Here is a 115,343-nt window from a genome sequence, read left to right as displayed (position 1 = left end):
TACAGCTTGGCGATAAGCGGCATCCTGTTGAAAGAATAGACCTTCGGAAGGTGCTGAAACTACTTGTGGGTCAATCCCTTTTTCTTCGAGCAAAGGAACTGCAGCTAACAGTGTTGCTACTTCCGATCCATTTGCAATTAACACAACAGTAGGATTGTTTTTTGCTGTCCGTACTACATAAGCACCACGTGCTTCCTGAAGAGCGTTTTGATATCCATTTTCGGTGACGATATTTTTAATATTTTGTCGTGAAAGAATCAATCCGGTGGGTGAATGACGGTTTTCTAAAGCAAGTTTCCATGCAACAGTTGTCTCGTCAGCGTCTGCCGGACGTAATACCAACATACTGTTTTTCCCATTATGGTTTTTCAATTGTTCCATCAAACGGATTTGAGCTTCCTGTTCAACAGGTTGATGTGTTGGCCCATCTTCTCCGACACGAAATGCATCGTGTGTCCAGATAAAGATCACAGGAAGTTCCATCAAGCCTGCCATTCTAACGGCAGGTTTCATATAGTCGGAAAAAACGAAGAAAGTTCCACATGCAGGAATGACCCCGCCATGCAATGCCATACCGTTCATGATGGCAGCCATGGTTAATTCACTCACGCCAGCCTGGAAAAAAGATCCTGAAAAATCTCCTTTTGCAAAAGCTTTTGTCTTTTTCAAAAATCCATCCGTTTTATCGGAATTGGAAAGGTCAGCAGAGGCCACGATCATGTTTTCAACAGTTGTAGCCAAAGTAGCTAACACTGTTGACGACGCGGCACGTGTCGCCTGATCTTGTTTTTGGACAATAGCTGCATAATCAACTGTAGGAGCTTCATTCGAGAAGAATGATTTATATTTTTGTGCTAATGCCGGATTTGCTTTTTCCCATTCTGCCTGAGCTGTTTTGCGCTGAGCTGCAATTTGAGCCAGTTCTTTCATGCGTTGTGCATATAATTCGGCAGTTTCAGGAAATATAGTAAACGGATTTTCAGGATCTCCACCTAAATTTTTAATTGTATTTTCGAAGGAAGCACCTGCTTCTCCTAATGGCATGCCATGTGTAGCACATTGATTTTCATAATTTTTACCATCAGCTGTAAGTGCACCTTTCCCCATAATGGTAGCCCCAACGATAATGGTTGGCCTTTGAGTTTCTTGTTGGGCAGATTTTAATGCCTTACGGATTTGATCTGCGTCGTTACCATCAATTTTAATAACATTCCATCCCCAGGCTTCATATTTTTTTGCGGTGTCTTCAGCACTTACCACGTTTACACTACTGGATAATTGAATATTATTTGAGTCGTAAAACATGATTAAGTTATGCAGTCCCAATGTCCCGGCTACGCGTCCGGCTCCTTGCGATATCTCTTCCTGTACGCCACCATCCGAAATAAAGGCATAAATTTTATGACTCATCCATTCTCCAAAACGAGTTGCCAAAAAGCGTTCTGCAATAGCGGCTCCGATTGCCATGGTATGTCCTTGTCCTAATGGTCCCGATGTATTTTCAACTCCGCGCATAACATCTTTTTCGGGATGACCAGGAGTTATACTGCCCCATTGACGAAATTGTTTTAAATCATCCATGGTGTATTTCCCTGTCAACGCGAGAACACTGTAAAGCATCGGAGACATGTGTCCTGGATCAAGGAAAAAGCGGTCACGGGTTTCCCATTGCGGATCTGCTGGATCAAAAACAAGAAATTCACTAAATAAAATGTTGATAAAATCGGCTCCACCCATAGCTCCACCTGGGTGTCCTGACTTTGCTTTTTCTACCATGCTGGCAGCTAAAATTCGAATATTATTTGCAGTTCGATTTTGTAATGAAGTTGTTTGCATATAAAAAAGTTGATTAAAAGATGATGATGTGCGATAAAAACCTGTTATTCTTCGTCGTATATACCAATTGATTTACCATACTGATATTCGGCTTCCAATAGAAGTTGAACTTCGTCTTCTGTCAGGGAGATGATTTTTTCTTTTCGAATAGTTTTCATGATAAAATCCATCATCGCCTCTTCATCAATGGTCGTTTCTTCTACAGAATTTTCGTCGATATATCCGTTTGAATCGTAATATTCATAAATTACGTCCAAAAAATATGAGATATCGTCTTCACTCAGTTTGGATTTCAGATCCTGAGGAATGTAATTTAAGATGTAAGCAATAGCTTGTTCATCATCAAATTCAAGTAATTCGTCATCGTTAGTGTCCATAGTATATATCGTAATATTAAGTGTTTATTTATCGTACTTTTGGTAGTAAAATTAGCTTTTTTATTTGAGCTGGCCTTCTTTTTGGAAATCTATTTAATCTATTTCTGTAAAAAATAATGATTATTTAGAGCAAATATTGACTACTAATAGATTCGTTATTAAAGACTTTTAGAATAGTGTCTGCAAATAGATCCGCGATGGAAAGAATCTGTACTTTAGGACATTCATGTATATTGGGAATAGAGTCTGTACTAATAATTTCTGAAAGTACGGATTCGGTGATACGCTGTGTCGCCGGAGGAGACATAATGGCATGTGTAACCAAAGCTCTTACAGACTTTGCTCCATACTCCATCATTAAGCTGGCAGCTTTCGTTAGTGTCCCGGCAGTGTCTACCATATCATCTACAATAATAACATTCTTGCCGTTTACTTTTCCTATGATTTTCATTTCGCTTACCTCGTTAGCCTTTTCTCTCAGTTTATAACATAATACCATAGGAACTTCAAGATGTTTTGAATAAGATCCGGCACGTTTTGATCCGCCGACATCAGGAGACGCAATGGCAAGATTATCGATATTCAGCGATTTAATGTAAGGAACAAAAATGGTTGAAGCATAAAGGTGGTCGACAGGAACATTAAAAAAGCCCTGGATTTGATCTGCATGCAAATCCATGGTAATCACCCGGTCAACTCCGGCTACACTGAGGAGATCTGCAATCAGTTTTGCTCCGATCGAAACGCGTGGCTTATCTTTACGATCTTGACGCGCCCAGCCAAAATAAGGAATTACAGCAATGATTTTGTACGCCGAAGCACGCTTGGCTGCATCAATCATAAGTAATAATTCCATTAAATTGTCGGAAGGTGGAAATGTGGATTGTACTAAAAACACGTACGATCCTCGAATGGATTCTTCGAAGGAGACAGCAAATTCACCATCCGCAAAACGGGTAGTAGTCATTTTACCTAAGTCACAATTTAAACTTTGACAAATTTTTTCGGCAAGATACCTACTGTTTGTCCCCGAAAATACTTTGTAATTCTGTCCTAACGGCATAGGGAATGATGTTTATAAATTTTATTTCAAGGATACTTTTTCGCTGATTTATTGCAGATTGTCGTTCTGAATAAGAAAGTTCAAAGTTAATACAATATAATTAGAAATTAAATTTTACGTGAAACAAAAGCATCAAAAAAAGGGCTTACATATCCATGTAAACCCTTCGATAAAGTACCCGAAGTGGGACTTGAACCCACACAGCCGCAATGGCCACAGGATTTTAAGTCCTGCGTGTCTACCGATTCCACCATTCGGGCAGCTTTTGAGCGGAAAACGGGACTCGAACCCGCGACCCCGACCTTGGCAAGGTCGTGCTCTACCAACTGAGCTATTTCCGCAATCATCCTTTCATTATGCTTAAACCTGCTTGTTGTCGCACTTTGCAACGCCATGTAAGCCCCGTTTTTTGCGATGCAAATATAGCAATTTTTTTTATGTCAGTTAGAAGAGAATTTGAAAAAAACCTGATTTTTTTTGTCTTTTCTGTGTTATGTCGGTGTATAATGTTGTGAATGAATAAAAAGAGGGTTATGGGTGATTGAATCCTGTCACGATCCTTTGTTGAATATTAAGGAGGCGAATAATTGAATATTGGTATAACAGAAAGCTGTTAAGAGTAATTTTTATTTGTTCGTCTATAAGTACTTAGTCAAAAGCATTTTAAATATTCGTATCCCGATTTAAAAGTTTGTTTGTTACATGCTAAAATAGTTATGTTTGATATGATTCTGTTTGGATAATCTTCAATAGATTTGTCGTATTTATATTATAGTGTTGATTTATAAAGATTTAACATGCAAAAAGAAAGTGGCCTTTAATGTTTTTCAAATTATGAATGCTAATCATGCATGCTGCAGTGAAGTTCTGAGCCCTAATTCGGGTTTTATTGTCCGAATAAAACCCGAAAGGCATCTTCTACTTTCCTGACAGAGGTGATTTGTATGTTGGTCAGGCGGCGTTCTCCCCGTTTGGGATGAAAATCAGGAATAAGGATCTGGTGGAAGCCAAGTTTTTCTGCTTCCATAATACGTTGTTCAAGACGGGTAACCGGGCGGATCTCTCCAGAGAGACCTACTTCGCCAGCCATACAAATGCCTTTTTCGATTGCTATGTCCAGGTTGGATGATAACACAGCTGCCATCAGGGCCAGGTCAATGGCCGGATCATTTACTTTCAGTCCGCCGGCAATGTTGAGAAATACATCTTTCTGTGCTAACCGGAATCCCGCCCGCTTTTCCAGGACAGCAAGCAACATGTTCATCCTCCGTACATCAAATCCGGTAGCCGATCGTTGTGGAGTCCCGTAAGCCGCTGTGCTTACCAGTGCCTGCACTTCAATCAGGAAAGGGCGTATTCCTTCTATAGCACCAGCAATGGCTACACCGCTTAATCCTTCATGATGTTGAGACAATAGCAATTCAGATGGATTGGAGACTTCGCGCAATCCGTTATGTTGCATTTCGAAGATCCCGAGCTCGGAAGTGCTTCCGAAGCGGTTTTTGTTTGCCCGCAGGATGCGGTACATATAATGCTGGTCTCCTTCAAACTGTAAAACCGTATCGACGATATGTTCCAATACTTTGGGCCCGGCTATGGTGCCTTCTTTGGTAATATGCCCGATGAGTAAAACCGGGATGGTCGATTCTTTTGCAAACCGCAGCAATGCTGCCGCACATTCGCGTACTTGCGTGATGCTGCCGGGAGATGATTCTGCCCATTCCGTGGAAATGGTCTGTATGGAATCAATAATGACGACTTCTGGCTCTATGTTTCGGATATGCACAAAAATTTGCTCCAGTGATGTTTCGCTAACAACAAAACAATCCGATGAAGGTTTGTCAAGCCGATCCGATCGTAACTTCAATTGTTTGACGCTTTCTTCACCGGAAACGTATAAGATGCGTTTGTCCGCCATTGACAAGGCTACCTGAAGGGCAAGCGTGGATTTCCCGATACCGGGTTCTCCTCCGATAAGCACAAGGGATCCGGGTACTAAACCTCCACCAAGCACACGGTTAAATTCATCTGATTTGGTGTCAATCCGTTCTTCGTGGGTCATCTCGACCGATTCGATGCGTACTGGTTTGGAGGGAGATGACTCGTGTGAAATATATCCTGCTTGTTTGGATGCGGGTTCTTTATGTATAACCTGTTCTACATAACTGTTCCATGCTCCGCAGGCTGGACAACGGCCAATCCATTTTGCTGCTTCCGCTCCGCATTCCTGACAAACATAAACGGATTTTGTTTTTGCCATAGCTTGAAATGGTATGTTTTTTTTAAATGTGCATTCTTTGCCGCACAACAGACAAAAATAGCAATAGATGACGAAATGGACAAATAAATGACAGAATAACTGAAGTTAAAGAAACTGAGAAGTCAGGAAAGCTGGAGCCCTTAAACCTTCAATTTATTACTTCCAACCCCCTTGGGCTGTTTCTCTTGCTCAATTAAGTAGATTTATCTCATACTTCGGAAAGAATTTTCAATCTGTTGTTTTAGCTAACTTTTTTCATTTCAGGTCCTTTTAGGCTCATTCAGGGGATTTAGGGGTAGGGCGCGAATGACTGAATAACAGATTGACATTTGACTTTTGACCTGTTGTTTGCCTTTAGATTTTAGACTTGTTGTTTGCCTTCAGTCCTTCATTCCTTCTCATAAAGAAGAGGCTGTCTCTCTGCGAAACAGCCTCTTCTTTTAATGGTTTACTTTGGGGTTGGTCCTTCAGAGACCTGAATCAGGTTAGCCGTATTGATCCATTTTGCACAGGCCGCCCTGACCTGATCTGCCGATAGCGATACGTAGTGCTGAGCCGCAATGGTAGGTTCATTCAATGGTAAGTCTTCGAGGGAACGGTTGAGCAACCCCCGTGCGATAGCATTCATGCTTGATTCCGAAAGTGTGATTTCACGTAAAAGCAACGATTTTGCCTGACGCAATTCTTTCGGGGTCACATTGGACTGTTGCATTTGCTTCAAATCTTTTGTAATGATCACCTTGGCTTTGGAAACATTGGGCGGATCGCAGGCAAAGTTTACTTCATAGTCTGAACGATGTTTCCCAATATCAAACGATGAACCTACATAATAGACCAATCCTGCATTCTCGCGGAGATCACGATAGAGGCGAGTAGCATAGAAAGCGCCTCCCAGTACGTGATTGGCAACGTCGAGTGCATAACGGTCAGGATTTGAACGTGTAATAGCAAGATTTTCCGCAAGAATCACTTTGTCTTGTACGCGGCTTGCATCCGGAACATTCACTACTGCTGTTTTATTTAAAGGTACAGGAGAGAATTCTACATTGGGTTTTGGTCCTGTTGCCTTCCATTCACCGAAATATTTTTCAATTACTTCTTTGGCTTTCTCGGGATTAATATTGCCGATCACAACGATAGTGGTCATGTCGGGACGGAAAACATGCTGATAGTAATCCGTGATGTCATGCATGCTAAGAGACATGACAGACGTTGGTGTTTCTTCGCGAAGAGCCGGATCTTCTTTGGGTAATAAAGATTTGCGGATGGCTCTTCCAAAGAGATAATCGGGGCTTTGCAACTGGCCGGCAACTGTAGCGGCTGTTTGATGCTGAACAATCATAAAGGCTTGCTCGGGGAAGGCAGGATGTAACTCATTGTCGGCTAATAACTGAACTCCCTTGTCGAAATGATCGGCTAAGACGTCGAGCGAGAAACTGCTCCCGGCCGATTCGTCGGCACCGATATCATCAAGGGCTTTCTGGAATTCAATCCGGTTTAACGTTGTTGATCCATATTCAAACAACTGGTTGAGCACGTCATCTACACCTTCTTTTCCTTTGGGGGTTTGCAGGTCGGGTTTGCTTTTGATGCTGCCGTAAATGCTCACCGTGTTGCTTATTTGTTCCGGTTGAACAATCAGTTTGATGCCGTTGGGCAAGGTAGATACCACCGGGTTTACAAGGGATTTTGGTATGGAAAGTCTGCCCATCGCGTTTTCAGCCCAAACGGGGAGTTCCACTGCTTTAGGATTTTTGGGGGCAAAAGATTCTTTCCCGCCGAATCCTTTTTGGGAAATTGGTTTCCCGGAAGACTGAGGCGTCAAAATCACAAAAATGGCATGATCGGGATTCAGGTATTCCCGGGCAACACGATTCACATCGTCAACCGTAACTTTCTTGATAGCGTCCAAATCTTCGGCAGGCGATTGATGTCCTTCGATTGCAAGAGCCTGCGACCATACGGATGCCAGCCCCGATACGGAGTTTTTCTGAAATTCGAACGAAGAAATCTCATCCCGCTTTGCAGCGGCAACTAAATCAGGATCTACGCCGTTTTTGAGTTCCGAAGCCAGTACGGAAGAGACTTCTGAAAGTAATTTATTTGAATCGGCGCCTTTTGGGAAAACCGCCAGACTGAATCCGATCCCTGCTTTACGCAATCCGTTCATCGAAAAGCCTGTGTAGAGCGCTTTTCCTTCAGGAATCAGGGAATACAGGCTGCTGCGATGATTCGACAATACATCCGATAAAACCTGGGCTGCTGCATAGTCAGGACTATCAATGCCCGGCATCCTGTATGATATAATGTCAAGTCCGTAGGGTAAATCTGTTGTCAGGTGGAGTGTGTCTGCTTTTAATGGTTGAAAATTATATACCGGGCGCGACGGGAGTGTTTTGGAAGGAATATCTCCATACAACTGTTCCACTTCGGCAAGTGTTTTCTCTGGGTCAACCCTCCCCACAATCACTAGAATAGCGTTGTTGGGAGCATACCAGTCGTTATGGAACTTCTGGAGCATGGCCCCTGTCGTTTTGTCAAAGGAAGGACGGGTTCCCAATGCGTCATGGGCATAGGGCGTTCCTTTAAACATCTCTGCCAGGAGTTTTTTGTAAAATACATACTGTGGATTCGACAGGTCGCTGGCCACTTCCTGTTCAATGGCTCCGCGCTCTTTGCTCCACAGTTCCTGACTATCCATTACGCCTTTCATGCGGATGGCTTCAATGTGCAGTGCGACATCCAGGTCTTCTGCGGGAACTGTGAAATAGTACTGCGTAACCATTTGCTGTGTATCTGCATCGAAATCACCTCCCATAGCCGCGGTAATATCCGCTAATTGGTCGGCAGAGAGTCCCGGGCAACCGCGGAACATCATGTGTTCCTGCGCATGTGCCATGCCAGGGAATCCTTCCGGCGCTTCATCAGAGCCCACAAGATAATTCATCTCGGTTGTCACTACCGGCGCAAGTGGATTTCTGATAATCACAACCTGCAACCCGTTCTTTAGTGTGTGACGGAGTACCGTCTCGCTACTGTTGTTTGTTGCTAATGGCTTTCCTGCCACTGGCAAAACAAGAAGACATGCAATGAAAATGCCAAAAATTTTCCTCATACAATAATCATTTAATTTATTGAGATCATAATACATCTTTATTTATAGGCGCTGCTAAAGTATTAATAAAAGCGGTAGAATTTTATTCTTTGATAATCTTTAACTTTTTCGGTTGTTAAAAATCTTTTGAGTCCTGAAATAGGGTTAAAGAAAAAAGGAAACATCCAAGACGAATTGAGAAAACAAATCGTACAAGAATATTTAACGATAGACATCATCCATTCAGCGTTGAGGGAAAAATATCATTTTTCGAGTGAGTAATAATATCTACCATTGAATGTGCAGATTTAGAATTTCACAACTAATACAGTTTCATCAAACGATGGCAAAAGAGTTGTGTATAAGAAATGCCTCTATGAAAAAGTGTCATTGAGAAAAATCTCAATAAAAAAGATCAAGTCTTATTAGCTTATGCACCTAGTAAGGCAGACTATCCGCATTTGTTGGATTATTACCACAAGATTACATTATAGATAAGGTGCTATCATATAATAAAGGAATAGCATGCGGGAGGGATGAGAGGTTGAGAATAAAATAGTAATCCTCCTATTTTTCCCAACCTCTCGATTGTCAAAATACGATATTCACGATTTTCTTCTGTACCACAATTACCTTTTTAGGCGTTTTGTTTTCAAGCCATTTTTTTGTCTGATCATTAGCTAATACTGTTGTTTCGACCTGCTCAACCTGTAAATCAGCTGGCAACTGTATTTGAAAACGGACTTTCCCATTAAATGAGATCGCATAGGTAACGATATCCTCCTGCAAATACTGTTCCTCAGCTTCCACCCATGTTGCATCGCAAATAGAGCTGGTGTGTCCCATTTGATGCCACAATTCTTCCGTAATATGCGGAGCAAACGGATTCAGGGCTATGAGTAATGGTTGCAGGATATCTCGTTTATTGCATTTCAATGTTGTTAGTTCATTGATGCAAATCATGAAAGCGCTGACAGATGTATTGAACGAAAAGTTTTCAATATCATATTTTACTTTCTTGAGTAACTTGTGGAGCGCCTTGAATTCTTCTGACGTCGGCGCAGCCTCTGATACTGCGAACTGATCTTCTCTCCAGAAAAGATTCCATAGTTTTTTCAAAAACCGGTGAACACCATCTATACCATTGGTATCCCATGGTTTTGACTGTTCCAGAGGGCCAAGGAACATTTCATACAGGCGAAGCGTGTCGGCTCCGTATCTTTCGACAATGTCATCGGGATTGACCACATTAAACATTGATTTTGACATCTTTTCAACAGCCCACCCGCAATGGTATTTCCCATCATCTTCCATTATAAATTCTGCCGTCTTATATTCGGGATTCCAGTTTTTGAAAGCTTCGGCATCGAGAATATCATTATGAACGATGTTTACATCTACGTGGATAGGGGTTGTCTCATAATCATTTTTCAGATTAAATGATACGAATGTGTTGCTATTTTTAATACGATATACAAAATTGCTTCGCCCCTGAATCATTCCCTGGTTGATCAGTTTTTTAAATGGCTCTTCTTCGCAAATCAATTCCAAATCGAAGAGAAACTTATTCCAAAACCGACTGTAAATTAAATGGCCTGTAGCATGTTCTGTCCCACCAATATATAAATCAACATTTCGCCAGTATTGGTTAGCTTCTTTTGAAACCAAAGCCATGTCATTATAGGGATCCATGTAGCGGAGATAATAGGCCGAAGAGCCTGCAAACCCAGGCATCGTATTTAGTTCCAATGGATAACCGTCTTCCGTTTGCCAGTTTTTAGCACGTCCGAGAGGAGGTTCACCTTTTTCAGTTGGCAGATATTTATCCACTTCGGGCAATTCGAGCGGCAGCTTGCTTTCGTCAAGCATGTAAGGTTGTCCGTCTTTGTAGTAAACAGGGAATGGTTCGCCCCAATAGCGTTGGCGGCTGAAGATTGCATCGCGCAGACGGAAATTTATTTTTACCCGCCCAAGTTCTCTCTCCGTAATATGTTGTTTGGTTTTAGCAATGGCTTCTTTCACGGTCAGACCGTTTAAAACGAGACCACCCGCTATTTCGTGTCCGGCTTTTGGCGAATTCATTACAATTCCTTCTTTTGCGTCAAAGCTTTCTTCACTCACATCGCAACCATCGATGAGTGGAACGATGGGAAGATTGAAATATTTGGCAAATGCGTAGTCACGAGAGTCATGTGCAGGAACCGCCATGATGGCTCCCGTTCCATAACCTGCCAGAACATAGTCGCTGATCCATACCGGAATTGCCTCTTCCGTCAGCGGATTGATGGCATACGAACCGGAAAAGACGCCGGTAATCCGCTTATCTGCGATACGTTCTCGTTCGGTTCGTTTTTTTGTAGCAATCAGATATGCATTGACAGCCTCTTTCTGGTCGGAAGTAACCAGCTTGGCCACAAGAGGACTTTCAGGAGCCAGCACCATAAACGTTACGCCGAAGATTGTATCGGCACGGGTGGTAAATATAGTAAACTCCAGATCGGAATCTTTTACTTTAAAATTCATTTCAGCACCTTCACTTCGACCGATCCAGTTACGTTGAGTCTCTTTCAACGAGTCCGTCCAGTCGATGGTTTCAAGTCCATCGAGAAGTCGTTGGGCATACGCTGAAACCCGAAGACTCCATTGGCTCATCACCTTTTGTTCTACCGGATGTCCGCCGCGGATAGAAACCCCTTCGCTCACTTCGTCGTTTGCAAGCACAGTTCCCAAAGCAGAACACCAGTTCACCATCGTGTCGGCTTTGTAAGCAATGCGGTAGTTCATCAGGATATCACGTTGCACTTTCTCGCTTTTTGCATTCCATTCGTCAGCAGTGAAATGCATTTTTTCAGAGCAGGCAGCGTCAATGCCATTGGTTCCACTTGTTTTAAAAGCTTGAATTAGGTCTTCAATGGGTTGGGCTTTTTGGCTATGATTGTCATAATAATGATTGAACATTTGGATAAATGCCCATTGTGTCCATTTGTAATATCCCGGATCACAAGTGCGCACTTCTCTGTTCCAATCAAATGAAAACCCTATTTTTTCTAGTTGTTCCCGGTAGCGACGAATATTTTTTTCAGTTGTGATAGCGGGATGTTGTCCTGTTTGAATGGCATATTGCTCCGCAGGTAATCCATATGCGTCATATCCCATTGGGTGTAACACATTATATCCTTGTAATCTTTTAAACCGGCTGAAGATATCGGAAGCGATGTAACCAAGTGGGTGTCCTACATGCAAGCCTGCTCCCGATGGATATGGAAACATATCCAACACATAATATTTAGGACGATTTGGAGCTGTCTCGACGTTATAAATATGATGTTCTCTCCAAAAATTTTGCCATTTGTTATCGATTTCCCTGAAATTGTATTCCATAATTGCTTGTTTCAGTGTCAAATAGTATGAACTTCTTTCTTTTGAATTTTGTATAATCTGCTTGTAATTTTTGAACAGCAAATTTACGGAAAGTTTGTTGAATAACGAAGATAAATTGTAAATGGTTTATTTGCAATTAGATGTAAGCTGGTGTTGTAATTTTGATTTTTTGTTTTGGCTTATTTTTTTTATTTTTGAACTTTTAATTGATGCCTCTTGTGCTTTGAAAATGTGACTCAAAACACAGGTTGCTACTAATCAATAAACCAATAAAATATATTATATGAATTTTTCTGAGTTTGATTTGAATGGAAGTTTGATTGAAGCCATTTCATATATGGGATTTGAGCAAGCGACTCCTATTCAGGAATTCGCTATTCCAGCCATATTGCAACAACATGATGTGCTGGCATGTGCCCAAACTGGAACCGGAAAGACAGCCGCATTTGTTTTACCTGTTCTGCATAAATTGATTCAAAAGCCTTCTCATGGTACAGACACTTTGATTATTGTCCCGACTCGTGAGCTGGCTATTCAGATTAATCAGGAGATTCAAGGATTTGCTTATTTCGCCTCGATTGGCACTGTAGCTATTTATGGGGGTGGGGATGGCGGAGAGTATGCCCAGCAGGTTAATTCTTTGAGTAATAAAGTCGATATAGTCGTTGCCACTCCAGGACGCTTAATTTCTCATTTGGCGATGGGGCACGGCGATTTTTCTCAATTGAAACATTTAATTCTGGATGAGGCGGATAAAATGCTTGATATGGGATTTCTTGACGATATTGAGAAGATTATCACTCATTTGCCAAAAAATCGTCAAACTTTAATGTTTAGTGCAACCATGCCGTTGAAAATACGTCAACTGGCCAACAAGATATTGAAGCATCCCGAAGAAATTTCATTAGCTGTTTCAAAACCTGCTGAAAATGTCATACAACATGTTTGTCTTGCGTATGATCAACAGAAGATTCCTATGATTCATTTCTTCCTGGAACAGCGGCTGAATTATGATTCAGTTTTGATTTTCACTTCTGCCAAGAATAAAGTGCATGATATTGTTTCTTCGTTAAAACGATTCGGATACAGCGCTCGTGGCATTTCGTCCGATTTAGATCAGGACAAGAGAGAAGAAGTGTTGCGCGAATTTCGTTCCAAAAGGTTGCGCATTTTGGTTGCTACGGATGTAATTAGCAGAGGTATTGATATTAAGGAGATTAATTTGGTTGTTAACTTTGATGTGCCGCATGACGCAGAAGATTATGTACATCGAATTGGCAGAACAGCGCGGGCGAATAATGAAGGAGAAGCCTTTACTTTAGTGAATGAAAAAGATATGAAGCGAATGGCTCAAATAGAAGAATTAATTGAACAGAAAATAAACAGGATTGAATTACCGACAGAATTAGGCGAACCTCCGGTTTGGGCAATCAAACAAAAATTGAATTGTTCAAAGAAAAATCATTCAAATCATTCAAAGAGAAAATATTACAAAAAAAAGAAAGCAAAAGAAGAATGATCCTCATGAATGCCAATTAGCTTTATAACAAGTTATTGAGTTGAATTAGTTGTGATTTTAGGGCAAAATGAAGGTTCTTATGGTATTTTGGAGTAGCTAATGAAATATTTAATGGTACTGTTCTTTGGTATATGTATTAGATAATTAACTAGTTATGTGTAATTTGTTTTTTGAAATTAGGCTTTTTTGTTTTATAGAAAGAATTTCTTTTCCCAAAAAAGCACTGAAAAATTGGCAGTTAAGGAATTCATTTTGTTACTTTGTACTCGTTTAACAATGTCAAAGCTTTCTGTCTTTTTTTAGTATAGATGGCTATGTGATTGTCTATTGCGTTGATTTGTGGTGAATGATGGATCAACCGAATACTTCAAAAAAAGTAGTTTATGTCGAAAAACTTGGTGATTGTAGAGTCGCCGGCGAAAGCCAAAACGATTGAGAAATTTTTGGGGAGTGAATATGCTGTGCTGTCAAGCTTTGGGCATATTCGTGATTTGAGTGAACATGCTTTTGGCGTGGATATAGAACACGGATTTAACCCGATTTATGAAATTTCACCAGATAAAAAGAAGCTGGTGTCTGAGTTAAAGAAAGCATCAGATACAGTGGATACCGTATGGTTGGCATCTGATGAAGACCGTGAAGGAGAAGCTATAGCCTGGCATTTATCAGAAGTTTTGAAACTTAAACGGGAGAAAACACGTCGGATTGTTTTTCATGAAATTACAAAACCCGCCATCTTACAGGCTATTGAACATCCGCGAGAAATTGATATTGATTTGGTTAATGCTCAGCAAGCTCGGCGTATTCTTGACAGAATAGTCGGATTTGAATTGTCTCCTGTTCTTTGGCGTAAAGTGAAATCCTCGCTTTCAGCCGGACGTGTTCAATCTGTTGCGGTGCGTCTCATCGTTGAGCGAGAACGTGAAATACAAGGATTTGTGTCTGAATCTTCATATCGTGTCGTGGCTTTGTTCACCGTCATGGATGAAGATGAAAATCCTGTAGAACTTAAAGCAGAATTGCAACATCGGTTTGCTAAAAAGGAAGATGCTTATGCTTTTCTTGAAGCCTGTAAGGCAAGTAAGTTTACGATAGAAGATATTGTAAAGAAACCTTCTAAACGATCACCGGCGCCTCCTTTTACTACTTCAACATTACAACAAGAAGCTGCCCGTAAGTTGGGCTATTCTGTGTCTCAGACCATGATGATTGCTCAGAAGCTATACGAGGCTGGTCAGATTACATACATGCGGACAGATTCAGTTAATTTGTCTGATTTGGCATTAGGGGCCGCAAAAGCGGAGATTTTTTCGATGGCCGGAGAACGCTACTGGCAATTTCGGCGATTTCAAACCCGTACAAAAGGGGCACAAGAAGCTCATGAAGCCATTCGTCCCACATATTTAAATAAGCATGAAATTAACGGGACGGCACAAGAAAAGAACTTGTATGCATTGATTTGGAAGCGGACAATTGCTTCGCAAATGAGTGATGCAGAATTAGAACGAACGAACATCACTATCGGGATGAATAATTCTTCGGAAAAATTTCTGGCTACGGGAGAAATCATTAAGTTTGATGGGTTTCTAAAGGTTTATATGGAATCGACTGATGAAGATTCAGATCAGGAAGCTGAACCACTATTACCTCCTTTGAAGGTGGCTCAACTGTTGAATATGAGTCAAATTACAGCTACAGAAAGATTTACACAACGTCCGCCGCGTTATTCGGAAGCTGCGTTGGTTCGAAAACTAGAGGAACTGGGTATTGGGCGTCCTTCTACGTATGCACCTACTATTTCCACCATACAGAAACGTAACTATGTTGAAAAAAGCAATTTGGAAGGGGAGGTACGTACCTTTACCGTATTAACATTGAAGGAGGAAAAAATTAAAGAAGAGAATAAAACAGAGCGATATGGAGCCGATAAAGGAAAACTTTTGCCAACGGATATTGGTATGGTTGTCAATGATTTTCTGATGGATTATTTTCCTAATATTTTGGATTATAATTTCACGGCTAACGTTGAAAAAGAATTTGATGATATTGCTGAAGGACAATTAGATTGGCAGGAAGCGCTTAAAAGTTTCTACGAAAAATTTCACCCCAAAGTGATTGAAACGATGGCTAATTCCGAGCGTCGATCTGGAGAAAGAGTTTTAGGAATTGATCCAAAGACAGGAAAACAAGTTTCGGTGCGTATTGGCAGATTTGGCCCTATTGTGCAATTGGGAAATAAAGATGATGATGATAAACTACAGTTTGCTTCGTTAAAAAAAGGACAACTGCTTGAAACTATAACGTTTGAAGAAGCATTGGATTTATTCAAATTGCCTCGTTCTTTAGGGAAATGGCAAGACAAGGAACTGGTGGTTGGCATTGGACGCTTTGGTGCTTACGTGCGCTATGATGGTGCTTTTTACTCATTACCCAAAACAGAAGATCCATTATCAATATCTGCTGATGCTGCGGTAGAATTAATTGAAGCAAAGCGAGAAGCTGATAAAAATAAGCTCATAAAATCGTTTGAACAAGATGCTGATTTACAGATTTTAAATGGAAGATTTGGACCCTATATATCTTATAAGAAGCAAAATTTCAAGATTCCAAAGACAACAAATCCTGCGGAATTGACTTATGAAGCTTGTTTAGAAATTATTCAAAGCAGCTCTAAACCAGCTAAAAAGTCAATGACAAAGAAAAAATCGACAAAAAAAGGATAATTTGTTCTTTTGTATACTATATTTGTTTCATATCAAATGTGGTTTGTAAATATAGCAAAAGATAAGCATAAAATACAAAAGCTTGTCTTTGTTCGTTTTATGGACATGAGCTTAATGTAACAAGTATGGTTTTTGATAATTCTTTCTTTCGGATTGATCAGGGAGCAAAACCGGCTAAAGGCCGGTTGATGCTGGCAGAACCATTTATGAATGAACCTTATTTTGGTCGATCAGTAGTGTTATTGACGCAACATTCTGATAATGAAGGAAGCATGGGTTTGGTTTTGAATAAACCTTTGGACATATATCTTCACGAAGTCATTGAAGGCATGGGCATAGAGGAAAATATTCGTCTGTTTTGTGGAGGCCCTGTAGGCTCAAAATCCCTTTTTTATTTGCATAATATGGAGGACTTGCCTCATAGCTTTCCTATTACTCAACATCTTTTTTTAGGAGGAGATTTTGACCAGTTAATTGATAACATAAATCAAGGATTAGGGGTTAGTGGCAAAGTACGTTTCTTTTTAGGATATTCAGGGTGGGAGAGCGAGCAACTGGACCAGGAAATCAAACATCAATCTTGGATCGTGGGTCCTGTGGCTGATGAATCTGTGCTGTTTGTCGAAAATGCAGAGCTTATGTGGATGCAGTTTATGAAAGCTTTAGGTGGCAAATATCGTCACTGGGCAGATTTTCCGCAGAATCCTAACTTGAATTAAATCAATTTTTTATGTTGTAAATGTTAATTATTTTCATTGAGATTTGCTTCAAACATCTTCCATAGGTTTTCTTCTGGAACGGGTGCGGTAATTGATACAGGCTCTTTGGTCACCGGATGAATAAAGGAAATGTTGCGAGCGTGCAATGAAATTCCTCCATCTTCATTTGAACGTGGGAATCCATATTTTAAGTCTCCTTTAATGGGACATCCAATTTTTGCCAATTGGCAGCGAATTTGGTGGTGCCTGCCTGTTTCCAAATCAATTTCTAAAAGAGAGTAACGATCGGATGTTGCCATTAGTTTATAGTGAAGAATGGATAATTGACTGTTTTTTTGTTCTTTATCGTACGCATACGATTTGTTTTGTCTCTCATTCCGTACAAGATAATGAGTTAATGTTGACACTGGTTCTATATCTGCTTTTTTGACAATTGCCCAATAGCTTTTTTTGATATCATGATTTTTTAATGCTTCATTCATACGAGTTAATGCTTTGCTGGTTTTGGCAAAAACAACGACTCCACTAACGGGGCGATCCAAACGATGAATGACTCCAACAAAAACGTTTCCGGGTTTTTGATATTTTTCTTTTAGATAAAATTTTAATGTCTCAGATAATGGTTGGTCACCTGTTTTGTCACCTTGTACAATTTCTGACGATGTTTTGTTGACAACAATAAGGTGGTTGTCTTCGTAGAGGATAGTCATTTGAATATGTTTTGTCTGCAAAAGTACGCAATTTTTGGGACTAACTTAAAATGAGCTTATTTGATGATTCTTTATGTTGAAATGCGTACATTTGTGATTGAAAGAAAGAATAGAAAAAAAACATTTTATGACTGCTAATCAACTGTTTAAAAATATTTGTCGTAAAAAATCATTCCTTTGCATAGGGTTGGATACTGATATAAAGAAAATTCCCAAGCATTTATTGTCTGAAAAAAAGCCGATTTTCGAATTTAATAAAGCTATTGTTGATGCAACGGCTGATTTCTGTGTGGCCTATAAGCTAAACATTGCGTTTTATGAGAGTTTGGGAGTTGAAGGGTGGCAGGCCTTAGAGGAGACGGTTGATTATATTCGTCATCATTATCCTGATCAGTTCTTAATTGCTGATGCTAAGCGTGGTGATATCGGAAATACTTCTGAAATGTACGCTCATACTTTTTTTGAGCAATTTAATTTTGATGCCGTTACAGTAGCACCTTATATGGGAGAGGATTCTGTGTCGCCTTTTTTGAAATATCCTGATAAATGGGTGATCTTATTAGCATTGACATCAAATAAAGGAGCTTTTGACTTTCAGCTTACAGAAGATGCGAATGGTGAAAAATTATTTGAGAAAGTTTTACATCGTTCTATGAACTGGGCTACATCTGACCGAATGATGTATGTTGTGGGTGCCACAAAAGAGGCATACTTTGAAAAAATACGTGAAATTGTACCAAATCATTTTTTGTTGATTCCCGGAGTTGGTGCTCAAGGAGGAGATTTGGAAAAGGTTGGTGAGCTTGCTATTAACGATCAATGTGGTATATTGGTGAATTCTTCCCGCCAGATTTTATACGCTTCAGATAGTAATTTGTTTTATAAGGCGGCCGCTTTTGAAGCGCAGAAAATTCAACAAGTGATGTATGCAGTGCTCCTAAAGCATGGATGGGTTAGTTAAAGTGATATTATCCTTTTTGTTTTTTTATGTCTGACAAAATTACAATTGGCAGGCAATTTGTTATATTTGTTGTATTACTTCAAATTGAAACGTTATGATGATTTACCTTATTTTTGGTGTATTTGCTCTGCTTAGTTGGATGGTTCAACATAGCTTGCAGACAAAATTTAAAAAGTATTCGCAGATTCCTCTTTCAAATGGGATGACAGGTCGTGATGTTGCTTTGAAAATGTTGCATGAAAATGGTATATATGACGTATCTGTCATTTCTGTTGAGGGCCAGTTGACTGATCATTATAATCCAGTCGAAAAAACCGTCAATTTAAGTGAAGGCGTTTATTCAAGCAATAGTGTTGCTGCTGCAGCTATTGCCGCTCACGAATGCGGACATGCAGTACAGCATGCTACGGCGTATGCTCCATTAAAGATGAGGACAGCCTTGGTTCCTATTGTCAGTTATACTTCTAATTGGATTATGTGGGTGTTGTTGGCTGGCATTTTTTTGATTAATGTATTCCCAGCATTATTGCTTTTTGGTATTATTATCTTTGCCTTGACAACTCTTTTCAGCTTTATTACATTGCCTGTTGAAATAAATGCCAGTATGCGAGCATTGGCATGGTTGAATGACTCAGGAATTACCAATGATGAAACTTATGCGCCAGCAAAAGATGCTCTGAAAACAGCAGCTTATACATATGTAGTTGCAGCGTTAAGTTCTTTGGCAACGTTATTTTATTACATTATGATCTTTATGGGTGGGAGAAGAAATTAAATTTCAAAATCTATGGTAATAAAAAAGAGTGCCAACAAGCACTCTTTTTTATGTATCACAATATGTTGAATTTTAATCTTCAAGCCGTCTTAGGTCATAATACATAATGCGCGTTGTAGAATCGACGTCATCGTTGGTCATATAATAAAATCCGTTTTTTTCGTAAAACGGTAATGACTCTTTTATCCCCTCTACAGTTAAAAAACGGCAACCGGTATACCGGTTGTTAATAAGCCATTTTTTTACGAAGTCTATTAGAGCTGTTCCGACGTTTTGACGCTGAAAGGATTTGTCAACTCCTAACTGAACTATCTTGACAGCTGGGTAACTAATGTATTTTTTCCCGATGGGAAGATATTCATAAAAATATTTTTTCCAGCGACCTGTAATAGGTGTAGATTCAATGGTGATCCGGTCATTCGTTAGTGCAATGAAAGCAATAGTGTGTGTGGTACTTTCTAATGTATATGTTACAGACAAAAATTGTTTATCATAGGATTTTGCACTATCGAGCAGATAAACATTTACATCAGTTCGCCCGCAATCAAAAGGTTTTATGAGTAAATCGTCAGAAAGACGGTTAAGTTTGTAAGAGGAAAAATCCATAATTATTTGAAATTAGCAATAGCAGCCATCGTAGCAAAATGATTGAAAGTTCGATCTTTTTCTGCTCGCGGCGCTTTGTTAATATCTGCTTCTTTCATTTCGTTGATGAAATTGATAGCATCAATCCCTTTTAATACAGGAGTTTCTTTATTTGGTTTTGCCATATTTTTACTGTCGAAAACGGAGGACAAAGTTACTCTTTTTTGTTTGAGTATGTATTAAGAAGCTGGTTTTTTCTTGCTCAATTTGGATAAAATATATTAATGTGTAATGAACAAATGAGAATTATGATTTTTGTCGTACTACAGATGTCCGATCGGGGCAAACTTCAAGTAATTCTGTCATGGTTTGGCTAAATAAAGGATGGCGTAATGTTGGCGCAATTTCAGTTAAAGGAACAAGCACGAATTTTCTAAGATACATTTTTGGATGAGGCAGAGTCAATGTTTCATTATTTATAATAAGTTGATCATAGAGTAAAAGATCAATATCAAGTAGTCTATCTTGGTATTCATTTTCAACATGTTGTAGACGTCCGGCTCTTTGCTCCAGAGTTTTAAATATAGACAAAAGCACTTGTGGAGGTATTGTTGTTTCGTATTGAATTACCTTATTTAAAAAAGAATGTTGACTTTCATAGCCCCAGGGTTCGGTAGTGTAAATGGATGATTTGTTGATTATAGTACCATAGATGGTTAGTTCTTCTTCTGCAAATGATAACATCGCATTCCGATCTCCCAGATTTGAGCCGAGACTTAAGAAACAAGTAGCCATTGAAGTTAATTCTTTTGAAAAAAATAGTCTGTAGCAAAGATACTTCCTATACTACAGACTAGTTGTTTATTGTAATATCAACGATTTTTAATCTTCGTACTCTAACAACAAGGTTTTAGTCGGTTGGTCACAAACAATTGCTGAGCCTCCATATTGAATTGGTCCAGGAAAGATGTAATGTTTGTTGCCTTTAGCCCATTCATCACGGTGTTGTGCAAAAAATTGAAATGGTTTGCCTTTTAGATCTACCAATGCTTTCCTAATAACTGGTTTCTCTTTGCCGTGGCGGCGTTCGATGTTCATCATCATTGTAATTGGTACTCCACCAGCTATCCACTCAGATGCAGGTTTAATTAGATTGCGTATGGAGGTAATATAGCCAGTTTTTCCAGCAGAAATCAGTGATGACGCTACGTTACCCAAAGAATAGCAATAATCTGCATCAAAATTGGATGGTGTAGCGCAACGCCCTTCGTATCCAAAAAAATGGTTAACAGCCTGAAATTTACCCTTATATTCACCACGGGCTTTCATCTCTGCCAGACGATATTTCGTCATTTCTATCAGCAACTTTTCTGTTTCAATTAACGACACCTGAACATTACCATGAGGATCACGATCGAGCATAAGTTGTTTCCCGATCGATAATGGTAAGCTTTCAAATACAACAGCACTTTGAGGTGTCAGGCTTTGTAGCACATATTCGCGGCGTCCTTCGTCATTTGGAATTGCATTGAATACTCCGTTGTGAGCTAATAAATCATTCAATTCGTTTATTAATACCTTAACTTCAGGAATAAATTCGATAAGACCTTCCGGAACTAAAATTGAGCCGAAATTGTATCCCTCTTTAGCACGTGCAGCAATCAACTTGGCGATCTGATTGATAATATCACGCAAAGTCATCTTTTTTTCTTCTACTTCTTCGGAAATAATACACATGTTTGGATGAGTTTGCAAAGCGCATTCCAAAGCTATGTGAGATGCAGATCGTCCCATTAATCGGATGAAGTGATAATATTTTTTCGAGGAATTGGCATCGCGTTGGATATTTCCAATCAATTCAGAGTATACTTTGCAAGCGGTATCAAAGCCAAATGAGGTTTCGATCATTTCATTTTTTAAATCACCGTCAATGGTTTTGGGGCAACCGATTACTTGGATACCGGTATTGTTTTGTGCATAATATTCAGCAAGAATACAGGCGTTTGTGTTGGAATCGTCGCCTCCGATAATCACGATAGCATTGATACCTAATTGATGACAAATAGCAGCTCCTTTATCAAATTGTTCAGGATCTTCCAGTTTGGTGCGACCAGAACCAATAATATCAAATCCGCCTGTATTACGATATTCATCAATGATTTCGTGAGTTAATTCAATGTATTTATGTTCAACTAAACCACTTGGACCACCTAAGAAACCATATAATTTATTGTCAGGGTGCAATTTTTTTAATCCATCAAAAAGGCCTGCGATGACATTATGTCCGCCAGGTGCTTGTCCTCCAGAGAGGATTACACCAACGCTGACAACAGGTGTTGCTGATTGATTGTTGGTTTTTTCTAATGTAATGACAGATTGTCCATAAGTGTTTGGAAATAATTTTTTGATAGTTTCCTGATCAGCTACGGAAGTTGTTTTAGCTCCTTCTTTTAAGGCAACAGGGCCTTTCATGGCTTCCGGAAGTTTTGGTTGATAAAGAGCACGTTCAATTTGTAACGGGCTTTTGTCGTTCATTTTCATGCAGAACAAATTAGAGTGTTAAAAATATGAGTAGATTCGTGTTTGTAATATAGAAAAGTCCTTGAGTCCAAACCATATAATGCCAATACCACAAATATTGTATGATTGCCTATTGAAAGAGTAAAATATATTTAGGAGTAAGCAATCGTGGCTTGTTTTCGCCTGAAACATAATTTGTTAATACATTCTATGGCTGGTAAAAAGACGTCGCAAAATTAACTCTTTTTCTTGACAAAATAAACTAAACAAGCGCCTCGTCTACTAAAAAGAAACCTAAATAAGGAGAAACGACTATTTTATGTTTCTTAGTATATGTCCCATTCTTTCTTTCTTTGTTTGCAGATAAAATTGATTGTATTGATTTGGCTGAATTTCAATTGGAACGATTTCTACTATTTTTAAACCATAAGATTCTAATCCTATACGTTTCACTGGATTATTGGTCATCAAACGCATGTTTGTTACACCAATTTCCCGTAAGATTTGCGCACCTACTCCGTAATCACGTTCATCGGCTTCAAATCCAAGATGTATATTGGCCTCAACAGTGTCTAATCCGTTCTCTTGCAGATGATAGGCTTTGATTTTATTCATCAGCCCAATACCACGACCTTCTTGATTCATATAAACGAGAGCCCCTTTGCCTTCTTTTTCTATCATTTCCATAGCTTTGTGAAGTTGATCTCCGCAATCACAGCGCATGGAGCCAAAAATATCGCCGGTGACGCATGAAGAATGAACACGTACTAAAATAGGTTCGTCCGGTTCCCATTGTCCTTTGATTAAAACCACGTGTTCCAATCCATTCGATTTTTGTCTGAAGGGGATTAGCCTGAATGATCCATAAGCAGTAGGCATGGCTACTTCAACTCCTTTATCAACTAACGATTCCCGTTGAATACGATGTGCAATAAGATCTTTCACGGAAATAACCTTCATGTTGAATTTTTTTGCAATTTGCATTAATTCAGGCAATCTGGCCATACTACCGTCATTATTCATAATTTCCACCAAAACACCTGCTGGATACAACCCTGCCAAACGGGCGAGGTCTACTGCTGCCTCAGTGTGTCCCGCACGACGCAAAACCCCTTTTGATCGCGCACGTAAGGGGAATATATGCCCTGGTCGGCCAAGATCGGTTGGCTGTGTTGCAGGATCGCATAACGCTTTAATCGTTGCAGCTCTATCGAAAGCTGATATTCCGGTTGTGCAATTGTGACCAAGTAAATCAACAGATACCGTAAAAGGAGTTTCATGTATTGAGGTATTTGTGTTGGTCTGCATTTCAAGTTCCAGAGTGTCACAACGTTCCTCCGTTAAAGGTGCACAAACGAGACCTCTGCCGTGTGTGACCATGAAATTAACTTTTTCAGGTGTTATCAGCTCGGCAGATGTGATAAAATCGCCTTCATTTTCACGATCTTCATCATCAACAACAATTACGAAGTTTCCTTGCCTTATCTCTTCTATGGCTTCGTCGATAGTGTTTAATTGAATAGAGTTCATATTTTTTGTTTTTATTATTGCTTGTGGAAAGATGTCATCAAATAGCGTTCCGTTTTGAACGAATTTTGTTGATGAGTTTTTTTGTGTATTGAACAATAGCTTTTCTGCCTCTTTTGAAAACTTCAGAATACGAGTCTGAGTTCATAATGGTTGAATCTTTGACAGCTTTATATGTTAAGAATAATCCAATAGGAAGCAATACTGCCGAACTTAACCACATGCCTTCCCAGACAGGCCAGATCCCTTCTCTTGCCATTTTTGTACCAGTATTATCAACAATATAATAGATGATAAACATGAAAATAGAAAGGACAACAGGTGTTCCGAATCCTCCTTTCCGGATGATGGCTCCTAAAGGTGCTCCAATGAAAAAGAACACAAGGCAGGCAAAGGAAAGCGCAAATTTGCGGTGTAAATCAATGGCATGGCGTCTGATAGTATCTTCTGTTTCCTTGATTTGTATATTATTAAAACTCATTTCACCTTTAGTTTGATTAAGGGACGATAAAGCTGCGGCAACAGCCATTTTCTTTTGTGACTCAGGTAGTTTGTCGAATAAGCTGTCGGTGGAGTAGTGTTGTAATGTCACTTTTGTTGTGTTGGCTGGAATCGAATGGACAGATGTCAGCCTTCCGAAAAATCGCTCCGGCATATACATCCCTTTGATGCCTTTACGCATAATAACGAGTTGCTTGCTCAATGAATCAATGGTGGCTCTTAGTTCTTTGACATTTTTACTCACATTCTCGTTTTTCAATAGAGAAGTACTGAAGCGGTTGAAATTGGTATTAAAATCAATAATTACTTGTTTGAATTTGAACGTTTCTCGTCGGTAAGGTATCTTAGAAGCAGTTGCGTAGGTGTTTTGCTGTTGAAGATTTTCAAATGATTCTCCATTATAAAGCGTAAAAACCAAAAACTTTTTATCAGAACTTATATCTAATCTTGCCGAATCAGCTAACATCACGGCTGCATTGCTAAATCCTCCGGTAAAGTCATATACAATGACATGTTTCAGAATTTGCGTTTTATCATTTTTCTGACTTACATAAATAGAGTACCCGCTGATACCTTTATAGAATTCACCTGAAGGAATTTCCAGTTCAGGTGATTTCTGTCGCATTGATATTAGCAGAGCCCACATATTGGTTTGACTTTTGGGCAATATGTCATTGGAAAAGAAAAAAGCACCGATAACAGCAACAAACATTAGAATCATTAGTGCCCGCATGATACGGAATAATGAGATTCCAGCTGACTTCATGGCCAAAAGCTCCAGTTGTTCTCCCATGTTACCAAATGTCATTAGTGAAGCTAACATGATGGACATTGGCAATGCTAAAGGAACCAGCGAAACGGCTGCGTAAAAGAAGAATTCGCTCAATATTTTAATTCCTAGTCCTTTACCTACCATATCGTCAACATATTTCCAAAGAAATTGCATCAGGAAGACGAACAAAGAGACAAAAAATGTGGCTAGAAACAGTTTTACAAACTGTACAAGTGTGTAATAATCAATTCGTTTAAGTAAACGCATATAGCAAACTTAGGGAAAGACAAAGGTACTTAAAATTTTGATACACTATCTTGTGTCTCAATGTTCGCTTTTAATGTCCTTAAACTTCAGATTGTTGTCCGTAGAAAGCATCAATTTGAAAATTGTGATATTGTTTTTGCATTAAGCTATTGATATGTTGTGTTTTATGAAATAGATTATCTGAATCAATGTCATTAAATATAAATTCATAGGAATTACAAACTTCAAAAGAGCTTATCTAACAAAAACTCTAAATGAATGAAAAATGTTGATTTTGTGGAGTTTTCTCCCTATTGTTCGCCAACAATTTTATCGCTACATTTGTAGCTCTATTGGAATTCTCCGAAAAACGAAGATAATTATCACTGCATGAATCATATACGAAACTTCTGTATTATTGCTCATATTGATCATGGTAAAAGTACACTAGCCGATCGTTTACTTGAAGTCACCCAAACTATTGCTGCTAAAGATTTGCAAGCTCAGGTATTGGACAATATGGATTTGGAACGCGAGCGTGGCATAACAATCAAAAGTCATGCCATTCAAATGGAATACCAATATAAAGGAGAACATTATATTCTTAATTTGATTGACACTCCGGGGCATGTCGATTTTTCATATGAAGTCTCACGCTCTATTGCTGCCTGCGAGGGTGCCTTGCTAATTGTTGATGCGACGCAAGGTATTCAGGCACAGACAATCTCAAATTTATATATGGCTATAGAGCATGATCTGTCTATTATTCCTGTGATGAATAAAATGGACATGGACAGTGCAATGCCTGATGAAGTGGAAGATCAGATTGTGGAATTGTTGGGATGTAAACGTGATGAAATTATCCGAGCAAGCGGGAAAACCGGATTGGGAGTTAATGAAATTTTAAGTGCTATTGTTGAAAAAGTTCCACCGCCTGTTGGAAATTCTGACGCACCTTTACAGTGCCTTATTTTTGATTCTGTTTTTAATTCATTTCGTGGCATTATAGCCTATTTTAAAATTGTAAACGGAACTATTCGCAAGGGTGATTGGGTTAAGTTTGTGGCTACTGAAAAAGAATATGAGGCTGATGAAATAGGGGTTTTGAAATTGAATATGTCACCTCGTGATATATTGAGTGCCGGAGATGTGGGTTATATTATTTCAGGCATAAAAACATCCAGAGAAGTTAAAGTAGGAGATACGATTACGCATGTAAAACATCCTTGTGAAAAAGCCATTGCAGGTTTTGAAGAAGTGAAACCAATGGTGTTTGCTGGTGTTTACCCTATTGAAACAGAAGAGTTTGAAGATTTGCGCTCGTCGATTGAGAAATTGCAGTTGAACGATGCCTCTCTGACATTTGAACCTGAATCTTCATTGGCTCTTGGATTTGGTTTCCGTTGTGGCTTCTTGGGGTTACTGCATATGGAGATTATACAGGAACGACTGGATCGGGAGTTTGATATGAATGTGATCACCACAGTGCCTAATGTGAGTTACCGAGTTCATACCAAGCAGGGAGAAATGATTGAGGTTCATAATCCTTCTGGGTTGCCGGATCCTACTTCGATTGATTACATTGAAGAACCCTTTATACGTGCTTCCGTCATTACCAAAACAGACTTTTTAGGTGCCATCATGACTTTATGTCTTGGGAAGCGAGGTATTTTAATAAAACAGGATTTCATATCGGGGACACGGGTTGAAATTATTTTTGATATGCCGCTCGGTGAAATCGTGTTTGATTTTTATGATAAACTGAAAAGTATTTCAAAAGGATATGCCTCATTTGATTATCACTTGCATGATTATCGTGAGTCAAAGCTGGTAAAGCTGGATATCTTATTGAATGGTGATTCGGTGGATGCTCTTTCGTCCTTGACACATGTTGATAATGCCTACACGTTGGGGCGTAGGATGTGCGAAAAACTCAAAGAGCTGATTCCAAGACAACAGTTTGATATTGCTATTCAGGCAGCTATCGGGTCAAAAATTATTGCTCGTGAAACTATCAAGGCTGTTCGAAAAGATGTGACGGCCAAATGTTACGGTGGCGATATATCGCGTAAACGCAAATTGCTGGAGAAGCAAAAAAAAGGCAAGAAAAAAATGAAACAAATTGGTTCGGTCGAAGTACCCCAGAAAGCTTTTCTGGCAGTTTTAAAACTGGATTAATAACATGAATTGAGCTATTTTAGAGCTTCAAAAATTTCGTAGACTACTATTTTAATTGATTGCTAAACTATGGCAAAGAAAGCAATATCATCCGGGACAAAGAAATGGGTAAAAGCCTTTTGGATAACTTTTGTGGGCTTCATTTTTATGATAGTGATGATTTTTATAGCTATCGCAAATGGTTGGATTGGGTATTTGCCTCCAATCAGTGAGTTGCAAAATCCGAATAATCGATTTGCTTCCGAAATTTATTCATCGGATATGAAACTTTTAGGAAGCTTTTCATTAAGTCAGGGGAATCGTTTGGCGGAGTCTTATCAACATCTTTCTCCAAACATTATTAATGCCCTTGTTGCTACTGAAGATGTTCGTTTTTATGAACATTCTGGGATTGATGGTTGGGCATTGGCACGTTCCATTATTTTGCGGGGGATTTTTCAGATTAAAAGTGCTGGTGGAGCCAGTACTTTGACTCAGCAGTTGGCTAAGCAACTTTATTCTCCTCCGGCAACCAATATTTTTACACGAGCGTTGCAAAAACCGATAGAGTGGGTGATTGCTGTAAAGCTTGAACGACTATACACTAAAGAGGAAATTTTAAACATGTACCTCAATCAGTTTGATTTTTTGAATAATGCAGTAGGAATTAAATCAGCGGCACATGTTTATTTCAATACTACTCCGGATAAATTGACAATTGACCAGGCGGCAATGTTAGTGGGAATGTGCAAAAATCCAGCTTTTTTTAATCCATTACGCAATAAAGAGCGTGCTCTGGGACGACGAAATACGGTGTTGCAACAGATGTACAAGGATAATATGTTGTCCAGAGCGCAATTGGAGTCTTTGAGCGCTCAACCGTTGGGCATAAAATATGAACGGGTAGATCATAAGTTAGGCGAAGCGCCATATTTTAGAGAATATTTGCGTGAAATTATGACAGCAGATAAGCCGGTCAAATCAGATTATGCATCATGGGAAAATCAACAATATATTGATGATTCCATTGCATGGGCAACTAACCCACTATACGGCTTTTGTCATAAATACAAAAAACCGGACGGATCTTATTATAACCTTTATACCGATGGTTTAAAGATTTACACGACTATTGATTCTCGAATGCAACATTATGCAGAGGAAGCCGTACATGAACAAATGACCTCATTACAGGCTAAATTCTTTAAAGAAAAGAAAGGCAGACCTTATGCACCTTTTTCTCACATGCTGACACAAAAAGAAATCACCGATATTATGAATCGTTCTATGAGGTTGTCTGATAGGTATCGGAAAATGAAACTAGAGGGGTATTCATCTGCTGAAATTCACCAAGCGTTTAATACCAAGATTCCAATGCAGGTCTTTTCATATCGTGGAACAATTGATACGGTCATGAGTCCTTTGGATTCTATCCGCTATATTAAATACTTCCTACGCTGTGGGTTTCTTTCTATGGATCCATTGAATGGTCACGTGAAAGCATATGTTGGTGGCCCTGATTTCAGTATGTTCCAATATGATATGGCTACTGCCGGGCGACGTCAAGTTGGATCAACTGTAAAGCCATTCCTTTATTCGTTGGCTATGGAAGAAGGATTCTGGCCATGCAGTCAAATGATGAATGATACGATTACGTTCGCGTTGGGTAATGGACAATTTTGGACTCCCCGCAATGATAACAATAACCGACGTGGAGAAATGGTTTCACTGAAATGGGGTCTTGCACAATCCAATAACTGGGTTACTGCTCACCTGATGAGAAATTTCACGCCTATGGCTATGGTGCATATGATGAGGGCATTTGGAATTCAGGGATATATTCCTCCGGTATGGTCACTCTGTGTTGGCCCAGTCGGAGTTTCAGTTCAGGAAATGGTGAGTGCTTACACAGCGTTTGCCAATCAGGGTATTCGTGTCAATCCGATCTATGTTACACGTATTGAGGATAGTAATGGGAATGTAATTGCTTCGTTTAGCCCACGTACATCTGAAGTTTTCAATGAATTAACGGCATACAAAATGTTGACTATGCTTCGTGCTGTGGTGGATGGAGGAACTGCCAGCCGCTTGCGTTATCAATATGGTTTCAAAGGTCAACTTGGGGGTAAAACAGGAACGACACAGAATAATTCTGATGGTTGGTTTATAGGATTTACACCAAGTTTGGTAACTGGAGTCTGGGTCGGTGGTGAGGATCGTGCCGTACATTTTGATTATTTAAGTGAAGGCCAGGGAGCAAGTATGGCACTGCCTATTTGGGCATTATATATGAAAAAGGTATTTGCAGATCCTTCTCTGGGGTATTCTGAAAATGAAACATTCAATATTCCAAGTTCATTTGATCCGAATGCCGGCTGCGGTGGCGTAGAACCAGCCTCTGATAATTCTCAATCGCCGCCACCTACAGAAACATATTAAACGAACTTGTCGGTTAATGGCATTTATGCAAATCAAATTGGCATGTAGTAAATTCCCTGTAGGGACAAATAAATTATTTGCAAATGAAAATAAAACTTTTAGGCTTCTTGTTGTTGATTATTCCATTTTCCGGAGTCTCTGCTCAAATCAATACAGATCGGGTGATGGCAATAGGTCAGAATGCTTTATATTTTCAGGATTACGTTTTAGCCATTCAATACTTCAATCAGGTTATTGCGGCTAAGCCATACTTGCCGGAACCGTATTTTTATCGGGCTATTGCAAAGATTCAACTAGAGGATTATCTTGGAGCAGAAGCAGATTGTTCGTCAGCTTTGCAGTTGAATCCGTTTATGCCGGGAGCCTATTATGCCCGGGCTTTTGCTCGTGTAAAACTGAACGATTTGAAAGATGCGGAGTCCGATTTGGCAAAATCGCTGGAGTATAACCCTGATAATCCCGATTTGTTACGTATTCGTATTTGGGTGTATGAATTGGAGAAAAAATATGATCAAGCATTGACTGATATAAGTACGCTAATTAAGCAAAATAAAGGTGAAGATAGCCAGTTAGCGATGGACAAAGGCCAGATATTACTGGAGAAAGGTGATACGCTGGGTGCAATGCATAGTTTTACAACGGCTGTTACTATCGACAGTACGAAAAGCTATGTTTGGAGTGCCCTTGGTACATTACGGTTGCAAATGCACGATAATACCGATGCTTTGCATGACTTGAATAAGGCAATAGCATTGAAATCAACCTATGCTGGTGATTACATAAATCGTGGATTATTGGATTATTGGAATAAAAACTATCGTGGAGCTTTTGCTGATTATGACAAAGCAATTGAATTGGATGATCAAAGCCTGACTGCCCACTTTAACAGAGGAATGCTGCGAACTGAAGTTGGTGATTTAAATAATGCTATTCTTGATTTTGATAAGGTTATTCAATTGGCACCTCAGAATTATGATGCTTATTATCAACGGGCAATGGCGGAAACGCAAACCGGAGCTTTGAGCCAAGCTATACAAGATTTTACAAAAATTATTGAACGATATCCTGATTTTCCACCTGCTTATTGGGGAAGAGCCCATGCTAAACAATTGATGCATGATGACAAAGGGGCTTATTTGGATCAGGAAATGGCGCAAAAGCTTGAAAAAGACAAACCAAAGGAACCTAAAAAACCGGATGTCAACACTTCTGCTAAAATTGCAGCAAATAAACCTGCTGAAGCAAAAGCTGCTATTTTTAACAGCGTTTTGGCGCGTACCGGAAAATCGTCCAATGACTCTCAAGGAGAAATTCGCGGAGCTATTCAGAATATTAATGTTGATATTACCAACGAACCCAATTTTGTTTTGAGTTTTTATAGCAAAGAAAATCCATTAAAACGGCTGAATTATTTCTATGAAGGATTGGATATGTTCAATCGGCAAAATGATTTAAGTGCACCGCTAAAGATTACGAATAACGAAATAGCTTTAACTTCGGATATGGCTCAGGTTCATTTTGCTGCAATTAAAAGCCTGACAACCCAAATTGATGCTGACTCAACCAATGCTGTCGAATATTTTATAAGGGGAATCAATTATGCTACGGTGCAGGATTATGCTAATGCTTTGAATGATTTTTCGCATGCTATTAAACTGAATCCCAGATTCATGCTGGCTTATTTCTGTCGGGCAAATACTTTATACAAATTACTTGATTTCAAGATGAATAATCCAGATCCTAATGCTCCGAAGGATAAGGAATTATTGGATAAAATCTACAAACATGATTTTGACGTCATTCTGGAAGATTATAATAAAACAATAGATTTGGCGCCAAAATTTGCTTTTTCTTATTTCAATGAAGGGAATTTATTGTCGCAAGAGAAAGATTTTCAAACCGCTATTGATAATTTTACACAGGCTATTAAACTTCAGCCTGATTTTGCAGAAGCTTATTATAATCGAGGTTTAGCTTATTTGTATATCAATGATACTAAAGACGGCGTTGCTGACCTGAGTAAAGCTGGTGAACTTGGTATTTATCAGGCTTACAATGTGATGAAGCGTATTGCTGAAAGTTCGTCAGGGCAGTAGTAAAGTTTTTTGCATTTTTTGTACCTTTGCCTTTTTATTGACAGGAGTAACACTCCTGTCAATTTTTTAATTTATAAGACAATGAAGACGGTTACTATTAAAGATAAAGAGTTTTCTATTTTTATTTCAGCAGATCAGATTCAGCAAGCTGTTGAAAATGTGGCTGAACAAATTAATTGGGACCTGGCAGGTAAGAATCCAATTTTTTTGGTGGTATTAAACGGAGCTTTCATGTTTGCAGCAGACTTGATGCGCCATGTCACTATTCCTTGCGAGATTACATTTATCAAGCTTTCATCATATGAAGGGACTCAAAGTACGGGTGTTGTAAAAGAAATTTTTGGACTTAACGAAAGCGTTGTAAATCGCACTGTTGTAGTGGTAGAGGATATTGTTGATACCGGTATTACGATGGAGAGAATAGTTAATTCATTGCAGGAAAAAGGAGCTACCGACATTCGTGTCGCTACTTTTTTTCTGAAGCCAGACTCATTGCAACGTGAAGTTCCTCTTAATTATGTGGCTTTGAAAATTCCTAATCAATTTATTGTAGGTTACGGGTTAGATTATGATGGCTATGGCCGTAACTTGAGAGAAATTTATGTACTAAATTCCTAGTAATCTGTAAATTAATGTGATATAAAACAAAATACTTCTATTATGAATCATTTGATTTTGTTTGGCGCTCCCGGATCGGGAAAAGGAACTCAAAGTGCATTGATTGCAGAAACTTACCAATTGAAACATCTGTCGACAGGTGATATGCTGCGAGCGGAAATAGCAAAACATTCATCATTGGGACAATTGGCTGAAACGTATATTTCACAGGGGAAACTTTTGCCGGACGAATTGATGATTGATATGCTCAAAGACACGTTGCAGCAATTAGATAATGATTCAAAAGGTATTATTCTTGATGGATTTCCCCGTACGGTAGCTCAGGCAGAAGCACTTGATAGATTGGTAACTGAACTCCATCAGAATATTTTATTGATGATAGAAATTGCAGTGGAAACTCCTGAATTGATTGAGCGTCTTGTCTTACGCGGTAAGTTGGCAGGTCGTAGTGATGATAACCCTGAGACGATTGCTCATCGGTTGGATGTTTATCATCAGCAGACTGAACCAGTAATCGATTTTTACAAACAAGCAGGAAAATACTTCCATGTGAATGGTAATGGGACAATTGAACAAATATTTGCCCGTATTCGTGCTATTCTGAACTCAAAAATGTAAAACAAAAACGTTTCAACTTAACTTATTCTTCTCATAACAATATGAAGACTTCTCAGGAAATCCGTCAATCTTTTCTCGATTTTTTTACATCTAAACAACATCACATTGTGCCTTCAGCGCCAATGGTAATTAAGGACGACCCTACTTTGATGTTTACCAATGCAGGGATGAATCAATTCAAAAACATTATTTTAGGGAATGATCCTGTCGTTTATTCACGGGTTGCAGATAGCCAAAAATGTTTGCGTGTAAGCGGTAAACATAATGATCTTGAAGAAGTCGGACACGATACCTATCATCATACCATGTTTGAAATGTTAGGGAACTGGTCATTTGGTGATTATTTCAAAAAAGAAGCGATTGAATGGGCATGGGAGTATTTGACTGAAGTCTTAGGTATTGATAAAGAGCGTCTTTATGTAACTGTTTTCGAAGGGTCTCCAAAAGAAGGCCTGGAACGGGATGAAGAAGCTGCTGGCTATTGGTCAAAATTAATTGATCCCCAACGTATTATCAATGGAAATAGAAAAGATAATTTTTGGGAAATGGGAGATACCGGACCTTGTGGCCCTTGTTCCGAAATACATATAGATATTCGTCCCGACCATGAACGTACTAAGATGGATGGTTTGACTTTAGTCAACCAAAGTCATCCGCAAGTGATTGAAATTTGGAATCTTGTCTTTATGCAATACAATCGTAAAGCGGATGGATTACTTGAACCACTTCCTGCGAAAGTGATTGATACAGGCATGGGGTTTGAACGTTTGTGCATGGCCATTCAGGGGAAATTATCCAATTATGATACGGATGTATTCCAACCTATTATCAGGGAAATCTCCATGTTGTGTAATATTCCTTACGGAGAAAAAGATAAAACGGATATTGCTATGCGTGTTGTGGCTGATCATATTCGTACCATTGCTTTTGCCATCACTGACGGTCAATTACCTTCCAATGTAAAGGCAGGTTATGTAATTCGCCGGATTTTGCGTCGTGCAGTACGGTATGGATATACATTCCTGGATCAGAAACAACCTTTTATGTACGCATTACTGCCTGCTTTATTACGTACTATGGGAGATGCTTATCCTGAATTGAAAGCTCAGCAAGTATTGATTGGCAAAGTTATAAAAGAAGAGGAGGAATCATTCTTGCGTACACTGGAAACAGGTATTCGTCTGTTGGATAAGGTAATTGCAGAGGTTAAGCTTTCTGGAACAACCGTAATTAGTGGTCACGATGCTTTTACATTGTACGATACCTATGGTTTTCCGCTTGATTTAACTGAACTGATTTTAAAAGAACACGAACTGTCGCTTGACGTTGTTGAGTTCCAAAAGGAAATGCAACAGCAAAAGGAGCGGGCTCGTAATGCTGCCGCTGTGGAAACCGGTGATTGGGTTGTTATTCGTGAGGGGGATACCGAATTTGTGGGATATGATGCGACGGAGAGCGAAGTGCGCATGTTACGTTATAGGGAAATCAAACAAAAAAACAATCAGTTTTATCAAATTGTGCTTGACCGTACTCCGTTCTATGCAGAAATGGGAGGGCAAGTTGGAGATAAAGGACTATTGATTAGTGATTCTAATTCTATTTCAATTATTGATACAAAGCGGGAAAATAATTTAGCTGTACATATCGTAACAACTTTACCGGAAGATCCGTCTGCTACTTTTATCGCTAAAGTTGATGTAAATAAACGGCAGGCAACAGAGAATAATCATACTGCTACTCACTTATTGCATGAAGCTTTACGTCATGTTCTTGGAACTCATGTAGAGCAAAAAGGTTCGTTTGTGTCGCCAGATACACTTCGTTTCGATTTTTCACATTTTCAAAAAATGACAGAAGAGGAACTTCAACAAGTAGAACAAGAAGTTAACCGTGTAATTCGTGAAAATAGAACTTTGAATGAATACAGGCATTTGCCTATTGCACAGGCTCGTGAGATGGGAGCTATGGCTCTTTTTGGTGAAAAATACGGTGATGATGTACGTGTTGTTCAATTTGGTTCTTCTATTGAACTCTGCGGCGGGACACATGTCTCTGCTACCGGAGAAATAGGCTGTTTTAAAATTGTTGCAGAAAGCTCTGTTGCTGCAGGCATCAGAAGAATTGAGGCTGTAACAGCAGAAGGAGCTGAATTGTTTGTTAAAAATCAACAGGAGCTAATTAAAGCTATTCGGGAAAAATTACATCAAGCTCCCTATATTTTACAAGGATTGCAGAAACTGATTGATGAGCATGCAGTACTTACAAAGCAAATAGGACAATACCGAGAAGAAAAAATTGAACAATTATATAAGGAACTCTTACAACAGATTGATAACGTTGGAGATGTACATGTCATTTCATGGAAAGGTGATGTTCATCCCGATGTGGTTCGCACGGTAGCAATCCGCTTAAAAAATAGGTTTCAAAATGAGAAATTTGCTGCAATTTTTGGAACAAGCAATGATGGCAAACCTTCTTTAACGGTCTTGTTAAGCCAGCCACTTGTTGATGCAGGTTGTAATGCTTCAAATATTGTTCGTCAGGCGGCTCTTGCAATTGATGGTAAAGGAGGTGGACAGCCTTTTCTGGCAACTGCTGGCGGAAAAAACAGTAATGGGCTTGATGCTGCTATGGAGCAGGCCAAACAATTGTTGTTCCGTTAAAGGATAATTTAGATTTTAATTGACAGGAGCCATAAAAGCATCTTCAATATGTAAAATATGAAATCCTTTCCTGTCGGGGATCACAGAAACTACGTCAAAGCGGGTTGGCATATCTATTTCAAACTGTTGAATGTAAGCGTCTGCTGCATTTACAATACGTCTGATTTTTGCAGGCGTTATTGCTTCCTCGGGATGTTCAAAGGTTTCTGTTGATCTTGTTTTTACTTCAACGACAATCAAAGTATCTTCTTTTTCTGCAACGATGTCCAGTTCCATTTTGCCGAAGAACCAATTTGTGTGTCGAATTCGATAGCCTTCCTGCTGTAAATATTCGACAGCATATTCTTCTCCTTCTTTTCCTAATTCGTTATGTGCAGCCATTGTTTGATGTTTAAGCTTGATTGGAATCAGCAACGACAATTTATACTGTTATGTTTTCTTTTCTCCAAAACCGGTGCAAACAAAGGCCGCAAGTCTTCATTTGGCTTAACCAAATAAGTCTGAAAACCAAGTGATGCTGCCATTTCAATGTTTGCTTCCCCATCATCTAAAAAAAGACAAGACTGGCTTTGAAAACCTGAGTCGTGAAGCACATATTCAAATAATGCGCGTTCAGGCTTTACTAAATGGATTTCGTTGGAAAAATAACATTTGTCAAAATAGTCGTCTGTGGTTAATCCATTAGCATTGAATTGGGTTTTTAGACTTTTCTCCACATGAATTACGTTGGTATTGCTTAATAAAAATACTTTGAAGCAACGACGTAAATCCAGTAACAACATTTTCTTCCTCACAGGAACATCCAGCAAAAATGAATTCCATGCCTCATCAATTTCCTGATCGCTTGCTTTTGAATCACTGATACGACGAATCTCTTGATGAAAATCATCAATTGTAGCAACGCCCCGTTCCAGTTGCATAAAAATGTCAGCTTGCGCATAATTTCCTATCATTGTAGAAAAATCGTATCCTGTTGTGTGCTTTAAATTATTAATACATTGTTCTTTGTCTAAATCAATTAAAACACCGCCAAAGTCGAAAAAGATGGCCTGAATAGAAGAAAAATCAATCATGATGAAAAATGTCAATCTGTAGTTGCAGAAATTGCAAAAAAATAATACCTTTGTGTCCGCTTTGCAAAGGTACGCAAAATTTGCAAACGAGGGCCCATAGCTCAGTTGGTTAGTAGCACCTGACTCATAATCAGGGGGTCACAGGTTCAAGCCCTGTTGGGCCCACAAAAAGAGGAAATGATAACTGATCATTTCCTCTTTTTTTATTCCCATTTCCTTTTTATTCCCTTATCTCTTTTTTTTGTAAAATCTATTACCTTGAAAATGAGTTTTATTTCCATCTTGTGTCTCATTCTTGATTAAATATTATTAAATTCATAGGGAGATGGTATTTATCTGAATTATATGTCATATCTTTGCAGTGTATTAATGCAATGGTACACTAATTCATTTGGTTTTCGCTATTAAGTCTATACATAGGTCTTATATTTATTTATTATCATGCAGAGCGAATTTGTTTATTTGAGAAAACATTGAATACAGTATATTGTTTGTTAGCGATTTTAGGTAGATTAAATGATATTGATTACAGATTTAATAGTTAATTGTTTATAAATAGACAGAATAAAAGGTAGTGTGTATAGCATAGTAATTTATTATATATATATCTTTGCATCGACAAATATTATAAATCTGAGAAATGTTCATAATGCAATTGTTGCATTCATATTTAATTTTTTATTTGAGCGTATGAATCGGTTATGCAAGTGCTTTCAGCCATAAAAATGATAACGTCAGCATGCATGTTCCGTAAGTCTTACTTATAAAACAAAATTTTTATTCTATGAAAAAAAGAGTATTCTTTTCTGTTCTGATTTTGTTGGTTAGCTGTTCTTTTATGGTATCGGCAAAAAGTGCGGCTGATGTTTCAGCTACTGTAAAAGATAGCCAAACCAAACAACCGATTGAGTTTGCTACCGTAGAACTGCTTTCAACAAAAGACAGTCTTTTGCTTGGATGTATAACTGATTCGAAAGGATATTTTGAAATTACTCCACCTCTGAAAACTGCTAAAATCCGGATTCGCTTTATGGGGTATAAAGATTATGAAGTGACATTTAAAAATCGGAATATGGGAACCATATTGATGATGGAGGATGCCAAGCAATTGAATGAGGTTGCAGTAAAAGGGAATGCGCGTCAGAATAAGATCGATCGGGATGTATTTACTATCACCAAAGAGATGCGCGCCGGAACTACCACTTCTTCGGAACTTCTTGGAAAACTGAACGGAGTGAATTACAACCGTTATGATAAATCCATAAGTGTTGACGGAAAAACCAATGTCCTGATTCTGATTGATGGGGTTGAAAAAGATCAGAATATGGCCAAAAATCTTTCTCCTGATCGAATTGAACGGATTGAGGTGATTAAGGATCCAGTGGGGAAATATGCAACCGATGGTTATAGCGCTGTGATTAATATCGTTTTGAAAAAGGATTATTCAGGGGTTGACTTTTTTATTGATAACACGTCATTTTTTGATGTGGTACACACTAATGGCAAATATCCATTTGCTCAAGACTACGGCAATTTGAACTTTACCTATACATATAAAAACTTTGATGTTTATCTGTCTGGTTGGGGATATGGAGGTAATATGGCTATTCCAATTACATATACCAAACAATATGGAATGGTCACCTCGACCACTCCTCCTTTCGACTATAGCGATCCGAACAGTTCAATCCGTAATAGGAACAGTAGTATCAGTCTTGGTGGTGATTACACCTTGGCTAAAGGACATACGCTTTCTGCCGAGGTCAATTATTACGGGCAACACCAAAATAATAATTTCTGGTATGACCTGACGAATTCCGTTAATGGTGTTACCACAGGGCAAAGCTCATCAACAACTACAAGTCAGAATAATACCGATCAATGGCAGGGAACTCTTACCTATAATGGAAAATTTAATGACAAAAGTTCTGTAGAATCCGATTTGCGTTACAGCCATAACGCGAACGTTGGAGACAACTCATTTGCACAAGACCAATTCTTCAGTTCGAGTCATATCAATAAAAACACGAATTATGTTCGTTTCAACGGTACATATTCCTATCAGTTTACGCCAACTTTTTCTACTGATCTGGGGTATGGTTATGTTGGGAATAATAGTGTCAGTAGTCAGAGTGATAGCACGTTTACCTACAAGGAAATGCGGAATCGTTTTTCGCTTTATCTGAATTATCAGCCGGCAAAGCAATGGCGATTGAAAGCTGGAGGTATCTTGGAATTGTATTCGCAACGTTATCAGGCATCGCGCAATAATCAGGGAGCTTTCCTGCCTTATTTGAATGTGCAATTTATTCCAAGCCAGAAATTTAATATCATTGCCAAATATCACGCTACTGTAAATTACCCTGGCATTGATCAATTGTCACCTTTCAAGACTGCTCAGGATTCGTTAATGTGGTCACTTGGAAATCCTTTACTCAAAACCTCCATTTATCATACCGCAGGACTGGAGTTCCATATCATGAATGCCATAACTATTGAGCCTTATTATAATTTTGATAATCATCATATTGCGACCTATATTACCAAAGAAGGAAACTACTATTATTCAAGCAATGTAAATGCCGGATATTACGATCGCTATGGAGTTCAGTTGAATTTTACCATTCCTTTGGCTAAAACTATTTTCTGGCAAAACTGGATGGATATTTATAGTAATCATATCCGTTATAATGGTGAAGGTACTACCCAGCATAATTTCAATATCAATTCAACACTGGTATATGTTAATCCAAAACTTGGCGTTAACACGGGGCTGGTGCTTCAAAAGCAGATGTATCGGGATGCTGCCATTCAGGGATATACCTCGGACAATAACGATCTGGTCGTTTTCTTCTTGCAAAAATCGCTGATGAAGAGCAAGCTGAACATTACTTTGTTATATATGCCTCCTATCAAGATGGGTTTGAAGTATGAACAGCATAACCTGACGCAGGCCGGGCAGTATTATCAAGTGTCGAGTACAAGCCTGAACCTGATTAAGAACCTTATGTTCTTTGAAGTCAGTTATCATTTCAATGCAGGGAAGCAGGTTACCCAAAAGCATACGCCATCCGGTCAGGATGAAGCAAAACCAAAAAGCGGATTCGGTTTGTAGGTTTGAAACAAGATATGTGGCGAGCACTTGTGTAGAGGAAGAGGGAGTTTTCAGCATGGCTGAGCTCCCTCTATTTTCATTTTCTGACAGGTAGAAGCCTTCTAAAGTAGTTATAACCTGACCAAATTTACAAATAATCTCTATAATATCAGGATTTTAGCTTTTTATGTTTATAATCAATCAATAGGAGGATAAAATGACTGGTGACAGAAAACAAACATTCATCTTTACCTTCTCCATCAAAGGCAGTTGTGTTTTTTTTTAGAGGTTAATGCCTGCCTTTGTACACCTATTTCTCTTTTGACAATGCCTGGTAAACACCATTTGTCCAACCAAATCCATCCTGTCCGGGATATTCGCCACCACCACCTTTTTTATTGGGATCCATGACGTTATACTTTTCGTTTATCCGGTATGTCTTATCATAGGTTCGCCGGACTACCCGTAACCATCTGTTTTTGCAGGTATCGGCAAGGATTGTGTCGTGATAGTGTCGCAAACCCTCTATGACAATCCATTGCAGGGGAGCCCAGCCATTGGGAGCATCCCATTGTTGGGAGGTAAGGTTGGTTGTGGTCACTAATCCTCCGGGAAAAAGAAAGCGTGACCGGATCGTGTTCGCTACTGCCTTTGCCTGCTGTTTTGTTGCCATGTTGAAGAAAAGGGGATAGACGCCTGCAAGCGAACAGATGTTTGTTTGCCGACGGGTAGTGAAGTTGTAATCAAAGAAAAAGCCTTTCGAACGGTTCCAGCACAACGCCACGATGGTTTTAGCCCGGATATCGGCTTTTTTTGTATAGTGTTCTGCCTGTAAAGTGTCTCCTTTCAACCGGCAGGCTTTGGCAAGCGTCATTTCCAGATGATACAACAGGCAATTCAGGTCAACCGGAATAATACGCGTGGTGTGTATGGTGTACAAAGGAAATTTGCCCTGCACATTACTCAGCCATCGGCTCGAAAAGTCCCATCCCGACTCTGCAGCAGCCCGCAGATTCCTGTAAACATCCTGATTGTCTCTATTTATCAGGTGTCTCTTTGCTTCTTTTGCTGTGGCAATATCCTGCCGGTATGATTCTGCCCGTGGTGCATCTCTGTCGTCCCAATAGCGGTTGAGAATGCTTCCGTCTGGCAACCTTACCACACGGTGGAATGCCGGATGCGCCACTGAAAGCCGCTTAACGCCATTCATCCAAAAGGTATATTCCTTTTTTAGTTCAGGTAGATATTTGAGATAGGCCGAATCGCCCTCAACCGACGCAAGAAGGTCGACCATCAGGGAGAAGAATGGAGGTTGCGAACGCGTTAAATAGTAGGTGCGGTTGCCATTGGGGATAAAACCGAAGGTTCTGATCAGCCAGTCAAAGTTATTAATCATGTCTTCCATTAAATCGTACCGGTGATCGGCCTTTAGCCCCAGCATGGTGAAATAACTGTCCCAATAATAAATTTCACGAAACCGTCCTCCGGGAACAATATACGGATAAGGCAGCGGAATGAGCGTACCGCTTGTTGCCTGGTCGGGTTTCCGGGTTAGCACGTTCCATAGCAGGGTAATATGCCGGTTGATGTTGGTGGAATCAGCCTGATAGGGCAAATGTGTGGCCGGAATGATAAAATTTTGTCCGATAAACTGTTTTAGAACGTTGGTTCCGGTATGGTGGGGTAGGGCATTGTATTTTTGCAGGATTACAGGTATGGGATATTTTGGAATGCAATCGACAAATGTCTTGCTGTCGGGGAAAATAGAATCGTTGCTCTGTACGGCATAGAAGAGATGTTGGTATAACTGCTCTGGTGATGCACAACCAGGATGCTTTGAGCTCCCGATAGCGATTGCGTCGGACGGAATCGAGATAACAACGATGCCAAAGGTCAGGAAAATAGCTCTGAGTAACGATTTTATCATGATATTCCGGTTAAGATGATGATGGGTTCTGTTCGGAAAAAACACCTATGAGTCCGTTCAATGTTCAAAGATATCATATTCCTGCCGAAAATCGCAAGAAAGGAGAGGTGTTTAACCTAACAGGGAAAGTCCGTTATGTGAACTCATTCGTTTCTTTCTCATTCGCTTTTACTTTAACTCCATACTTGTATACAAAATGATAAGGGGAATCCTGTTTTTTGCAAACAATGCTAAGTACTTATAAGGTTTTCCCGAATAAAAAATATGCATCAATAAGCCTTAGGATTTTGGGAGAATATGTTTATTCCTCAGATGATTCCCCATGTTTTCAAAAGTCCCGAATGCCATGCAAGGTATGCAGCTACACCAAGAGCGATGATGATGAGTGCCAGAATAAGCCAGAGCGGATTTTTCTTCCTGGCAAAAGGGTCAATCGTGTTTAGTTTTGCATTGGGCGGCAGTTTGGCAAGGTGTGTCAATGTGTGGCCAAAGGCGATATTAATATTGGCCTGGGCATTAATGGCCCATCCATTAGCATCAAGGAGCGGAGCAAGGTTTCTTCTGCGGAGTTTCAGCCATGTAAGGATCATGGAGGGACCGGAAAAGGCAAGGAAAAATCCGAAAATGGCAAGTGGCATCTTCCACACGGCAAGACTGAAGAATCCTGTCAGCAGTGTGGCAATGGCTGACCCGATAGCGCCTATGGCAAGACTGATGGCGGCAAAGATTCCAACAAATTTCCCAATATCAAAAGGCTGCTGGACAGCAACGGGGGTAGGAGTGGCCAGTGTTGCCGGAGTTGTGTTGGGATTATGAATATTTTCAACGATACCCTGATCTGCTTTTTTCGCTGTTGTCTCAATATGGGTTGTTGTGGCAGAGTGAACCTCTTTGTCTTTTGACGAAGCAAACTTTTCAATCTGGGAAGAGATAAATTGCGAGACTCTCCTGTAAGGTAACCAGAAAGCTTGCCGGATACTAATGGGGTGGTCAATCACTTTGATGATGGTGGCGTCCCAGTCGTTCCCTTTCTTGTCATAGAATATGGCATTCCGGCCCACACTGATATTTTTAAAATCGCCATCCGTCAATGCTGCTACGATGGTCATTTTCTCATTCAGTGTTTTCGAGTAGCAACTGCAATAGAGCAGGCAAATGCCGCTTAGTCCGGCAAATGAATTATGCTTGCCCATATCGTTTACCCTGAGGCATAGGTCGCAACAGCGCTGATCGATATATAATTTACCCACCTGGAAGATAGCTTCAGCGCCGGGAGAATAAAAATCATGGAACGTGACATAGTTTTTGAGCAAAAGATAGAGGTCGCGGTAATACCTCACCAGTTGCTCAACCAAAAGAATGTTGTCCGAAGCGGTTTCTAGGGCTTTATCCTGCTCAATCAATGCACAAAGGGTTTCTTTTGTGTTGCCTGCCAATGTTTCGTGTATGGTTGCAATCCCTAAAGATTCGACTGCAGTACCGCATTTGTCATTTTGCCAGTTTTTGTAATCGTCAAATTTCCGGCTGATGGTTTCCATGTCCTCTTCCGTCAGGGTTTCAAAATGACCGCATACGGGCACAACCACAAGTTGCCTGAAATCATCCAACGCCTTTTCCCATGCGGGATTAATGCTCCGGACAAGCGACAGTGTCCCGTTGGTTTCAATTTTTGCCAGGGGAAATGTGGCAATATCGTCCATGCATGAATTGAGATCCTTGGTGCTAATGCTGTCATACTGCGTTGATGGTGTATTTAAAATAGCAGTAGAGTCGGTATCATATTGTGCCAGACGGCATCGCAGGAAATAATCATCTATTTTTGATTTTACTGCCAGGAAAGCTGTGTAGGCACCGGCTGTTGATTCGCCAAAAGGGGCTATTTTTTCAGGGTCAGCTTCATATTGTCCGTACCATTGGGCATAATCTTCGCAGTTTCGGTAAAACATTTCTATCTGCTCCATAGAAATGCCTTCTTTGCCATTTCTATCGGTGACGGAGCCAGTGCAGGCAATGATGTTACGGATAGTTTGCCTGATGGCTTCGTCATCGGAGGCCTCTTCCGTGATAATGCCATCACCATTGAATATGGTTTCCGCAAAGATGCGAACCGTATCCGAAGTGTCATCCACACTAATTTCCGTAGCATCGGCTTTTCCGATATTTATCAGGATCTGGCGGGCAGAAGCCAGCAGGTTTTTCCCCTCATCCGTTTCGTCATTGATAGCAGAAAGAGGTAACACAGCACTGCCTTTGAGTATATCGTCGGGATTTTTGATCAGTGAAGTCAACCATCGGGTAGCTTCCAGAATTTCAGGAACACGGATACGGTTGTCTTTATCGCTGTCGATAAGTTCCAGGGTCTTGGCATCAATTTCTAGTCCATGCACCGGACAACTAAGGGCTGTCCATAACTTTTGATCCAGTTGACCCAATTGAACCAGATCATTTCCCGTTTCGAGAGATACCCTGTTGACGCCGCCAATGCGGGAAAAATGCCAAATATGTACGTTATCTTCCATGTTTTGTTTCAGTTTGCTTAGCCCAAATTGAAAAGTGGCTTTTTCAGAACATTTCGCCCCATCTCACTATCCTGTTGCCTGCAAATATAATACAATAATTGTTGAATAGAGAAAGCAAAGAATCAACCACAGGAAGTTGAGAAGAATATTAACCCAGTAGAGAGTAGATGGTAGGAAGTAGTGTAGTAGGAATCTGATAATCTGAAGCTAAAGAGGATGAGAAGTCCGGAAGTTATAACCCTCAGTCCTTCGGCTTTCGACCTTTTGACTTTCTATCTTTGACTTTCGACCTGTTCCTGATTTTCAACGGCTTCTGCTTGTCTATTTCAACCTTTTGAGTAATGTTATTACATCATCTAAAGGGATACTTTGCTGATAGGAGCATACTTCATTCCCATCTTTATCATATAATGCAAGATAGGGAAGTGCAGAAATCTGTAAATAATTCCATATTGTTAATCGCGGTGCTTCTGTTCCGACAACTACATTACTGTATTGCTTCACATTATAGCGATCAGCAAATGCAATCATCTCCTGCATGGACATAGCATTAATCATAACAATGTTTGCCGTGTCAAAATGATGAATTTTCGGGAAAAAAGAATCCATGAACTCCAGGCACTCACCACAGTCGGGAGAGAAATAGATAAGAATCGTTGGTTTTCCGCCCGGAAGGTCTTTGGCATTAAAAACATGTCCATTGGTTTGGGTAATTCGGAATGGAGGCATCTTTGCCTGTTCGGCATGCAGGCTTATACTTCCCATCCACAGGAGGCTTAACACAATAAACAGGGCATAACGGATTTTAAGCGACATAGCTATGAAGTTATATGATTTGGAATAGCATACAAATGTACGTTTTTCCTTTTAAATGGATCTCAAACTCCCTGAAGGATAATGGTGTTGACATAAATAAATATATTCTCTTTGTGGCATAAAGATAATAAAAACAGACAGATCGCTCGCCATTAACAATAAAATTCAGAAATGCAAAATGGGAGATATTATCGGATTGTTAGAAAATGAATTTGCGACGGTAAATAGCGGTTTATAGGCAATAAAAGGGAAAAAAGAAATTACTTATCAAACATTTCTATCCAACTTCCTAATTGAAGATAGTAAACTTTATCATTCTTAAACCTTACCAGAATAGTATAAATAATATCATGGCAATGAACCCTCTTTGCTGTTTTTGTATTCATATATTTAGTATACCAAGCTGTAATATCTGACATATTTGCTAAAACTACATAATGTATATCATAGAGATTCTGCGTTGCTAATCCTAATGAATGAAAGAATGTCTTTTTATTTTGTCCCACCTGAATGGATTGAAATCTAAATAATGTATCACGTATAAATGCATACTCCAAAGTGTATTTGTTTTTTCTCTTATTATTATTTATCACGATAGAGTCTGAATGATTTTTTAGATAAATAAAATAAGGCAAATCATCTTCATGTGAAATATGAAAATATTTTGGATAAACATGCTTCAGGGTAATTTCACTAATAGCAGGTGAAAAAGCATTTCCATTATTAGCACACACGTATTGTTCATCTACTAATACATACAATGTATCGTGTGACTGCAAGCTTAGAAATACTCCATTTTTCAATGATCTTACATATGAATTGCTATCTGTTTTTGAAGGATATACTCTCATTCCTTTGTATATAACATCTTCATTAGAGTTACTATATACAAAAGAATCTGGCACATTTACACACCTTCCTTTTTTTATCAAACTTGCATGATTTATTGATTTGTTTGTCGTATTATTTCTACTGCCATATATAGTAGTAGAAACCACAAAAAAGAAAAGGGCAGCTACAATAATCGTATTTTCTTTTACTATTTTAGAATCCATATCTTGTTTTCTCCTTGTCCATATCTTATTTATTCAACATTCACACATATGAAAACATGCCGATATCTAAAAAGAACGATATCATAAATTGGTAAATTGACTGAAATTTCAGTGGTTATAGTTGCTACACAAATTCTAAAAAAAATGCTGCAACGCAAAGATACATCAATACTTTCAGAGATAACCGGCTTTATTGCTGTAAGTGAAAAAGCTATAGGAACAATGTTCAGTTTCATACGTTTATGTTTTTAAAAGTTGCCGTATGAAATTTGAATTCCATATCTGATAATTTGGATCAGGTAACCATTTCAGAACCTTATTTTGGATGTAGCTTAACCCTTAGTAGGAAAACCAATAACCACACTGGGAATTAACCTTATTCCCTTATTCCATACGATAATAATTTGTTTGTAGGAGGATGTAAAGGATTCATATCCCAACATTATTATACTGGGATGTGAAAATTTACTGCTTGTTTCATGTAATAAGGGAATAAGGTTTGCCTGATCTTCATATGACCTATTGCTACTAAGGTTCAACTACTTACAAAATAAGGTTTAAATCTCAAAAGTCTAAAGCAACCGGGTTAATTGAGCTTGCGAAAGTTGAATAACTGAATAACAGAACAAGGAGACAATGGAAATTATATCTTGAATGAGTTGAAATGGTTTTAGAAAGGTTTTTCCCAAATAATAGGTTTGCTATTGTTATTGATTTGTAATTAATTAACCCTTAACCCATTTGTTGATCTTATTACATTTCATAAATTTGTGTTTTGTATTTATCATGTTGACACAATTTCTTGAACATAACCTTCACCTGCAAGAGTGCGCCAATAGCTATCTCTCACCTCAATATGAGCAATTAATCCGCTTGGTACGGGACTTTGAACGCAAAGTACCCAATGTCCTGTCAACCTATTTTATCCCATGCCGGTTTAAGAAGAATGAGTTATTTTTACATGAAGGGAGTTGCGCCCGTTATGTCTGGTTGATAGCCAGTGGGGTAGTATGCAGCTCTGCCAACGGCAGCAACGAGACAACCACTACCGGTTTCTATTTCCCGGGCGATTTTGTCGGTTCATACTTCAGCATGCAGTTAAAGTGCGCTTCGGAACACAATCTGGAAATGGTGCAGGAGGGGCTGCTTTACCGGATAGCGGTCTGTGACCTTAAGCGCCTGCAACAGCAATATCCGGAACTGATGCGTATTGAACAGATTGTCATGGCATGCCACAACTCCTACCGTCACAATCATAACCTTTTGTTGTTGCAAAATGATGCCACCGAACGCTACCGGATAGTGACAGAGCGTTATCCGCAATTACTCTCCTCGGTTTACAAACGCAAAATTGCATCCTACATCGCCATTGAGCCCCCTTCGCTAAGTCGTGTGATAAAGGAGTTTGCCCGGAAACAGATCCATTCGAATGGGCCTATACCCGGTAAAATTATACACTCCATCCTGCTTTGTCTGGGCTTCATCACCGACACATAGCAGGTTGCGTTCCCTTTCCGGCTGTTTTTGCCCCATCCGGTCAACAGATGCATCCATGTCCCTGCGGGAAAAGGACATAAGCACATCCGCGATGGAAAATAGCCCGCCGTAAATCTTCCCCCACACCATTCCCACGCCACATCATTGCCCCATTCACAAAAGCTTTGAAGGATTTCAGGAATTGACTTCCCATGGCAAATAATCTATCGTTTCATTCCCCCTGAGGATATATTATAAAAAAACATAAATAACATCCGGCATCCCGTGGCCTTAACAAATGGTAAAGGTTTTGAGGTGTTGCTGCCTTTCCTTTGCGTCGGGAATCAGACAGGTGATCTGTTTCCTGATGCTCTTTGACACTCTTTTTCTTCCATATCGGGTAAAAAAAACATTTTACAAGGTGAATTTCGCCAATGTAAGCTTACATAGTGACAATGTAAGCTTGCAAAGTAACAATGTAAGCTTACATAGTAACAATGTAAACCTGCAAAGTGACAATGTAAGCTTGCAAAGTAACAATGTAAGCTCACATAGTAACAATGTAAGCCTGCAAAGTGACAATGTAAGCTCACATAGTAACAATGTAAGCTTGCAAAGTAACAATGTAAGCTTACATAGTAACAATGTAAGCTTGCAAAGTGACAATGTAAGGCTGCATAATAACAATGTAAGCTTGCAAAGCACTTTTGTAAAGAAGGGCTGTGGGTCTGTTCAGTAAAGTATGTCAGGAAAGGGCTTTCATTGATATTCTATCCCGGGCCTATTGAATAAACTGTGTCAGCAAAGGGAAGTTAAACGCCTGAAGATGCGATGTGCCCACAATTTATTTATTCATTCCGCAAAAAAATAACAGGGTGTCCGGCTGAGATGCGATAAACCCAAACAACACAGGCAGGGAAGAAAGGAGATAAGGAAAAGAAACTCTATCCGCAGATAGGGCGGTGATTATATGTTCTATTTTTTAATATCTAAATTTTATTATGGTATGAGAAAGCCAAAGTTAGTGCTTAGTTTTGTTCGTTTATCTATTTGGGAAAAGATTGCTTACTACCGCAATGTGGTGGCAAAAATGAAGGATAATACCCTTTTCCCCACACCCGATGTGCCAATCGCTGATGCTGAAAAGAAACTGGATGAATTTGAAACGGCAGCGCAGAAAGCCCGTGACGGGAGCACGGCCGACACGGCCCTGATGCATCAGACAGAGGAAGAAACCGATGCTATCTTCCGGAAACTGGCAGCGTATGTGGAGCGGATTGCCGATGGGGACGAGGCCATTATTTTGCAAGCGGGCTTTACCCTTTCAAAAGATCCTTCTCCCCGTAAACAGCCCATATTGATGGTTGAAGATGGTGCAATGTCCGGATCGGTTCGTTTGCGCCGCAAAGCGGTTACAGGATCCCGTTCGTATATCTGGCAAATAATCGTTGGGGCATTGCCGGCTTCCGAAAAAGATTGGGTTACATTAGGTGTTTCCACGCAAGTGGAATATATTGCCGAAAACCTCACCATCGGGACCCGTTATTATTTTCGCTCGGCTGCCGTTACCAAGGACGGAACCTCTGCATTTTGCGAACCGGTGAGCCGTATTGTGCAATGATTGGTGTGAGGTGTCTCCTTAACGGGGAGCGCTTCCCATAATTTTGCCTGTAACAAAATCCATAGGATTGCACATCGTGAAAGCGTGGCTTCGAGGTCACGCTTTTATGGTATAAAAATTGGTGGTTTAGTAGAAATCAGAACAGTAGGAAGTTAAAGAAGACACATTCAATGGACAATGAAAACAATCTGCTTAATTATCATGTGTGCCCGGATTTCAAATTATAAATGAATGGAAGATGTCACCGCTACGCGGCTGTTTTGATGTGATGGGTATCGTTTTCTACGAAGATGCCAGAGCTACGCTCCTGCTTTATGGCTATATTCATATGTTTACAAAACATCCTTTACCGGTTAAGGGACGTAGTCCTGTAATCTTAATAGGATACAATGTTCTATTCCATCACATAGGAGCGTTAGCTCTGACATCTTTAAATCATGACAATTGACAATAAAAGAAAGCCAGAAACTTAGAAGATACATGAACAGCACGAAGCTAAAGAAGATATAAGAACAGCAGGAAGTTGTAACCCTCAATCACTCAGTCCCTCGATCCTTCAATCTTTCCGGGGACGAGCGAAGCGGATGGGGTTGGAGCATCAAATAACCGAATTACAAAATAACTGAATAGTAAGAAGTTAAAGAAGTTGAGAAACTAAGAAAAAACAAGATAATGATAGAGAAGTCTTCTCTAAAAGTAGATTTTCGCTTTCTTTTTGTTCGCTTTGCCAAAAAAATTCAATGTAGGCGAAAAATAATGCCAAAAATGTTTGGATGTCTAAAAAATAATCGTGAACTTTAAGGCCGTATTATCTTAACAATATGGTATGTTACAGGGTTGCTTTGATAGCAATCGGGAACAATGTCAGCAGCATGATTTGTGTGATTGAAACAAATGTCAGCACTGTGATTTATATGATTGAAACAAATGTCTGCACCATGATTTATATGATTCAATGATTAGGATGATTAAAGGAAGTGATAAGTGTTCTGACAACAGGGAAAAGCCATTGATACTGATCATGGATTATTATGTATAACACACAAAAATCAATGGAATCCTATCATCATAAAAATCACAGTGCGGACACCGATTGAACAAAGGCCGGAGAAGAGAGGATCTTATGGTGAAAATAAAATGGCTGTATCTTGATTGATAAGATTGAGAAAAATCCCCGCAGCAGCAAAGCTATCGGGATTTATGCCGATATAACAAACAAGAGATTTGAACAGATAAAAAACCCATTGGATAAGTTAGAAATATAAATAGTTAACGTTTGGATATACGCCATAAATCAAATAGCTGAATATTATTTAACATGTTGTATTTCAATAGCTATCCGATTCTTATAAGGCAAATATATGCCCATGCAATGGCGTATACACAGATGTTAGCATTCATTGTAAAAAAGCGTACTACATGAAGGAATTTGACAAAATATTATGGGGATTCATCTTTTCTGTGATTGGAATTGCTTTTGGATGGATGCTTAATCAAGTTGGACAGTGGTTTAGAACAAGACAGGAAGATAAAAAAAATTTAAAAGTTGTTCTATACAATCTTCTTGAGACTTATTTCATATTCATTCGAAGTGATTTTGATAAGTTCGTTCAGAAAATTACAGATAAGGTGCATTCCAAAATTCCTGTGAATGAGCAAACTCCAGAAATGAAAATGATTATGCAATCAATCTATACTAGGATATTGATTGATTATTTGAAACCTGAGTTGATTAAAGATTTAAAGGTAATTCAAGAAGGATATCAAGATTCGATTAAAACTTTAGCGACAATTGACCCTTTAACTGCTTATTATTTGAATGGTAAAACAAAGGTGATTGAGACTTTTGATAATATCCAAAACTTGTTTGATAATTTGAAAGAGCAATTTCCAAACGATAAAAACGAAATAGAGATTGGAGTCAAACAGGTTATGGAAACTTTAAAACCAGATCTTTTTCAAGACACTTTAAATGACCTAGAAATGGACATAAGAGATATTGCTTGGAAAATTAATCCATATGTTTGGTTCAAGTCAACACGAATGATAAAGAGATTGAAATTAAGATTAAATGAACGGCTTGACAATGAAATTGATGAATTATTTACCAAATTGATGCCTATGTCAGGTGGACAATAAAAGAAAAAAACAACTACTACATGGTATAGTGCATGCGGGTTTCAGAGGTTTTCGAGCGTTTGTGGCTCGTAAAAAAAGTAAGTGTAAACTGATAGGAAATCGTTTCGTAATCCCGCACGACACCATACCATCAACGTTAGCTGCAACCATAAAGAAATAAAGAGATGGCAATTGACAAAATTATTACTTTAGTAGGAATTTTAGTATCATTGATAATTGGACTAACAAGTATATACATTGGAGTACAAAATTCTAAAAAAACAATATTCATAAATTCCGTCACGACTTTGAGAGCGAAATGGATGGACACAATTAGAAATGCAATAGCAGAATATTGTAGTTTGACTTATCTTATCACTATTGCAACTAAAAGCGTCCAAGCAGAGAAACTTTTCAAATTACAACAACTAAGATATTTAATCAAATTACAACTTGACAAAAATGACAAGATTGACAGCCTGATTGTTAATTCCGTCGATTCTATTTATAATAGTGTACTTAACTCTGATTTCAAAAATACGACAGTTGAAATAGATAAACTAATATGCCTTACTCAAGATTTATTGAAACTTGAGTGGGAAGGAGTAAAAGAAGAGACAAAAAAGGGGAATCTATCAAAGAGAGAAAAAAATAGACTATATAATCGTCACTTAAAAAAATATCAAAATGGAGACGAAACTGTTTAATAAATCGTTGAAATTCATTCTCTGCGTCTTGATAATTTTTGGTTCCATTTTAATTGGTATTGGTATTGGAATGCTGACCAATAGATTATTGGAAGCGATTTTTATAAGTATCGGATTAGGATTATTTATTATTGCAACTTTACTCATATTTATTGAGTATGGTGAATATAGATGACAACTTGCGAATAATTACTTTACGGAGAGAAAAAATGGCTGCAGCTAATACTTAGGCTTCCTGCGGTCGGGACGACCCAGCAAGGAAGCGTCGGTTGAACCGTATTAGTTGCGTTGATTTTCAATTCACTTTGTCACAGTGCCGACACCGATTGAACAAAGGCCGGAGAAGAGAAGATCTTATTATGAAAATAAAATGACTGTGGTGAGATTCGTAAGATTGGGGAAAATGTCAGCACCATGATTTATATGATTCAATGATTGGGATGATTAAAGGAGGTGATAAGTGTTTTGACAACAGGGAAAAGCCATTGATGCTGATCGTGGATTATTACGTATAACACAAAAAAATCAATGGAATCCTATCATCATAAAAATCACAGTGCCGACACCGATTGAATAAAAGCCGGAGAAGAGAAGATCTTATGGTGGAAATAAAATGGCTGTGGTGAGATTCGTGTGATTGAGGGAAAACGTCAGCACGGTAATTTGTATGATTCAATGATTGGGGGGAAAATGTCAGCACCATGATTTATATGATTCAATGATTTGGATGATTAAAGCGGAATATGATGATTCCGACGATAGGAAAAGCAGCTTATGCAAATAACGCATTATTATGTATAACACACAAAAATCAATGGAATCCTATCATCATAAAAATCACAGTGCGGACACCGATTGAACAAAGGCCGGAAAAGAGAAGATCTTATTATGAAAATAAAATGGCTGTATCTTGATTTATAAGATTGGAAAAAATGTCAGCACCTTGATTTATATGATTGAAACAAATGTCAGCACCTTGATTTATGTGATTAAATGATGGGGATGATTAAAGGAGGTGATAAGTGTTTTGACAACAGGGAAAAGCCATTGATGCTGATCGTGGATTCTTATGTATAACATACAAAAATCAAAAGAATCTCTTCATCATAAAAATCACAGTGCGGACACCGATTGAATAAATGCCGGAGAAAAGAAGATCTTATTATGAAAATAAAATGGCTGTAGTGAGATTTGTAAAATTGGGGAAAATCCCCGCAGCAGCAAAGCTATCGGGATTTATACCGATATAACAAACAAGGGATTTGAACAGATAAAAAACCCATTGGACAAGTTAGAAATATAAATAGTTAACGTTTGGATATACGCCATCAATCAAATAGCTTCAGATTATTCAACATGTTGTATTTCAGTAGATATTCGATTTTAATAAGGCAAATATATGCGCCATGCAATGGCGTATACACAGATGTTAGCGGCAAGTTCAAATAGCAACGAAACATTAATTAAATGATAAAATATGGCACTATATCCTGACATACTATTTCACTTCACGACAAAACAAAGTCTTGAGGCCATTCTTAGTGAAACATTTAAAGTTTCTTATGCCAGAGAACGCATAATAGGTGGAAGAAAGGAAAAAGAATTTGCTGTTCCTATGGTTTCATTTAGTGATCTTCGACTATCTGAACTTAAAGAAAACATAGGTACTTATGGAAAATTTGGAATAGGAATGACGAAAGAATGGGCTGTAAGAAAAGGCTTAAATCCTGTAATGTATGCAAACAAAGAGAGTTTGTTTACTGAAAACTTTATCAGCGGAATTGAAGACTTTTTCAAACTTGTAGCTTATTCAAATGATGAAACAGGCAAATATGAAACAGCTTATAATAATACAATTAACACTTTGCGGTACATTAAAAATTATAAAGGTGACTTAATCAGACCAGATAAACCCATAAAGAAGAATTACGTTTTTGCTAATGAAAGAGAATGGAGATTCGTTCCATCTCTTTCTGAGAATTGCCTTGCTTTTGTTCCAATTAATAAAATACGGCCTTCAGAACAAAAGGCAGAATACAACCGAAAAGTAGCACATATACAACTAAGCTTTCAACCTGACGACATAAAATATCTGATAGTTGAAAAAGACAGTGATATCAACCCATTAATCTCACACTTAAGACAGGTTAAAGACAGGTTTTCGCCCGACACTATAGACAGGCTTGCAAGTAGAATTTTGACATATGAACAAATTGAAAATGATATATAAAAAACCAAGCCGCTACAAAGGCTATATGCAATAAGGGTTTCAGTGGTAATTCAAGCATTCTGCCCCGTATTAACTTCAGTGTAGGTGGACAGGAAAGCAGCCCACAATCCCCAACTATATATAGTTCCGTCCGTTGGCACTAATATTAAACTGACGACACTCACGATGATTAAGAGAATTGAAACTATTGACAAAGATGGAATTAAAAAAACATTCGATGTATTAGAAGAACCACTTTCCGTAGATAAATATCAAGGTGTTTATTTTAAAATATTTGAACCGAATTCTAAACATTGGAAGCATTTTGTATTTAAAATATTATTCGTACAGGACTCAAAAATCCTTATTTATATGATAGACAATCAGAATATTCCAGAGGTCTCTAGACAAGGTATTGTAAAATCAATGATAGAAGAAGTAAGAACAACGTACAAAAAGACAATTATTTCTTCGACAAATATTAATGAATTTAAGCATGTCGATTCCGAAGGAAGAGTTAATAATGTTACAAAATTCTGGAAGAAGTGGGCTAAAGAAAATGGTCAAATTCAATACAATAAAAACGAAGGAAGATTTTACTATTATTTTTCATGAGTTTTATTTTTCAAAATGGATGCTATTTATATTAAAACATTAAAAAATATGGAAAAGATATTTAACAAAGTCATTAATGATATGAGAACAATATTAAATGACAAATATAACGGTATTGCGACAGAGGAGTTTATCAAATTAGCTAAAGAGACGAAAGAGAAATTTAAGGACAATTTACAAGATATCAATGATCTTTCTATTGATCAATCTTTATTGATCGACAAGATGTTTGATGAATTTATTGAGAGTTTATAGAAGTACTGGTGCCAACAAAGTGTAGCAGTCAATAAGGGTTTCAGTGGTATGCGAAGCTCATCACCCGCATCAATTTTTCGTCTCGATTGATAGAAACGTCGCTCCGCAATCCCTTACTGGCCATACCGCAAAAGTTGTATGCTACTTTAAAACGATACTAGAACATGGATTTAAAATTACAATCCACTAAATTGACGAATCGTTATGCATGAGATAAGGAAAATCAATGGAATCCTATCATCATAGAAATCACAGTGCCGACACCGATTGAACAAAGGCCGGAGAAGAGAAGATCTTATGGTGAAAATAAAATGGCTGTGGTGAGATTCGTAAGATTGAGGGAAAACGTCAGCACTGTGATTTGTGTGATTGAAACAAATGTCAGCACCATGATTTATGTGATTAAATGATGGGGATGATTAAAGGAGGTGATAAGTGTTTTGACAACAGGGAAAAGCCATTGATGCTGATCGTGGATTCTTATGTATAACACAAAAAATCAATTGAATCCTATCATTATAAAAATCACAGTGCCGACACCGATTGAACAAAAGCCGGAGAAGAGAAGATCTTATGGTGGAAATAAAATGGCTGTGGTGAGATTTATAAGATTATATAATGGAAATGATTAACGAGGAATATCAGTATTCCAAACTTACAAGTAAGATTATCGGATGTGCCATGAAAGTTCATTCTGCATTAGGGAATGGCTTTACTCACTGAGTGTCTATTTTTTATTGGTGTTCGTGAATGCTCCGCATTTCAGGAAGTCATTTACCAAAGAGCCATGGCAATAGAAATGGAAGATGCAGAACTAAAGTTCAGCAGGGAACATGAGATGCCGATATATTACAAACGACAACAGATTGGCACACGGAGAGTTGATTTCCTGGTAGAAGATGTTGTATCGCTTGAGATAAAAGCTGTGACCTTATTGGAAGATGTCCATTTGGCACAAGCGAAGAATTATCTGGAAGCCTATGACCTTGAGGTGGGACTATTAATTAATTTTGGAGCTAAAAGCCTGCAACAAAAAAGACTTATCAATAAAAAGTTCAAACAGGCCAACCAAGGCAACCCTGAGATCAAAAACAGGCAGGCAGACGAAAGTAACATCAATGGAATCATTTAATTATTCCAATTATAGTGCTGACACCGATTGAGCCGATTAAACATACAATCAAAATTATTACACAAAATGAAAAGACGATACCTAATTTCAATGATTCCATTATTGTTTGCGATAATGGCCTTTGCAGGATGCCAACAAGACTCCAGTAACGTAAAAGGATACTATGATGCAATGCATTATGTGACTGAAGGCGGCGGACAGTTGGACTTTAAATTGTATCCGACGGATAATCCCGAAGAACTTAAAGCCGTGATTAGCCGTTATGCATTTCGGGATACTGTAGCCCAGTTTAATATTGATCTCAACAGCAGCAACACATCCTCTTTTTCGTCGTTGCAGAAAGCGATGAACAATCAAATACAAATCAATGGTGATTTTAGACAATCCACTTTACCTACAGGTTCATGGACACATATTTATCTTGACTCAAAAGGTCAGGAAGTGGAAGTGACCAACACTTGGCTAAGGGATTCATTGCTTGTGTTTGGGGATATAGTGAGGGAGTTGTTGAGAAAGTGAATGAAAGTTACCCCTAAATCTCCTAAAGGGGACTTCAATCTGGCAATATAAGGATTATCAGCTAAATAAAAAGGATGAGATAGCCCCTTTTAAGGGGTTGGAGATAGATAAGTTGAAATAAAAAACAAAGGACAGATCAGTGAACTCATGGTACCGATAAAAATAGCATCCCGTATGATACGGAAAACAGTTATCCTGTTGTGCATCGTTTTTCCCCTTATCCCGGTAAAAGCAGAAGTGAACGGTTTACAGACGGAAATCGGGCATTTGATAAAGACAAAGAAAGCAACAGTAGGTGTTTCAGTTGTTGCTAATCATTACCGGGACACCATTACCATCAATGGCAACGTGCATTTCCCGATGCAAAGCGTTTTTAAGTTTCCCATTGCACTGGCAATCCTTTCAAAAATTGATAAAGGCACATTAACACTCAATCAGAAAGTACACATCACAGAGAAAGATTTGCCGGCAAAGACATGGAGTCCGATTAAAGACAAATTTCCCCGGGGAACAGTGTTGACTATCGGACAAATTCTTGAATACACCGTCACACAAAGCGATAATGTGGGATGCGACGTGTTGTTACGGCTGATTGGCGGCCCGAAAGCAGTGGAAACATTTTTACAGCGTAATGGATATAACGATATTTCTATAAAAACCAATGAGGAGGGAATGCATCAGCAATGGAACGCACAATACAGGAACTGGTCAACACCGGTTGCCATGACAAACCTGCTGGTAGGTGCCTATACCAACCGTAACGGATTGTTGTCGGCAAAGAGTTATGATCTTCTCTGGAGATTGATGAAAGCAACATCCACAGGGGCAAAAGAACTGAAGGGACAATTACCTCCGGGAACCGTTATTGCGCATAAAACGGGTAGTTCGGGGATGAATGGCAAAGGAATGACTGCTGCGCTGAACGATGCAGGGATTATTTTTCTTCCTGATGGAACGCCTCTTTTCATTACAGTGTATGTATCCAACTCAACAGAGAGCCCGGAAAAAAATGAAAAGATTATTTCGGACATAGCAAAACAGGTTTGGGATCATTATGTAAAATGATGTGGCAAAGCATTGTCTTCTCTTCATGATAAGGGAAAAGTAATCTGAAAAATAAAAGACCAAACAGGATGAGATGGATAGAGGGAGACGAATAGGGCAGGGAGGTTATGTTTTCGGGAACAGGATAGTGCCTGATGATTTGGCGCAGGGTGGTCTCTTTGCCAAAGTTCCTGTAAACAGGGTCAGAAGCGGCACAAAAAGACATTTATAGCTTAAACAGCAAAGTTGGGAAGCAACGGGAAAGCATCGAAACAAGAAGGCAATAATCCATAAATCCACAGAAAGTATGATCTGCAATCAATGGTATGTAATACTCGAATCGAAGGAATTAAAAGCCAGGAAGCCTCTAAAGCTGAAGCGGTTGAACGAAGAGATCATTTTATGGAGAGATGATAAAGGAGAGGTGTGTTGTATTGAAGATAAATGTTGCCACCGCGGAGCTTCTTTTTCTTGTGCAGAGATTGTCCGGGGAAACCTGGAATGTCCTTTTCATGGATTCCTTTATGATAAGTACGGAAAGGTAACCCTGATCCCTGCCAACGGAAAAAACGCTAAAGTTCCCGAGTCCATGCAGGTAAAGTCATACGGAATGTATGAAGCCTATGGGTTGATTTGGATGTGGTATGGCGACAAAGAAAAAATGGAAGAAAAACCCTTCTTTTTTGAAGAATTGGAACATTTTTCCTATTCCGGTTTCAAAGATACATGGGGAGTTCATTATTCAAGAGCTATTGAAAACCAGCTTGATGTGGTTCATCTACCGTTTGTACACCGTACCACCATCGGACGGGGTAACAAAACATTGGTAAACGGTCCTGTAGTAAAAACTGAAAACGGTATGATCACTTTTTATGTGGATAACAGGGTGGATGATGGTCACACGAAGCCATTGAAACCGGATGAGGTCAGGGATTATGAAAAGCTGTTCCATCTGCAGTTTCATTTTCCCAACATATGGCAAAATTATATTTCGGATAAGATAAGAGCTTTTGCTGCTTTTGTGCCCGTTGATGACGAAAACAGCATTACTTACATCAGGTATTATCATCGCCTAACGAAAATACCGGTTCTAAGAGAGCTGATTGGTTATATCGGTAAAGTGACGAGCATTGTTATCCTGCGTCAGGACAAACGCGTAGTGATAACACAGAGACCTAAGAAATCGCAATACAGAATGGATGAAAAACTGATCATGGGCGACAAACCAATCATCGAATACCGGAAATACCGGCAGCAATTGATGGAAAAAAACAGGAAGGATTGATATATTGAAAAACCGGAGAAGCAGTGACGTGATTTAATAACTTAACCATTTAACGATCTTCTGTCCAGTCACTTCCCTTCATTACAAGAGAAAAAGCGATCTGAAAAACAAAAATGTGAAGTATTGCCGGAGAAAGTATTCAACTATTGTTCGATATCACCCGCTGCCGCAGATTTATAATTACGAGTGTTCGGAAGATTGATATATTGCTGTGATAAGCGTTCTTTGATATATATTTTTTTGATTGATACTGATTGCAGTCTTTTTTTAACGGAATACCAGCGATGGATCACCGCCACAAAAACGGACAATCAAGGCTATAATCAATTCATCCAGTTCAATGCCAAATCGTCTTTTGGCTGTTTTATAACCGACATTATTCAATCGCTTGTAAATCAACAACAACATGGATAGAATTAAAGTCATATAGAGAATAATCTTTATTCCGTTTTCATTGGTTGACATAAAGTGGCTGAAGTTCAATTCTTGTTTTATAAAACGGAAGAATACTTCAATATCCCAGCGTTTGCGGTATAAAGCAGTTATATTCTCAGCTGTTTCCCCTTTCAGATTGGTCAGAAACAAGAGGGTTTCTCCATCCTTGTTTTCGGTAGTTATCAGTCTGAAGGTTTCCCTGGTCAATTCTCTGGTTTTTCTATTATTGACCCGAGTATACAGATAAACGATTTCATCTTTAAGTAATTTCAAATCTCCGATTAATCTGTCGCCTTGTTCAAGAACTTCTACACTTTGATACGAAGCACCTGGATTCAAACGGGTAACAAAATCAATAGTATCACTTTGGAGTTCATCGAAAACACTTCGTTTATTGACTCCACGGTCAAATACATAAACCTGTTGCTTGTATTTGTGTGCATGATCTTTTATAACCTGTGGAATAGTAAGGCATTCATTGAGTTGACTTTGATCTAAAAACAGTTCCACATTACAGGGAAGTATGCCCTCAAATGCAACTGTAAACTTGGCTTGTTTTTTTGTAACTTTCTTGTTCCCGATTTTACCAACTCTCATTCCTTGTGACAGACGGGATGAAGTTTCAGCAACCATTGTTGAATCAACCCGGACAAGATTATATTTATCAAGTTCTTGCTGAGAATATAATTGACTAAGCTGATTATAAAAATGCTCGAACAGTTTTTCAAAGAAGCTAACGTCCATTATTGATAATCGCTCCGAGATAGAACTATAACGGACGGTTTTGCTTTGATCCAGATTGAATAAAAATTTAAATTTTACGCTATTAAAGATATCCTCCATTGTACGCAAACTGGTACGATCAGACTCTAATAAGGAATAGAGGATCATGTAAAACATGGAACGTCCATACAAAACCTTTGTGCAATAATCCACGTGGGTATTGGCGGCCAACGTACTTATTTTCTCATCAGGGATAACACTCAACAGTTCTTTTACTGTTATGTTTTTAATTGACTTATTTGGGTGCATCTAAACTCGTTTAATTTCGATGCAAAAATACCAAATAATTATATGTCAAAAACGATGTTATACATATTATTTATCAACAACTTACAGTGAATTATGTTGATAAATCAGGGTTATTTTCCGTTTTTGAAATTCCAGAGATAAAACAGTCTGTTTTTCCCCCTTTATTGCAACTGAAATTACTAATTTTGAATACTTAATAATCTTCCGAACACTCGTAATTTATAATCTGTGGTTTGGTCTGCAAGAGCAATAAAAACGTATAGAACAGGAATAGAAATGATAAGTTCCACAATCCTGAAGGAGTATATTTTGTAAGTTTTGCTGTTCTTGCATGCGTAGATGTTTTTACAAGAAATGAATATAAAGACATCCTTGTTGAAAGTGTTGATTTTTGTCAGATCATCTCGCAGAAGCTTGTAACTTGTGTGTTGCTTTGGGAAAGCAAGCATTTTCTTGTTCTGACGAACAACACACCGATTACAAATCGGTGCGAGCGGAGGAAAATAATGTCTGAATCAGAATTTACGGAATTGTAGAATTTGCGGAATAATAGAATACAGAGAGATAGAATCAGATACAGTAAATGAAACAGTAGCGGATGGAAAAGATTGCATAGAAAGTTTACCTGGACATTCGGGTAGCAGGACAACTGAGATATATTATGCATATTACAACAAAAGGATATACGCCATAAACAGAAATACCAGATAGATATAATGAGCTTAATTACAGCGAATGTAGCAAACTTATAAGGCAAATGTATGCGCCATACTATGGCGTATATACAATTGAGGGGCGTATACACAGATGTTGGCAAACACTATATAACACCGTATTCACACCACAATTTATTACTTTTGAATTGTAAAGAATTTGATTTAAATATTAATTTATGAGACTGAAAATATATTACAGTATTGTTTTTTCATTTCTTTTTTCTGTATCAACATTTGCACAGGTAAGTGACGGAACTAATTACGTATCAACTTCGAAAGGCAAAGATTTCTTTACTCTTTCCGAATCGGGTAAATCAACTACCTTATTTGTTAATTCCACAGATTATCCGGGAGTACTGCGCGCCTTAAACGATTTAAAAACGGATATCGGCAAAGTAACCGATGCCAAACCGGACATCGCTTTTGACAATTTACCTGCCCCAAAGGAGATGGTAATCGTGGGAACGTTGGGCAAAAGCCCTGTTATTGACAAGTTGGTTGAAAATAAAAAGCTCGATGTGAGTAAAATTAAAGGCAAATGGGAAGCATTTATAATCCAAACCCTTATTAAACCTTTTCCCGGTGTTGACAAAGCTTTGATTATTGCAGGAAGCGATAAACGGGGTACCATTTTCGGGATATATGATGTGTCATCACACATTGGCGTATCGCCCTGGTATTGGTGGGCTGATGTGCCTATTAAAAAGAATAAAAATTTATATATTAAACCCGGAAAATACAGTGATGGCAGTCCGGCAGTAAAATACAGGGGAATCTTTATAAACGATGAAGCTCCTTGTTTCACGGGTTGGGCAAAAGAAAAATTTGGCGGGGTAAATTCTAAAGTATATGCCAAAGTTTTTGAATTAATATTGCGTTTAAAAGGGAACTACCTGTGGCCTGCCATGTGGAATAATGCCTTTAATGATGATGACCCGTTAAACAGGAAATTGGCCGATGAATATGGCATTGTTATGGGAACATCGCACCACGAACCCATGGACAGGTCGCAACAGGAGTGGAAGCGTTACGGCAAAGGGGAATGGAACTATTTACATAACGAAGCAGAGTTGCGCAATTTCTGGCGCCAGGGAATCGTAAACATGGGAAAAACTGAAACAATTGTTACCATGGGGATGCGCGGCGACGGAGACAAGCCGATGGGAGACAGCACTAACATTGCCCTGCTGGAAAAAATCATTAAAGATCAACGGGAAATTCTTAAAGAAGTAACAGGCAAAAAACCTGAAGAAATTCCACAAGTCTGGGCTTTGTACACTGAAGTGCAAAAATATTATGATATGGGGATGCGCGTACCCGACGACATTACCATTTTATTTAGCGATGATAATTATGGAAATATTCGGCGCCTGCCCAACCTTACAGAACCAAAAAGGGCGGGAGGCTATGGGATTTACTATCATTTCGATTTTAACGGAGGGCCGTGGAGTTATAAATGGATAAATACGGTTCAAATCGCAAAAACATGGGAGCAGCTTCATCTGGCTTATAGAAATGGCATAGACCGTATCTGGATGCTAAACGTTGGGGATATAAAACCGCTTGAATTTCCAATCAGTTTTTATTTTGATTATGCCTGGAATCCTAATAATTGGACATCAGACAAATTGGAAGAATATGCGATTCGTTGGGCACAGCAACAGTTTGGTGAGAAGTACGCCGCGCAAATAGGCAAGGTGATGACCCGGTACAGCAACTATAACGGCTTACGTAAACCGGAACTGATGTTGATGTTTAACCGTTTCAGCCTGACTAATTATCGCGAATTTGAAACTATTGTAGCCAATTATAAAAAGCTTCGTGATGATGCGGAAAAAATCAATAATGAATTACCTGCTGAGGATAAAGATGCCTACTTTGAAACAGTGCTGCATCCCATACAGGCAGTTTCCAATTTATACGAGTTGTTTTATGCCCTTGCCCGAAATAAAATGTATGCCGGTCAAGGCAGGGCATCAACCAATAAGATGGCAGACCTGGTAAAAGAGTATATGATTATCCGCAAAGCGACCTGTTATAAATTCTGGATTTGAAATCGGTATTGTAATTTGCAGCGGCAAACACTAATCTATCGAACATCTTTTCCCCGAAATATCTTCGGTTGAACTTATAGCAGAACTCATTGAGATAATATTGTAAATACTCTTTTTTAAGCTGGTGGTGCATATCAAGTAGTAAACGTTTCACGTTTGCAATACTGATATGAACCCATGGAAGTATCTTCTGAAGGTCTTCTGGTTCAATAACCTGAGCCTTTTGAGACTCCACAGCTTGATGTAGCTTAAAAAATGTTTTTGAATCATCGGTGGTTAATTCCGCCTTTGAATCAATTTGTTCTTTGACAATTTCAACGGCAGTGTCAGCTCTTAAATCAGGCACTACCTGCATTTTAATGTGGTTTATCTTTTTGGGCTTTTTACCCGGTTTTGGATTTTCAACCACAATGCTTTCTGTCATTACAAGGACTTTAGACTTATTCTGACTGCCTGCACCACGTTTTAAGTTCTGTTGCTTACAGTCATCACTTATCAGAGTGGTAATAAAAGCATTGTCAAGTTCTATTTGTCCCGAAAGCTGATATTCATTGTCGCGTTTACCCATTATGTCGCTCAATTTCTTGTGCATTTCCCAAATGGGTTGATAGCGTTTATGTCCCAGTTGCCGTTGCAACTCGGAAGCCGAAAAAGATTTTTTGGTACTGGTCAAAAGGTGCATGGCAACATACCAGTAACGAAAAGGGAGTTTAGAAAATTCTAATACTGTACCCCTTCGTATGGACTGGCGATGATGACAATGCGTACACTCGTAACGTAGCTTGTTTTTAAGCCAAATATGTTTTGTGCTGCCGCATTTTGGACAAACAATACCGATTTGATCCCGTTGCGCCTTAAAATGCGCAATACAGGATTCCTCATCGGGAAAATTTAGAATGAAATTCAAGAGATTCATAGCGTGTATTTTTACTGTTGAATACGCTGTAAATATAATGTATTTCAATGAATTATACAAATATATTGAGAACTTTTTATTACAAACTCAACCGTAATTCTGGCCTCTTTTTCTACAGGTCGCTTTGCGGATAATCATTAAAGAGTACTATGTAAAAGATTCATTGCTTTCGTATTATTACAACCATATATTGAAACAAGGCAAATGGGACCACATGATGGATCAAACCCATGTGAATTATACTTCATGGCGTGGACCCGACGTTGATTCCATTCCGGCAACAACACGCCTTGATTTGAAAAAGGAAGCACAAACGGGGCTGGCTATTGAAGGATCCGACAAGTGGTGGCCTAATGATTCCACCGAAGCCGTTTTGCCGACCTTTAATTCGTATCACGATACTGCATTTTATATTGAAGTTTTTAACCGTGGCAAAACGCCATTTAATTATTCGGTAAAGTCTGATGTTCCCTGGGTGATAGTGTCCCCTTCGTCAGGAAATGTAGTGGAGCAGGAACGCCTGTGGGTAACAATAGACTGGAAAAAAGCACCCAAAGGAAAGCATGAAGCTCACCTGACAATATCCGGCGCAGGGAACCGTAAAATACCGGTTACAGTTCCCGTTAATAACACCGAAACAAAAGAAACCCTGGCCGGAAAGGGGTTTGTAGAAAGTAATGGTTATGTTTCGATCAACGCAGTTAATTATTCCAATGCCATTTCCCGCAATGGATATTCCTGGCACAGACTAGACAATTACGGTAAGATAGGTAGCGGCATAACTTTATTTCCAGCTACCATGCCAAAACAGGAAGCTACCGAATCAGCACCGCATCTTGAATACAAAGTTTTCCTGAAAGATACCGGCACAGTGAACGTACAGGTATACCTGGGTTCTACAATTGATTACAGTGGCGGCAAAGGACTTCATTACGCCATTGCATTTGATGATCAAACGCCACAAATTATTAACAGTACCTTGAAAAAACCCGGAGAACATTGGCAAAACAATAATAGCGATAAGGTAATGATGGATAATGTCAGGATTGACGAATCCGTTCACAAAATCAGTAAAACAGGCGAACATACGTTAAAATTCTGGGTCATTGACAAAGGGCTGATATTGCAAAAATTAGTAATCGATTGCGGGGGTGTAAAGCCAAGCGAGTTAGGGCCTCCTGAAAGTTACAATTCTGCGAGATGATATGATGGAAAACAATAACGTTTGCCAACACGCGGTCATAAAACATAGCGGTTTTCCCCGCTCGCGGAAGTTTGCACCTTGTGTGTTGCTTTGGAAAAGCAAGCATTTTCTTGTTCTGACGAACAACACACCGATTACAAATCGGCGCGAGCGGAGAGTGATAATACCAACTTGAAACTGTTTTAACGCAATGACAATAAGTCTCAAATAAAATAATATGGAAGAAATTCTGAAAACAACTTTGCTTGAATTTGAGAAAAGTACATATCTCATTGACTTAGTTAAGCATAACAGTGGCAAACAATACATTCGCATTTTGCAGACAATTCAAGACGAAGAAATAAATAACAAACGAGTAATTAAAATAAATCCATCACTTTTGAGCGACTTACTTAAAGTGCTTACCACATATCAGGATCTAATCCCGGGCAACAAAGAAAAACAACAAAACGAACAGACGACATCAGACACTGCAACGACACATGTTCGCGCAAGAACTCTGACAGAATCAGACAAGACAGCAATTCAAAATCGTTATTTGAAAGGTGTTTCAATTACTGACTTGACAATACAGTTTGACTGCAAAGCTGAGCTGATTGAACAAGTTTTGAATAATTGTAATATTGCAATCATTGACAACAAACCACCCAAGTCATTTTATTATAAAAAATCCAGATTAAAAAGAAAATGATCCCTTGCTAGCGCAAATTATAAATTTGTGTCAAAAACATAAGAATGTAATGAATTGAAATTTTGATATCTTTGGAGGGGATGGGGGAGGTCGGGCGCTTGCTCTATGAACCGGAGGTTGTATGGGATCAATCGGAAAAGTTGTGTTAGAGGATAAAAAATGATAATTTTGTTTCATGGAAAAAGAGACAGAATTAAAGTCAGCGGAACATCAGTTGTTGGAGTTAATATTGCCAGAAGGGATTCTGGAGTATTTTGAAATAAAATCAGTTAGGAACATTGGGATAGGTTATGCGGTTTATCTTGAAGAAAAGCCTGATATTCCTTCAGAGTATGCAGGAGAACCTCTTCGTTGTCATGGCTTTCATCAGGAACAAACCATACATGATTTTCCAATACGAGGAAAGGTATTTGATTTGAAGATTAAGTGTCGAAGGTGGTTGAATGCCAATACAAACCAAGTGGTTAGCCGAAATTGGGAACTTACGGCAAAAGGAACGCGATTTACACAGGAATTCGCGGCTTTTTTAAAAGAATTACCTGGATACTCATCCCATAAGTGCTAAATCCCTTGCAGTGCATTATTATCTGGATGGCAAGCAGTTGCAAGAGCAATACAAGGACTATCTGAGTGATTATCATCAGTGGGATCAAAAATCTCATGCTCACCAATGGCTGCTTTATCCGGATAATGTAGGCCGCTTCTTAAGTATAGATGAAACCAGCTTGTCTAACGGAGAACTATATACTATTGTCACCAACAAAGCGGCAAAAGGAGGTAAAGGAACCATTGTGGCTATGGTTCGGGGAACTAAGGCAGAGGATATTGTCGCGGTTCTCAACAAGCTGCCAAAGCGTGTCAGGTGGAAAGTCCGGGAAGTTACCATGGATATGGCAGCCAATATGGAATACGTGATCAAAATTTGCTTTCCCCAAGCCAGTAGAGTGACCGACAGGTTTCATGTTCAACAGTTGGCTTATGATGCCGTTCAGGAGCTCAGAATTAAACATCGTTGGAATGCACTGGACAGGGAAACGATCGATATGGCATTAGCGAAAGCCTGCGGAAGGAAATACAATCCACCGGTTCTGGCAAACGGAGACACTCTCAAGCAACTACTGGCGCGTAGCAGATATTTGTTGTTTAAGAAACCCACAGCATGGACATATTCTCAGAAAACAAGAGCTGAAATTCTTTTTGAACTGTATCCTGACCTAAAGAAAGCATATCATTTTTCCTTGCAATTGGGGGCTATTTACCATCAAACAAAAGACAAAGGAGTAGCTTTTGCTAAACTGGCACAGTGGTATGATAGGGTTGATAACTCAGGTATTTTGTCATTTGGAAGCATCACCAGAACCATTCAATCACATTATTTGACGATCCTGAATTATTTTAATCACAGAAGTACAAATGCTTCTGCAGAATCATTCAATGCCAAAATCAAAGCTTTTAGGGCATCTTTCAGAGGCGTGAGAGATGTGAATTTTTTCCTTTTCAGACTAACAAAAATTTATGCTTAATCAACAAAAACACAACTTTCCCGATTGATCCGTTGTATGCTGGTTTATATTGGCACAGCTCACAGACTGCGTGAATAAGCGCAAATACAAAATAAAAGAAATGAGATTGAACGCAGATAATACTTTTTAACCTACAGGTATGAAACCAAATGAAATAGTCAGAACGTTTGTTGAATTATTTAACCGAAAAGATGTTAATGGTTTAGCAGCGTTATACCACGAGGATGCCATAAATTATCAGGTAGCAAATGAACCCATTATAGGGAAAGAAAACATAAAAGAGATGTTTGCAAGCGAATTTGCAGCAGCAGATATGGTCTGTATTGTTGAAAATATTTTCGAAGATGGAGAGTGGAGTATTTTAGAATGGAAAGACCCGCTTGGGTTAAGAGGTTGTGGTTTCTTTCATGTTGTTGACGACAAGATCAAATTTCAAAGAGGATACTGGGATAAACTTTCTTTTTTAAGACAACATCACTTACCCATACCTTCAGAATAACAGGATGACTTTAAGTCATTTGCTCTTCCATGTTGCAGCGCTTTTGTAATCCTTACATAATAGTGTTATGAGCCGGAGGTTTTATGCCGGTTGATGTTGTCTGAACTGAGATGCAGCAGATGAACCAGAAGACCCGGAAACAAAAGAGATGCCCTATATTTGCTGCTGAGTTTTTTAATCCGGGAGCACCGTAATTCAGACACTGTTTTAGAATAATATACCATGGAAAATTACACAGACAAAGGTATTCACTGGCAAAGGTCACAGAGCTATGCCAGCAGGGGAATCTGATTTCAGTCATTCCTGCTTGTACCGTGGGTGCTGCCTCTGTTTACGCCGGAAATGCTTTTTTTATAAAGGTGTTTGAAGAAAGAGAACCTCAATGTCGTTTTGAGTTTGAGAATACAAATCAAAAATGCCAATGATATCTTCATGAAAACTAAAACAATAGGAGAAAAACAGAAGTATGGCAGATGATGGATTAAAACGCCCGGTGCCTCATGCGTATTACTTCTGTACGATCCGGAATGATTACTTATAAACCATATACAATAAGAGTGTCCATGAACAAGTTGATAAAGCTTCGTGATCTCCTTCTTTGGTGTCTTGTGTTGGCGTTTTTCGGTTGCGGTACATCGCGGCATCTTGAAAAAAAGCAGGATAAAAAAGCAGTATATGAAGCTTTAGGCCTGAATAAAGGGCGGAAAGATAATTTTGCCCTTTACAAAGAAGCTGCCGGCTGGTTGCATGTCCCGCATGTGGATGGTGGCACATCCCGCAAAGGGACAGACTGCTCTTTTCTGGTATATACTATTTATAAAACCGTTTATGGCAAAATCCTTGAGCGTAATTCGGAAGAGATGCTGAGGTACAACTGCAAAAGAATACGTAAGAAGAAGCTTAAAGAGGGCGATCTGGTCTTTTTCGATACAACCGGTAAGCCTGAATCGTATGTTAACCATGTGGGCATTTATCTCAAAGAGAATAAATTCTTGCACGCATCCACTTCAAAGGGAGTTGTTGTCAGCAATCTGAGTGACAATTATTACCTCAAAACCTGGGTTTGTGGCGGCAGGGTGAAATGAACTCCTGCTAGTGTAACTTTGTAATCGGTGCAAATCATACTCATGTGATGATATCGGACAAAGCACAATGTCAGTACCGGGATGCAGCAGATGAACCCGGAAAACCGGAAACGAAAAAACAAGCATTTTCTTGTTCTGACGAACAACACACCGATTACAAATCGGCGCGAGCGGGGGTTATTTGATTTCTAACCCCTCCGCTCCGCTCGTCCCCTTTCACCAAAGGGGACAGGATAACACTTGAGAATAATATTTTAGTAACCATGAATATTCTGACCTCTGATGTTAAGGTGGGTGTATCTCCGTATGTTCAAAAGCAGATCACTCTTTTGTTCCGGAGTTTTCGGGAAGCTCATAGTAAAAGCCAGACATTGTATCTTTTCGATATCCATACTTCCCATAACTTCCTTAACTTCGTATTGTTTTAACGACCGGGGAATAAAGCAGTTGATATTCCGATATTTGTTGCGGTAAAAAAAATCACCTGATTTTAAAATAGAACAAACCATCGTTCGTCTATCTTATAGAAACCAGTAATTGTGACACAAACCCTGAACATCACCGACATCGTCAAAAGCTACACCACACGGTTGAGAGCTTTTATCAAAATGAGGGTTTCCTCCGAAGAAGATGCGGAGGATATTTTGCAGGATGTGTTTTATCAATTGGTGGAAACGGATCGCCTGACCAAACCCATTGAAGAGATCACCTCATGGTTGTTTACCGTAACGCGTAACCGCATCACCGACTGGTATCGTAAAAAGAAACCGGAAAGATTACCGGAAGCAGTGGATGAATCGGAACTGTATGAAGAGATGGAAGCAGTGGACGCTTTTTTCACGGATGAAGACCTGGTATGCGATTTTGAGTATCTCTCGGACAAGATGTGGAAACGACTGGAAAAGGCACTTGGCGAATTGCCTCCCAAACAACGGTTGGTATTCGAGATGAACGAATTACAGGGAATCCCACTCAGTGAAATTGCACAACAAACGGGAGATCCACTGAACACGGTGATATCGAGGAAACATTATGCCGTTCAATACCTGCGCGGGCAGATGAAAACGGTCTATGATGAGATGATGGATTATTTTGACTGAACAATAAGAATTGGATATAAGGGAGGAATATGGAGATCTGAAATTAAAGAAGTTACGGGAAGACATAAAGCTAAGGAAGAGCTCTAACCAAGTGGATAGTAGATGGTAGACGGGAGTTAGTAGGGAATCTGTCTTGATTCCTGGCTCTTTTAAATAACAGATTGGCTTTAGACTTTATACCTGTTGCTGACTTTTTTACTAATCCTTCAATCCTTCAAATCTTATAAAGAAAGGAGACATTTATGGATGAATTAAAACACAAGACATTGAACGAACAGAAATGGGATAGATGGGCAGAGGGCCTTGACGCAAAAAATAGGAGGAATGATTACCTGCGGAAGGCGCAACATAATCTGATTGCTCTTTTACCCATCAAAGAGGGAGTGTCATTGCTGGATATCGGATGTGGCACAGGATGGGCGGTTGGAGATGCTGCAAAGGTGGTAGGTGACAAGGGGACATTCTATGGGGTGGACATGTCTGCCAAAATGATTGATAAAGCAAAGGAAAATTACCAGGGCAGACCCGGCATTCAATTCATGCAGGCCAATGCCGAGTCAATCCCTCTGGCTGACGATATGTTCGATATCATTATATGCACCCATTCTTTTCATCATTACCTGCATCCTGATAAAGCGCTCAGTGAAATGAACCGGCTTTTGAGAAAAGGAGGACGGGTCTATATTCTTGATCCTACCGCTGACAGCAGGATCATCAGGTTTGCCGACAGGATTATCCGGGTATTGGAACCGGCACATGTAAAGATATACAGCACTGCTGAGTTTCATTTCATGATAAGCCGTTCGGGACTCAGATACGGAGGATGCCGGGTAATAGGATCGAACCAGAAAGTACACATGGGAGAAAAAGTTTATTAGTCACTTCAAATTGAATCATATCAAATCCTTTAATATATTATCATTATGAGATTTCATTCACATCGACGTAAAATCTGGATCTTCCCGCTCGTGCTGGTAGTTGTTGCGGCAGTGATTCTTGTTACTATGTTGCTTTGGAATGCCCTTTTGCCGGGACTCTTCAAAGCACCGCTCATTACCTACTGGCAGGCTGCAGGATTGTTGTTGTTATCACGGTTATTACTGGGTGGGTTTCATCATTTTCACGATCATGCTCATTCGCATAAGAACAGATTTCGTGAACGCTGGGAACACCTGAATCCGGAAGAACGTGAAGAAGCTTTCCGAAAATGGGAAAAACTGCATGCCGTATGGCAGGGACGCACTGCGCGGGAAGAAACGGCAGGCAACCAACAATGATTGTTTTTTTTGATTAATGAAAACAAGGGAACCGCGGCAGACAACCCTATGCCTTGCATAAGGCGCTTCCTTTGACAAGTGACATCCCGTACAGAGGTTAGCTGTGCGGGATGTTTTATTTAGTGATAGAATCGCTTTCAATCCCTGTCTTGTAAGGTTAAATCATTCTTCTTATTCTTCCCTGACACACTTTATTAAATAGACTCACACCGTTTATTGAATAGACTCTCCTGAACAAGCTTACACTGGCGAAAATCACCTTATAAAATGAAAAGATAACCTTATGGCAGAAAGGAGTGTCTGAAGACAGCAGAAAACGGACCTATTCTCCGTTTCTCTCCAATTTCTCTCCAATTTTGTTCCTCTGTTGGCCTTCTAACGCTATTATCAGAAGTAAAATCCATAGCAATAGCCATACATTGATCCGGGAACAGTAGTCTTTCCGGATCAATCCTTCCTGCCGGAATATTCTTTACCCCTTTTTTGAATTGAAATTGTTCTTTTTTGAAGAGAAATGATAGTCAATATTTAAAATCATCTCTTTTTCTAATGATTGATTATCATTTTATTGGAGCTTTTTTAACGATTATGAGGGGTAAAAGTAGGGTGTGGTTATTGTTAATTTTCAAGTTGTGGTATTGATATTGGGGTTAAATATTTTGAATCCGGCAAACGCCTCATTTACCTTTGACATGAAAATTAAACAACAAAAAACTATAGATTCTAAATGCCATGAAGAAGTTATTCCTTCTGGTTGCCGGTATTCTGGCAACAACCTCCATGCATCTTGCAGCTCAAAATGACCGTATTGAACAGCGTGTCGATTCTGTTCTCCATTTAATGACCTTACAGGAAAAGATAGGTCAACTGGTATTATATACGAGCGACTGGGATGTTACCGGGCCTACAATGCGTAAAGGTTATATTAATGATATTAAAAACGGTAATTGTGGAAACATTTTTAATGCACACTCTGTAAACTACGTGAGAAAGCTGCAGGAGATTGCCGTTAATGATACCCGCCTTCATATTCCTCTTCTGTTTGGTTACGATGTTATTCATGGTTACAAAACTATTTTTCCTATCCCGCTGGGCGAAGCTGCTACATGGGATTTATTTCAGATTCAACGTTCTGCACATGTTGCTGCCGAAGAAGCGGCTGCCGCAGGTGTTAACTGGACCTATGCTCCCATGTGTGATATTACGGTAGATCCCCGTTGGGGACGTGTAATGGAAGGTGCGGGGGAAGATCCTTATTTAGGTTCAAAGATTGCGGCTGCCCGCGTGCATGGTTTCCAGGGAATTCATAATGATTTGGCAGACACTTCTACCATATTGGCATGTGTAAAACATTTTGCAGGTTATGGCGCTCCGATAGGCGGTCGTGATTACAATACAGTCGATATGTCGGAACGCACTTTCCGTGATGTTTATCTTCCTCCTTATCTGGCGGCTATCAAGGCCGGGGCTATGAGCGTAATGTCTGCCTTTAATGAATTAAATGGTGTACCCTGTACCGAAAACAAATGGCTTTTGACCGATATCCTACGGAAAGAAGCCGGATTTAAGGGTTTTGTCGTTTCCGATTATAACTCTGTAGAAGAACTGATCAATCATGGTGTTGCTGCGGATGGAAAACAGGCTGCCGAAATTGCCATTAATGCAGGTTTGGATATGGATATGCAAAGCACGCTTTATCAAAAATACCTGAAGCAGTTGGTTGAAGAGGGAAAAGTGAGCGAAGCCACCATTGATGATGCCGTACGACGTGTATTACGGGTTAAATTTATGCTGGGGCTTTTTGATCATCCTTATTTATATTGTAATAATGCGCGGGAAAAGCGGGTGATTGAATCGCCTGCCAATATGAAAGCCGCTTATGAAGAAGCGCAACGCTCACTGGTCTTGTTGAAAAATGCACATGATGTGTTGCCCTTGACAAAGGGAGATAAAATTGCCGTAATAGGACAACTGGCCGCTTCATCGAACGATTTGCTTGGAGCATGGCGTGCCGATGGTGATACGATTGGCGTACCGAATCTATTGGATGCTATGCGCAAATACAATGGACGCAACAATATAATTTATGCAGAGGGATGCGAAAAGGAAGGATATAACCGTAGCGGGTTTCCGGCTGCTATCGCTGCTGCAAAAAAGGCAGATAAGATTGTGTTGGTGATAGGTGAAGACTGTGATTGGACAGGAGAGGCTTCCAGCAGAGCTAATATTAAGGTTCCGGGAGTTCAAACGGAGTTATTGGCAAAACTGACGGCACTCCATAAGCCTATTGTAGTCGTGTTGATGAATGGCCGTCCGCTTGATTTATCGCGTGAAGATACATTGGCGGATGCCATTCTCGAAACCTGGTATGCTGGCTCGCGCGGCGCTGCTGCTATTACTTCTGTATTGTTCGGCGAATATAATCCTTCGGGAAAATTACCGATTACTTTTCCGCGGTGCATAGGTCAGGTTCCTTTGTTTTATTACGAAAAGAATACCGGACGTCCCATCTACCTGCCTGATCCGAAATATAAATCGCGCTATATTGATTGTCCGAATACGCCACTGTTTCCTTTTGGCTTCGGATTGAGTTATACTACCTTCCATTTTTCCGGTATCACATTGTCAAGTGACCGCCTGTATCCGAATGACAGCATTCAGGCTTCTGTTACAGTAACCAATACAGGCAAGCGGGAAGGGGAGGAAGTCGTTCAGCTTTATATCCATGATTTGGTGGCCGATGTTACACGTCCTGTAAAACAGTTGAAAGGATTCCAAAAAATTGCGTTACAGCCGGGTGAAAGCAAAACAGTAACCTTTACCATTAAACCTTCCATGCTGGCTTTTTATCGCCTTGACATGACCTATGGCACAGAGCCCGGCAAGTTTGACCTGTTTATTGGTGATAGTTCCAATCATGTGAATCAAACCTCGTTTACACTTGAAAAATAAATATAAAACATTTTGTTACAATGACTAAGTTTTTGTCGATCGCATTCTTTCTAACCTTTTGTGTTGCATCACTGCAAAGCCAGAAATATGTTGTGCCCGGCTATATCAAAGCCAGGGGATACGATGCACATGTAAAGCTGACCTTTGATAATCCGGATGCTTTCACTTATGATATTTATGCATCAACCAATGGTGGGAAAACCTTTATCATGCGTGCTGAAACAAGTGGCGATGACTATCTCGATTTTGTAAACGATTTGGGACGGAATTTATCGCTTGTTTACCGGGTGGTGCCTAAAGGAATGAATGTGCTGAGTAAAGATGCAGAGAAATTTCAGGTCAAGGCGCAAACACATGTTTTCACTGACGAAGAACTCCTGGATATGGTGCAAAAATATACCACACGCTATTTCTTCAATTATGCCGATCCCGATTGTGGTATGGCACGCGAAAGGAATAATAATCCGAATGGCAATATTGTGACGACTGGAGGAACGGGATTTGGCATCATGGCTTTGATTGCTGCAGATCATCGCGGATATTTTCCGCATGAAGCTGTCTTCCATAAAATCGACCAGATCGTTACATTCCTCCAAAAAGCAGATCGCTTTCACGGCGCATGGGCGCATTGGTACAACGGAAACACAGGCAAAGTATTTAATTTCAGTAAGTATGATAACGGCGGTGATTTGGTTGAAACAGCTTATATGATAGAAGGCCTGTTGACTGCCCGTCAATATTATCAGGATGGTAATGCTGAGGAACAAGCATTGTGCCAGCGCATCACAAAACTATGGGAAGGCGTTGACTGGAACTGGTACACACAGGGAACCGACTCGCTTTACTGGCATTGGTCGCCAACCTATGGATTTAAATTGAATCATCGCATCACCGGTTTTGATGAAACCATGATCACCTATGTGTTGGCAGCATCATCTCCAACACATCCTATCCGTCCTGAGGTTTTCAAATGCTATTCCATTTCTTCCTATTTCTATAATGGCAAGTCCTATTTCGGGATTCCATTGGCATTGGGGATGCCCTATGGAGGGCCTTTGTTTTTCTGCCATTATTCATTCCTGGGTATGAATCCGCATGGGCTGGTGGATAAAAATGCCAACTATTGGACATTGAACCGTAACCATGTATTGATTCAAAGAGCCTATGCCATTGCAAATCCGAAACATGAGGCGGGATTAAGCAAAGATTCATGGGGATTCACTTCTTCTGATGATCCGTTGGATGGTTATACCTCGCATCAGTTAGGAACTAATGAGGAGAACGGAACTATTTCGCCAACGGCTGCTTTGGCTTCGTTGCCTTATGCTCCCAAAGAGATTCTGCCGGTTTACCGTCATTTCTACTATGATCTCGGAAAGAAGATCTTTGGTCCGTATGGTTTTTATGATGCTTTCAATTTGGGTTTGGTACAAGGACAACAGGTGGTACATTCCTACCTTGCTATTGATGAAGGACCGATCCCTGTCATGATTGAAAACTACCGTAGCGGGCTCTTGTGGAATCTCTTTATGCAAAACAAAGATATTCAGCTAGGATTAAAAAAACTGGGCTTTCAGTTTCAAATCAAACAAGAAAGTTCATACGTTCAGTAAACTACATTCATTAACTAAAACAAACCATGATTATGAGAAAAAAAGTATGGTACATGCTGTTGCTCCTTAGTTTCGTTTCGTTACAATTGGCAGCGCAGTCAGTGCGCGTCACGGGCACCGTCCGGGATGCAGAAAATAACTCCACACTTCCGGGTGTGAGTGTAATGGTGAAAGGATCTTCGCAGGGCGTTCCGACTGACCTTAACGGACGCTTTGAGATTTCAGTACCCAAAGGAAGCATGTTGCAATTTTCCTACATTGGGTATGTTAGACAAGAACACATTGTGAATGCCGGTGAAACATTAAATATCAACCTACAACCAGAAACTACGAAGATGAATGAGGTTGTTGTGATAGGATATGGCACCAGCAAAGCAAAAGACCTGACAGCTCCTATTGCTGTAGTAAAACCGGAAACATTGCTGCAACGAACCACTGCTTCTCCGATGGATGCTTTGCAGGGAAGTGTTGCCGGTGTGCAAGTAACCACTAATGGGGCTCCAGGATCAAGTCCGAGTGTTCGAATTCGTGGTGTTGGTTCTTTAAATAATGAAGGACCGCTTTACGTAGTGGACGGAATGTTTTTTAATAACATTGATTTTTTAAATTCAAGTGACATTCAAAGCATGTCTATTTTGAAAGATGCGTCCGCTGCTGCTATTTATGGTGTTCGTGCGGCTAATGGGGTTGTCATCATCACCACAAAGTCAGGTGTGCCTGACATGCCTACCAAGATTACTTATAGTGGCTATGCTGGTTTTCAAACACCATCTAATATGTTGAAGATGGCGAATGGAGCTGAATATGCTACTATGGAATTGGCCAAAGGTTTTACTTCCGATGCAGCACACGTCACCCTATCGTCACAGAAATTTGGAGGAAGCGGTAATAATCCTACAACCAGTACAGATTGGTATGGTCAATTACTTCGTACTTCCGCTTTTACACAAAATCATGCTATTAATATTTCAGGTGGGGGCGAAAAGACTACCTATAGCGCAGGTATCAACTATTTGTATCAGGACGGGATAATGAATACCAAAAACTACTATGATCGCTTGAATATTAATGCCCAAACGGATTACCAGGCTTTCCCCTGGTTGAAAATAGGCTATAATGTTGTAGTTTCAAATGCTACATTATTCTCACCCAATCAGGCTGCTTTTGCTTATGCGTATGCAGCTTCTCCATTGTATCCTGTTTATGACCCAAATAATACGTTGGCAACTCCTATTGATTATGCTTCGTCAACCAGTATCGGTTATGGCAATGGTGAATATTCTAATCCGGTGGCTGCTGCCCATTATTATTACAACAAGACTAACCTATTGCAGGTATTGCCTACTGTTTTTGCCCAATTCAATTTGTGGGGTGATAAGCTTGTGTTTAAAACGCAATACAGTCAAAGTTTAGCATTGAACCGGAATGTGACTGAAATTCCACAATATTATGTGGATGCATATCAATTGAATCCTACAGTAGCACAACTTACCAAAGAACAGGATTTTTATAGTAACTATATTCTTGACAATACGTTGACCTACAAAGATCAATACGGTAAAAATCATTTATCGGTTTTATTGGGAAATTCCGTTCGTAGCGAAAGTTGGCAGAAGTTACAAGGATCAGGAACATTAATGGGTATACCCAACATGCCTGAGTATTTTTATTTATCAAGTGCCGGAGGATTAAGTACTACCGATGATGGCACTCAGTATAATGGTCTTTCCTTTTTTACCCGTGCGGCCTATGATTATGCTTCACGCTATCTGTTAACCGTTACGATGCGTGCCGATGGTAGTTCAAAATATCAACAAAAGTGGGGCTATTTCCCGTCGATTGGAGCCGGATGGATTATGTCGGATGAAAATTTCATGAAACATCAGCATCTGTTTGATTACTTGAAAGCACGTGTTAGCTGGGGACAATTAGGTAATGATGCCGTGCCTGCCAGCAATGGATTTGCTACTATTCAATCCGGAAATTCATATTCGGGCATTTTTGGTAGTTCAGCTTCTACAAATGGATCATATGTGCCAGGTTATGTAAATACTAATTTCTTCAGTTGGTTAAAGTGGGAAGTAGTGAATGAATGGGACGGCGGTTTGGATTTCTCGATGCTTAAACAACGTCTGAACGGTACCGTAGATTACTACAACCGTGTCACCAATAATGCAGTAATTTATGCTCCTCAACCGATGGGTGCTCCAACATTATTGGGAAATTTTGGCGAAATTTCAAACAGTGGATTTGAATTTTCATTGAATTGGAAAGATAAAATAGGCGATTTTGGATACTCAATTGGAGCAAACCTTTCTACGTTGAAAAATAATGTAAAGAATTTACATGGGTTGGCTTATATGATGGGTGGTAAAGCTGAGTTTCCAACTATTTCCGAACCTGGCGCTCCCCTGAACTCGTTCTATGGATATAAAGTGGTTGGCGTTTACCAAAATGCAGCACAAGTGGCAGCCGATCCTATTGCTGTGGCTAATGGGTTACAACCGGGTGATTTCAAGTATGCTGATGTAAATAAAGATGGTATTCTTGATTCGAAGGACCGCGTTTTATTGGGTTCTTATTTACCTACGGTTACGTACGGCATGAATGTGGGCGTTTCCTATAAACATCTTGAATTAAATGTTATGTTGCAGGGACAGGCTGGTAACAAAATTTTGAATATGAATCGTGCCAACAGATTATGGTATAGCGATATGAACGGTGATGCAAAATTTGTTACCCATCTTTGGACAGGCGAAGGTTCTACCAATTCCTATCCTTCTGCTTTGGGAACTACCAAAGGTTGGAACAATATGGCCAGCTCATTTTTTGTAGAAAGCGGTGCTTATTTGCGTGTACAAACTATTCAATTGGCATACTCCTTCAAACTGGGAAACAGTATGAAGGCTCCTTCCATGCGCGTAAGCTTCACGGCAGACCGTCCGATTATCTTTACCAAATATAGTGGATTTACTCCTGAAATTGGTTATAGTCAGGCATACAACTGGGGAAGTGGTTATGATACACAAACCTATCCAACAGCATCTACGTATACCATTGGGTGGACGATTACTTATTAACCTATTAATTACTTATAACTATGATACGATTAAAATATATTCTTTTTGCAGGTATGTTTGCAATGGGACTAACAAGTTGCAACTCTTTTTTGGATAAGATGCCTGAAAATCAAATTCCTATTGCACTTATTGATTATACTCAGTTAAGCAATATGTATGAACCTGTCTCCGGAATTTACCGGATGGCAGCCAGTGCCAATCCGGGATTTGTACATTGGATGGATTTCGGAATCCGGGGCATCAGGGGTGACGATTTGGATAAAGGATCGTCAGCCAGCGACCAATCTACGCTGACCGATATTAAAGGTTTTCATTATGATTATGCTTCTGTACAAAGTTTCTGGGGAACCAACAACTATTTCAATGACTATTATGGTTTGATTCAGGATTGTAATGGAGCTTTGATTGAATTGAACAAATTTGCTGCAAATATTCCGGCCAGTGATGCCGTGAATCAGAAACTGAATCTGCAGTATCAGGCTGAAGTTCGTTTTATCCGTGCTTTTGCGCATTTAATGCTGGAACGTGTTTTTGGACAGATTCCCATTTTAACGGACAATTCAAAAATTCAAACCATAGGGAAAAGTTCTGTTAAGGATGTATTGACATGGATCAGTAGTGAAATGGATTTCTGTATTGCCAATCTGGAAGATGCACGCCCGAACCAGTCAGTTCATTTTGGTGCTGTTACCAAGTATACGGCCTATATGCTGAAAGCCATTGTAAATGCAGATATGGCAGGTAATGATAATTCGAGCACCTATTGGCAAACAGTACTGGATGATACGAATGCAATCATTAATAGCGGTAAGTTTAGTTTATACCCTGACTATTACGAACTGTTCAAAAAACCGGGAAAAATGTGTAATGAATCCCTCTTTGAATTACAATATAGTGATTTTGGGACTTCATCTGGCCCTGCTGTTGAACCGGATGCCTTCTTTGCCTTCCAGGGACCACGCGGTGATCAGCACGGAAGCCCGATTTCAGGATGGGGATTTATGAATCCTTCTCAATCGTATGTTAACTTTTTGGAAGCCCGTCATGATTCCATTCGTTTGAAAACAACGATTCTGTTTACCAGCAGTCCTGGACACAACTATTACGTAACTCCAAGCAATGATACCATTTGGCCAAATTCAGACGGAGATTTGTATTTTAACGGGAAGGCTTACTATCCATCTTCTCAAATGACTCCGGGCAGAACAGATTATGGCGAAGATAATAATATACGTATTCTTCGTTATGCGGATGCTCTGTTGTTCAATGCTGAAGCAAAAATCAGAATGGGTCAGAACGGTGATGCTCCTTTGAATCTTGTACGCGAGCGGGCAGGATTGACACCTATTACCAATGCTACATTGCAGAATGTATTGGATGAACGGAGGGCTGAGTTCTCGTGCGAATGGTGGGGTGAACGTTTTGATGATATGATTCGGACAGGAGAAGCAACATCACTCCCAGGCTTTGTAGCAGGACAAAGTGAGTATCTTCCGATTCCACAAACGCAGATAGATTTGAATGTGAATCTGAAATAGATTCATCACTTATAGAATCATTATAATTAAATCAGGAAGGGAATATTTTTATCAGCTAATGCATAAAAATATTCCCTTCATAATAGTAATACTATACGTTATTTTATAGAGGCTGATTTGTATTTTTAGGGAATATATCAGGATCCCATACCAATAGTTTTGTGATGACATAGAAAAGCTGGAACGTGTTCTGCTGAAAGTAGCATTGTGATGATTTATTTTATTGCAAACAGTCCTGAATAATTGCAGTAAGCTTTTCCTTTTCACAATTCTATGCTGTAACTTTATCAAATAATTAACCTAAGTTTATTACTGACATGAATTTCAAAAGAATGACAGGAGCATTGCTTTTCGTTATTTTCTGCAGTATTGCGCATGCTCAACTAAACATAAAGGCTGCGGAAAGTTTATTACATCGTATTATTCCCAATCAGGCGAGTCATTTTGTTATAGAATCATTAAGCAAGCAACAGGGACAGGATGCATTCCAGATTGAAAGCCGAAATGGAAAAATTGTCTTATCAGGCAATGACGGTGTTAGTATTGCTTCCGCCTTATACTACTATCTGAATACATATTGCCATTGTCAAATTACATGGAATGGCGTTAATTTACATCTGCCCGATCCCTTACCTTCCGTACCTGTAATAGTGAAGAAGACTTCTCCTTATCAATATCGCTATTATCTGAATTACTGCACCTTTAACTATAGCATGAGCTGGTGGACGTGGAAACGCTGGGAAAAAGAAATTGACTGGATGGCATTGCATGGCATTAACATGCCTTTGGCGGTTACAGGCGAAGAGTATGTGTGGTACGAAGTCTATAAAGAGATGGGTTTTACCGATAAAGAACTATCATCCTTCTTTTGCGGGCCGGCTTACTTTGCATGGTTTTGGATGGGTAATTTAGATGGATGGGGTGGTCCCCTCCCTTTAACCTGGATGCTCAGTCATAAAGATTTACAACTAAAGATTCTGCATCGCGAACGTGAATTGGGAATGCAACCTGTGTTATCTGCTTTTACAGGGCATGTGCCGGCTGCCTTCAAAACAAAATATCCTAATGCCAAATTAAAACGTGTCAGTTGGAATGTCAGTTTTACCGATACCTATATCTTGAATCCGGAAGATCCGCTTTTTGCTGAAGTAGGCAAAAGATATCTTGAAAAGGAAATACAATTGTTTGGAACCAACCATCTTTATTCGGCTGACACCTTCAATGAAAATGAACCTCCTTCCAATGATTCCTCTTATCTGGCAAAGATTAGCGCACAAGTATATGAAGGCATGAAGCAGGTTGACCCAAAAGCAGTATGGGTGATGCAGGGATGGTTGTTTTATATTGATCCCAGATTTTGGCAGGCAAAGCAGATAAAAGCATTGTTGAATGCCGTCCCTAATGACCGCATGATCATTCTTGATCTTTTTGCAGACAATAAACCGATCTGGGACAAAACGGATGCTTTTTATGGCAAACCCTGGATATGGAACATGTTGAATAATTTTGGCGGTCGCACTACAATGTTTGGTCATCTGGAAGATGTTGCCACTGAACCCGCCAAAGCGCTAAATAATCCTGCTTCCCATAATATGAAAGGCATAGGATTAACCATGGAAGCTATAGAGCAAAATCCGGTCATGTATGAATTGATGACACATAATACATGGACAAATAAACCTGTCAATTTAGATCAATGGCTTCGGGAGTATATCCGGAATCGATATGGAACTCTTGATCCTAATGCTATAAAAGCTTGGCAGGTGTTGAAGAATACTGTATATAATGAGAACATGGAAATCAGCGATGGAGCAGAATCGATTATTACGGGTCGACCCACCTTTGATTCGTCTGCTGATTGGACCAATACTACACTCAATTATCCGGCGAACCAATTGTTGCCGGCATGGGATGATTTTATGAATGCCATTAAAACGTGCCAAAACAGTGACGGATTTCAATATGATCTTGTCGATGTCACTCGTCAGGTATTGGCAAATTATGCTTTGACACTTCAAAATAAATGGGTAACGGCTTATAAACAGAAGAACAGCAAAGATTTTAAAGAATATAGCAACCAGTTTATCGGATTGATCAATGATATGGATATGCTTCTGGCTACCCGAAAGGATTTTTTATTAGGGCCTTGGCTTTCCGATGCAAGAAAGTGGGGAACGAATGGATATGAGAAAGCGCTTTATGAACGTAATGCAAGAGATCTGATTACTTTATGGGGAGATGCAAACAGCACATTACACGAGTATTCGGCTCGCCAGTGGAGCGGCCTTTTGTCTGACTTTTATAAAGTCAGGTGGCAAAAATTCTTTGCTGAAGCTAACGCCTCATTAGCATCAGGCAAAACGATGGATATGCCTCGTTTTGATAAAAATATTTCACATTGGGAATGGCAATGGGTAAATGAACATAAGGTTTTTCCGGTAAACCCAACCGGAAATAGCATGGAGGTGGTAAAACTATTGTATAAGAAATACCGGGGAACCATAGAGCGGCAAGAAAAATAATATATAGTAAGCTGATATCAATATCCATAATTTCTAAAAACCTTAAATATGACATCATCATCCACTTCAACAGTTACGGAACGCTTTACTGCGTTGGATGTATTTCGGGGATTAACGATTTGTTTTATGATCATCGTAAACACTTCCGGTAATGGGGCTACCACCTTTTGGCCACTCAGGCATTCTGACTGGAACGGCTTTACGCCTACCGATCTGGTTTTCCCTTCCTTTTTATTTGCTGTTGGCAACGCACTAAGTTTTGTCATGAAAAAATGGACAAAAATGAAACAGTCTGAAGTGTTGATTAAAATATTGAAACGTACAGCATTGATTTTTTTGATCGGTTATCTGATGTACTGGTTTCCATTCTTTCATCTCGATGCTCAATCTCATCTTGTTCTTTCTCCTATTTCCCATACACGCATCATGGGAGTGCTCCAACGAATAGCACTGTGTTATGGCATTGTCGCTTTGATGGTATATTATTGGGGAGATAAAAAAACACTTATCCTTGGGGTTATCTTATTGTTTGCTTATTGGGCAATTTTGCTACTGTTTGGGACTCCTGGGGCTGAATATACTAAAACAGGGAATGCAGAGCTGCGTCTTGATACATGGGTATTTGGAACGAATCACTTGTACACGGGAGAAGGATTTCCATTTGATCCGGAAGGAATTCTTAGCACATTACCTGCTCTTTTCAATGTGATAGGAGGGTATCTGGTAGGCAGGTATATCCAGCGAAAAGGAAAGAATTACGACATGTTGGCCAAACTGTTGCTTGCCGGTGCTGCTTTACTGTTCATAGCTTATTGCTGGAATCCCCTGTTTCCGGTGAATAAAAAAATCTGGACAAGCTCTTTTGCTGTATTAACGGTAGGGTTGGATTGTATCTTATTGGGCGCAATCATGTATGTGATGGATTTTTTGGGAAAGACCAGGGGCTCGTCTTTCTTTTTAGTAGCAGGCAGAAATCCTCTGATGATCTATCTTATGAGTGAGTTAGGAGCCACTTTGTTATGGTTAATTCCTGTCGGCGGTACACCATTGTATTCATGGCTCTACATGCATGTGTTTAGTAATGCGGGAGCATATTTTGGTGCATTACTTTTTGCGATATGGTGGATGCTGACTTGTTGGCTGCTTGGATATATATTAGACAAAAAACGAATCTATATCAAATTGTAGCACCCCCTGACATGTGAAGCAGGTTACGGCTGACATTATAATGACATTTACCTCTTTAATCATGATTAGTTGTTTAGAAGTGCGTCTTACTCGATACTTACAAGTTATTTATTTTAAATGCAGATTTTCATCATGAAAACAAAATTTTGGCTCATCATTCCTTTTATATCTGTCTGTTTGCTGTCATTCGCACAGGATTCGGTGAAGGTTATCAAAGGGCAAGTCAGTGACTATTATATCCCGGTTTACAAGACAATGCTCCTGCATGGGGTTGTAACCAATAATCAAGGTGTTGCATTGAAGGATGTGCGCGTCATGATTAAAAACGGCGCTGCTTCTGCATGTACGGATGCTCACGGCGCTTATCATTTAGAGGTTGTTGATAATGATACGGCATTTGTTTTTTATTATCCCCACATGAAATGGCTGGTAAAGGCAAGGCTTCCGAAACAATTGACCCTGAATGCTGTGCTTCAGCCTGAAGGGCCGCAACAACCTATCCTTCGCAAAGCAGCTCAACCGACGGTTTGGTATGATCCTGCACATTACACGCCGCATACTTATTGCAACCCTTTGGATATTAGTTATAATTTTGAGTATTACAACCATAGCGACAATCATAATGTTGCCTGTCGTTCGACGGCTGACCCGATGATTCTGGTGTATAAAGGAGAATACTATCTCTTCTCTACCAATCAATCCGGATTCTTCGTCTCTAAAAACCTTGCCAATTGGAAATTTTATTATAGCGGTTTCCAGCGTAAATATAATGATGACGACCAGTGCGCTCCGGCAGCGCTTGCCATTGGAGATACATTGCTGATGATCGGATCGACCTATGATAACCTGCCGGTCTGGTATTCGACTCATCCCAAGGACGAGCGGTGGAAACATCTTTGCGAAACGGCTTTACTGCCGCATTGGGATCCTGATTTGTTTCTGGATACGGACGGGAAGCTCTATTTGTATTATGGCTCAAGCAATGAATACCCTTTAATGGGTGTTGAATACAATCGCAGTACATTTCGGCCCGAAAGCATCATATACAATACCATATCGTTACATCCCGATATCCATGGCTGGGAGCGTTTTGGCATGAACAATGATGATTCGGTCACACTAAAACCTTTTGCCGAAGGTTCTTTTATGACCAAACACAACGGCAAGTATTATTTGCAGTACGCTGCTCCCGGAACCGAATTTAAAGTATATGCGGATGGTACCTATGTGAGCGATCATCCCCTGGGGCCGTTTGTTTATCAAAAGCATAATCCATTTTCGTATAAGCCAGGCGGTTTTGTGCGCGGAGCAGGACATGGCGGCACGTTTGAAGATCTGTTTGGCAACTATTGGCATATTGCAACCTGTATGCTTTCGTTGCGTGAGAAATTTGAGCGCCGTATAGGCCTTTATCCTGCCGGATTTGATAAAGATGGAATATTGTATGCCAATACGGCTTTCGGTGACTATCCAACACGTATTCCACAGGGAAGGGAAGACCATATAAAGGGGAACTTTACGGGCTGGATGTTGTTGTCATTGCATAAAAAGGTATGGGCGTCATCCACGGATAGTATCTATGTTCCCGGGAATGCGGCTGATGAGAATATGCGGACCTTCTGGGCTGCGAAATCCAACAAACCAGGCGAATGGTTTTGTATGGATCTGGGCAGCGTTGACCGGATCAATGCATTACAAATCAATTATTACGATTATAAAGCAGATCAATATGGCCGGGCAATGGATTTATATCATCAATATAAAATCTATGCTTCCGATGATGCTATACATTGGTGGTTGGTGGTGGACAAGAGCGATAACGATCTGGACGTGCCGCATGATTATGTTGAACTGAAGGCTCCTTTATATGCCCGTTATCTGAAAATAATAAACCTGCATATGCCTACGGGAAATTTTGCTTTGATGGATTTTCGCGTGTTTGGCAAAGGCAATGGAGAAATACCTCATTCCGTCTATAATTTTATGGCAAAAAGAGATCCGCATGATCGCCGGAATGTGATGTTTTCCTGGACGTTGACTAAAGGAGCCTATGGATACAACATTTACTATGGCATAGCTCCTGATAAATGTTACAATTGCATCACGGTGTACGGCGCAAACGATTATGACATGCGGGGTCTTGATAAAAACACAACCTATTATGCCTATATCAAAGCATTGGGCGAATCAGGCGTTTCCCCACAAACAGCACCGGTTAAAATGGAGTGAAAATGAAAATCTTTTATATTTGCCTTGTACTGGCTTCCCTTATTATTGAAGGTTGCAGCAAAAACGGATCTACCCAATCGCCGGCTCCTCCGGAGTATACCCAGTTGACAGTTGTGAAAGCTACGCTTAATGGACAACCGGTGACAAATGGTTCTGCTCTGTATGGCATTGCAAACCATCCGGCTCAGGTGCTCCTTTCGTTCAATAACGTGATTACGAATGTATCCGTTAATAGCTTGGTCTCGTTCAGTGGATCGCTTGGTACGAATTATACGGTTGCTTTGGCATCGCATGATTCTGCTCTCTCTATCACCACGGATGCATCATTAACGCCTGTTAGCCGGTACTCATTCCAATTGACACAGGGAACAGGATTAGGAGGACTTGTCACCGCCGGTTTTTCATTTTCTTTTGTGTCGCAGATTGACAGCACGGCTAAGTTTCCTGCCATCACGGATGATTCACTGTTGACTTTGATAGAGCGTAATACATTCCGCTATTTTTATGATTATGCCCATCCTGTTTCCGGTCTTGCTCGCGAACGTACCGGATCGGGAGAAACAGTTACTATCGGCGGAAGCGGATTTGGCGTCATGGCTATTCTGGTTGGCATACACAGGGGATTTATTACCCGCACTCAGGGCTTTCAACGCATTAACAAGATTGTAAACTTTCTGGACAGTACCGCCCAAACATTTCATGGTGTCTTTCCTCATTGGATGAATGGAAGCACGGGACAGGTCATTCCTTTTTCGACACAGGACAACGGGGGCGATCTGGTTGAAACTTCGTACATGATGGAGGGGTTACTGACAGCGTATGAGTTTTTTAAAAATGGATCTGCGGAAGAACAGGCAATGTGCCAGGTGATTCAAAAGCTTTGGCAAAATGTTGACTGGAACTGGTATCGCCAGAACAATCAGAACACATTATACTGGCACTGGTCGCCTAATTACGGATGGGCCATGAATATGCAGATTAATGGCTACAACGAGGCTATGATTGCTTATGTCCTGGCTGCTTCGTCGCCAACGCATCCTGTGCCGGCAGCGGTTTATAATCAGGGATGGGCTCAAAACGGAGCTATCCGGAACGGAAAAACCTTTGAGGGAATTATGTTGCCTGTAGGTGCTGATTATGGCGGCCCGCTTTTCTTTGCCCACTACTCTTTTCTGGGACTTGATCCCCGCAATCTGCAGGATCAATATGCCAATTACTGGCAACAAAATGTAGCGCAAACTGAAATCAACAACCGCTATTGCATCAGCAATCCGAAAGGGTGGTACGGATACAGCGCCCAATGCTGGGGATTGACGGCCAGCGATGATCCCTCAGGATATGATGCGGCTTCGCCAACGAACGATCTTGGAACAATAGCTCCTACGGCAGCGCTTTCGTCTATGCCTTATACTCCTGCACAAAGTCTTCAGGCAGCCCGTTTCTACTATTATCAGTTGGGGGATAAATTATGGGGAACTTATGGGTTTGCCGATGCTTTCAATTTATCACAGGCTTGGTTTGACACGCAATACCTGGCCATTGACGAAGGCCCGATAATCGTGATGATTGAAAATTACCGTTCACATTTTCTCTGGGATTTGTTTATGCAAAACAGCGATGTGCAAAACGGATTGACAAAACTGGGATTTAGTTATTGAGGCAGCTAATAACCTCTGACACATTTGGAAAATGTGCTTGTAATGTTATAACGACTAAAATTATTTGAAGATTAGGAGAGAAAATAACGGCTGTAACAGCGTTTTTAGGACTTTTTTTCTTTCCAGTTCCACCATTTCAACTTCTCTGTCTCCTGTTCTTCTTTTGGTACGGTAGCATAATAGACGGCACACCGGAAAACATACAGTAGGCATTTGTCCTGAATCGATCCGCAGTAGACATTCGAGAGATCGTAGAGATTTTCAGGGTCTTTCCCCTTCAAATCGGCAACATTTCTGATGCCGATATTCCATAAGTCGTTGGCAATGGATTTGCCAACACCGGGAATTGTCTTGAGTTCTTTTATAGTTTGGGCCTTATTCATTGGGGTTTCATGTGTTTATTTGTTCGATTCAAATATCTGTAAAATAGTGATAAATGCCAAAAATATTTTTCAGGGAAAGAATTGAGATCAACGCCATCTCTTCATTGTCTATTGAATTCCCCCTCCTCGCGTTGAAAATCAATAACAACTCTAAAATCTAAAGGCAAAACCCCAAAAATCTGTACTTCATGAACTTCTTTAATATAGAAATGAGTTCAGATTTTTATTCATTAATCAGGAAGAGATGGAATGTCAATGAAAATCTTCCCTGATACATTTTTATTGAATAAACTCTTATATCTTTACCTTCCGATTTTCATTAACCACTGCCAGTTGCATCAGTTATTCTGTAATTTGACTCCTGTTACGGCAATCTCCATATTGTTGTTATCTTTGCATAATTAAATATGGTGCATGGAAAAAGAACCCCTGTTAGGAAAAACATTGCCGGAGTTGCAGGCTTTGGTTGCTGCCAATGGAATGCCTTCATTTGCCGCGAAGCAAATAGCTCAATGGCTTTATGTGCAGCACGCTACTGATATTGATCAGATGACCAACCTCTCCATAACCAAACGCGCTGCCCTGTCTGAAAAATATACGGTCGGACGATCGGAGCCTGTTGAAGTGGTAGCTTCTGAGGATGGTACACGGAAATATTTGTTCAAATCGTTGTCGGGTCATTATATTGAGAGTGTATATATCCCCGAGGATGATCGTGCTACCCTGTGCGTGTCGTCACAGGTCGGATGCAAAATGAATTGCAAGTTTTGCCAAACCGGGAAGCAGGGCTTTTCTGCCCAATTATTGGCAACCGATATCCTGAATCAAATATTATCCCTTCCGGAACGGGCGCAATTAACCAATCTTGTGTTTATGGGTATGGGCGAGCCTTTTGACAATACGGATGAAGTGTTGAAAGCGCTTGAGATTCTGACTGCATCTTATGGATATGCATGGAGTCCGCGCCGGATAACGGTTTCTACCATTGGCATTGTTCCCGGATTAGTCCGGTTTCTGGAACAGTCGCAATGTCATCTGGCCATAAGTCTCCATTCGCCTTTTTCATCCGAACGGATGTCCCTGATGCCCATGGAAAAAACATATCCTGTTGAACAGGTTATTCAGATGTTGAAGGGCTATGACTTTAGGCATCAGCGCCGGGTATCATTTGAATATATTGTATTTGACCATATGAATGATACCATGAGGCATGCCCGCGAATTAGTACGTCTGTTGCGGGATATTCCCTGTCGCGTCAATTTGATTCGTTATCATGCCATTCCTGGCATTGATTTGAAAGGTGCGGATGAATCGCGGATGATTTTCCTGCGCGATTATTTGTCGGATAATGGCGTAACATGCACTATCCGGCGATCGCGGGGAGAAGATATTCTGGCTGCCTGCGGATTATTGTCAACGCAAAAGCAGGAAGATGACCTGAAAGCACAGGTATTGTGAAGTTCAATGAAATAAAACAGGTCAGGTAATATACTGGTTTAAAACTTATTGTAAATTTGTTGAAGATGGAAGACAAAAGAATGATTATTGGCATTACGCACGGAGACATCAATGGTATTGGATACGAGGTGATTCTTAAAACACTCCTTGAAAATCATATCTTCGAGTTTTGCACCCCCGTTGTTTACGGATCGCCCAAAGTAGCATCCTACTATCGCAAGACGCTGAATCTGGAGCAACTGTCATTAAATACCATTTCCCATGTAGGCGAGGCGGTTGGCAAAAAGGGATATATTATCAATTGCAACAGCGATGATATAAAAGTCGACCTGGGCAAATCTACCGAGATCGCCGGTGTTGCTTCCTTTCAGGCTTTGGAAGCTGCTACGCGGGATTTGGCAGCAGGAAAACTAGATGCTATTGTGACGGCGCCTATCAATAAAAAGAACATTCAGTCTTCGACGTTTACTTTCCCGGGCCATACCGAATATCTGGAACAAACTTTTAATGACGGTAAACAAGGCCTGATGCTGATGGTCAGCGATGTTGTTCGTGTTGCCGTGGTGACGGGGCATATTCCTGTTTCGCAGATTGCTACATCGCTTACTCAATCTTTGATTGAAGATAAAATTCGTGTGTTGAACCATAGTTTGCAGGAAGACTTTGGCATTATCCGTCCCCGGATTGCCGTTTTAGGCTTGAATCCCCATGCCGGAGATGAAGGAATCATCGGGAATGAGGAGCAAAAAATGATCGCTCCGGCAATTCAGAAATGTATTGAAGAAGGCATTATCTGTGTTGGTCCGCTTCCAGCGGATGGATTTTTCGGGGCAGGCTCTTTTACCAGTTATGATGCTGTGCTGGCCATGTATCACGATCAGGGTTTAATCCCTTTCAAAACACTGGCTATGGATGAAGGTGTAAATTTTACTGCAGGGCTTCCGGTGATCCGTACTTCACCGGGACATGGTACTGCTTATGCTCTTGCAGGGCAAAATACGGCTTCGGAGGCTTCTTTCCGTCATGCTATGTTTCTGGCATATGACATTTATAAAAACCGGAAAGCATATAACGAAATGATGGCTAATCCGTTAAAAAGTAGTCAGGTATCAAAGGTAAATTCCATTGAATAACCTTTGAGGAAAGAAATGTTAAGAGTGTCGTATTTTACAAATTAACTTTCTGTAAAAGAATCGCTTGTCTGCCACATCCTTCAATTTTCAACAGAAATTTGAGTTTCATAGTTGCTGAATTCATAAAAATGATTACCTTTGCAGCGGGTAAGTCCTACACGACCAGCTCCCTTTGAATCCCCCCAGGGCTTGACCGCAGCAAGGGTAAAAGGTCGTAGCGGTGCGATGTAGTAAGCTTACCCAATTGCCTCTTTAGCTCAGTTGGCCAGAGCACGTGATTTGTAATCTCGGGGTCGTTGGTTCGAATCCGACAAGAGGCTCTTAAAAAACGAAAGCTGTCTGCAAAGACGGCTTTTTTTGTTTTCTGTCTTTTTGTCTCAGATTAAAAAATCGTACCTTTGCACAATGAACATGATTCTCTTCGGAGATAATTAATATTCGATTTATTTTTCAAAACTAAGCAAGATGATACATATAACATTCCCGGATGGTTCTGTACGTGAGTTTCCGGAGGGAGTTACGGGTTTTCAGATCGCAGAAAGTATTAGCCCCCGTTTAGCTGCTGATGTACTGGCTGTGGGAGTGGATGGCGTGACGTATGACTTATCGCGCCCGATTGAGCAGGATGCTTCCATTCAACTGTACAAATGGGATGATGCCGAGGGAAAACATGCCTATTGGCACTCTTCGGCCCACCTGATGGCGGAAGCGTTACAGGCACTTTATCCGGGTATTAAATTCGGTATCGGGCCGGCTATCGAAAACGGTTTTTACTATGATGTCGATCCGGGGGAAGCAGTCATTAAAGAGAGTGATTTGCCTGCCATTGAATCTAAAATGATTGAGTTAGCCGCTCGCAAAGAATCTATTGTACGCAAAGAGGTCAGTAAAGAGGAAGCATTAAACTTCTTCGGGCAAAAAGGAGATGAATACAAAGTTGAACTGATCAGTGATTTGGCTGATGGAACAATTTCCTTTTATTCACAAGGCGATTTTACCGATTTGTGCCGTGGACCTCACTTGCAAAATACAGGCGAAATAAAAGCGATTAAATTATTGAGTGTTGCGGGAGCTTATTGGCGAGGTGATGAAAAGCGTAAACAGTTAACGCGTATTTATGGCATCACATTCCCTAAGAAGAAGATGCTGGATGAATATCTAACGTTCCTGGAAGAAGCGAAAAAACGTGATCATCGCAAAGTTGGCAAAGAGCTGGAATTGTTTACATTTTCTCCTGCTGTTGGGGCAGGATTGCCACTCTGGTTGCCAAAAGGAACAATTTTGCGTACCCGTCTTGAAGAGTTCTTGAAACGAATCCAAAAACGTTTTGGTTACCAACAGGTAATTACCCCCCATATTGGGCAGAAAGAATTATGGGTAACTTCAGGACATTATGCAAAGTATGGCAAAGATTCATTTCAACCGATTCATACGCCACAGGAAGGGGAAGAGTTCTTGCTCAAACCGATGAACTGCCCGCATCATTGTGAGATATACCGGTCATCTCCTCATTCATATAAAGACTTACCCTTGCGTTATGCCGAATTCGGTACGGTGTATCGTTATGAGCAAAGTGGTGAGTTGCATGGGTTGACGCGGGTACGGGGATTTACCCAGGATGATGCCCACATATTCTGTCGCCCGGACCAATTGAAGGATGAATTCCTGAAAGTGATGGATATTATTTTTATCATTTTCAATGCCCTTGACTTTAAAAACTTCGAGGCTCAAATCTCTCTCCGCGATCCAAACGATAAAGAGAAATATATCGGCAGCGACGAAAATTGGGAAAAAGCAGAACGTGCTATTGTAGAAGCTTGCGAAGAAAAAGGACTTAAAGCGAATGTTGAACTGGGTGAAGCTGCCTTCTATGGCCCTAAACTTGACTTCATGGTGAAGGATGCTATCGGTCGCCGCTGGCAGTTAGGAACCATCCAGGTGGATTATAATTTGCCGGAGCGTTTTGATCTGGAATATACTGGTGCTGACAATCAAAAACATCGCCCTGTGATGATTCATCGCGCTCCATTCGGTTCGATGGAACGTTTTGTTGCTGTTCTTATTGAACACACCGGAGGGAAGTTTCCGCTTTGGCTGACCCCGGAACAAGCTGTTATCCTGCCAATCAGCGAGAAATTTAATGAATATGCCCATCAGATAGCTCAACAATTGGATTTACTTGATATTCGCGTCTCTGTAGATGACCGGAATGAAAAGATTGGGCGTAAGATTCGTGATAATGAATTAAAACGAATCCCTTACCTGTTGATTGTCGGTGAGAAAGAGATGGAGGCAGGCATGGTTTCTGTTCGTAAACAAGGAGAAGGAGACAAAGGTACGCAAAGCGTTGATGATTTTGCTAACGCTATTAACGCTGAAGTGGAAAAAATGATGAAAGCTATGTGAGTTTTTTATTTCATATCATTAAAAACGCTGTATGTCAAAAACATGCGGCGTTTTTAATTTAGTGGGACTGCAGTTTATCTCTATGCTATTTATTTTTTAGTATAAGACAGATAGAAACCGAGAATATTCGTATTTTTGCTAAGTTTCTTACATATATATAAAAACATGCCCTGGTTTTTTCTATTTAAACTCTTGTCAAAGCGATTCCTGCGAATGAGCGGATCTGTTATGCTGTGTTTGTTGTCGTTCACTAGTGTCGATGCGCAACTAGCGGTGGGAGAGTGGCAGGTGCATTATTCATATCGAAATGTGACTCAGGTAGCGATTGCGTCCGATAAGGCCTATGCAGTGGGTTCTAATGCTTTGTTTTCCGTTGATTTTACGGATCAGAGCATAGCATATTATTCGAAGATCAACGGGCTAAGCGATAATGATATTTCACTTATCGGTTACAATGATGCAACAAAGCAACTTTTAATTGTTTATGCTAATTCCAACATTGATTTACTTTCACAGTCAGGAATTAGCAATGTGCCTGATTTATACCTGAAACAAGCTGCAATGGATAAAACAGTAAATTCTGTTTTATTCGCTGATAGCCTTGCTTATTTATCCTGCAATTTTGGTATTGTCGTCCTGAACATGGCAAAGCACGAAATCAGTGATTCCTATGTGATTGGAGTAAATGGTAGTTATATTCCGGTGCTGGCAACGTCTTTATTTAAAGGTAAAATTTATGGATTGACTGCCACCGGGTTATTTGATGCGGATGCATCCAATCATAATCTGGCTGATTATCAGGTATGGTCATCCATTACTTCTTTACCATTGAGTGATGTCAATAATAGCAATTTGCTTGTTTATGAGGGTTTGCTTTGGCTATTAAAATCAGATGGTATGGTGTATAATTCGAGCGATGGTATTACGTGGAATGTAGTACCTTCTTTGAAAAATATTACACGTATGCAATGTGATAATAAGTACCTTTATTTTATTTCCGATCAGGATGCCAATACCTACGTGTATGATACTTCTTTACATTTTACCACACTTGCAGGCGTCTCTCCCGATTGTATAGCAACAGACAACACTACATCTCCTTCTTTTTGGTTGGCTTCAGGCAGTTCCGGACTGTTGCAATTGAACAAAAACGGCCAGGAGATGAATGCTTTTGCTCCTTCCGGCCCGTTGGATAATAGCGCGTGGGCTATGGCAGTAAGTGGAGATAAATTATTTGTAGTGCCTGGTGGCGCTTGGGCTGTACAATATTTGCATCCGGCTTCCGTGTCTATGCTGGAGAATAATCAATGGACGAATATTGATGGCTTCTCAATCAGCCAAGCAACAAGCATGCCATCTACTACTGATTTTGTCTCAGTTGCTGCAGATCCATCAGATAATTCTCATTTTTTTATTGGAGCTTATGGAAGGGGATTGTATGAATTTAAAAACAATACTTTTTATAAATGGTATAATTGCACTAATAGTGGTGTAGAATCTATTTTTCCAGGACAAACTATTCAGTTCGATTATCAACGCATTAATGGTTTAACGTTTGATTCGCAGGGTAATTTATGGTTTCTGAACGAACAGATTGGTGATCCTGTAAAATATTTATCTTCTGATGGTAATGTTCATAGTCTTTATTTTGATGGTATAAAAGGACTCCCGACCCTTCAGGATATTTTGATAGACAAACTGAATCCTAACAGAAAATGGATTCTTTCCGAACGTTCAACGCCGGGAGTATTTGTTTTTGATGATAATGGTACGTTGGAAAATCAGCAGGATGATCAGTCCAAGTTTTTTTCATCTTTCGTAGATCAGGATGGAAATATATTTTCATCTGATTTTTACTATTGTATGGTTCAGGATATGAATGATCAGATCTGGGTTGGAACGGCCAAAGGCCCAATTATCATTCAAAATCCTGATAACGCTTTTTCTTCGGATTTTACGATAACACGGATTAAAGTACCCCGCAATGACGGAACAAATCTGGCAGATTATTTGCTTGGGACCGAAAGTGTAAATGCCATAGTTGTAGATGGAGCTAATCGAAAATGGCTTGGAAGCCAAAGTTCAGGTCTATATTTGGTCTCTGCGGATGGAACAAAAATTTTAAAGCATTTTACTGCAGAAAATAGTCCTTTGTTGTCTAATGATATTTTGTCGCTGGGATTAAACAACCAAACCGGCGAACTGTTTATTGGTACAGATGCAGGTATAATTTCGTTTATGACGGATGCAAATCAGGCATTGGATACCTTTAGTGGTGTACACGCTTATCCGAATCCAGTGCGTCCGGATTATCATGGGGTCATTACTATAACGGGTCTGGTAGCAGATACCCAGGTGAAAATTACGGATGTGAGCGGTAATGTAATTTATGTAACTACCTCCAATGGTGGTGTTGCAACCTGGAGCGGTAACGGAATCAATGGTGCAAGAGTACATTCAGGAGTCTATTTAATCCTTTGTTCTTCTCCGGATGGAATTCAGCATTCTGTTACGAAATTACTGATTGTTGATTAATTATTCGTTTGTTATGACAAGAATATATCAAAAGAAAGAATTGATTATTCTATTCTTTTTATGTTTGAGTTTTGTTGTGATTAAATTAGCATTGTCGAATTATATCACGTTTTTTTGGGATGCAATTGCAAACTTATCAAAACCTGCATATTTCTTTTATAACACAAACTTCCATGCAATTTTCTTACCTGCTAATTATGTGAGTGATCCTCCTTTATTGCAGTTATATGTTGCTTTTATGTGGAAAATACTTGGGAGATCACTGGCTACGACTCATATAATCATGACTATTTTCCCAATAATAAGCATGGTACAGCTATTTATATTATGCAAAAGGTTAGTAAGCAATAAAAATTTCTGGTTTATATACTTTATGGTATTATTAGACGCAACATTTCTATCGCAAACTTTTCTTCTTGATAATGATGAGGTAATCGTCGCTTTTTCTTTACTATCGATTAATGCCATATTATCCAATAAACGAACTTTATTGTCCTTGTATTTGCTCGGTATGGGTTTAGTCAGCATTAGAGGCATGGATATAACGCTAGGGTTATTTGTGGCCTATTTTTTGATTTATCGCCGCAAGGGGAAGAAATTGTATAATGATTTCGTCTATGCTCTAATTCCCTTTTTGCCAGTGATATCGTTGTTCCTGATTTATATAAGCGCTAAAAAGCTTTTATTAGGTTACTTTTTCATTAGCGATATAAATCCTTGGAAGGAATTTGCTGATTTTGTATCATTTTCAGGTTTAATCCATAATGTTTTGGCATTAGGCTTTGCTTTTATAGATTATGGCCGGATTTTTATTTGGTTATTGGCATTTGTTTTATTGTGGAAGTATGGGCATAAAAAATTTTTTACTAGTAAATTACAATCTATCTGGATTATATGGATATCTATTTTGGGATCTATGTTATTCATCACACTTCCCATACAAAATCCAATAGGAGAAAGATATTTCATTCTTCATTTTTTGTTATTCTCTTTGCTTATTGGCATTATTATGTTTGAGAATATAAAAGATCAAAAGGCGAAGATCGCCTCTTTTTTTATTATTCTGGCTTTATTGTCCGGAAATTTTTGGCTTTATCCTGAAAAAAAAGCTCAGGCGTGGGATGCTTCGTTAGTTTACATTCCCTATTTTAGCTTACGACAGCAAGTTATTAAGTATTGCGAGAAAGAACACATTGATTTGAATACTGTTGGCTTTGGCTTTCCGAACACTGCTGATTTAAAATATATAGATGTAAATGAAGATAATCGGTATTTTTCTGATCTCGACTTTAAAAGAAATCAATATATTATTTTTAGCCATTTCCCAAATTGGGATACTCAACTTGATTCTATCAAACACACTAAATTGTTGAAGACTTATAGATCTTTGGGGTTGTCAATGTCTATTTATAAAAATACCTATTATGTCAATCAATAATTAAAATTTGTTAGTCGGCATTTTCTGTCTTGTCCATTGTGAGATCTTTTATTGTTAATAGAAGAATCATTGTCATAGAAATTAGTTATCTTGCATACAAAATGTCGTAGAGGAGTAGGAACGTTTTATGCTGTAATACTTTATTGATATAAAACAAGTTAGTGTAAAAATTAAAAATGTATGATTATGAGTAAAAGTGTAAAAGGTACCCGTACCGAACAAAATCTGTTGAAATCGTTTGCCGGTGAATCGCAAGCCCGTATGCGTTACACCTATTTTGCCAGTGTGGCAAAGAAAGAAGGGTATGAACAAATTGCAGCTATTTTTGAGGAGACTGCTAATCAGGAGAAAGAACATGCTAAACGGATGTTTTCCTTTTTAGAGGGGGGTATGGTTGAAATCACTGCAACTTATCCAGCCGGAGTAATCAGTACTACGGAAGAAAATTTGAAGGCTGCAGCCGGAGGTGAGCATGAAGAATGGACTGAATTGTATCCTTTCTTTGCACAAATAGCAGAAGAAGAAGGTTTTCCTGCTATTGCAGCCATGTATAAAATGATTAGCATTGCTGAAAAAGGTCATGAAGAACGCTATCTTGCTTTTTTGCATAATGTTGAAGCAAACGAAGTATATGACCGTATTGACGAGGTAACATGGCAATGCCGGAATTGTGGTTTTATTTACAAAGGGAAATCGGCGCCCAAAACTTGCCCCGCCTGTCTTCACCCGCAAGCTTATTTTGAAATTCAGAAAGTGAATTTTTAATCATTGAGGAATAGCAATCTTACAAAAACGGCCTTGGTCTTTGACTAAGGCCGTTTTTGTATCCCCTTACAAATAAAGATAGAAAATTTATTTATACATAATTAACGCATTCCGTTTGGAAAAGATGTTTTTTTGATTGTACTTTTGGACTGAAAAACGTTTTTAGTCCAAAAATATAAGATATAGTTATGAATAAGGAAGATATGGTGAGAGAGGAGATCTTAAACTCCGCACAAAAGTTGTTTCAACAGTATGGTTTGAGAAAAACCACGATGGAAGATATTGCCAAACGGTCAGGCAAGGGGAAAAGTACGCTCTACTATTATTATCCAAGTAAGGAAGAGATTTTTGATGAAGTGATTCGTCGAGAGGCACAAGAAGTCTTTCAAGAGACGCAGAAAGCGATTGAATCTGCTTCAACAGCAGAAGAGAAATTGGAATCTTACTTTTTTACTTCACTCAAGATGGTGCAGGTCAAAGTGAATCTCTACAATATTGTCCGCAACGAATTTGTGGATGACAATGCTTCTCGGGTTCGTACCCTGATAAAGAAAATCAATTTGGAGGATATTAAAACAGTGAAGTCTATTTTGGAATTAGGGGTTGAAAATAAAGAGTTTACTTCTGAAATAAGTGAAGGCGCTGATTTATTGGCCTATATGATTGTAACGGCTACCCGAAGCATATTGATCGATTTGGCTCTTGACTCTCCGGTACCTGAATGGGAAGTTCGTAGTCATGTTATGGTTAATTTATTTATTAAAGGTTTTAGAGCGACGACTGCAACGTTGTAGTATGAGAGGTAAAAGATATAGTTATAATTCTATTCAATAATCTTAATTGAAAAAAGTATGATCAAAAAAACAATGTTATCAATGGCTACTATTGCTGTTGTGGTGAGTTTGTTATATGGCTGTAACGGCCATTCGTCTGATTCGCAAAGTCAAAGATCAATGCCGGTTAAGGTGTTGACCGTAGAACCCTCGACGATCAATATCGGGCAGGAATATGTAGGTACGATCCGCGAATCGGTTTCTATCCCTTTGAGTTTTGCTACAGCAGGGACTGTATCAGCCGTTAATGTTTCCGAAGGACAGACGGTCAGTCAAGGCACGGTACTGGCAAAATTAGACGAGAAAAGTTACAAAAGCAGTTATCAAATTGCCCTGGCAAAAGAACGCCAGGCTCAGGACGCATATAACCGTTTATCCCAAATATACAAAAAAGGTAGTTTGCCTGATGTCAAAATGGTGGAGATTGAAAGCGATTTGCAACAGGCACGATCAACAGCTCAACTGGCAAGAAATTCCTTGTCGGATTGCGTATTGAAAGCTCCGACCCACGGCGTAATAGGCAAGCGGATGGTCGAGCCGGGGATGAATGTCTTGCCTGATGTGGAGGTGTTGAGTTTGCTGAAAATTGAAAAGGTGAATGCTGTTGTACCGATCCCCGAAAATCAGATTGCCAATATTCAGTTGGGAGAACAGGCGACAGTAACGGTGGCTGCTTTGAATAATGAATCATTTACAGGTAAGATAACTGAAAAGGGAGTCGAAGCTGATCCGCTTTCACACACCTATGCCATTAAAATAGCGTTGTCAAATAAAGAAGAACAATTGCGCCCGGGTATGGTTTGTAATGTGGTGATTACTCCGCAGTCTGCTCAGCCGATGATTACCGTTCCGCAAACAGCCATCATGATTGATACAAATAATCAGTCGTATGTGTATGTGGCCAACAAAGATGGACGTACAGTTCACAAACAGGTTATTCAGGTGGGTGAAGCTGTCGGTAACGGGAATGTGGCTGTTATGGCAGGGCTCAGCAATGGTGATAAAATAGTTGTGGAAGGTAATCAGAAAATTGACGATCAGTCGTTGATTCAAATAATTCATTGATATGCGAAGAAGAATTGGAGCGGTTGAAGCCGCTATGAAATACAAACAACTTGTTTTCTTGGTTGTTGCTTTATTCATTTTAATTGGTGGTTTTGCTTTGTATGATATGCCGCGGCAGGAATTTCCTACATTTACCATCCGACAGGGATTGATTGTAGGCGTTTATCCAGGAGCAACAGCCAAAGAGGTGGAAGAACAATTAACCACACAGGTTGAAAGATATCTGTTTAGCTTTAAGGAGGTAAACAAGGCAAAGACGTATTCCCATTCACGCGATGGCATGATGGTTATTTACGTGACTTTGAACGATAATGTGACAAATTCCGATGAATTTTGGTCGAAGTTGAGTTATGGCCTGAATAATTTGAAAGCACAGTTACCTTCAGGTGTACTTGCTCTGGTAGCCGATAATAACTTTGGAGACACATCGGCTTTGTTGATTACGCTTGAATCACAAAACAAGAGTTATCGAGATTTGGAACATTACCTCTACCGTCTGGAAGACCAGCTACGGAGAATTCCTTCCGTGTCAAATGTGCGTCATTATGGACTTGAAAAAGAGCAAATTGCTGTTTATCTGGATAAAAATAAACTGGATAAATATGGTATCTCTGAAAATACAATTCTGGCGACACTTTTTACGCAGGGGTTGCGCACTGTCGGGGGAACAGTGGATAATGGGAATACCACTGTTCCTATTCATGTATCCAGTCAGTATCAATCAGAACAGGATGTCGCCAATCAGATTATTTACAGTGATCCGTCTGGGGCAGTGATCCGTTTGAAAGACGTAGCACGTATTGTCCGGGAATATCCGAAACCGGATAGTTATATCCAGATTAACGGCAAAAAATGTTTGCTGATTTCCATGGAGATGCTTCAGGGCCATAATATTGTGAAATATGGGAAGGATGTAGAGAAAGTGTTGAAAGATTTTCAAAAGACATTACCTCCCGGAATCACTATTAATCGTATTGTGAACCAGCCACAAATCGTTAGTGATTCAATAGAAGTCTTTTTAAGGGAATTCATGATTGCTATTCTGGCCGTCATATTGGTGACCATGTTGTTGTTGCCACTCCGGGTGGCATCTGTGGCCGCCTCGTCAATACCCATCACCATTTTCATCTCGCTGGGCATTATGGATATCTTTGGCATGGAACTGAATACAGTTACACTGGCGGGATTGATTGTGGTGCTGGGTATGATTGTTGATAACTCTGTCGTCATTGTGGATGATTATATGCAGAAGCTGGATGAAGGTATGTCGAGATGGTATGCATCCATTGCCAGTGCCAAAGAGTTTCTTGGTGCTATTTTTGCTGCAACATTGGCGATCAGTATCACGTTCTTTCCTTTTCTGATTACCCTCAAAGGTGAGTTCAGAGACTTTGTTCAAATGTTCCCGTGGACAGTTACTATTACGTTGGGTGTATCATTGTTGGTAGCCATTTTGGTGATTCCTTATTTGCAGTATCATTTTGTCAAGACCGGATTTTCTGCAGGGACGAAAGAACCCAAGAAAAAGCATTTCGATTCGTTGAAACTGATTCAGACAACCTATGAGAAGTTTCTGATGCGTGCATTTAAGCATCCTAAGCGCACATTGTGGTTAGGTGGGTTAACCATTCTGGCAGGCGTGGTTTTGTTCATTTTTGTTCCGCAGCGATTGATGCCAACGGCCGAACGTAACCAATTTGCTGTTGAGATTTATCTTCCTGATGGAAGCGCCTTGCAACAAACGGCACTTGTAGCGGATAGCCTTCAGGATATGTTACGCAAAGATAACCGCGTGAAATCTATTACAGCTTTTATCGGAACAAGTTCTCCTCGTTTCCATACGGCTTATGCGCCCAATTTTCCATCGAAAAATTATGCACAGTTCATTGTCAATACGATTTCCAACGATGCAACGGTAGCATTGCTGAATGAGTACAGTGATAAGTATTCCCGTTATTTTCCAAATGCTTATGTTAGGTTTAAGCAGCTTGATTTCGAACCTGTACAGGCTATGATTGAAGTGCGTCTTTCGGGAAATGACGAAGCAACTTTGATGCAGACGGGGGATAGCCTACTGGCAAAAATGCGCATGATGAATTCCTTGCGTTGGGTACATACTGATTTTGAAACTCAGCAACCTATTGCCAAAGTTAATCTGAATAGTGTTACCGCCAATCAGTTGGGTATTACACAGGCAATGGTTTCGTCACAACTGGCTGCTAATTTTAACGGATTGCCATTGACGACAATATGGGAAAAAGATTATCCTGTTTCTGTAATGTTAAAAACAGACGATGCAGGACAACAACATGTGATGGATGTTGCAAATACCTACATTCATTCCGTGATTCCGGGTGTATCTGTCCCTTTACGGCAAATTGCAACAGTGACACCGGGTTGGACACAGGGACAACTAGTGCGTCGCAACGGAGTTCCTACATTGACGGTTATGGCCGATGTTGCCAGAGGGTTAAATACGAACAATGTGTTTAGCCAGGTGAGAAAAGTGGTCGAAACAGTTCATATACCTTCAGGAGTGACCCTCAGTTACGGAGGGGCACATGAATCGGATGCCGATACATTACCAGGCATTATTGAAGGATTGATAGCCAGTCTGGTCATTATCTTCCTGATCCTAATGTTCCACTTTAAAAAGGTTCGCCTTGCCCTGTTGGTATTTGGTTCTGCTGCTTTGAGTTTGTTCGGAGCCTTACTGGGCGTGTTGATTATGCATGTCGATTTTAGCCTTACGTCTATTCTGGGAGTGGTAAGTCTGGTAGGGATCATTGTCAGGAACGGAATGATTATGCTGGACTATGCCGAAGGATTAAGATATAAGCATAACGAGTCAATCATGACGGCTGCCATTGATGCGGGAAAACGACGGATGAGGCCTATATTCTTAACTTCTGCAGCTGCTTCCATGGGTGTGGTTCCCATGATATTAAGTCACAGTTCATTATGGAGCCCTATGGGTGTGGTTATTTTCTTTGGAACATTAACTTCCATGGTGTTGTTAGTGTTGATTTTGCCAGTAGCTTACTGGATGATCTATCGCCATCATGATATGATTGTGACGGAAGATAAAGTTTCTACAGCTACAAGTCCGTACATTAAACCGTTGATGATTGTACTTTTAATCATGGCAACAGGGTTTGGACACACTATGGCACAGAAATCATACAGTCTGGAACAATGTAAACAGTTGGCTATTAGCAACAATTCGATTGTGAAAGATGCCAAACTGGATGTTCAGGCGGCTAAACAGGTAAAAGCAAGCGCATTGACGAAATACTTCCCGTCAGTCAGTGCTTCAATGAACGGATTTTTGGCGGATAAACCATTGTTGAAAATGTCTATCCCGGGAGGTAACTTACCCGTATATAACGGAAATCCAGCTACTTTGCCTACTGCAACTCAATTTGCTTATTTTCCTGGGATAAATCTGAATTATTTCGACAAGGGAATGTTATCTACCGTTACGCTGACTCAACCAGTGTTTACTGGAGGGCGAATTATCAATGGTAATAAACTGGCCAGTGTGGGTATATCAGCGAATCGTTCAAAAGAAAAACTGGCTGTAAATGAAGTGCTTTTGCATACTGAAGAAGCATTCTGGCAGGTCAATACGCTGGGAGAAAAAATGAAGACACTCAACCGTTACAGTTGTTTCCTCGATTCGTTGTACAAACAAGCCAACGATGCTTATCATGCCGGACTAATCAATAGGAACGAGGTAATGAAGGTGATGCTAAAACAAAGTGAACTTTCAATGAACCGTCTGAAACTGGAACATGGTATTACATTGAGTAAAATGGCACTTTGTCAATATATTGGTATCCCGTATGATTCAGCGTTGGTTTTTACGCAAAACATCGATTCAATAGTGCTGCCGGAACATTTTTACGTAAATCCGCAACAAGCTCTTGCCAATCGCGAGGAATACAAGCTCTTACAAGATAATGTAAAAGCCCAAAAACTACAAACCCAGATTAAGGTAGGTTCTTATTTGCCTGAAATTGGAGTGGGAGTAAGCGAAGCATATTATAATTTTTCTACCATGAAAGATTTTAATACACTGGCATTTGTGTCGGTGAAAGTTCCATTGACCGATTGGTGGGAAGCTTCGCATGCCATTAAAGAGCGTCACATCAAGGAACAGATAGCGGCCAATGATCTGGAAAATAATTCGGAATTATTGACGCTGCAAATCCAGAAAGCATGGGATGAATTGGTGGAAGCTTATTCCCAAATTGGTGTTGCGAAAGTTACAGTGCAACAAGCCGAAGAGAATTTAAGGCTCAACCAGGATAATTTCCATGCTGGTATGATTAACATCTCGGATATGCTTGAAGCTGAAGCTATGCTGCAGCAATCCCAGAATGAGCTTATTGATGCAAAAACAGCTTATAAGACCAAGCAGATTGCCTATTTACAGGCCGTAGGGAAAAATTAGACATTGGTTGATGATATGTGGAGGCGAATGAAAAAGCGCCTTCACATTTTTCTGAAATAGGAGAATGTTTTGGTTAGTTGATCCCTGCAACTTTACTCCTACGTTCCAGAAAAGTTACATCACGCCATATGTTGTCCATTTTGCCGATCCGCTTTTTAATGCCGACAGTTCGGAAGCCGTGTTTATAATGCAATGCCAAACTTCCTTTGTTTTCCGGAAAGATCCCAGCTTGTAATGTCCATATTCCTTTTGCTTCCGATTCGGTTATTACGGCCTCCATTAATTTATCCCCGATACCTTTGCGTTGAAAATCAGGATTAACATAGATGCTGACTTCGGCCACTCCTGCATAGATGCACCGACTTGAAACAGATGATAACGCAACCCATCCTACGATTTGATGATTCATCAAAGCAACCAGTCTGCAATCTTTTCTGTGGGACTTATCCCACGTTTCCCAGTCTGGCACTTCTGTCTCAAACGTAGCATTTTTGGTTGCAATACCGGCTTGGTAAATTTTTGCAACTTCCTTCCATGATTTCTCTGTCATTTTCTCAATAATGACTTCATGCATATGGGTTGGTTTTTTTTATATTACTTATTTTTCCGCTACAGTCGGTGGTTGCAAATAGCGTCTGAAGAAACGGTAAAGCTTAATTAACGAAGCTTGTGTTTGAGGAACTGCATGACCGGTGCCATAATTAACTAATGTCTCTGTTGGAACCTTCAATGAATCCAGTTTTGCTTTCAGGTGGGCTATCTGATCCTGATAATAATGTTCATCGTTTGTGTTGTAAAAAAACAGTACCGGAGATGTAGCCGAAGATTTCACCAAATAGGCTGCCCCCATAGATTGCCAGAGTTTGTAATTATCCGTCATAGGGCCCCATGCCCAGGGACACCGGAGCCTTAAACCCGAAGCGTCATCTTCTTTCGGATCGTAGATAAGGGAGTAGTCAAAAACACCTGGTCCTAATGCTGCTGCCTGCACTCTGTCGGAAATTCCGATATGAAATCCTGCTTTTTCAAATGTTGGAACATAACGATCGCCGATAGCCATGGATCCTGCGGACGATCCACGGGAGAAGCCATAGATGCCGATCTTGCCTGACAAATTAAACCGGGATCCCAACCCCCGTAATGTACGAATAGCTGATTTTACCTTTTGGGCTACGTCGGGGTTGACTTCATATGATTTATATGTATCGTTACGTCCGTTCAAAGGTTTCCCTTTTCCCCAGGGACAGTATTTAGGATGGTCGGCGATTGCCCAAGCGATGCCATTTGCCGGCGCTCCTTCCAGAAATGAGTCATTGAATCCGGCAAATGTATAGGCAAGATTCATCCGTTGCTCCCTGTTGGTATTGATCAGCATCTTTTTGTTCGAATCGTAGGTGGCGTAGCTGTTACTATAGGAAAAGGACAAAACAATAGGTACCTTGACTGAAGTATTTGCGGGATAGATGACATCCATGTGTAACGTGTCGCCTTGGGTGTACTGTTCAGGGGTATTGTACACTTTCGGATTATCGATGAAGTAGGGGACATTGCGTGCAATCCGGTACCCTTCGAATAAAATATAAGATTCGAAATGGGAACAGTTGTGGTATCCGCAAAACGAACCTCTTCCTATGGAATCGTTGATTGCAATAATATCTTTGTTGATCTTCGGTGTGACGGCGTTCCTGTTGTGTGAATAATTCAGTTCGATCACCCGATAACCATGTGAACGTAACCATGCTACGTCTTTGGCATTACTGTTTCTTCCGATTTTATGAAAGCTCAGGTTTTCGAGATAAACAATGGTGGCATAACCTCCCGCAAAGTCTTTATGGGGCTTATCAGCTTCGGATGAGGTGTAATCAATGTTTTTCCCCGTAACTTTGCTGTACCATTTACCTGTTACTGCGAGCATGCTCCCGGGCATCATTAGCAACAGCAATCCAAAAATGATAACGGATTGAAATCGTATCTGCCATGCTTTTGTAGCCGAAAAGCCAATGAAGTGGTTTGTGTATTTTCCCATGATTGGTTTGAGGTTCAACCCGGCTAAATTTGTTTGTTTTTGTAACACACCCTGGTCTAAAAAGGAGTATGGCATTTGACGTGTACGTAACCGGTTCTTTTATCCCTCAAAGATCAATATTATATTTTAAGCTGGCAATGATTTTTATTTTTTTTAGTCACTCTTTCTCCGGATCGCTAAAAAATAGCTTTTCTATAGTACGAAAATACAATAAGGAGATCATTTTGAATCTGAGGAAGAAAATGATTTTCAGTAATTTATTTTACGTAGGGAAGAGGATTCTTAGTTGCCACTAATTTATTTTTGTTGTAAATATCTTCTCTGCTGAAACCGACATTCAATTTCTTTCAGGTGATTATATTTGCCGAAAGTTGTTTAGGTATTTGATATCCACTAAAAAATTGGATTTTGGAATGTCTCTCCGACTGTTTGTCCCGGATTAGGAGTGTCATTTTTGATTTGAATTTTGACAAAACAGTGTGGATAGTTCTTTTGGATGAAATCAATAACTTTTTCCCGAACCTCGACACGCAGATCCCAATTCCTTGATGCGTCGGTACTGCTCACCAGCACCCTTAACTCTTTGAATCGTTCGTTCGCATTGGTCACCTGTACATTTACCACCTTGCCATCCCAGTTGGCATTGTTTTTTAAAATCTCAGGAAGGAAATCCCGGAGCGCTTGTACAGGAAAATCGAAGCCGACATAAAAGAAGACAGTTCCCATTATGTCGGCACTGGTTTTTGTCCAGTTTTGAAAAGGTGTTTCCAGAAAATATGTAATGGGTAATACAAGCCGTCTCGAATCCCAAATTTGTACCACGACATAGGTAAGAGAGATCTCTTCTATTTTTCCCCATTCTCCTTCCACAATGACAACATCGTCGAGTCGGATAGGCTGTGTGATGGCGATCTGAATACCTGCTAAAAACATTCCAATACTTTTTTGTGCAGCAAAACCCACAATGACACTGATAATACCGGCAGATGTTAGTAAGCTTTTCCCGATCTCTTTGGCCTGATCGAACGTCATCAGGATTAAGGCAAATGCAACAATGCCTATAATGGCGTTTGAGATGCTTTTGAATACTTTTATTTGCGTCAGGTTTTTCCTGGCTTGCAGGTTGTTCGATATACGGATATCTATTTTGCGTTCCAGAAGGTAAACGCCCAATTTTACTCCCTTCATTAGTATCCAGGCAATTGATATAATAAGCAGGATAGCGTTGATATGCGACAGATACTGGAAAATAGCCAGATCGTGCAGAAAAACCAACGTAAACAGCTTGATCATTATCCAGATGAAGAATCCTAACAATGGATAACGGAACAGTTCTACCACAAAATCATCCCATGTGTTGGATGTTTTCTGGGCAAATCGCCTTAATCGTTGATAAACAAATTGATAGATAAAGAAGAATAGAATAAATCCGGTGAGCATAATGATCATTGCTTTCAGATCGAGCATAGTATTGGGCGTGGTGTCATTTGCTGTGTTCATAACAAGAGTAGTTTTAGAAAATGAATAGTACTACGAAGGGGAGGGCTGTAAAGCAGCCGGGAGCTTATCATCGGTTTCGTAACGGAAACGAAACCATCTATGCAAATATAACAAAATAATTTTGATGATCAAACTTTTTTAGCATATAACATGCTGATTTGTCAGATAATGATGGTTCCGTCACAACAACAAACTATTTGTTTTATTTTCTTTGTCAATAGCGTAAATCCCCTTTTACTTTATGTTTAACCTGAGTCTGATAGTGCAAAAACCATTTTTATATATTAACTTTACAAGATCAATTATAACATAGCTGGCATAAACCATATGAATATGAGAATATCCGGGATTTTCAAAAGGTTGCAGATTGCTACCCTCTGTTTATCTTTTTCACTGGTTGCCTTTCCGTTGTCAGGTAAGGAGCAATCCAAAGCGGTGAAGAGTGATACTTCAAGTGTTGTCCTGTTAGATGCTTATGAGTCGAAATTGGCATTGTTTGAAAAGCAAAGGGTTGAGGATTCCGTGAAACGAAGCCAGCTCGAAACGCAACTCATGTCGCTCAAGTCGGCTGACAATGCAAAAAAAGAGGTGTTGCAAAAACAGTTGCTTGAACTTCAAACGAAAGAAAAAGACCGGATAGCACAGAAAAAAGCACAGATAGCTTCTTTGCGGTTGAAGGTGAAAGGCTTTCCGGTAGCAGGTTTATTTAATGATACTCTGTTTTATGTATATAGCCGTCTGGGCAGTTTTTCGGCAAAAGATAGGGCAAATGCCATTTCAGAGCGCATCCGCGATCTTGGTTCCTATTTTATGTTCAGGGCTGATTCCCTGAAAGTTTCTCCTTCTGAAACAACCGTCGATATATCATTTGGTGACAAAATCATCCTGAGTGTGTCCGAGAATGATGCTCTGTGGAATGACACGACCCAGACGGGATTGGCGCAAAAATATCAGCAGATCATTGCCAATGAAGTTATAAAATATCATTCGGAGACCAGTTTTGGGATGCTTGCTAAACAGATTGGCATGGCTTTGCTTGTTCTCATTGTCGTTTTTACGATCATCTATTTTATCCGGAGGGGAACAAAGTTCTTGGTTATGCAGATTATCCAAAAAGAGAACACACTGATCAAAGAAATTAAGATTAAAGGCTATGTACTTTTTGATGCAAAACGGCAGATAAGAATATTGCTACGAACGGTAACTATACTGAAATGGATTCTTATCCTGCTGGTGATCTATATTGCATTGCCCATTATTTTCAGCATATTTCCCTGGACAAAAGGAGTTTCAACGCTGCTATTCGGGTATATTCTCAATCCGGTGAAACACATCGCGGTTGCTTTTTGGAATTACCTGCCCAAGCTGGTTACCATTCTTGTCATCCTCTTTATTTTCAGGTACATTCTTAAGGGACTCGGTTTCCTGAAGAACGAAGTGGAGAAAGGTAACTTACGTCTTCCCGGTTTTTATCCCGATTGGGCTAATCCTACCTACCAGATCATACGGATGTTGATATTGGCTTTTCTGGTGATCGTCATCTTTCCGTATCTTCCGGGGAGTGAATCTCCCATTTTTCGGGGAGTCTCCGTATTTTTAGGATTTCTTCTGACATTTGGTTCAAGTGGTTCGTTGTCCAATATTATTTCAGGATTGGTCATCACCTACATGCGATTGTTCAAAATAGGAGACAGGGTTAAGATTGGCGATGTGGTGGGTGATGTAATCGAAAAATCGTTGTTGGTCACCCGTATTCGGACCATCAAGAACGAGATTATTTCCATTCCGAACTCTACCGTGATGAGCAGCCATTCCATCAATTACAGCAGTGACGCTCCGGATAAGGGTTTGATTCTGCACACTACCGTTACGATTGGCTATGATGTCCCATGGAAAGATATGCACCAGGCTTTGATTGATGCAGCATTACGGACGAACCTTATCTTGAAGGAACCGAAACCATTTGTGCTGCAAACCAGTCTCGACGACTTTTATGTTTCCTATCAGATCAACGGTTACACCAAAGCTCCACAACAGATGATGCAGATTTATTCGGAGTTGCACCAAAATATTCAGGACGTGTGCAATGAACGGGGTATTGAAATCATGTCGCCACATTATCATGCGCAACGTGACGGGAATCTGACTTCTATTCCCGAACAATACTGGGCTGACGACTATGAACCTCCAACTTTTAAAGTCACAATGGATCAAAAGGGCAATATCCCTACCGGAAAACGGTAAATGATACTTTATCCGTGGATAAGATGCATGATTCCCTGAATGGCAATTTGCAAACCCACGCAGAAAATCAGGAATGCGCTCAATCGGTTAACGATTTTTTCACTGTGTGAACCCATATAGTTGATCAATCGGTTTGCGTTGACGTAAAAGAAAAAGATCAGAATGCAAATACCGATGATGGAGAGGATCAAAGCTCCCGAGTTGATGAGGTAAAGGGGCAATGACTTGGCTTCACTATTGGCACTCAGTGTAAATAGCACAGCGATAGTACCTGCTCCCGTTGTCATGGGAAAGGTGATTGGATAGAAGAGTTGATCCTGGATGGAAGTCAGGTTTGATTGTTGCGACAGGGCCGCATTCGCATTATTATCTTTGGGCTTGTCGGTTGATAGAAATTCCCACCCGATCTTACAAATCATAATTCCCCCTGCTAACTGGATTACCGGCACCGTTAATCCGAAAAGCTCCAGTATCCAATGTCCCACAAGCAAGGTGACCACACTGAGGACGAATGCGTACAACACGATACGTTTCACTACTTTCCTCCTTTCTTTCAGGGTTAAACTGGAAAAGTAAGGGTTTAGGATAAAAGCTGTCCCAATGGGGTTGACTACAGGGAAAAGCGCCACAAAACCAATAAATACGAGATGAAGAAAAGAATGCAGGTAGAGATCCATGTTGTTTGTCGTTTAACGTAGTGCTGGTTTTGATCTTACTTTGGCGATCTGCCTGCCTGTTGTGCAATTCTTATGTATGAATCAGGCATGGCAACCGAATTTTGATTCAAATGTACTCAGGAATCCATGAAAATCCAAACTCCTCGTTCCGGAATCCTTTACCGAGAAGCAACATAATGCTTGAATGGATTGAAATACTGAGCAAATAAAAGTTCAGTGGGAACAAGATTTTAATCTAATTCAATCAAACATCTCAGGATTATATACGTGTAACAAAATCAAACCACAAGTACAGTTGCTAACAGCCCAACTTCATAATGAGTCTCTTGCTATAAAATTTCATCTTATGTATCTACAAACTTTAAACTGTTGCAAACAGTTATTATTGCCGCCAGATGATGCTTTACGAAAACATCTATTAAGCGGGATTAGTCGAGATGACTAAATACACTTTTAGAGTCCATTGTTATTTACAAAAAGATGTTCTTCTCCACAATATGCTAACTCGGATAATACAACTTCTACAAGACAATCCGCTTTATTTTCCTGATTTAGCCTATCTCTGAAACAGAGAAGAAGGTGAATGCACTTTCTTGAAAATATGCCGATTCCTCACCGAAAAAGTGTATCTTTGCCAGCAAAATAAAGAAAAATAGAGACCTAATAATTGTCCTCACGTCAGTGGTTTAACCAATATCGTTTCGTGTGTGGCTTTTCTTTTCTGAAAAAATATTCTAACATAACTGTTCATCATGGGGTTTAATGAGTTTTTAAGTAAAATGTTTGGCAATAAATCGCAACGGGATTTGCGTGAAATATTGCCGGTTGTTGAAAAAGTAAAAGAGGCATACGAAGTCATTTCAAAATTATCCAATGATGAAGTACGGCGTCGTACACAAGCCATAAGAGAAGAGATTCAGACCTACGTGGCTGAAGAAAATAATCGGATTGCTGAGCTGAAAGCGACCATTGAAAGCGAATCGCTCGAAAAACGGGATAAGATTTACGACGAAATCGATAAACTGGAAAAGAAAGTTCTGGACAAATATGAAGAGATTTTGGATAAAGTTTTGCCGGAGGCTTTTGCGATAATGAAAGATACAGCCCGTCGTTTTTATGAAAATGATACCATTGAAGTGACGGCTACTGATGCAGATCGTTTGCTGGCTACAAAAACGGATTTTGTACGCATTGAAGGAGATAAGGCTATTTATTCCAATACCTGGGTTGCCGGAGGAAATACGGTGAAATGGGACATGGTGCATTACGATGTCCAGTTAGTCGGCGGCGTTGCATTGCATAAAGGGAAAATTGCTGAAATGGCTACCGGGGAAGGGAAGACCTTGGTTGCAACATTGCCTGTCTTTTTGAATGCTTTAGCCGGTCGCGGAGTACATGTGGTGACGGTGAACGATTATCTGGCAAAACGTGACTCGGAATGGATGGGGCCGCTTTACATGTACCAGGGTTTGACTGTAGATTGTATCGATAAACATGATCCAAACTCAGATCCGCGGAGAACTGCTTATCAGGCTGATATCACGTTTGGAACCAATAACGAGTTCGGTTTTGATTACTTGCGTGACAACATGGCCAATAGCCTGCTGGACGTTGTACAAAGGGAACATCATTATGCCATTGTCGATGAGGTCGATTCTGTGTTGATTGATGATGCACGTACCCCTTTGATTATTTCGGGTCCGGTACCCAAGGGAGATGATCAATTGTTTGAAGAATTGCTTCCTAAGGTAGAGCGTTTGTATGAGGCACAGCGTGCTATGATCAATAAACTTTTAGCTGACTCGCGTAATCTGATGAAATCGAATAATGACAAGCAACGCCAGGAAGGTTCTTTGTTGTTGTTTCGTGCTCACAAGGGGTTGCCTAAAAATAAAGCTTTAATCAAATTCTTAAGCGAACAAGGCATCAAGGCCGATATGCAAAAAACGGAAACCTACTATATGCAGGATAATAACCGTGAAATGTATAAAGTAACCGATCCGTTATATTTTGTCATTGATGAACGAAACAACAGCGTGGAGCTGACGGATAAGGGAATTGACCTGATTACGGGAAATACCGACGATCCACATTTCTTTGTTTTGCCGAACATCGGCGAACAAATGGCTGAACTTGAACGGCAACATCTTTCGGCAGAAGAAAAACAGATGCATAAAGATGAATTGATTGCCGATTACTCCATCAAACAGGAACGGGTGCACACCATCCACCAATTACTGAAAGCCTATACACTTTTTGAACGGGATGATGAATATGTAGTTATCAATGGACAGGTGAAAATCGTGGATGAACAGACCGGACGTGTAATGGAAGGCAGGCGTTATTCAGATGGATTGCATCAGGCATTGGAAGCTAAGGAACGGGTAAAAGTGGAAGCAGCTACACAGACTTTTGCTACTATCACGCTGCAAAATTACTTCCGTATGTATCATAAACTGGCTGGCATGACGGGTACGGCTGAAACGGAAGCTGGTGAGTTGTGGGATATTTATAAACTGGATGTGATGGTTATTCCAACCAATCGTTCTATTTTACGTCTCGATCAGAATGATCGTGTTTACAAAACGAAACGTGAAAAATATGCAGCTGTTATTGAGGAAGTAAATAGCTTGATCAATGCGGGGCGTCCTGTATTGGTTGGAACAACATCCGTAGAGATTTCAGAATTGCTTAGCCGGATGTTAACCGGGCGTAAAATTACGCATAACGTATTAAATGCAAAACAAAACCAACGTGAAGCCGAAATTGTTGCTCAAGCTGGACAACGAGGGGTAGTAACGATTGCTACCAATATGGCTGGTCGTGGAACAGATATAAAACTCTCGCAGGAAGTGAGAGAAGCTGGTGGATTAGCTATTGTTGGTACGGAAAGACATGAAAGCCGTCGCGTTGACCGTCAGTTACGTGGTCGTGCTGGCCGTCAGGGTGATCCGGGATCGTCTGTGTTTTATGTATCACTTGAAGATGATTTGATGCGCTTGTTCGGTTCGGAACGTATTACGGGCATTATGGATCGGTTGGGATTCAAAGAAGGAGAAATGATTGAGCATGGCATGATTTCCAGATCCATTGAGAAAGCCCAGATGAAGGTTGAAGAAAACAATTTCGGCATCCGGAAACAATTGCTGGAGTATGACGATGTCATGAATGCCCAACGGACGGTGATCTACAAGCGACGTAACCACGCCTTGAACGGAGAACGGATTGAAATGGATATTCTGACCATTGTTAGTGAAACCGTTTATTCTGTTGTTGAGCAAACACATTCCATGCTCGATTATGAAGGTTTGCAAGGCGAAGTGATGTCTTTGTTTGCCATGGAGCTGCCTTTTGACGAACAAGAGTTCCGTTCAATGCGTCAGCGTGATGTTGTCGAAATTTTATATAGTAAAGCTCTCGAGACTTTTAAGCGTAAAATGGACAAACTGGCAGGGATTGCTTATCCTGTCATCAAACAGGTTTTTGA

Annotated in this window: 80 protein-coding genes and 4 tRNA genes (2 of these 84 only partly in view); 55 read left to right on the top strand and 29 right to left on the bottom strand. The window is 39.9% G+C overall.

The annotated features are described in order from the left end of the window. The 8 genes from FHX64_RS04020 to leuS all read right to left on the bottom strand — a co-directional run. Positions 1–1,836 carry the 5' portion of a transketolase family protein gene (locus FHX64_RS04020; protein WP_183412536.1) on the bottom strand. 195 nt of this gene lie to the left of the window's left edge, so the window shows 1,836 of its 2,031 coding nt (coding positions 1–1,836); it begins with the start codon at positions 1,834–1,836; its stop codon lies beyond the left edge, outside the window. Positions 1,837–1,880: 44 nt separating this feature from the next. Beyond that, positions 1,881–2,213 carry a hypothetical protein gene (locus tag FHX64_RS04015; protein WP_183412535.1) on the bottom strand — a complete coding sequence of 111 codons (333 nt, stop codon included), beginning with the start codon at positions 2,211–2,213 and terminating at the stop codon, positions 1,881–1,883. 124 nt (positions 2,214–2,337) lie between these two features. Then, the gene (locus FHX64_RS04010; RefSeq protein WP_183412534.1) at positions 2,338–3,276 is read right to left on the bottom strand and encodes a ribose-phosphate pyrophosphokinase; all 939 of its coding nucleotides are present in this window, start codon (positions 3,274–3,276) and stop codon (positions 2,338–2,340) included. A gap of 175 nt (positions 3,277–3,451) precedes the next feature. Continuing rightward, a tRNA-Leu gene (locus FHX64_RS04005) sits at positions 3,452–3,536 on the bottom strand. Between the two features lie 8 nt (positions 3,537–3,544). Further along, positions 3,545–3,617, bottom strand: a tRNA-Gly gene (locus FHX64_RS04000). Between the two features lie 545 nt (positions 3,618–4,162). After that, on the bottom strand, positions 4,163–5,536 hold the full coding sequence (gene radA / locus FHX64_RS03995) for a DNA repair protein RadA (RefSeq protein WP_183412533.1): 1,374 nt from the start codon (positions 5,534–5,536) through the stop codon (positions 4,163–4,165). A 448-nt stretch (positions 5,537–5,984) separates the two neighbouring features. Beyond that, positions 5,985–8,651, bottom strand: coding sequence for a M16 family metallopeptidase (locus FHX64_RS03990; protein ID WP_183412532.1), 2,667 nt, complete (start codon positions 8,649–8,651; stop codon positions 5,985–5,987). A 570-nt stretch (positions 8,652–9,221) separates the two neighbouring features. After that, positions 9,222–12,011, bottom strand: coding sequence for a leucine--tRNA ligase (leuS, locus tag FHX64_RS03985; protein ID WP_183412531.1), 2,790 nt, complete (start codon positions 12,009–12,011; stop codon positions 9,222–9,224). Between the two features lie 283 nt (positions 12,012–12,294). Here leuS and FHX64_RS03980 point away from each other — a divergent pair, with 283 nt between their 5' ends. The 3 genes from FHX64_RS03980 to FHX64_RS03970 all read left to right on the top strand — a co-directional run bounded on the left by FHX64_RS03980 (position 12,295) and on the right by FHX64_RS03970 (position 16,972). Continuing rightward, positions 12,295–13,530 (top strand): DEAD/DEAH box helicase, encoded by a 1,236-nt coding sequence (locus FHX64_RS03980; RefSeq protein WP_183412530.1) that lies wholly within the window; start codon positions 12,295–12,297, stop codon positions 13,528–13,530. 383 nt (positions 13,531–13,913) lie between these two features. Beyond that, entirely contained in the window at positions 13,914–16,253 is a 2,340-nt protein-coding gene (gene topA, locus FHX64_RS03975) for a type I DNA topoisomerase (RefSeq protein WP_183412529.1), read from the top strand. A 125-nt stretch (positions 16,254–16,378) separates the two neighbouring features. Then, on the top strand, positions 16,379–16,972 hold the full coding sequence (locus tag FHX64_RS03970; protein ID WP_183412528.1) for a YqgE/AlgH family protein: 594 nt from the start codon (positions 16,379–16,381) through the stop codon (positions 16,970–16,972). Positions 16,973–16,995: 23 nt separating this feature from the next. Here the strand turns inward: FHX64_RS03970 and FHX64_RS03965 are convergent, their stop codons facing one another. Beyond that, on the bottom strand, positions 16,996–17,682 hold the full coding sequence (locus FHX64_RS03965) for an RluA family pseudouridine synthase (protein WP_183412527.1): 687 nt from the start codon (positions 17,680–17,682) through the stop codon (positions 16,996–16,998). Between the two features lie 127 nt (positions 17,683–17,809). Between FHX64_RS03965 and pyrF the strand changes: the two genes are divergently transcribed. Beyond that, positions 17,810–18,643 carry an orotidine-5'-phosphate decarboxylase gene (gene pyrF / locus FHX64_RS03960; protein WP_183412526.1) on the top strand — a complete coding sequence of 278 codons (834 nt, stop codon included), beginning with the start codon at positions 17,810–17,812 and terminating at the stop codon, positions 18,641–18,643. 97 nt (positions 18,644–18,740) lie between these two features. Next, a complete protein-coding gene (locus tag FHX64_RS03955; protein ID WP_425487957.1) occupies positions 18,741–19,418 on the top strand; it encodes a zinc metallopeptidase in 678 nt (225 codons plus the stop codon). A 72-nt stretch (positions 19,419–19,490) separates the two neighbouring features. On the opposite strand, the gene FHX64_RS03950 is transcribed toward FHX64_RS03955, so the two are convergent. The 6 genes from FHX64_RS03950 to FHX64_RS03925 all read right to left on the bottom strand — a co-directional run bounded on the left by FHX64_RS03950 (position 19,491) and on the right by FHX64_RS03925 (position 25,590). After that, positions 19,491–20,024: a GNAT family N-acetyltransferase gene (locus FHX64_RS03950; protein ID WP_183412524.1), complete on the bottom strand. Its 534-nt coding sequence runs from the start codon at positions 20,022–20,024 to the stop codon at positions 19,491–19,493. 2 nt (positions 20,025–20,026) lie between these two features. Next, positions 20,027–20,188: a hypothetical protein gene (locus FHX64_RS03945; RefSeq protein ID WP_183412523.1), complete on the bottom strand. Its 162-nt coding sequence runs from the start codon at positions 20,186–20,188 to the stop codon at positions 20,027–20,029. A 121-nt stretch (positions 20,189–20,309) separates the two neighbouring features. Next, positions 20,310–20,798, bottom strand: coding sequence for a 2-amino-4-hydroxy-6-hydroxymethyldihydropteridine diphosphokinase (gene folK / locus FHX64_RS03940; protein WP_281370785.1), 489 nt, complete (start codon positions 20,796–20,798; stop codon positions 20,310–20,312). A gap of 87 nt (positions 20,799–20,885) precedes the next feature. Then, positions 20,886–22,544, bottom strand: coding sequence for a diphosphate--fructose-6-phosphate 1-phosphotransferase (locus tag FHX64_RS03935; RefSeq protein ID WP_183412521.1), 1,659 nt, complete (start codon positions 22,542–22,544; stop codon positions 20,886–20,888). A 291-nt stretch (positions 22,545–22,835) separates the two neighbouring features. Beyond that, positions 22,836–24,053: a bifunctional 3,4-dihydroxy-2-butanone-4-phosphate synthase/GTP cyclohydrolase II gene (locus tag FHX64_RS03930; protein WP_183412520.1), complete on the bottom strand. Its 1,218-nt coding sequence runs from the start codon at positions 24,051–24,053 to the stop codon at positions 22,836–22,838. 37 nt (positions 24,054–24,090) lie between these two features. Continuing rightward, entirely contained in the window at positions 24,091–25,590 is a 1,500-nt protein-coding gene (locus FHX64_RS03925; RefSeq protein ID WP_183412519.1) for an LptF/LptG family permease, read from the bottom strand. 369 nt (positions 25,591–25,959) lie between these two features. Between FHX64_RS03925 and lepA the strand changes: the two genes are divergently transcribed. The 6 genes from lepA to alaS all read left to right on the top strand — a co-directional run bounded on the left by lepA (position 25,960) and on the right by alaS (position 36,160). Next, positions 25,960–27,747 carry a translation elongation factor 4 gene (lepA, locus tag FHX64_RS03920; RefSeq protein WP_183412518.1) on the top strand — a complete coding sequence of 596 codons (1,788 nt, stop codon included), beginning with the start codon at positions 25,960–25,962 and terminating at the stop codon, positions 27,745–27,747. A 69-nt stretch (positions 27,748–27,816) separates the two neighbouring features. Continuing rightward, positions 27,817–30,165: a transglycosylase domain-containing protein gene (locus FHX64_RS03915; RefSeq protein ID WP_425487952.1), complete on the top strand. Its 2,349-nt coding sequence runs from the start codon at positions 27,817–27,819 to the stop codon at positions 30,163–30,165. Between the two features lie 83 nt (positions 30,166–30,248). Further along, entirely contained in the window at positions 30,249–32,261 is a 2,013-nt protein-coding gene (locus tag FHX64_RS03910) for a tetratricopeptide repeat protein (protein ID WP_183412517.1), read from the top strand. Positions 32,262–32,342: 81 nt separating this feature from the next. Then, positions 32,343–32,879, top strand: a complete 537-nt coding sequence (gene hpt / locus FHX64_RS03905; RefSeq protein ID WP_183412516.1) for a hypoxanthine phosphoribosyltransferase — start codon at positions 32,343–32,345, stop codon at positions 32,877–32,879. Positions 32,880–32,921: 42 nt separating this feature from the next. Further along, positions 32,922–33,497, top strand: a complete 576-nt coding sequence (locus FHX64_RS03900) for an adenylate kinase (RefSeq protein WP_183412515.1) — start codon at positions 32,922–32,924, stop codon at positions 33,495–33,497. 41 nt (positions 33,498–33,538) lie between these two features. Continuing rightward, positions 33,539–36,160, top strand: a complete 2,622-nt coding sequence (gene alaS / locus FHX64_RS03895; protein WP_183412514.1) for an alanine--tRNA ligase — start codon at positions 33,539–33,541, stop codon at positions 36,158–36,160. A gap of 15 nt (positions 36,161–36,175) precedes the next feature. Here the strand turns inward: alaS and FHX64_RS03890 are convergent, their stop codons facing one another. Together FHX64_RS03890 and FHX64_RS03885 are read right to left on the bottom strand one after the other, a co-directional pair. Next, entirely contained in the window at positions 36,176–36,541 is a 366-nt protein-coding gene (locus FHX64_RS03890; protein WP_183412513.1) for a YraN family protein, read from the bottom strand. Between the two features lie 26 nt (positions 36,542–36,567). Continuing rightward, a complete protein-coding gene (locus FHX64_RS03885; RefSeq protein WP_183412512.1) occupies positions 36,568–37,233 on the bottom strand; it encodes an HAD family hydrolase in 666 nt (221 codons plus the stop codon). A 90-nt stretch (positions 37,234–37,323) separates the two neighbouring features. Here FHX64_RS03885 and FHX64_RS03880 point away from each other — a divergent pair. Both FHX64_RS03880 and FHX64_RS03875 read left to right on the top strand, forming a co-directional pair. Next, positions 37,324–37,398 (top strand) — tRNA-Ile (locus tag FHX64_RS03880). A 619-nt stretch (positions 37,399–38,017) separates the two neighbouring features. Continuing rightward, the gene (locus tag FHX64_RS03875; protein WP_183412511.1) at positions 38,018–40,348 is read left to right on the top strand and encodes a TonB-dependent receptor; all 2,331 of its coding nucleotides are present in this window, start codon (positions 38,018–38,020) and stop codon (positions 40,346–40,348) included. A gap of 289 nt (positions 40,349–40,637) precedes the next feature. Here the strand turns inward: FHX64_RS03875 and treF are convergent, their stop codons facing one another. From treF to FHX64_RS03855, 4 genes are all read right to left on the bottom strand, one after another. Next, positions 40,638–42,254 carry an alpha,alpha-trehalase TreF gene (treF, locus tag FHX64_RS03870; protein WP_183412510.1) on the bottom strand — a complete coding sequence of 539 codons (1,617 nt, stop codon included), beginning with the start codon at positions 42,252–42,254 and terminating at the stop codon, positions 40,638–40,640. Between the two features lie 308 nt (positions 42,255–42,562). Beyond that, positions 42,563–44,773 carry a hypothetical protein gene (locus FHX64_RS03865; protein ID WP_183412509.1) on the bottom strand — a complete coding sequence of 737 codons (2,211 nt, stop codon included), beginning with the start codon at positions 44,771–44,773 and terminating at the stop codon, positions 42,563–42,565. Positions 44,774–45,094: 321 nt separating this feature from the next. After that, positions 45,095–45,589, bottom strand: coding sequence for a TlpA family protein disulfide reductase (locus FHX64_RS03860; protein ID WP_183412508.1), 495 nt, complete (start codon positions 45,587–45,589; stop codon positions 45,095–45,097). 260 nt (positions 45,590–45,849) lie between these two features. Continuing rightward, positions 45,850–46,644, bottom strand: coding sequence for a hypothetical protein (locus tag FHX64_RS03855; RefSeq protein ID WP_183412507.1), 795 nt, complete (start codon positions 46,642–46,644; stop codon positions 45,850–45,852). A 786-nt stretch (positions 46,645–47,430) separates the two neighbouring features. Between FHX64_RS03855 and FHX64_RS03850 the strand changes: the two genes are divergently transcribed. Further along, positions 47,431–48,141: a Crp/Fnr family transcriptional regulator gene (locus tag FHX64_RS03850; protein WP_183412506.1), complete on the top strand. Its 711-nt coding sequence runs from the start codon at positions 47,431–47,433 to the stop codon at positions 48,139–48,141. Positions 48,142–48,181: 40 nt separating this feature from the next. On the opposite strand, the gene FHX64_RS03845 is transcribed toward FHX64_RS03850, so the two are convergent. After that, positions 48,182–48,334 (bottom strand): hypothetical protein, encoded by a 153-nt coding sequence (locus FHX64_RS03845; RefSeq protein ID WP_183412505.1) that lies wholly within the window; start codon positions 48,332–48,334, stop codon positions 48,182–48,184. Between the two features lie 792 nt (positions 48,335–49,126). On the opposite strand from FHX64_RS03845, the gene FHX64_RS03840 reads away from it, so the two are divergent. The 11 genes from FHX64_RS03840 (at position 49,127) to FHX64_RS03790 (ending at position 59,625) form a co-directional block, all read left to right on the top strand. Beyond that, positions 49,127–49,741, top strand: coding sequence for a fibronectin type III domain-containing protein (locus tag FHX64_RS03840; RefSeq protein ID WP_183412504.1), 615 nt, complete (start codon positions 49,127–49,129; stop codon positions 49,739–49,741). A gap of 238 nt (positions 49,742–49,979) precedes the next feature. Continuing rightward, positions 49,980–50,189 (top strand): hypothetical protein, encoded by a 210-nt coding sequence (locus FHX64_RS03835; RefSeq protein WP_183412503.1) that lies wholly within the window; start codon positions 49,980–49,982, stop codon positions 50,187–50,189. 971 nt (positions 50,190–51,160) lie between these two features. Further along, positions 51,161–51,880 carry a hypothetical protein gene (locus FHX64_RS03830; RefSeq protein WP_183412502.1) on the top strand — a complete coding sequence of 240 codons (720 nt, stop codon included), beginning with the start codon at positions 51,161–51,163 and terminating at the stop codon, positions 51,878–51,880. Between the two features lie 164 nt (positions 51,881–52,044). Beyond that, the gene (locus tag FHX64_RS03825) at positions 52,045–52,566 is read left to right on the top strand and encodes a hypothetical protein (protein ID WP_183412501.1); all 522 of its coding nucleotides are present in this window, start codon (positions 52,045–52,047) and stop codon (positions 52,564–52,566) included. 1,477 nt (positions 52,567–54,043) lie between these two features. After that, complete coding sequence (locus FHX64_RS03820; RefSeq protein ID WP_183412500.1) at positions 54,044–54,796, top strand: abortive infection system antitoxin AbiGi family protein; 753 nt, start codon at positions 54,044–54,046, stop codon at positions 54,794–54,796. Between the two features lie 165 nt (positions 54,797–54,961). Beyond that, positions 54,962–55,390, top strand: coding sequence for a hypothetical protein (locus tag FHX64_RS03815; protein WP_183412499.1), 429 nt, complete (start codon positions 54,962–54,964; stop codon positions 55,388–55,390). 48 nt (positions 55,391–55,438) lie between these two features. Then, complete coding sequence (locus tag FHX64_RS03810) at positions 55,439–55,645, top strand: hypothetical protein (protein ID WP_183412498.1); 207 nt, start codon at positions 55,439–55,441, stop codon at positions 55,643–55,645. Positions 55,646–56,351: 706 nt separating this feature from the next. Further along, positions 56,352–56,777, top strand: coding sequence for a GxxExxY protein (locus FHX64_RS03805; RefSeq protein WP_221202141.1), 426 nt, complete (start codon positions 56,352–56,354; stop codon positions 56,775–56,777). 90 nt (positions 56,778–56,867) lie between these two features. After that, positions 56,868–57,296, top strand: a complete 429-nt coding sequence (locus FHX64_RS03800) for a hypothetical protein (protein ID WP_221202140.1) — start codon at positions 56,868–56,870, stop codon at positions 57,294–57,296. A 156-nt stretch (positions 57,297–57,452) separates the two neighbouring features. Beyond that, a complete protein-coding gene (bla, locus tag FHX64_RS03795) occupies positions 57,453–58,361 on the top strand; it encodes a class A beta-lactamase, subclass A2 (protein WP_183413516.1) in 909 nt (302 codons plus the stop codon). A 286-nt stretch (positions 58,362–58,647) separates the two neighbouring features. Then, complete coding sequence (locus FHX64_RS03790; RefSeq protein ID WP_183412496.1) at positions 58,648–59,625, top strand: aromatic ring-hydroxylating oxygenase subunit alpha; 978 nt, start codon at positions 58,648–58,650, stop codon at positions 59,623–59,625. Positions 59,626–59,892: 267 nt separating this feature from the next. Here the strand turns inward: FHX64_RS03790 and FHX64_RS03785 are convergent, their stop codons facing one another. Further along, positions 59,893–61,092 carry an IS4 family transposase gene (locus FHX64_RS03785; RefSeq protein WP_183411863.1) on the bottom strand — a complete coding sequence of 400 codons (1,200 nt, stop codon included), beginning with the start codon at positions 61,090–61,092 and terminating at the stop codon, positions 59,893–59,895. Positions 61,093–61,984: 892 nt separating this feature from the next. Here FHX64_RS03785 and FHX64_RS03780 point away from each other — a divergent pair. Beyond that, positions 61,985–63,862 carry a glycosyl hydrolase 115 family protein gene (locus tag FHX64_RS03780; RefSeq protein ID WP_183412495.1) on the top strand — a complete coding sequence of 626 codons (1,878 nt, stop codon included), beginning with the start codon at positions 61,985–61,987 and terminating at the stop codon, positions 63,860–63,862. Here the strand turns inward: FHX64_RS03780 and FHX64_RS03775 are convergent. Then, a complete protein-coding gene (locus FHX64_RS03775; RefSeq protein ID WP_183411871.1) occupies positions 63,825–64,778 on the bottom strand; it encodes an IS1595 family transposase in 954 nt (317 codons plus the stop codon). The genes FHX64_RS03780 and FHX64_RS03775 overlap by 38 nt on opposite strands. A gap of 214 nt (positions 64,779–64,992) precedes the next feature. Here FHX64_RS03775 and FHX64_RS03770 point away from each other — a divergent pair, with 214 nt between their 5' ends. The 17 genes from FHX64_RS03770 (at position 64,993) to FHX64_RS03690 (ending at position 88,937) form a co-directional block, all read left to right on the top strand. Beyond that, positions 64,993–65,982: a hypothetical protein gene (locus FHX64_RS03770; protein WP_183412494.1), complete on the top strand. Its 990-nt coding sequence runs from the start codon at positions 64,993–64,995 to the stop codon at positions 65,980–65,982. Positions 65,983–66,199: 217 nt separating this feature from the next. Next, positions 66,200–66,673: a hypothetical protein gene (locus tag FHX64_RS03765; RefSeq protein ID WP_183412493.1), complete on the top strand. Its 474-nt coding sequence runs from the start codon at positions 66,200–66,202 to the stop codon at positions 66,671–66,673. Between the two features lie 175 nt (positions 66,674–66,848). Further along, positions 66,849–67,238 (top strand): ISAon1 family transposase N-terminal region protein, encoded by a 390-nt coding sequence (locus FHX64_RS03760; protein ID WP_183411864.1) that lies wholly within the window; start codon positions 66,849–66,851, stop codon positions 67,236–67,238. Between the two features lie 10 nt (positions 67,239–67,248). Then, positions 67,249–68,196: an ISAon1 family transposase gene (locus tag FHX64_RS03755; RefSeq protein ID WP_425487950.1), complete on the top strand. Its 948-nt coding sequence runs from the start codon at positions 67,249–67,251 to the stop codon at positions 68,194–68,196. 139 nt (positions 68,197–68,335) lie between these two features. Next, on the top strand, positions 68,336–68,695 hold the full coding sequence (locus FHX64_RS03750) for a nuclear transport factor 2 family protein (protein ID WP_183412492.1): 360 nt from the start codon (positions 68,336–68,338) through the stop codon (positions 68,693–68,695). Between the two features lie 563 nt (positions 68,696–69,258). Further along, positions 69,259–69,780: a C40 family peptidase gene (locus FHX64_RS03745; RefSeq protein ID WP_183412491.1), complete on the top strand. Its 522-nt coding sequence runs from the start codon at positions 69,259–69,261 to the stop codon at positions 69,778–69,780. 539 nt (positions 69,781–70,319) lie between these two features. Further along, the gene (locus tag FHX64_RS03740; protein ID WP_183412490.1) at positions 70,320–70,880 is read left to right on the top strand and encodes a sigma-70 family RNA polymerase sigma factor; all 561 of its coding nucleotides are present in this window, start codon (positions 70,320–70,322) and stop codon (positions 70,878–70,880) included. Between the two features lie 242 nt (positions 70,881–71,122). Next, a complete protein-coding gene (locus tag FHX64_RS03735; RefSeq protein WP_183412489.1) occupies positions 71,123–71,758 on the top strand; it encodes a class I SAM-dependent methyltransferase in 636 nt (211 codons plus the stop codon). A 45-nt stretch (positions 71,759–71,803) separates the two neighbouring features. Beyond that, on the top strand, positions 71,804–72,157 hold the full coding sequence (locus tag FHX64_RS03730; RefSeq protein ID WP_183412488.1) for a hypothetical protein: 354 nt from the start codon (positions 71,804–71,806) through the stop codon (positions 72,155–72,157). A 732-nt stretch (positions 72,158–72,889) separates the two neighbouring features. Beyond that, positions 72,890–75,109, top strand: coding sequence for a glycoside hydrolase family 3 N-terminal domain-containing protein (locus FHX64_RS03725; RefSeq protein ID WP_183412487.1), 2,220 nt, complete (start codon positions 72,890–72,892; stop codon positions 75,107–75,109). Positions 75,110–75,129: 20 nt separating this feature from the next. Beyond that, complete coding sequence (locus tag FHX64_RS03720; protein WP_183412486.1) at positions 75,130–76,722, top strand: glucoamylase family protein; 1,593 nt, start codon at positions 75,130–75,132, stop codon at positions 76,720–76,722. 32 nt (positions 76,723–76,754) lie between these two features. After that, entirely contained in the window at positions 76,755–79,802 is a 3,048-nt protein-coding gene (locus FHX64_RS03715) for a SusC/RagA family TonB-linked outer membrane protein (protein ID WP_183412485.1), read from the top strand. A gap of 20 nt (positions 79,803–79,822) precedes the next feature. Beyond that, positions 79,823–81,340, top strand: a complete 1,518-nt coding sequence (locus FHX64_RS03710; protein ID WP_183412484.1) for a RagB/SusD family nutrient uptake outer membrane protein — start codon at positions 79,823–79,825, stop codon at positions 81,338–81,340. 317 nt (positions 81,341–81,657) lie between these two features. Further along, positions 81,658–83,862 (top strand): alpha-N-acetylglucosaminidase, encoded by a 2,205-nt coding sequence (locus FHX64_RS03705; RefSeq protein ID WP_183412483.1) that lies wholly within the window; start codon positions 81,658–81,660, stop codon positions 83,860–83,862. Between the two features lie 48 nt (positions 83,863–83,910). Then, positions 83,911–85,050 (top strand): acyltransferase family protein, encoded by a 1,140-nt coding sequence (locus FHX64_RS03700; RefSeq protein ID WP_183412482.1) that lies wholly within the window; start codon positions 83,911–83,913, stop codon positions 85,048–85,050. Between the two features lie 132 nt (positions 85,051–85,182). Then, positions 85,183–87,279: a family 43 glycosylhydrolase gene (locus FHX64_RS03695; RefSeq protein WP_183412481.1), complete on the top strand. Its 2,097-nt coding sequence runs from the start codon at positions 85,183–85,185 to the stop codon at positions 87,277–87,279. 2 nt (positions 87,280–87,281) lie between these two features. Next, positions 87,282–88,937 carry a glucoamylase family protein gene (locus FHX64_RS03690; protein WP_183412480.1) on the top strand — a complete coding sequence of 552 codons (1,656 nt, stop codon included), beginning with the start codon at positions 87,282–87,284 and terminating at the stop codon, positions 88,935–88,937. Positions 88,938–89,041: 104 nt separating this feature from the next. Here the strand turns inward: FHX64_RS03690 and FHX64_RS03685 are convergent, their stop codons facing one another. Further along, the gene (locus FHX64_RS03685) at positions 89,042–89,320 is read right to left on the bottom strand and encodes a helix-hairpin-helix domain-containing protein (RefSeq protein ID WP_183412479.1); all 279 of its coding nucleotides are present in this window, start codon (positions 89,318–89,320) and stop codon (positions 89,042–89,044) included. Between the two features lie 414 nt (positions 89,321–89,734). Here FHX64_RS03685 and rlmN point away from each other — a divergent pair, with 414 nt between their 5' ends. The 10 genes from rlmN to FHX64_RS03630 all read left to right on the top strand — a co-directional run bounded on the left by rlmN (position 89,735) and on the right by FHX64_RS03630 (position 105,409). Then, entirely contained in the window at positions 89,735–90,778 is a 1,044-nt protein-coding gene (rlmN, locus tag FHX64_RS03680; protein ID WP_183412478.1) for a dual-specificity RNA methyltransferase RlmN, read from the top strand. Positions 90,779–90,843: 65 nt separating this feature from the next. Further along, positions 90,844–91,911, top strand: a complete 1,068-nt coding sequence (gene pdxA, locus FHX64_RS03675) for a 4-hydroxythreonine-4-phosphate dehydrogenase PdxA (protein WP_183412477.1) — start codon at positions 90,844–90,846, stop codon at positions 91,909–91,911. Positions 91,912–92,157: 246 nt separating this feature from the next. Further along, positions 92,158–92,231 (top strand) — tRNA-Thr (locus tag FHX64_RS03665). A 145-nt stretch (positions 92,232–92,376) separates the two neighbouring features. Continuing rightward, a complete protein-coding gene (gene thrS / locus FHX64_RS03660) occupies positions 92,377–94,317 on the top strand; it encodes a threonine--tRNA ligase (protein ID WP_183412476.1) in 1,941 nt (646 codons plus the stop codon). 165 nt (positions 94,318–94,482) lie between these two features. Then, the gene (gene porZ, locus FHX64_RS03655) at positions 94,483–96,852 is read left to right on the top strand and encodes a type IX secretion system anionic LPS delivery protein PorZ (protein ID WP_183412475.1); all 2,370 of its coding nucleotides are present in this window, start codon (positions 94,483–94,485) and stop codon (positions 96,850–96,852) included. Positions 96,853–96,865: 13 nt separating this feature from the next. After that, the gene (locus FHX64_RS03650) at positions 96,866–98,290 is read left to right on the top strand and encodes a hypothetical protein (protein ID WP_183412474.1); all 1,425 of its coding nucleotides are present in this window, start codon (positions 96,866–96,868) and stop codon (positions 98,288–98,290) included. 186 nt (positions 98,291–98,476) lie between these two features. Beyond that, on the top strand, positions 98,477–99,055 hold the full coding sequence (rbr, locus tag FHX64_RS03645; protein WP_183412473.1) for a rubrerythrin: 579 nt from the start codon (positions 98,477–98,479) through the stop codon (positions 99,053–99,055). 188 nt (positions 99,056–99,243) lie between these two features. Continuing rightward, positions 99,244–99,849, top strand: a complete 606-nt coding sequence (locus FHX64_RS03640) for a TetR/AcrR family transcriptional regulator (RefSeq protein WP_183412472.1) — start codon at positions 99,244–99,246, stop codon at positions 99,847–99,849. Between the two features lie 57 nt (positions 99,850–99,906). After that, the gene (locus FHX64_RS03635) at positions 99,907–100,953 is read left to right on the top strand and encodes an efflux RND transporter periplasmic adaptor subunit (protein ID WP_183412471.1); all 1,047 of its coding nucleotides are present in this window, start codon (positions 99,907–99,909) and stop codon (positions 100,951–100,953) included. 1 nt (position 100,954) lies between these two features. Beyond that, entirely contained in the window at positions 100,955–105,409 is a 4,455-nt protein-coding gene (locus FHX64_RS03630; RefSeq protein WP_183412470.1) for an efflux RND transporter permease subunit, read from the top strand. 73 nt (positions 105,410–105,482) lie between these two features. Here the strand turns inward: FHX64_RS03630 and FHX64_RS03625 are convergent, their stop codons facing one another. The 3 genes from FHX64_RS03625 to FHX64_RS03615 form a co-directional block, all read right to left on the bottom strand. Then, positions 105,483–105,983, bottom strand: a complete 501-nt coding sequence (locus FHX64_RS03625) for a GNAT family N-acetyltransferase (protein WP_183412469.1) — start codon at positions 105,981–105,983, stop codon at positions 105,483–105,485. Positions 105,984–106,007: 24 nt separating this feature from the next. Continuing rightward, positions 106,008–107,435 carry an alpha/beta hydrolase family protein gene (locus tag FHX64_RS03620; RefSeq protein ID WP_183412468.1) on the bottom strand — a complete coding sequence of 476 codons (1,428 nt, stop codon included), beginning with the start codon at positions 107,433–107,435 and terminating at the stop codon, positions 106,008–106,010. A gap of 393 nt (positions 107,436–107,828) precedes the next feature. Then, positions 107,829–108,935, bottom strand: coding sequence for a mechanosensitive ion channel family protein (locus tag FHX64_RS03615; protein WP_183412467.1), 1,107 nt, complete (start codon positions 108,933–108,935; stop codon positions 107,829–107,831). A gap of 333 nt (positions 108,936–109,268) precedes the next feature. Between FHX64_RS03615 and FHX64_RS03610 the strand changes: the two genes are divergently transcribed. Next, the gene (locus FHX64_RS03610) at positions 109,269–111,179 is read left to right on the top strand and encodes a mechanosensitive ion channel family protein (protein WP_221202138.1); all 1,911 of its coding nucleotides are present in this window, start codon (positions 109,269–109,271) and stop codon (positions 111,177–111,179) included. A gap of 8 nt (positions 111,180–111,187) precedes the next feature. On the opposite strand, the gene FHX64_RS03605 is transcribed toward FHX64_RS03610, so the two are convergent. Then, entirely contained in the window at positions 111,188–111,856 is a 669-nt protein-coding gene (locus FHX64_RS03605; protein ID WP_183412465.1) for a MarC family protein, read from the bottom strand. 752 nt (positions 111,857–112,608) lie between these two features. Between FHX64_RS03605 and secA the strand changes: the two genes are divergently transcribed. Next, positions 112,609–115,343, top strand: the 5' portion of a protein-coding gene (gene secA, locus FHX64_RS03600; RefSeq protein WP_183412464.1) for a preprotein translocase subunit SecA. 565 nt of this gene lie beyond the right edge of the window; the window shows 2,735 of its 3,300 coding nt (coding positions 1–2,735); the start codon lies at positions 112,609–112,611; its stop codon lies beyond the right edge, outside the window.

Source organism: Microbacter margulisiae (genome assembly GCF_014192515.1).
GTDB classification, from domain to species: Bacteria; Bacteroidota; Bacteroidia; order Bacteroidales; family Paludibacteraceae; genus Microbacter; species Microbacter margulisiae.
This window is presented reverse-complemented; position numbering and strand designations above follow the sequence as displayed.

Coding starts and splice junctions, on each gene's coding strand:
- FHX64_RS03690 (WP_183412480.1), top strand. CDS start 87,282: ATGAAAATCTTTTATATTTGCCTTGTACTGGCTTCCCTTATTATTGAA.
- FHX64_RS03695 (WP_183412481.1), top strand. CDS start 85,183: ATGAAAACAAAATTTTGGCTCATCATTCCTTTTATATCTGTCTGTTTG.
- FHX64_RS03775 (WP_183411871.1), bottom strand. CDS start 64,778: ATGAATCTCTTGAATTTCATTCTAAATTTTCCCGATGAGGAATCCTGT.
- FHX64_RS03950 (WP_183412524.1), bottom strand. CDS start 20,024: ATGGATTTTTCCTCTTACAAACTTAACCGTCTTTCTGACGATTTACTC.
- FHX64_RS03705 (WP_183412483.1), top strand. CDS start 81,658: ATGAATTTCAAAAGAATGACAGGAGCATTGCTTTTCGTTATTTTCTGC.
- treF (WP_183412510.1), bottom strand. CDS start 42,254: ATGATAAAATCGTTACTCAGAGCTATTTTCCTGACCTTTGGCATCGTT.
- FHX64_RS03825 (WP_183412501.1), top strand. CDS start 52,045: ATGGCAATTGACAAAATTATTACTTTAGTAGGAATTTTAGTATCATTG.
- FHX64_RS03605 (WP_183412465.1), bottom strand. CDS start 111,856: ATGGATCTCTACCTGCATTCTTTTCTTCATCTCGTATTTATTGGTTTT.
- radA (WP_183412533.1), bottom strand. CDS start 5,536: ATGGCAAAAACAAAATCCGTTTATGTTTGTCAGGAATGCGGAGCGGAA.
- rbr (WP_183412473.1), top strand. CDS start 98,477: ATGAGTAAAAGTGTAAAAGGTACCCGTACCGAACAAAATCTGTTGAAA.
- FHX64_RS03810 (WP_183412498.1), top strand. CDS start 55,439: ATGGAAAAGATATTTAACAAAGTCATTAATGATATGAGAACAATATTA.
- FHX64_RS03735 (WP_183412489.1), top strand. CDS start 71,123: ATGGATGAATTAAAACACAAGACATTGAACGAACAGAAATGGGATAGA.
- FHX64_RS03805 (WP_221202141.1), top strand. CDS start 56,352: ATGGCTTTACTCACTGAGTGTCTATTTTTTATTGGTGTTCGTGAATGC.
- FHX64_RS03820 (WP_183412500.1), top strand. CDS start 54,044: ATGGCACTATATCCTGACATACTATTTCACTTCACGACAAAACAAAGT.
- FHX64_RS03935 (WP_183412521.1), bottom strand. CDS start 22,544: ATGAAAATGAACGACAAAAGCCCGTTACAAATTGAACGTGCTCTTTAT.
- FHX64_RS04010 (WP_183412534.1), bottom strand. CDS start 3,276: ATGCCGTTAGGACAGAATTACAAAGTATTTTCGGGGACAAACAGTAGG.
- folK (WP_281370785.1), bottom strand. CDS start 20,798: ATGGCTACTTGTTTCTTAAGTCTCGGCTCAAATCTGGGAGATCGGAAT.
- FHX64_RS03860 (WP_183412508.1), bottom strand. CDS start 45,589: ATGTCGCTTAAAATCCGTTATGCCCTGTTTATTGTGTTAAGCCTCCTG.
- FHX64_RS03765 (WP_183412493.1), top strand. CDS start 66,200: ATGGAAGAAATTCTGAAAACAACTTTGCTTGAATTTGAGAAAAGTACA.
- FHX64_RS03835 (WP_183412503.1), top strand. CDS start 49,980: ATGTCACCGCTACGCGGCTGTTTTGATGTGATGGGTATCGTTTTCTAC.
- FHX64_RS03625 (WP_183412469.1), bottom strand. CDS start 105,983: ATGCATGAAGTCATTATTGAGAAAATGACAGAGAAATCATGGAAGGAA.
- porZ (WP_183412475.1), top strand. CDS start 94,483: ATGCCCTGGTTTTTTCTATTTAAACTCTTGTCAAAGCGATTCCTGCGA.
- FHX64_RS03875 (WP_183412511.1), top strand. CDS start 38,018: ATGAAAAAAAGAGTATTCTTTTCTGTTCTGATTTTGTTGGTTAGCTGT.
- FHX64_RS03750 (WP_183412492.1), top strand. CDS start 68,336: ATGAAACCAAATGAAATAGTCAGAACGTTTGTTGAATTATTTAACCGA.
- FHX64_RS03930 (WP_183412520.1), bottom strand. CDS start 24,053: ATGAACTCTATTCAATTAAACACTATCGACGAAGCCATAGAAGAGATA.
- FHX64_RS03840 (WP_183412504.1), top strand. CDS start 49,127: ATGAGAAAGCCAAAGTTAGTGCTTAGTTTTGTTCGTTTATCTATTTGG.
- FHX64_RS03915 (WP_425487952.1), top strand. CDS start 27,817: ATGGCAAAGAAAGCAATATCATCCGGGACAAAGAAATGGGTAAAAGCC.
- FHX64_RS03855 (WP_183412507.1), bottom strand. CDS start 46,644: ATGGATTCTAAAATAGTAAAAGAAAATACGATTATTGTAGCTGCCCTT.
- FHX64_RS03635 (WP_183412471.1), top strand. CDS start 99,907: ATGATCAAAAAAACAATGTTATCAATGGCTACTATTGCTGTTGTGGTG.
- FHX64_RS04015 (WP_183412535.1), bottom strand. CDS start 2,213: ATGGACACTAACGATGACGAATTACTTGAATTTGATGATGAACAAGCT.
- FHX64_RS03650 (WP_183412474.1), top strand. CDS start 96,866: ATGACAAGAATATATCAAAAGAAAGAATTGATTATTCTATTCTTTTTA.
- leuS (WP_183412531.1), bottom strand. CDS start 12,011: ATGGAATACAATTTCAGGGAAATCGATAACAAATGGCAAAATTTTTGG.
- FHX64_RS03965 (WP_183412527.1), bottom strand. CDS start 17,682: ATGACTATCCTCTACGAAGACAACCACCTTATTGTTGTCAACAAAACA.
- FHX64_RS03970 (WP_183412528.1), top strand. CDS start 16,379: ATGGTTTTTGATAATTCTTTCTTTCGGATTGATCAGGGAGCAAAACCG.
- FHX64_RS03745 (WP_183412491.1), top strand. CDS start 69,259: ATGAACAAGTTGATAAAGCTTCGTGATCTCCTTCTTTGGTGTCTTGTG.
- FHX64_RS03760 (WP_183411864.1), top strand. CDS start 66,849: ATGGAAAAAGAGACAGAATTAAAGTCAGCGGAACATCAGTTGTTGGAG.
- FHX64_RS03945 (WP_183412523.1), bottom strand. CDS start 20,188: ATGGCAAAACCAAATAAAGAAACTCCTGTATTAAAAGGGATTGATGCT.
- FHX64_RS03990 (WP_183412532.1), bottom strand. CDS start 8,651: ATGAGGAAAATTTTTGGCATTTTCATTGCATGTCTTCTTGTTTTGCCA.
- FHX64_RS03800 (WP_221202140.1), top strand. CDS start 56,868: ATGATTCCATTATTGTTTGCGATAATGGCCTTTGCAGGATGCCAACAA.
- thrS (WP_183412476.1), top strand. CDS start 92,377: ATGATACATATAACATTCCCGGATGGTTCTGTACGTGAGTTTCCGGAG.
- FHX64_RS03845 (WP_183412505.1), bottom strand. CDS start 48,334: ATGGGAAGTCAATTCCTGAAATCCTTCAAAGCTTTTGTGAATGGGGCA.
- FHX64_RS03780 (WP_183412495.1), top strand. CDS start 61,985: ATGAGACTGAAAATATATTACAGTATTGTTTTTTCATTTCTTTTTTCT.
- FHX64_RS03890 (WP_183412513.1), bottom strand. CDS start 36,541: ATGGCTGCACATAACGAATTAGGAAAAGAAGGAGAAGAATATGCTGTC.
- alaS (WP_183412514.1), top strand. CDS start 33,539: ATGAAGACTTCTCAGGAAATCCGTCAATCTTTTCTCGATTTTTTTACA.
- FHX64_RS03980 (WP_183412530.1), top strand. CDS start 12,295: ATGAATTTTTCTGAGTTTGATTTGAATGGAAGTTTGATTGAAGCCATT.
- FHX64_RS03925 (WP_183412519.1), bottom strand. CDS start 25,590: ATGCGTTTACTTAAACGAATTGATTATTACACACTTGTACAGTTTGTA.
- FHX64_RS03865 (WP_183412509.1), bottom strand. CDS start 44,773: ATGGAAGATAACGTACATATTTGGCATTTTTCCCGCATTGGCGGCGTC.
- FHX64_RS03885 (WP_183412512.1), bottom strand. CDS start 37,233: ATGATTGATTTTTCTTCTATTCAGGCCATCTTTTTCGACTTTGGCGGT.
- FHX64_RS03710 (WP_183412484.1), top strand. CDS start 79,823: ATGATACGATTAAAATATATTCTTTTTGCAGGTATGTTTGCAATGGGA.
- rlmN (WP_183412478.1), top strand. CDS start 89,735: ATGGAAAAAGAACCCCTGTTAGGAAAAACATTGCCGGAGTTGCAGGCT.
- FHX64_RS03850 (WP_183412506.1), top strand. CDS start 47,431: ATGTTGACACAATTTCTTGAACATAACCTTCACCTGCAAGAGTGCGCC.
- FHX64_RS03955 (WP_425487957.1), top strand. CDS start 18,741: ATGATTTACCTTATTTTTGGTGTATTTGCTCTGCTTAGTTGGATGGTT.
- hpt (WP_183412516.1), top strand. CDS start 32,343: ATGAAGACGGTTACTATTAAAGATAAAGAGTTTTCTATTTTTATTTCA.
- FHX64_RS03730 (WP_183412488.1), top strand. CDS start 71,804: ATGAGATTTCATTCACATCGACGTAAAATCTGGATCTTCCCGCTCGTG.
- FHX64_RS03685 (WP_183412479.1), bottom strand. CDS start 89,320: ATGAATAAGGCCCAAACTATAAAAGAACTCAAGACAATTCCCGGTGTT.
- pdxA (WP_183412477.1), top strand. CDS start 90,844: ATGGAAGACAAAAGAATGATTATTGGCATTACGCACGGAGACATCAAT.
- FHX64_RS03815 (WP_183412499.1), top strand. CDS start 54,962: ATGATTAAGAGAATTGAAACTATTGACAAAGATGGAATTAAAAAAACA.
- FHX64_RS03620 (WP_183412468.1), bottom strand. CDS start 107,435: ATGGGAAAATACACAAACCACTTCATTGGCTTTTCGGCTACAAAAGCA.
- FHX64_RS03720 (WP_183412486.1), top strand. CDS start 75,130: ATGACTAAGTTTTTGTCGATCGCATTCTTTCTAACCTTTTGTGTTGCA.
- FHX64_RS03830 (WP_183412502.1), top strand. CDS start 51,161: ATGAAGGAATTTGACAAAATATTATGGGGATTCATCTTTTCTGTGATT.
- FHX64_RS03700 (WP_183412482.1), top strand. CDS start 83,911: ATGACATCATCATCCACTTCAACAGTTACGGAACGCTTTACTGCGTTG.
- FHX64_RS03900 (WP_183412515.1), top strand. CDS start 32,922: ATGAATCATTTGATTTTGTTTGGCGCTCCCGGATCGGGAAAAGGAACT.
- FHX64_RS03715 (WP_183412485.1), top strand. CDS start 76,755: ATGAGAAAAAAAGTATGGTACATGCTGTTGCTCCTTAGTTTCGTTTCG.
- lepA (WP_183412518.1), top strand. CDS start 25,960: ATGAATCATATACGAAACTTCTGTATTATTGCTCATATTGATCATGGT.
- FHX64_RS03725 (WP_183412487.1), top strand. CDS start 72,890: ATGAAGAAGTTATTCCTTCTGGTTGCCGGTATTCTGGCAACAACCTCC.
- FHX64_RS03630 (WP_183412470.1), top strand. CDS start 100,955: ATGCGAAGAAGAATTGGAGCGGTTGAAGCCGCTATGAAATACAAACAA.
- topA (WP_183412529.1), top strand. CDS start 13,914: ATGTCGAAAAACTTGGTGATTGTAGAGTCGCCGGCGAAAGCCAAAACG.
- FHX64_RS03640 (WP_183412472.1), top strand. CDS start 99,244: ATGAATAAGGAAGATATGGTGAGAGAGGAGATCTTAAACTCCGCACAA.
- FHX64_RS03770 (WP_183412494.1), top strand. CDS start 64,993: ATGATGGATCAAACCCATGTGAATTATACTTCATGGCGTGGACCCGAC.
- FHX64_RS03790 (WP_183412496.1), top strand. CDS start 58,648: ATGATCTGCAATCAATGGTATGTAATACTCGAATCGAAGGAATTAAAA.
- FHX64_RS03610 (WP_221202138.1), top strand. CDS start 109,269: ATGAGAATATCCGGGATTTTCAAAAGGTTGCAGATTGCTACCCTCTGT.
- FHX64_RS03910 (WP_183412517.1), top strand. CDS start 30,249: ATGAAAATAAAACTTTTAGGCTTCTTGTTGTTGATTATTCCATTTTCC.
- FHX64_RS03615 (WP_183412467.1), bottom strand. CDS start 108,935: ATGAACACAGCAAATGACACCACGCCCAATACTATGCTCGATCTGAAA.
- FHX64_RS03785 (WP_183411863.1), bottom strand. CDS start 61,092: ATGCACCCAAATAAGTCAATTAAAAACATAACAGTAAAAGAACTGTTG.
- pyrF (WP_183412526.1), top strand. CDS start 17,810: ATGACTGCTAATCAACTGTTTAAAAATATTTGTCGTAAAAAATCATTC.